Raw genomic sequence first — 113,819 nt, forward strand, 5'->3', positions numbered from 1 at the left:
ATGGGCTAGGGGGACCCAAAGTCTTACCAAACCTAACCAAACTCCGAATACCGAGGAGTATGAGCGTGGCAGACAGACAGTGGGTGCTAAGGTCCATTGTCGAGAGGGAAACAGCCCAGACCACCAGCTAAGGCCCCCAAATCGTGGCTAAGTGGGAAAGGATGTGGGGATTCCAAAACAACCAGGAGGTTGGCTTAGAAGCAGCCATCCTTTAAAGAAAGCGTAATAGCTCACTGGTCTAATAGAAACCCTGCGCCGAAAATGTAACGGGGCTCAAGCCACGTGCCGAAGCTGTGGGTGCATATCTTTGATATGCGCGGTAGCGGAGCGTTCCGTAGGTCTGCGAAGGAGACGGGGTGACCCTCTCTGGAGATATCGGAAGTGCGAATGCTGACATGAGTAGCGACAAACAGTGCGAGAAACACTGTCGCCGAAAGTCCAAGGGTTCCTGCGCAAGGTTAATCCACGCAGGGTGAGCCGGCCCCTAAGGCGAGGGCGAAAGCCGTAGTCGATGGGAACCAGTTGAATATTACTGGGCCTGCCAGAAGTGACGAATGCGATATGTTGTCTGGTCTTATTGGATTGACCAGGCTTTTGGAGCATTCCAGGAAATAGCTCTGGCGTATAGACCGTACCCGAAACCGACACAGGTGGACTGGTAGAGAATACCAAGGCGCTTGAGAGAACGATGCTGAAGGAACTAGGCAAATTGCTCGTGTAACTTCGGGATAAGCGAGACCCGTCCGTGGGCAACCACAGGCGGGTGGCACAGACCAGGGGGTAGCGACTGTTTAGTAAAAACACAGGGCTGTGCGAAGTCGAGAGACGACGTATACGGCCTGACGCCTGCCCGGTGCCGGAAGGTTAAGAGGAGATGTGCAAGCATTGAATTGAAGCCCCGGTAAACGGCGGCCGTAACTATAACGGTCCTAAGGTAGCGAAATTCCTTGTCGGGTAAGTTCCGACCTGCACGAATGGCGTAACGACTTCCCCACTGTCTCCAGCATCGACTCAGCGAAATTGAATTCCCCGTGAAGATGCGGGGTACCCGCGGTCAGACGGAAAGACCCTATGAACCTTTACTGCAGCTTTGCAGTGGCATCAGAGACATCCTGTGTAGGATAGGTGGGAGGCTACGAACCCGGGACGCCAGTACCGGTGGAGCCGTCCTTGAAATACCACCCTGAATTTTTCTGATGTCTAACCGAGACCAGTCTAGCCTGGTCCGGGACCCTGCATGGTGGGCAGTTTGACTGGGGCGGTCGCCTCCCAAAGTGTAACGGAGGCGCGCGATGGTGGGCTCAGGTCGGTCGGAAACCGACTGTCGAGTGCAATGGCATAAGCCCGCCTGACTGTGAGAGTGACAGCTCGAACAGAGACGAAAGTCGGCCATAGTGATCCGGTGGTCCCACGTGGACGGGCCATCGCTCAACGGATAAAAGGTACTCTAGGGATAACAGGCTGATCTCCCCCAAGAGTCCACATCGACGGGGAGGTTTGGCACCTCGATGTCGGCTCATCACATCCTGGGGCTGGAGCAGGTCCCAAGGGTTCGGCTGTTCGCCGATTAAAGTGGTACGTGAGCTGGGTTTAGAACGTCGTGAGACAGTTCGGTCCCTATCTGCCGTGGGTGTATGAGACTTGAGAGGATTTGTCCCTAGTACGAGAGGACCGGGATGAACATACCTCTGGTGTACCGGTTGTCGCGCCAGCGGCACAGCCGGGTAGCTAAGTATGGACGGGATAACCGCTGAAAGCATCTAAGCGGGAAACCCACCTCAAAACTAGGTCTCACAGGGCCGTGAAAGACCATCACGTCAATAGGCCGGGTGTGGAAGCGTGGTAACACGTGAAGCTAACCGGTCCTAATCGCCCATATCGCTCACACAACGCTCTCACAAGAGAGCATACACATGCATAGCAATCATCCACGCAATCACACTCATCATACACAAAACACCAACCTCCACACCGACACACAGTTGTCGGGTGGATCAGAAGACCTGGTGGCTATGGCGGGAGACTTCCACCCGATCCCATCCCGAACTCGGCCGTGAAACGCCCCAGCGCCTATGATACTGCATCTCAAGATGCGGAAAAGTCGGTCGCCGCCAGGTCCCCTGATCCACCCCACAAAACACACCACCACCCCCGCGGGGTGGAGCAGCCCGGTAGCTCGTCAGGCTCATAACCTGAAGGCCGCAGGTTCAAATCCTGCCCCCGCAACCAAAATCCTACACATACAAATCCCTACGCAACGCCTCAGCTTCACAGTACGAGGCGTTTTTGGCGTTCCCGGTTTCACACCCAAAGCCCGCGTTTGACAGCGCAATCAATCTGCCCCCTCATCGTGCTCTCGTGCTCTCGTGCTCTCGTGCTCTCGTGCTCTCGTGCTCTCGTGCTCTCGTGCTCTCGTGCTCTCGTGCTCTCGTGCTCTCGTGCTCTCGTGCTCTCGTGCTCTCGTGCTCTCGTGCTCTCGTGCTCTCGTGCTCTCGTGCAACACACTTTGCAGTCTCTCCAACAAAATACATCTGTGCGTGCGCCACCCGACACGCGCAGAGCCAGTCATGGGGCAGACTGGTCTTTTAAGTCGACAGCTTCGCGGTAACGGCCTCGATAGGGGCGGGGGAGAGCAGAGAGGTAGATCCAGACGAGAAAGGTGATCCAAGTGCTCATCCGTTCTTATGATCGTCTTACTCATCAGCCCGTCGCTTGGGCCATCCGAAATCATTTTGATAAAGGCGGGGACCAAGCGTCAGTCACCGGCGTCTGGCTGGCCTCGTCGGCAAACATGATGGTCTGGGACAAAACCTATGTCCGCCTATAGACCGTCGCCTTGAACGTCACCTGATTTCGTGCGGGCTTTGGTCTGGCCGCAACACAGATCGGAGGAAAAGCCTGAGCCTAGACGTACAATATTCTCCTCCTAACGCCCCGATCAGATGCACATCTCCTCACGCAATGCCTCGCACGAACTCACGCCCATCAGCGACATGTCGGTGTGCACTTCACGCTGCAAAAGACCGATCGCATGACGGATCGACGCCTCGCCGCCCAAGCAGGCAGCATAGAGGAAGGGGCGGCCTACAAGCACCGCTGAAGCGCCACGCAACAGGGCCTTGATCACATCCGTGCCACGTCGAAAGCCACTATCAACCAGCACGGTCATATCCGCGCTTTCGACCTTTACCGCGCTGAGCACATCAATCGGGGAGACCGCACAGTCGAGCTGTCGCCCGCCATGATTGGATACGACAATACCATCGGCGCCGAGCTCCCTGGCTAGCCGCGCATCATGGGGGGAGAGAATACCCTTTATGATGAGTGCGCCTTTCCAGTGGCGTCTCAACATCTCGACATGCTTCCAGCTGAAGCTCGGATAACCCGTTACAGCATTGATATCGCGTGAAAAAATCGAGGGTCTGGCAACCGGATCAATATTGCTGATTGCGGGAATTCCGCGCTGTCGCAGCGTGCGCCATCCCGTTTTGTAAAGCCAGGATGGATGACCGATCATATCCGCTACAAGGCGTGCGGTCGGTCTGAAGGGCATCGTATAGCCGTTGCGCTTGTTATTCTCCCGGTTCGACCCGACAACGACATCGGCTGTGAGCATATAGGCCGAAAAGCCCGCATCGGCGACACGCGCGGCCATACGCTGAATGTTGTCTTCGTCAGGCTTTTGATACCCGGCAAACCAGCATCCCGGATAGGATCGTCCGATTTCTTCCATGGGCGTAATGGCGTTTGCGCTCAGAGCGTAGGGTATGCGTGCCGCCCTGGCCGCGCGGGCCATGGCATTGTCCGCATCATAGCCAACGACGGCTGAGGCGCCCATCGGTGCGATCATGAACGGGCTGGCGTACTCCTGGCCGAACAGCGTGATTTTCTGACTACATGAGGACACGTCGCGCAGGACACGCGGGATTGTTTTGATCTGAGCCAGCGCCGCGAGGTTATGCCGGACCGTAGTGCCGTCATCAGCTCCGCCAGCGACATAGCCGAAAATCGCGCGTGGCAGATGCCGTTTTGCAAGATGCTCGAAATCGTTGAGGTTCAGGATAGACGAGGCAGATTTCAGCATGGCTCATGTCTCACGTTGATAGGCTGTTGCGCTCTTGTGTCCTCGGATCTTTTGTCCAGCGGGAGAGGGGCAATGGGGCCGACAATGAAGAGATAGGATAGTGCCCCGAGCAGGCCAAAGAACCCGGTCGCGCAAAGCGGGACAAGGAATGAACCGTGGGTCAGACTGACCATTAGCCCCGTGAAGCTCGCAATCACGATACCGGCGATATTGGCCGCGCTGTTCTGCATCCCACCAAGTGTCGCAACAAGGTCCGGGCTGGGGGCGAGGTCGGCCGGCAGCGACCAGATATTCGCACCAGTAAAAGCAATGCCCCCGAAGGAAAGTGAAAGGAGCGTGATGCAAAGCCATGTCTCGGTCACGAAGGCGGTCAGGGCAATGACCGACGAGAGAAGCAATCCGCCAACGAGGCAGGTTTTGCGTGCGGCAGTAAGGCTCCACCCATGGTGGTGGAGGCGATCGGATGACCATCCTCCGAGCCAGGCAGCCGGAATGGCGATGACACCCGGGATCATGCCGATCAGCCCAAGATCCTTGAGCGAAAACCCGTGGGCTGTAACGAGGTAGCTCGGAAACCAGGTAGCGAAGAAATAGAAGACGAAATTGGCGCAGAAAAAGCCGAGCATCATACCCCAGACGGAGCGATGTTTCAGTAGGGCTTTCCAGCTACCGGGAGGGGCTTTCAGGGCTGGTGGCTGGGCGGCTTGCAGGCGCGCAAGCTCGTCTGCGCTGACCCTCGGATGGGCATCCGGGTCGTGATAGAGACCAAACCATACTGCGACCCAGACAAGCCCAAGTGCTCCTGCCGCCACAAAGGCGAGACGCCATCCCAGCCATGCGATGAGCAGCGCCACGACAGGCATCGAGAGAGCCGCGCCAGCGCGGGAGCCGCTATCGAATATGCCGGCTGCAAGGCCCCGCTCCGCCTTGGGGAACCAGAGCGATGCCACCTTGGCATTGGAGGGATAGCTACCAGCCTCACCGACGCCAAGCGCCAGTCTGAGCCCCAATATGCTCAAGGGGCCGCGAACAAGCGCCGTCAGAGCCGTGCAGACGGACCACCAGATCACGGCAAAAGCATAGGCAGAGCGCACCCCCACCCGATCCACGATCATGCCGAATGGCAGTTGCATGAATGCGTAGGTCCAGAAGAACCCACCCAGGATAACACCGAGGACAGCCGGATCGATATGCAGTTCGCGCGCCATGAACGGGGCGGCAATCGCGATTGTCGCCCTGTCGATATAATTGATGGTGGTGGCTGCGAAGCAGAGGATGATCATTAGCCAGCGAAGTCGGGGCATGATCTCTCTCCGATCATGAGCGAGGGAAGGAGTGTCAGTGTGGCAGACAGGCTGGGCCGGCTGACCGCCCAGTTCTCTGCAGGCCCAAAACGGTGGGGCCCGCAGAGAAGGGGAGGGTTCAGGCCTTGCGGGGTAGAACCCGACGCAGATACTCGCGATTGGTAGCGCTGACGCTCAGGCCGTCACCGCCGTAGTGCTCGACCAGAAAGGCGCTTTTGAAACCATGGGCGAGGGCCATCTTGATGGCCGCGCGATAGCTGATCACCCCGAATTCGAGGGGTGCCGGGGCCGTGACGACCATGCCAGTGGTCGCGTCTTCCGTGCGGTAGTAATTCTTGACGTGCCAGTAGCGGGCAAACGGTGCGACTTTCTGCATCATCGAGGCCCAGTGCTCGACAGGGCGATGCAGCCGGACCAGATTGCCCAGATCGGCATTGATGCCCACTGCAGGGTGATCGACATCCTGTACGAAGCGTACCGCGCTGTCTGCCGTGCCCAGATAGGTATCCTCATACATCTCCAGCGACAGACCGACCCCGACTTCCTGGGCATGACGTGCAAGTTCGCGGATGCGATCGACCGCTTTCTTCCATACGGACGGGTCATCGGGATTGACGCTGCCCTGCGCGGTCCAGAACCAGAGCGCCGCCTTTTGCGGGGGCGTAAGGGGATAAAATAGGCCGAAAGAGACTTCGGCAATGCCAAGTCTGGCCGCTGTGTCGATCACCCTGTGGCTATAAGCCAGATTCTCGTCGCCAGCCTCGGGATCGATGACCGAGCGCCGTGCGGTGGAAAGGCCCGGCATGGTCAGGCCCGCTTCCCGGACGAGATCGGCGAAGATTTTCAGGCGGGCTTCCGGCAGATCAGCGAGGCGTATCCAGGAGTCCGTGGGGTCGATTTCCGTGAAACCTGCATCAGTCACTTCAGACAGCGTGGCGGCCCATTGCTCCGGCGTCTGGTCCTGCACGCTCGATCCATCTGGCAGGATATTGGCATACTGGATCATGGCGGCGGCGATGGGCCAGTTGGTGCGATCATAGGTGGTCGACATGGTCGGTTCCTTCATGATGATGGAGGGCGAGAGGCCCTGATATCGGGCAAGGCGCGTGCGCGTGCGCTCAATGCACGGGGCGATGCCGGGGGTGATGAGGGGGCGAATGCTCGGGGTTGTTGGTGCGCGGCAGGAACGCTGCGATGACAAGGCCGATCACGCCGGAGAGGGCGACGGCGTAAAGTCCGGCTATGGGGGTATGCCAGAACCCGGTGGCAAAGCTGCGGATGTTCGGGGCGGCGAACCCGCCGAGATTACCCAGCGCATTGATGAGCGCGATCGCGCCGGCGGCCTGAACCCCGGTGAAATGGGCAAGCGGGAAATTCCAGAACACGGCCTGCACCGTGACAACGCCCGCTGCGGCAATGCACAGACCGATCAGAGCGACAGGTCCGTAGCCAGAGCCTGATATTACGAGCCCGATTGCCGCCGCCGCGAGACAGCCCAACAGCCCGAAGCGCGGGGCATCGTGCTTCTGGACGAGTTTCGTGACAACATAGGTGGAGAGAATGGCGCAGGCCCAGGGAATGGCGCTGACCAGCCCGACACGCAGGCCGATTTTCTCATGCAGGATGGTCGAGACCTGCTCGGGCAGGTAAAAGACCACGCCATAGCTGGCAATCTGCATCACCATATAAAGCGCCAGAAACTGGAGCAGCTTGGTGGAATGAAGCAGGGCACCCAGTCTGACACTGTGGCCCCTCGCCCCAGCCTTACTGGCGGCCTCGCGCTCGAGGACGGTTGAGAGCGTCGCTTTCTCTTCTGTCGTCAGCCATTTGACGTCCTGCGGCCTGTCGGGCAGCACGAAATAGGTGGCGATCCCCATCGCTACGGCCAGTCCGCCCTCGAGCAGGAACATCCACTGCCATCCGGCAAGACCGAAGGCGCCATCAAGACCAAACAGCGCACCCGAGAGCGGATTGCCGAAGGTCATCGCGAGCGGATAGCCGAAATAGAACACGCCCAGGACGCGGGTGCGCTCTTTTTCAGGAAACCAGAATGTCAGATAGAGCATGATGCCGGGAAAGAAGCCGGCTTCTGTGACGCCCAGCAGCGTACGCAGCAGCACAAAGGACAGATTGCCCTGGGTGAACATCATGGCGGCCGAGACAAGCCCCCATGTCACCATGATGCGAGCCATCCAGCGTCTGGCCCCGACGCGATAGAGAATGAGATTGCTCGGGATTTCGAACAAGGCATAACCGACGAAGAAGATGCCTGCACCGAAGGCAAACATGGCATCCGAAACGCCGACATCGGTTTGTAGCGCCTGCTTGGCCGATGAGATATTCGACCGGTCAAGAAAGGCCACGATATACATGAGGATGAGGAAGGGCAGCAGCTTTGCAAAGGCCTTGCCGGTTGCTCGGGCGCGCAGCGTGTCTTGCGAAGGCGTTTCGGCGCGCGGACTTGTTTTCTGATCGGGGCTCATGGTGCATGTGCTCCTCGCTCGCGCTGGTCTTGTGAGACTGGCGCGATGCTGGCCGGGCGGAAGAGAGGGTCAGGCGATCCGCCCTGCGAGTTCGTCCTCGATGTGAGCCCGGATGATCTCATCGAAGCTCTGCTCTGTCGTGAAACCCAGGGAAAGGGCGCGGCTCGGGTCAAATCCTCTGGCCCATCCGGCCACGATGCGGGCTATGGCCTCGTCGGGCTCCCGGCGGATGAGCGCGACAGCTTTTTCTCCGGCAACGCGACGCAGGGCGGCAATCTGTTCTCCCACCGTGATCGACAGGGCGGGCAGGGAGAGATTGGGTCGCTCGCCCAGACGGTTCAGATCGAGCACTGCGGCATGACGCAGGAATTGCACAGCCGAACGAGGGCTCGTCATCCAGTGGCGTGTGGTGTCAGGCACGGGCAGAGTTGCCTCAAGCCCGACCAGCGGCTCGCGTATGATACCGGAAAAGAACCCGGAGGCCGCGCGGTTCGGTTTGCCGGGGCGGACGCAAATGGTCGGCAGACGCAGGCCGATACCATCGAATATCCCCCTGCGGCGGTAATCGGCCAGCAGCAATTCGCCCATGGCCTTTTGCGTGCCGTAGCTGGTTTGCGGTGTCAGGATGTAGTCATCGGGAATGACATCAGGGAAATCACCGCCGAATACGGCGTTGGATGAGGCAAAGACAACGCGGGGTTTCCAGCCCTCACGTGCGCCATGATGGCGAATGGCCTCAAACAGCGCCCGTGTCCCATCGAGATTGACGCTATAACCCTTTTCGAAATCGGCCTCGGCCTCTCCAGACACAATGGCAGCGAGATGGAAAATGATGTCCGGGCGACCGCTCAATAGCCGGTCGGCGGCGCCTGGCTGGGTGAGGTCGCATGTCATGGTTTCGCATCGTCCCGAGAACCCGGCTGGCGCTGAAGGTGCGACCACATCCGCGAGCGTCAGGATTTCGGGGCCGTCTGTGCCGGGGAGGGGATTTGCGACCAGGCTTTCAGTGAATTTGCGCCCGATCATGCCTGCGGCGCCAATGACGAGGATATGCATCTGTGTCACCTTTTCGTTCGGACTGGGCCGAATGGAGATGAACGAAACCTATCCGAAAGTTAATGGCGCGCTAGAAGCAAGATTGAACCGACCGATCAGGAATTCTGATCGACTCCTGTTCAATGGAGCTGAAAACCAGCTGTGCCGCGGGGGAAAGCGGTCGTCCCGGCTGGCTGATGAGCGAGAAGGGCCCGAGGAAATCGGGCATGACAACTGAAAGACGGCGTATGAGCCCGGCTTTTTCGTAATGTTGGCTCACGCTGCAGGGGATGACCGCCAGCAGGCAGGAATGAAGCAACAGGTCGATGGTCGCGAACATCGAAGACGCTTCGATGGGATGAGCAGGCAAGGGCAGAAGTGCCGTGGTGAATGCGGCTTCGATCGCCCGTCTCATGGGGCTTGGTGCCGTCTGGAGAATCCATTTTTCGTTCGCGACGTCCTGCAGTGTCAGGGTGCCGGGGTCGGGCATCGGGTTATGGATGCTGGTCACGACGCATAGCGGCTCCTGGGCGAGCTCACGGCAATCGAGCGCCATCGGGCCGTGCAAGCCGAGTGCGCGCCCAATGACAAAATCGAGGCGACCCGTTTCCATACCCAGCAAAAGCGCATCGCTCGTGTCGATGGTCAGTGAGAGACTGATGCCGGGTTGCGTCTGAGCGATGCGGGCAAAGACGGGCGAAATGATGTCGGGCAGGGCGGCGACAATCGAGCCCACACGCACCGTGCCATAGGTCCCTTCCTGCATTGCGTTCATATCGAGCTGAAGACGGTCGATATCATTGAGCATCAGGCGGGCATGACGCGCGGCCAAAACGCCGCTTGGGGTGGGAAATACCCCCTGTGACGAGCGCTCGAAAAGACGCGTGTTCAGCGCGTGTTCGACTTCCTGCAGCAGCTTGGACACCGAAGGCTGGGAGAGATTCATCCGCTCGGCAGCGCGGTGCAGGTTATTGGTCGCTTCAAGTTCCAGAATGAGCCGGAGGTGACGCAGCTTGAGACGGTTGATGAGAGAATGGGCGGTCATGAGATGGTTATCCGCGTCACATATCGAGTGGACAGCCGCTGGGGCTTCGGGGCGCGCATGGGGCTTCAGATGCGCTCTCGCGCCATGACGATTGCTGAATCATATGCTGTGTCGCGCGCAACTGCCGGGGCTTCACGCCTGATGTCATGATACAGGCGCACCTAGTCCTGCGGGCTCGACGACATCTGAGGGATGCACTGGCGCAGGAGTGTCATGACAGTAAGGGCTGCTGGAGTTGGAGCGCGTTCACGCACGGTCATGATCCCCCACGGGGCGACATTAAAGGAAAAATCGATCGGCAGAATGGCGATCTGACCGAAATCCGATTGCAGGGCGGCGGCCGGGGCCGAAAGCAGGGTGAGCGCCTGACTGCGCGTGATGTAGGCGAGTGTCATCATCCAGGAATCTGATGAGACGATGCGGGTTGGCAGGGGCAGTTCGCGCTCGAGAAATAGTTCCTCGAGGCGCTGGCGCGACCGGCTGCCGCGACGTTGGAGAATCCAGGGGAATTCAGACAGGGCTTCGAGCGTGTGCGGCCCTGAAGCTGCGAGCGGATGGTCTGGAGCTGCTGCGACAACGAGTTGCTCTGATGCAATCTCCTCGTAGCTTACAGGATGAGCCGACGGAATGACGGGACGCCGGCCCAGCATGATGTCGATCTGTCCATCAATGAGCATCTGAAAAAGACTGTCGCTCGGGCCACTGCGTATTTCGAGCTCGATTTCAGGATAATCATCCTGTGCGATGCGCAGCATGTCGGCGAGTGACTGCACCACAGGACCATCGATGGCGCCAATCGAGACATGGCCAATCCTGCCATCGACAAGGGCGTTCAGTTCAACGCGCGTACGTTCGAGTTCATCAAGCATGACAAGCGCATGGCGGGTCAGGACCTCGCCTGCAAAGGTGGGGATCATCCGTCGCCCCTCCAGCCGGAACAGCCGGATTTTCATCAACTCCTCGAGATCGCCGATGAGTTTTGAAGCGGCAGGCTGGGCCATGCCAAGGCTCTCGGCCGCGGCCAACAGCGTCGAGTGGCGCGAAAAAGCCGCGAGAAGTTGCAGATGCCGAAGCTTGAGGCGCGACGCGATGAACCAGAACGGGCCAAGATGGGAATGTGACATGGCAAGTTTCATATTAAAATAGGTATGGATCGTATCGATACGAATATTGGACGCTCCCCGTTCCGGGTGAATATTTCTACGTCCACGACATCGCTGGAACATCCCGTTTCCAGCGTCCATCAAAATGATCGTGAGGAAATATCATGGCCGTTCAGACAATCAGAAGTGCTGCTGTCATCGGTGCGGGCTATATGGGCGGCGGTATTGCGCAAAGCATGGCGGCGGCCGGCATGCGCGTCACGCTGGCCGATATTTCGCCCGAGGCCACACAGCGTGCGCATGAACGCCTGCTGGGCGAGGCGCGCGCCTTTGAGGATCAGGGGCTCATCCTGCCGGGCAGCTATGATCGTATCATGACCAACCTCACCACGGCTGCCTCGATTGAGGATGCCGTGCGCGACGTCGATTTCATCGAAGAGGCCGTTTTCGAGCGTGAAGACGTCAAGAAAGAGGTCCTGGGGCGCATCAGCGCAGCCGCGCGGCCGGATGCCATTATCGGAACCAACACCTCCACCATTCCGGTGCACGTGCTCGCCCCGTTTGTGACAGGGCAGGCCCGTTTTCTTACCGTACATTTCAGCAATCCGGCCCCGTTTATTCCGGGTGTCGAACTTGTATCGGGTGTGGAGACGACGAAGGAGGTCGTGGCAACGGTCAAGGAGATGCTGGGCCGTGTCAACCGTCAGTCAGCCGAGGTGGCAGACCGACCGACCTTCGTGCTGAACCGCCTGCAATATGTGCTTTTCAAGGAAGCGAACACCATTGTGGAGGAGGGGATTGCCACGCCGCAGGATGTAGACACGATCGTACGCTCCACCTTCGGCTTCCGCTTGCCTTTCTTCGGGCCTTTTGCGATTGCCGATATGGCGGGTCTGGAAGTGTATGTGAATGGTTTCGTGACGGCCGAGAATGCGTTTGGCGAGCGTCTTTCATGCCCGGACACGGTGAAGAAGCTTGTTGCGGAGGGCAAATACGGGGTCAAGAACGGCGCGGGATATTACGGGCAATATACACCGGAGGAGGCGGCAGCGCTCGTGGCCTACCGGAACAAGGCCTATGCTAAGATGGCGGAACTGCTGCGGGAGCTCGGCCCGTCGCCTCTTGAAAAGAAATGATCCTGGAAGCCCTGTCCTTTTCACAGCTCTTACGGGCGCCGTAAGAGCTGTTCGTTGTAAGGTTCAAAAAGGGCAAGGGCGCCGTAACGTGGTGTCTGGAACATAAGGGGCACATATTGCAAAGTAGAGTGTATTGGGAAAACCTCTCCGATACGGTGTCAGGACCTCCCCGTGGGACGCGATTTGTCACATGGTCACCAAGCCGAACTACATCTCGGCCTTAATCCCCATCAGGTCGAATAGGACGATGCCCGGCACAGGGCTGCGATTTATTGTGTGCAACGATTTATTTACGAACTTCGTTTCTCGTTAACTTTATACTTACAAATATTGCCTAAAAACGATTTCATGGTCCGGGCGGGAAAACTTCGAGTTTACATTGCGCTACAGAGTGATTTAAATGGAAAGTCATTCACGTTGGCGGAACGGAACTTCGAGATCATGTCTGATAGGGTGAGTTTCCCGGGATTGTCGTGCTGAACGCCGAAAGCTCCCGTCGTGCTGCGTTGCGCGCGCATGTGCATGAGGCGCACGAGCAACTCGATCACCTTATCGGAGATCTCGCGTCAGTGGGGGGCTATCGGCGCTATGTTGCCGGTATTGCCGGTTTCCGCCTCGCTGCCGAAAATGCCCTTCATGGGCAAATCTACCCCACATGGTTTGAGGGCTGGCGACCTGTCAGCATGCAGCGCAGCCTGAGTGAGGATCTGCGGTGTCTCGGGATCGTTCCGCCCGAGCTCAAGGCGATCGCCGCGCCTGCAACGGATTCAGCACTTTTGGGTATGCTTTATACGCTCGAGGGATCGGCGCTGGGCGGGCGGGTGATTGCGCGGCGCGCTGCGGCCCTTGGCTTCGATGCGACCTATGGAGCCAGTCATCTGGCCGAACAGACGGCGAAGCCGGAAAACTGGCGCAGCTTCCTGGACCTTCTGGAAAATGCTCCCGAATTTGATGCGGATGAAGCAGGGCGCGCTGCAGCCACTCTGTTCCGTCATGCGCGAGATGCTGTGAAGCTGGCCGATCGCGCCGAGGAAAAAGTCGATGGCTGAATTTGGTCAGGTCGATCTGACGAGTTGTGATCGCGAGCCGATCCACATTCCAGGAAGCATCCAGCCTCATGGCTGTCTGATCACCTGCACGATCAGCGATTTTGTTGTTCTGCGGCACTCGGCTAATGCACCGGCAATGCTGCATCATGAGGGGCTGGAGATCGGGTCTGACCTGATCGCGCTTTTTGGTGCGGATGTCATTCACGACATCCGTAATGGCCTGACCCTGAGCGTAACGCAGCGTCGCCCGGTTTTCCTGCTCAATCAGGCGCTGGGACCCGATCTGTTTTTCGATCTGGCGGTGCATATCGTCAACGGAGAGGTGGTGCTCGAATGTGAGCCCGCCGCGCCGACGCACCGTGCCACCAAGTTTCTCACCCAGCTTCACGGCATGATGGACCGTGTACGCAAGACGACCGATATCACGCGCCTTTTCGATGTCGTGACCATGCTCATGCGCGGCCTGCTCGAATATGACCGTGTGATGGTCTATCGCTTTGCCGATGACTGGTCTGGCAAGGTCGTCTCGGAAGCGCGGGCGCTTTCGCTGGAAAGCTTTCTGGGGCAGCATTTTCCGAGCGCCGATATCCCGGCCCAGGCGCGCGAACTCTATCGCCGTTCGCCCATTCGCATGATCGGGGACGTAAAGTTTGTCCCGGTGCCGCTGGTCGAGGGGGAGGGGCTCTCGCCGCTCGATATGTCCCTGGGGCAGCTTCGCAGCGTTTCACCGATCCACTGCGAATATCTGACCAATATGGGGGTTCGCGCCTCCATGTCGATCTCGATTGTCATCGATGGCGCCCTGTGGGGCATGATTGCGTGTCACCATTACGCGCCCCGCGTGCTCCCGATTGCCGAGCGCGCCGTCGTACAGATGTTTGCGGAGTTCTTTGCGCTTCAGGTTATCGTCATCCTCAAGACCACGCGCCTTCAGGTTGCGGAGCGAACGCACGGGCTGATTGAGAGCGTCCTGCGCAATGCCGCCTCTGTGTCCGATATGCCCGCCTATCTGCGCGGGCAGATCAGTCGTCTGGCACCGCTCATCCAGTCCGATGGTATTGCCATCTGGATCGATAATGAATGGACGGGACACGGGATTGCAGCGCCTCGGGAGGTGCAGGATCGCTTCGTGGAGCTGGCCCGCACGAAGGCTGGAACACAGATCTGGCAGTCGGATCATCTGGTCAAGGATCACCCCTGGATCGCGGCGCATACAGCGCATGTCGCTGGTGTGTTGATCATTCCGATCTCACCCCAGCCGGAAAACTATGTTTTCCTGTTTCGCCGTGAAATCGTGCAGACCATCAACTGGGGTGGGGATCCGCAGAAGACTTATCAGCATGGGCCACACGGCCCGCGCCTGACGCCGCGCCAGAGTTTCGCGATCTGGAAAGAGCAGGTGCATGAGCGCTGCCTTCCCTGGTCCAGCTTCGACATCGAGGCCGCGGCACAGCTGCGCTCGGCCCTGATCGAGGTGATGGGCGTCTATCATCAGCAGCAGCTTTCCGAGCGGGCTGACGCCGATTTGCGCCAGCGCATGCTCAATGAGGAACTCAACCACCGCGTGAAGAATATTCTGGCGGTTGTTCAGTCTCTCATTGGTCGCCCTGTGGCCAAAGAGCGCACCATTGAGGAATATGTCGAGATCCTGCGTGGGCGTATCAAGGCGCTTGCGAGTGCGCATGATCAGGTTGCGCGCACCGATGGCGGTGGATTGCTGCGTACCCTGCTGGAGGCCGAACTCGAACCCTACCGGCATCAGCCCACCGCCGTCATTCTTGATGGCCCCAATCTGTGGCTTTCCGGGCCTGCCCTGTCGGTTGCCGCCCTGACATTGCACGAACTGGCAACCAACGCCGCGAAATATGGCGCACTGTCGGTGCCGAGCGGCAACCTGCATATCCGCTGGTTTATTGACGAGGCTGAAGGCTGCTGGGTGCTTGAATGGACCGAGACAGGAGGCCCCCACGTCAATCCGCCCAAAGGCAACGGGTTTGGCTCCATTTTGCTCGAACGTGCCATTCCGCATGAACTGGGCGGAACGGCGAAGCGGGAGTTCAGGCCGGAAGGCTTGTTCATCCGCCTGACTTTCCCGGCCCGTCATGCTGTACTGGTGGCCGAGACAGCGACCGTGCCCGAAACCGAAGGGCCGATTATGGCCGATACCGCCCAGACGGAGCGTCTGCATGCGGCCAATTTGCTCCTGGTCGAGGACCAGCTTTTGATTGCGATGGAAACGGAGCAGGCTCTCAGCACCTATGGAGTGCATCATATCCGTACAGTCTCGTCGGTCTATGAGGCATTGCAGGCCATCAAGGACCGCTGCCCGGATATCGCGCTGCTCGATTTCAATCTAGGCAAGGAAAACTCCCACGAAGTGGCGACGCTTCTGCGCAAGAAGAACGTGCCGTTCATCTTTGCAACAGGCTATGCCGACCGGACGATGATTCCGGCTGAATTCAGGGATGTTCCCGTTCTGCGTAAGCCCTACTCAATCAAGAACGCCGTACAGGAATTGCTCCGTGTTTTCCCTGAGGGAGGGGACGCCTAAGGCGAGTTACTGCGGCCTTTTCTAAATAAGATTAACGACGTCTACCGCTCTCTGACGTTCTTGACTTGTTCCTGCGCGATACCCATTTCGGGTGTATGAAAAAGACCCTCGCCGCACGTCTGGAAATCCTCTCCGATGCCGCCAAATACGATGCGTCCTGCGCATCCAGTGGCGCGCGTTCGAAGAAGAAACCGGGCGAGGAAGGGCTGGGCTCGAAGGCGCCGAACGGGATCTGCCATGCCTACACGCCTGACGGGCGTTGTATCTCGCTGCTCAAGATCCTGATGACCAATTTCTGCATCTATGACTGCGCTTACTGCATCAATCGCTCATCGTCGAAAATCGAGCGCACGCGGTTCACAGTCGAGGAAATTATCTGGATCACGCTTGAGTTCTACAGGCGTAATTATATCGAGGGTCTGTTCCTCTCTTCGGGCGTCATCCGCTCCTCCGACTATACGATGGAGGAAATGGTCCGCGTGGCGCGCGAACTGCGTCTGGTCCACCATTTTCACGGCTATATCCACCTCAAGACAATCCCCGATGCAGCACCGCATCTCATTGAGGAAGCCGGTCTCTATGCAGATCGCCTTTCCATCAACGTGGAAATGCCGACCGATGCCGGATTGGCGGCTTATGCGCCTGAAAAGGATGCGGGTCATATCCGACAGAGCATGGGCGCGCTGCGCCTGCGTATTCAGGAGTCAGGCGACAAGACGCTGAGCGGCCGTAAGCCAAGACGGTTTGCGCCGGGTGGCCAGAGCACACAGATGATCATCGGAGCCGATAAATCGACCGATCGCGATATCCTGCGCAGCAGTGCCTCGCTCTATTCCGGTTATGCGCTGCGTCGCGTCTATTATTCGGCTTTCAGCCCCATCCCCGATGCCTCGCTGGCCTTGCCTGCCCAGTCTCCCCCGCTCCTGCGGGAGCATCGCCTGTATCAGGCAGACTGGATGGTTCGGTTCTATGGGTTCTCCTTCGAGGAGATCGTTGCTGAACGGCAGGATGGCATGCTCGATCTGGAGCTTGATCCAAAGCTTGCCTGGGCTCTGCAAAATCGCGCCCAGTTTCCACTCGATCTGAACCGTGCCAGCCGTGAGATGTTGTTGCGCGTACCCGGCCTTGGTCCGCGAAGTGTCGGTGCCCTGCTTTCGGCGCGCCGTCATCGGATCATCAGGCTGGAAGATGTGGAGCGTCTGAACGTGTCCCTGCGCAAGATCAAACCCTTTGTGGTGACAGCGGATTGGTCGCCCGGCCGTCTGATTGACAAGGAGAATCTCGCCGCATCGTTCCGCCCGCAGCCGCAGCAATTGAGCTTGCTGTGAAGTCGATTTCTCTTCCGGCAGATGCCGGGTTTGAACAGTGGCGTGGCACGGCGAGGGCTGCGCTATTACAGGGGTTGAAGCCAGACGATATCGAATGGGTCATCCCTGACGCAGACCAGCCGGAGCTGTTTGGAGCTGCTGAGCCGGTTCCTGCTTTCGAGCCGACCGCTGACGGCCCGACTCTTTCTGGCGCGCATGTCAGCAAGACAGGGCTTGCCATGCTTCGTTCGATCCTGCGGTACCGCGATCCGAAGCGTTTCGCGCTTGCCTATCGCCTGCTTTGGCGGCTTCAGACAGAGCCCGCGCTTCCCGCAATCGCTACAGATCCGGATGTGCGTGAGGCCGCACGCATGGACCATCAGATCCGTCGCGACGCGCACAAGATGAAGGCGTTCCTGCGGTTTCGAGAGGATAACGCAGAAGAGGGCACGCGCAGGCGTTTTATCGCCTGGTTCGAGCCTGAGCACTATATTCTTGAGACGGTGGCCCCGTTCTTTGCCGAACGCTTTTCAGACATGGACTGGCTCATTCTGACGCCAATCGGGTCGATCCTTTTCGAGAACGGCAAGGTAGCCATTGAAAGAACGCCGTGCGAGCCGCCGGACCTGAAAGATGATGTCGAGACATTGTGGCATCGCTATTACCAATCGATCTTCAACCCTGCGCGCATCAAGACAAAGGCGATGCGTTCGGAAATGCCGACCAAATACTGGAAGAACCTCCCCGAGACGCGGCTGATTCCATCAATGCTTGCCAATGCCGAAAACCGTGTGGCAGCCATGGTTGCCTTGCAGAATGATGGAACAGCCCCCGGCTTTCATGAGCGCCATCAGGCAGAATGGCAGCGCAAGGCGGAGGAGGTCAGGGAAGCAGAGGCTGGCCTGACGGGACTGCCGGCGCTGGCGACGGCTCTGGAGCGCTGCCAGCGCTGCTCATTGTGCCGCCATGCGACACAGGTGGTGCCCGGTATCGGGCCCGAGAACGCATCCCTCATGATGATCGGTGAACAGCCGGGCGATCAGGAGGATTTGCAGGGCAAGCCCTTCGTCGGCCCGGCCGGACAGGTTCTTGACCGTGTTCTTGCAGCTGTTGGCATCGAGCGTGAGAATGTCTGGATGACCAATGCGGTCAAGCACTTCAAATTTGTCTCGAAAGGCCGCCGGCGAATTCACCAGACGCCGGACAGAACCGAGATCGTCGCCTGTTCGGACTGGCTCCGTCAGGAGATTGCCCTGGTCCAGCCAAAGCTCATCGTCACGCTGGGCGCGACCGCCCTGCAGTCGCTTGAGGGGAAGAGTGCGAGGCTGGGTGCAAGCCGGGGGCATGTGCGCGGCGCCAATGGCCTACGCCCCCCGAGCCTCGCTACCATCCACCCGTCCTATCTGCTTCGCCTCCCGGACCCGCAGCGGGCGCAGGAGGAGGAAGCCCGGTTCGAGCAGGAACTCGGCGTCGCACGCGACTGGCTCCGTGCGCAGCAGGCAGCGACGTAGCCAGCGCATTGCAGCAGGCTCCTATCGAAACTCGAGGAGCGCGAAGGCTGTCGTCGCGCTCCTCATCCTCTCCCGCGTGTTGACGCCGCGACCTCAACGCCCCGGTACGCTTCAGCTTCCCTGTGTCTCGCGCATCCAGACTGCCGCATTACCCGGCAGGAAGCCCGGCTTGTCGATAGGGTGGCTGGCCAGAATGATGTCGCCCTTTGGGAGGGAGACAGGATCGCTGCCACAGTTTAGCACGACGCGGATCGGGCCATTCGTGAATTCGACCACGTTACGGCGTTCCTCTGCCCAACTGAGCGCACCATGACCGAGCCCGGCGGCCTTGCGTTCGGCAAGCAGTGCGCGATAGAGCGCGAGTGTTGAGTCAGGGTCCTTTTCCTCTACCGAGACCGCATAGTTCTTGTAGTGTTCGGGCTGGGGCAGCCAGAGTTTGCCTGTTTCATTGAAGCCGAGCGATGGCCCCTTGTCGCTCCACGGCAGGGGGATACGGCAGCCATCGCGACCGATCTCCTTGCCTTCGGTGCGGAAAAAGGCGGGATCCTGCCGGTACTTCCGGTCCAGCGTGGTTTGATCCGGCAGGCCAAGCTCCTCTCCCTGATACAACGTGGCTGAACCAGGCAGGGCAAGCGTCATGAAGATCACGGCCCGTGCCCTGCGCAGGCCCAGCGCCTCGTCAGGTTGCTCATGGGCCGCATCGATTCCCTGCGGGCGTGCGCCGGCGTCCTTCAGTCCCAGCCGCGAGGCATGGCGTACGGTGTCATGGTTGGACATGACCCATGCTGTTATGGCGCCAACCTTGTGCATGGCCTCAAGGGAGTCGGTGATGATTTCCCGATACTTGGCAGCGTTCCAGCGACAGAGCAGATAGTCGAAGTTGAACGTCTGCTGCATCTCGTCAGGCCGGACGTAGCGTGCAAGGCGTGAGAGCGGCTTGACCCAGGCCTCGGCAACCAGCATCCGGTCACCGGGGTAGCTGGCCAGAAGCCTGTGCCAGCTGCGATAGATTTCATGCACGCCGTCGCGGTCCCACATGGGGGCGTCGCTCGGGGTCTTGTCGTCGTCCTCACCCACCATCGTGGCGCGCTCGGTATAGGGCGGCAGGCCTTTTTCCTTGATCAGACCGTGAGCCACGTCGATGCGGAAGCCGTCGACGCCGCGATCCAGCCAGAAGCGCAGGACGGACTCGAATTCTGTCCGGACCTCGGGATTGTCCCAGTTCAGGTCGGGCTGACAGCTATCGAACAGATGCAGATACCATTGCCGGGGTTTGCCGTCCTTGCGCTCAGGTTCACGTGTCCAGGCTATCCCGCCAAAGACGCTCTGCCAGTTATTGGGTGGCTCATCGCCATTCTCTCCCTTGCCGTCACGAAACAGATATCGCGCACGGGCAACACTGCCGGGTTTGGAAGCCATCGCTTCCTTGAACCAGACATGCTGATCCGAGGTATGGTTGGGCACCATGTCGGCAATGACGCGCAGGCCGTGATCATGCGCCTGCTTGATCAGGGCTTCGTAGTCATCGACCGTACCGAAAATCGGGTCGATCTTTCGATAATCGGAAATGTCGTAACCCGCGTCCCCCTGCGGGGACTGGAAGCAGGGCGAGATCCACAAGGCATCAATCCCGAGATGCTCGAGATAGGGCAAATAGCTGATGATGCCCGGTAGATCGCCAATGCCATCACCATTGGAGTCTGCAAATGAGCGTGGATAGACCTGGTAGATAACCGCGTCTTTCCACCAGACAGGATTTGAACCGTTCTGAGACATCGCATTGTTTTCCATGAGATTAGTCTCGGGAAACATCTGGCCGGCAGCCGGGTTGGCTTAGTCACACTAAATTGCACCGATCCACCCACCCCGCAGGATGGATGGATCGCAGATTCCAGATCAATTGCCGCCGGGTAAAAGGCAAGGACGACTTACTTCTGATATCCCGCCTGACGGATGACGCGATTGGTGGCGGCATTGGCGGCTGAGAGGCCAGCGTCAACGGTGGTTGAGCCTGCCAGAACGGAGGCGATTGTCTGGCCAACCTGCGTGCCGATGCCCTGGAACGGGGTGATATCGACAAACTGCGCACCGACATAGGGGCGCGGCTGGGCCGTCTGGCCTGAGGGGTTCGAGCTTTCGATGGCCTTCAGCACGAAGGATGAGAACGGTGCGACCTTCTGGTATTCAGCAGACTGATAGGACGAGCTGCGCGTGCCGGGGGGGATATTCACCCAGCCATCCGTCTTGGCCACAAGCTGGATATATTCCTTGGAGGTCGCCCACTGGATGAACGTGCTGGCGGCCTCGGCGTGGGTGGACGATGCCGGAATGGCAAGGTTCCACGACCAGAGCCAGGTCGGGCCACCCTTGAAGCTGCCGGTGGGCAGGGAGGCAAAACCGACCTTGTCAGCCACAGAACTCTGTTTGGGGTCGAACACCGTGCCCGCTGCACTGGTGGCATCGACCCAGATGGCGCAATGCCCGGTGGCGAAGAGGGACAGGTTCTCATTGAACCCGTTTGCACTGGCACCCGGCGGGCCGAATTGCTTGAGAATGGAGCTGTAATAGGTGATGGCGTTATGCCAGGCTGGGGTATTGAGCGTCGGCTTCCAGCTCATATCGAACCACTGGCCGCCAAAGCTCGTGACCATGGTGGTGACCACCGTCATGTTTTCGCCCCAGCCCGGTTTGCCGCGCAGGCAGATGCCATAGGTATCGGTCGATTTGTCGGTCGTCTTGGCCGCGAAGTCGCGGATCTGGTCCCAGCTTGGCGTTTCGGGCATCGTGATCCCGGCCTTGGCGAAGAGATCCTTGCGATAAAGCGTCATGACGCTCTCGGCATAGAAGGGCAGGGCATAGACCTTGCCTTCGTAGCTCACGCTCTCACGCACAGGCGCGATGATGTCCGGCAGGTCATAGGCAGCAGACAGATTATCGAATTTGTAGAGCCAGCCCTGCTTCGCCCAGAGCGGAACCTCGTAATTGCCGATGGTGAGGATATCGAACTGACCGGCATGGGTGGCAATATCGGTCGTCACGCGCTGGCGCAGCACGTTTTCCTCAAGCGTGACCCAGTTGAGATGGATATCTGGATGCGCTTTCTCGAACACGCTCGACAGCTTGCGCATCTCGATCATCTGCACATTGTTGACAGTCGCGATCGTCAGGGTCGTATCGGCCTTGGCCTGGGCGCCAAGTCCCAGCCCGAGGGCGGCGCTGGCCAGAAGCAGGGATTTCTTCATGTGGGCTGTCCTTGGAAAAACTCTGGTGAGGTAAGGCGCCAGGGTGGGTTCGGGCTGGCGGCAGAGGGGTCTGCCATGCGGGACAGGCGGAGCCATGTTCCGCGAGGGAGCGGCTTAAATGTAACAGCCATTCCCTGTCGCCAGGCGCTCAGGGCACGGCGAACAGGGCAGGGTGATATCAGGGCCGTTGGCAGCGGGGTCGGTATGATGCCTGAGCATGGATCACGTAACTCTTGGCGTTCGGGTTCCTGCGTCCCATTCCTCGAGGAAACGCGTCGGCACACGCTGTCATCCTTTCGGTGAATTAACAAGAAGATGACAAGCCTGTAACATGAATGTGTTATGCGTGTCCGAGCCTTGTGGGGCGGGCAGGCATTGGCGGGACGCACCTTGCGGCGCGAACGGTAGAGGCTCTGTAACAATTCATACAATCTGTAGTGCTTTCGCCCTAGTTCTCCGCATTCTTCTTGCTAATACGGAGGTCAAGGACATCGTTCTTGGTGTCTTCACAAATATAGGAAGATGACGAGCATGATCTCGAAGAAAACTTTCTGCATGTTGGCACTCGCTGCCGCGCCTTCTCTTGCAGCTCTTGCCTATGCACATCCTCCGGTTCCCGGTCCTGTTGGTCCCGTTCCCCCGCCGCCGGGCCATATGGGCATGATGATGCCGCCGCTGATGGGCATGCTGCGCGGCGTTGATCTGACGAAGGAGCAGCGCGACAAGATCCATGCTCTCATGCATGCCCATCGTCAGGATCGTCGCGAGGCGATGCACCAGCGTCGTGATCTGGATACCCAGATTGGCGCCCTGCTTCTTGCCAAGGGGCCTGTCGACAAGGCGAAACTCGATGGGCTGATCAAGCAGAAGGAGGCTCTGAACGCCAAGGATGAGGAGGCGATGGCTGCCGATGCCGTGGCTATCCACGATGTTCTGACACCCGAGCAGCTCGACAAGGCCCGCGTCACGCAGGACAAGCTTGATGCGCTTGAAGGCCAGATCCGTGATCTGCTGCGTCCTCCCCATGTAAAGGGCGCCGCCGACAAGGATGACGACGACGCACCCTGATCCGGCAACGCCGCGAGGTGCTGCCGAGGGGGCGGGTAGCCGCCCCTGAAGGTCGGCTCCATGACGATCACTGCTGCTCAGCCTGTGTGGGTCGGGCGGTCTGATTGATGTGTGCTCGGGAAGAAGAGGGGCAGGTGGGGCAGATCGCTGTCCCGCCTGCCCCTTTTTCTGTCATCGTGATGCTGAAACGAGGGCAGGCGGGCGCAGGGCAGGTTTTGCCTTGACTTTGCCGCCCCACCGCTTTAGCTCCCTGTCCAGATTTGAAACGCCACCCCGCGAAGACTCGCGCAGTGGCGTCTTTCTGTTGCTTATAAGGGTTCAACGTGTTCGACACGCTTTCTGGCAAGCTTTCCGGTGTATTTGAGGGTCTGTCCAAGCGCGGCAGGCTGTCCGAGGCGGATGTTGCCGAAGCGATGCGTGAAGTGCGTCTGGCTATGCTGGATGCCGACGTGGCGCTCCCCGTCGTGCGTGACTTCGTCAACAAGGTGAAGGAAAAGGCCGTCGGGACGGAGGTGCTGGAAAGCATTTCTCCCGGTCAGGCCGTTGCCAAGATCGTCAATGATGCCCTGATCGAGGCGCTAGGCGGTGCGGGCAATGTGCCGCTGAACCTTGCTGCTGCGGCTCCGGTGCCCGTCCTGATGGTCGGTCTTCAGGGCTCGGGCAAGACCACGACATCGGGCAAGATTGCCCTGCGCCTTCTGACCCGTGAGCGCAAGCGCGTCCTGCTGGCCTCGCTCGACGTGCAGCGTCCTGCCGCGCAGCTTCAGCTTCAGCAGCTGGCCGAGCGCGTCGGCGTGGGCTCGCTGCCCATCATCGCTGGCCAGCAGCCTGTCGAGATTGCGAAGCGCGCTCTCGAGACGGGGCGTCGCGAAGGCTATGACGTCGTCATTCTCGATACGGCAGGTCGTCTGTCGATCGACGAAGCCCTGATGCAGGAAGTGCGCGACGTACGCGACGCGACCAGTCCGGTCGAGACGCTGCTTGTGGTCGATGCCATGACGGGTCAGGACGCGGTGAACACCGCGCAGCGCTTCAACGAGGCGGTCGGCATCACCGGTGTCGTCATGACCCGTATGGACGGCGATGCACGCGGTGGTGCGGCGCTGTCAATGCGTGCCATCACCGGCGCGCCCATCAAGCTGGTGGGTCTAGGCGAGAAGCTCGAGGCGCTGGACGATTTCTATCCCGAGCGTGTGGCCGGACGTATTCTCGGCCTTGGCGATATCGCCGGGCTGGTCGAGAAAGCCAGCGAGACGCTCGACCATGAAGAGAGCGAACGCGTCGCCAAGAAGATGATGGCGGGCAAGTTCGACCTCGACGATTATGCCTCGCAGCTGCGTCAGATCGGCAAGATGGGCTCCATCTCCGGTATCATCGGCATGCTGCCCGGCATGGGCAAGCTGAAAGACAAGCTTGGCGATCAGGATCTCGATACCTCGATCTTCCGGCGCCATCAGGCCATTATTTCCTCGATGACCAAGGACGAGCGCAAGACGCCCTCGATCATCAAGGCCTCCCGCAAGAAGCGTATTGCTGCCGGTTCCGGCACGACGGTTCAGGAGGTCAACAAGTTGCTCAAGCAGTTTGACGACATGTCCACCATCATGAAGCGCATCAGCAAGATGGGCCTCGGTGGCATGAAGCAGATGCTTTCCGGTCTCATGTCGGGCGGTGCTCCCGGCGGGCGGCCCGGCGGTGGCTTTGGCGGCCCGCGTCGCTAACCCCAACCGGCATGATTTTCACATAGTTTTCGATACCCTGGAGTAAAAATATGAGCGTTAAGATCCGCCTTTCGCGCGCTGGTGCCAAGAAGCGTCCGTACTACCACATCGTGATTGCTGACAGCCGTAGCCCCCGCGATGGCCGCTTCATCGAGAAGGTTGGCGCCTACAACCCGATGCTGCCTTCCGACCATGCTGACCGCATCCGTCTGAACGACGAGCGCATCAAGCACTGGCTGTCAAACGGCGCACAGGCGACCGATCGCGTTGCCCGCTTCCTTGGCAATGCCGGCCTGATCGAGAAGCCCGTTTACAACGAGCAGCCCAAGCAGTCCGCGCCGAAGAAGCGCGCCCAGGAGCGTGCAGCCGCCAAGGCCGCAGCCTGAGCCATAGACCAGGGATAGGCTTCAGTAATCCATGACGACCGTCAGCGCCCCTTCGGATGTATCGAAAGATATTCTGGTCGCGACCGTGGGCAGGCCCCATGGCGTGAAGGGGCTCGTGCATCTTTTCGCGGCAACGGATGACCCGGCTTCGGTCGAGGATATCGGGGCATTGCACGACGAGAAGGGGCGCGTATGGCGGGCGGAATGGCAGGGTCATGGCATTGCGCGTCTGTTCGACGCGTCGGGTCGCCCCGTTACTGACCGCGATGAAGCGTCGCGTCTCGTGAACCTCAAGCTCTATGTCGGCCGGGACTGCCTGCCCGATACGGATGAGGACGAGTTCTATCATGCCGATCTGATCGGGCTGCGCGCCGAAACCCGCGAGGGCACGGTGCTGGGCACGGTTGCGGTCATTCATGATTACGGCGCGGGTGTCAGCCTCGAAATCACGGCCACAGGGCAGGATGGCAAGGGTCAGGACCTGATCGTGCCTTTCACCCATGCCTGTGTGCCCGAAATCCTGTTCGATCAGGGCCGGATCATTGTCGAGCCGCCGCATGAGGTGGAAGTCGAGGGTGATCTGTCGGGCGAGGCCGATGTGGCGGTGCGTTCATGACCTGGCGCGCTGACATTCTCACCCTTTTCCCGGATATGTTTCCGGGGCCGCTGGGGTTCTCCCTGGCGGGGCGGGCGCTTGAAGAAGGCGTCTGGTCTTTGGGTGTGCATGATCTGCGTGACTTCGGGCGGGGGCGTCATCGTGCCGTGGATGACACGCCATTCGGCGGTGGCGCGGGCATGGTGCTTCGGGCCGATGTGGTTGCCGAAGCGCTGGACTCGATCGAGGCCGATGGCCGACCGGTCATCTACCCGACGCCGCGTGGCGCACGCCTGACACAGGCGCAGTCGCGCGAGTTCGCGTCGGGTGACGGGGTTGTGGTGCTGTGCGGGCGCTTCGAGGGCGTTGACGAGCGTGTTCTGGAGCGACGCAATGTCGTGCAGATTTCGCTTGGCGATTTCGTGCTGTCGGGCGGGGAAATCCCTGCCTATGCACTGCTCGATTCCTGCGTGCGCCTTCTGCCTGGTGTGATGGGGTCCGAGTTGAGCGATGCCGAAGAAAGCTTCGGTGACGGTCTGCTTGAATACCCGCATTACACCAAGCCAGCCTCATGGGATGGCATGGATGTGCCGGACATCCTGCTTTCAGGACATCATGCTGCGATTGCGGCCTGGCGTCACGAGCAGGCCTGCCTTGTGACACAGGCCAGACGCCCCGACCTCTGGGCGGCCTATGCTGAAGCCAAGACCAACAGATAAATTTTCGTTTTCTCGGAGAAGTACCATGAACATTGTCCAGCAGTATGAGGCGCGCGAAATCGAGCGTCTGACCGCCGCCCGTCCGGTTCCCGAATTCCAGGCCGGTGACACCGTGCGCGTTGGCGTGCGCGTCGTAGAAGGTACGCGTGAGCGCGTACAGGCCTATGAAGGCGTTGTGATTGCCCGTTCCAACAAGGGCCTGAACAGCAACTTCACGGTTCGCAAGATTTCGAACGGTGAGGGCGTTGAGCGTATCTTCCCGCTCTACTCCCCTTCCATCGCCGAGATCGCTGTTGTCCGTCGCGGCAAGGTGCGTCGTGCAAAGCTGTATTATCTGCGTGAGCGTAGCGGCAAGTCGGCTCGTATTGCCGAGCGTCCCCGTGACGTTGCCAAGACGGCTTCCTAAATCAGGATAGTCGAAACCGGTTCATGACAAAGGAGAGTACGGTGGCGCGAACATTGTTCGATAAAATCTGGGATGACCATGTGGTCGAACGCCTCCCGGACGGCACCTGCATCCTATACATAGACCGGCACCTTCTCCATGAGGTGACAAGCCCGCAGGCTTTCGAAGGCCTGCGGATGTCTGGGCGGCGCCTGCGCCGTCCGGATGCGACGGTGGCCGTGGTTGATCACAATGTGCCGACCTCCGACCGCTCGCTGCCGATCGAGGAGCCGGAATCCCGGCTCCAGATCGAAACGCTCGAAAAGAACGTGGCCGAATTCGGCGTTCCCTATTTCAAGCTGCGCTCGAAAGACCAGGGGATCGTGCATGTGGTGGGGCCCGAACAGGGCATCTCCCTGCCTGGCATGACCATCGTCTGCGGTGACAGCCATACCTCGACCCATGGTGCGATGGGGGCTCTGGCCTTCGGTATCGGCACCTCCGAGGTCGAGCACGTCATGGCCACGCAGACATTGCTGCAGAAGCCGGCCAAGAACATGCGCATCACGGTGGCAGGCCAGGTTGGCCCCGGCGTGACGGCCAAGGACATCATGCTGGCGATCATCGGCAAGATCGGGACCGCTGGCGGAACGGGTCATGTGATGGAGTTCGCAGGCGACGCCATCCGTGCGCTCGACATGGCCGGGCGCATGACGCTGTGCAACATGTCGATCGAAGCAGGTGCCCGCGCCGGGTTAATTGCGCCGGACGAGACGACCTTTGCCTATGTCGAAGGCCGCCGCTTTGCCCCCAAAGGCGAAGATTTCGAGAAGGCCTGCGCCTATTGGCGTACGCTGGCCACCGATGAGGGCGCCATGTTCGACACTGAGGTGACGCTCGATGCCGCCTCCATCCAGCCCAATCTGACCTGGGGCACCAGCCCCGAGGACGTGATTGCCATTGATGGTGTCGTGCCCGATCCGGCAAGCTGCAACGATCCGGCCCGTGCGCGTCAGGTACAGCGTATGCTCGATTATATGGGTCTCGAAGCCGGTCAGAAGATCGCCGGGACCAAGATCGACGTAGCGTTCATCGGCTCCTGCACCAATAGCCGCATCGAGGATCTGCGCTCAGCAGCCGCCATTGCCAAGGGCCGCCATGTGGCACCGGGCGTACGCGCCATGGTCGTGCCGGGTTCGGGCCACGTAAAGGCCGCTGCCGAGGCCGAGGGGCTGGACCAGATTTTCCGCGACGCCGGATTTGAATGGCGCGAGGCCGGGTGCTCGATGTGTCTGGGCATGAACCCGGACAAGCTGACCGCTGGCCAGCGTTGTGCCTCGACCTCGAACCGTAATTTCGAAGGGCGTCAGGGGCCGGGTGGCCGGACGCATCTCTGCTCGCCTGCGATGGCGGCGGCTGCGGCGGTCACAGGCTGCTTTGTCGATGTGCGGGAGATGGCATGATGGACAAGTTCACCACACTCACCGCCATTGCGGCTCCGATGCCGGTCGAGAACATCGACACGGACCAGATTATCCCGGCACGTTTTCTCAAGACCATCCAGCGCAGCGGCCTTGGCAAGAACGCCTTTGCCGCGCAGCGCTATAACGAGGATGGATCGGAAAAGCCGGAATTCGTGCTGAATCGCGAGCCCTACCGCCAGGCCGAGATTCTGGTCACGCTGGACAATTTCGGCTGCGGGTCCTCGCGTGAACATGCACCTTGGGCGCTGCTGGATTTCGGTATCCGCTGCGTGATTGCGCCGAGCTTTGCAGATATCTTCTTCAATAACTGCTTCAAGAACGGCATCCTGCCGATCCGTCTGCCGCGCGAAATCTGTGAGAGCCTCATGGAAGATGCGCAGATGGGGGCTAATGCCCGCATCACTGTCGATCTGGAGAAGCAGATCGTACAGCGCCCCGATGGCAGCACCATTGCGTTTGAGGTTGATGCGTTTCGCAAGCACATGCTGATCGAGGGGCTCGATGATATCGGGCAGACCCTGCAGCACGACAGCGCCATCGCGTCCTTCGAGCAGAAGCGTCAGAGAGACGAATCCTGGCGCCCCACCATTGTGATGGAGACGGTTTCGTGAGCCAGGCCCATAAGCTACTCGTTCTTCCCGGTGACGGGATTGGCCCCGAGGTCATGCGCGAAGTCGTCAAGATTGCGCGCTGGCTGGACGAGGCCAAGGGCCTCAAGCTGGAAATGACGGAAGAACTCGTCGGGGGGGCTTCGCTGGCTGTTCACGGCGTGCCATTGCGCCCCGAAGTCGTAGCGCTGGCCAAGGAAGCCGATGCCGTGCTGTTTGGCTCGGTAGGCGATCCGAAATGGAGCGAGGTCTCGTTCGACAAGCGTCCCGAGGCAGCTATTCTGGGCCTGCGTCAGGAACTCGAGCTTTTCGCCAATCTGCGCCCGGCTCAGGTCTTTCCGCCTCTGGTCAATGCCTCCTCGCTGAAGCCGGAGCTCGTGGCCGGTCTCGACATCATGATCGTGCGCGAGACGGTGGGTGGCATCTATTTTGGCGAACCTCGTGGCATTGAAACGCTGGCCGATGGCTCACAGCGTGGAATCAATACCGAGGTCTATACGACCTCGGAAATCGAGCGCGTGGCCCGTGTTGCCTTCGAACTGGCCCGTCTGCGCGATAATCGCGTCTGCTCGGTCGAGAAGTGCAACGTGATGGAAAGTGGCCTGCTGTGGAAGCAGGTTGTGACCGCGCTGCACGCGCGTGAGTACAGCGATGTCACGCTCAGCCACATGCTGGCCGATAACTGCGCCATGCAGCTGGTTCGCAACCCGAAGCAGTTCGACGTGATCGTGACCGGCAATCTGTTCGGTGACCTTCTTTCCGATCTGGCCTCCATGCTGACCGGCTCGCTGGGCATGCTGCCCTCGGCCACGCTGGGCCCGGTGCAGGAGAGCGGCAAGCGCCATGCGCTGTACGAGCCCATTCATGGTTCGGCACCGGATATTGCAGGGCAGGGTATTGCAAACCCGCTGGCGCAGATCCTCTCCTTCGCCATGCTGCTGCGTTATTCGCTTCAGCGTGAAGACGAGGCCAGCCTGATCGAAAAGGCGGTATCAAATGTGCTCGCCAGTGGCTTGCGCACGGCCGATATCATGTCCGATGGTATGAACCGCGTCGGCACCGAGGAAATGGGCGCCGCTGTTCTTCAGGAAATGCAGAAGCTGGCTTGAGAGCCAGCCGGAGGAAGATATGTCCCTGATCGCTGCCCGGCTCAACCGGATCTCCCCCAGCCAGACGATCGCCATCACGCAGAAAGCGCGGGCCCTGAAAGAAGCAGGGCGGGACATTATCAGCCTCTCTGCCGGTGAGCCAGATTTCGATACGCCGCAAAACGTCAAGCAGGCCGCCTGCGACGCCATCGCCCGTGGTGAGACGCGCTATACGGACGTTGCTGGAACGGCCCCGCTGCGCAAGGCGGTTGCTGCCTGGCTGAACCGTGATTTCGGCCTCGATTACAAGGCCGAGGAGATTGTCGTCTCCACGGGCGGCAAGCAGGTCATCTATGACGTCTTCACGGCCACGCTCGATGCTGGGGACGAGGTAATCATCCCGGCACCGGCCTGGGTCTCCTATCCCGATATTGTGGCGCTGGCCGATGGCACGCCTGTCATCGTGCAGACGAAGCCCGAGAACGGCTTCCGGCTCGACGCCGAAGCTCTTCGCGCAGCGATCACGCCCAGGACCAAGTGGCTGGTGCTCAACTCGCCCTGCAACCCGACCGGCGCGGTCTACTCTGAAGCCGATCTGCGTGCGCTGTGCGACGTGCTGCTCGATCACCCGCGCATTTGGGTGCTGACCGACGATATTTATGCCAAGCTGGTCTATGACGGCCACGTGAGCAAGACACTGGTGCAGGTCGAGCCGAAGCTGCGCGAGCGCGTGGTGACCATGAATGGTGTGTCCAAGGCCTATGCCATGACGGGCTGGCGCATCGGTTTCTCGGCTGCGCCCGTCGAACTGACCAAGGCGCTCATCAAGCTTCAGGGACAGAGCACGAGCAATCCTTGCTCTATCGCTCAGGCCGCAGCGCTTGAGGCCGTGACAGGGCCGCAGGATTTCATTGGTGAGATGGTATCTGTCTATCAGGGCCGACGTGATCTGGTTCTGTCCATGCTGGCTCAGGCACCGGGTCTGACCTGCACAAGACCAGAGGGCGCATTCTATGTGTTCCCCTCCATCGCGGGGCTGATCGGCAAGAAGACAACGTCCGGCAAGGTCATTGAGAATGACGAGGTCTTTGTCACTGAACTGCTTGAGGAGACGGGTGTCGCCGCTGTTCATGGCAGCGCCTTCCTGACGCCTGGGTATTTCCGTATCTCTTACGCGACCGATACCGAGAGCCTGCGCGAGGCTTGCACCCGTATCCAGCGCTTCTGCGCCTCTCTGAGCTGAAGCAGTGAGTTTTCGTCTTGCGCAGCGCCTGCACGGCCTGCCGCAGCCTGCCACCATAGCCATGTCCGCCAAGGCGCGCGCCCTGCGTGCGGCGGGTGTAGATGTGATTTCTCTCGCATTGGGCGAGCCCGATTTTCCTTCACCGCCTGAGGCGGTGGAGGCGGCCTATCAGGCGGGGCTGCGTGGCGATACGAAATATCCGCCTGTTGGCGGGCAGGCCGCGCTCAAGGCAGCCGTTGCGAAGAAATTCCTCGACGAAAACGGGCTGAGCTACGCGCCGGGAGAAATCCTGATCGGCAATGGCGGCAAGCAGCTCATCTATAATGCGTTTGCCGCAACCATCGACCCGGGCGACGAGGTGATTGTCCCTGTGCCCTATTGGGTGAGTTATCCGATCATTGCGCAGATGATGGGTGGCGTTGCGGTGCCGATACCCTGCCTCGAGAGTGATCGGTTTCGACTGCGTGCCGAGGCTTTGCGCACTGCGATCACACCGCGCACACGCTGGCTGGTTCTCAATTTCCCGAACAATCCCAGCGGGGCCATTCTCGAACGCGATGATCTGGAGGCGATCGCCGCCGTGCTGCGTGACGCACCGCATGTTCTGGTCATGGCTGATGAGATCTATGAGCATCTGACTTTCGACGGACGCCGTCATGTGTCTCTCGCTTCTGTCGCGCCGGATCTGAAAGACCGTATCCTGACGATCAATGGCATGGCCAAGGCCTATGCCATGACCGGATGGCGCGTCGGGTTTTGTGGTGGGTCTCAGCCCTTGATCAAGGCCATGACGAGCATCCAGAGCAACGCGACGTCAGGCATCTGCACGCTGGCGCAGGCGGGGGCGGTGGCCGCACTGTCCACACCGGCAGCGCGACGCGATGCCATGCGCGATGTGTATCAGCAGCGGCGCGACATTGTTGTCACGGCCTTGCGCGCCATGAAGCATGTCTCCTGCGCCATGCCGGAGGGTGCTTTCTATGCGTTTCCGGGCATTGGTGCGGCGCTGGGCAAGACCACAGCCAAGGGGCGTGTTCTGACCGATGATGTCGCGTTTGCCGAGGCGCTTCTGGAAGAGGCGCATGTGAGTGTGGTGCCGGGCAGTGCCTTCGGTCAGCCCGGTCACATCCGTCTCTCCGTCGCCGCCTCGGATGATATGCTGCGCGAAGCCTGTCAGCGCCTTTCGCATTTTCTAGATGCGCTGGGCTGACCATTTTTATGGGGGCAGTATCGCCCTGGGGGTTGTCAAACCGGGTGCGGGTCAGACCCGCTCCGGCTAATAGGGCGCCGTCTGGACGTGAGCTCCGGGGGATGCGACCATGAGGCATGATCACACCCTTTCCAGAATTCAATACGCTTGATTTTCCCACCCCGAGCCGTGAGAGCCTCGATCAGGCTTACGCGGTTATTGGCGAGACACTCGAGTCCGGTGATATCGCATCGGCCATCACCCTGTTCGATACACAGCGCCGCGCCTATGAATCCTGGTCCGCGCTGGTCGAACTGCGTTTCGCTCAGGATACGCGTAATGCCGATTATGTGGCGGCTCGCGACTATGCCGATACGCTGACGCCTTACGCGACCGGGCTTGAGACCGATATCAAGAAGCGCCTCCTCGCGTCGCGAGAAGAGACCGCGAAGCATCTCTCCGCCCATGTGCTTTCCTTGTGGGAGGCCGATATCACCACCTTCGATGAGCGTATCGAGAGTATGCTGGCCGAAGAGGCCCGTCTTTGTGCAGAGTACACGGCGCTTCTCGCGGCGGCCGAGATTCCGTTTCGTGGCGAGACGCACAACCTCTCCGGCATCGAGCCATTCCAGCAGGAGTCGGATCGCGCCACGCGTCATGAGGCTGAAGCGGTGCGCTGGGGCTTTTACGAAGCAAATGGTGAGACGCTGGACCGGATCTTCGACGATCTGGTGCGCGTACGTGTCGCCATGGCCCAGACGCTCGGTTTCGACTCCTATGTCGAGCTAGGTTACCGCCGCATGCGGCGTACGGATTATACGGCGGCAGATGTGGCCCGTTTCCGTGAGCGTATTGCCACCCATGTAACACCGCTGGTTCAGGCCCTGCTGCAGCGTCGTCAGCTTGAAATGGGGTGGGATAGTCTGAGGGCCTGGGATGAGGCGCTAGTCGATCCAAGGGGAAATCCGGCCCCGGCCGGCGATTATGATCTGATGATCACCCGTGCCCGCGAGATGTTCTCGCGCCTCGATGAGAGCGGTGAAATGGCCGCTTTCTTCGCTGAAATGGTCGAGCGCCATTATGTCGATCTCAAAAACCGTGGCGGGAAAGCCGGGGGTGGCTTCTGTACGTCGTTTTCCACGCAGGGTACGCCATTCATCTTTGCCAATTTTAACGGAACACATGGCGATATCGGCGTGTTCACCCATGAGATGGGGCACGCCTATCAGAACTGGAAAAGTCGCTCACAACCGGCAATTGACATGCTCTGGCCCACCATGGAGGCAGCCGAGATCCATTCGATGGGGTTGGAGTTCCTGACCTGGCCAGAGATCGACTTGTTGGTGGAAGATGGGGCAGGCGAACGTTATCGCCGACTGCATCTGATCGAAAGCCTGTGCTTCCTGCCTTATGGCGCCTGTGTCGATCATTTCCAGCACGAGATTTACGCCCACCCGGATATGACGCCGCAGGAACGTCACGCAACATGGCGGCGTCTGGAACAGCAGTATATGCCCTGGCGGGACTGGGGCGATCTGACCTATCCGGCCAAGGGTGGCCGCTGGCAGGCCCAGCGCCACATTTATAATTCGCCGTTCTATTATATCGATTACACGCTCGCGCTATGCGTCGCGTTGCAGATCTGGCTGATTGCCCAGGTCGATGCACCACGTGCGCTCGATCTTTATCGCGGCCTCTGCGAGGTCGGCGGGAGCGAGGCTTTCTGTACCATCGTGCGTCAGGCCGGGCTGACTGTGCCGTTCGAGGACGATGCCTTGGCCGAGATTGTGCATGAGGCCGAGCAGATGCTCATGATGTGACGATGGTAGGATGATCCGGCGCGGCCGGATCAGGTATCGCGCCGACCCAGCCCCCCAGCATCCGTGGTTCGGGGCAGGTCGGCGCGATCGGGCGCGTCAGCCGCGGCGATTCCATTTGTCCAGCAGGTCGAGCACGGCCTGTGTGGACATGGCACGGGCATTGCCCAGTGTGTTCGCCCCATCGGCATTGAGCAGTTTGCGCCCCGGCGTGACGATCAGGACTGTGGGTACTTCGTGAATGGTCACGCCGTATTGCTTGGCGATATCGAGATTCTTGTCGATGCGACCGACATTGACCGGCACGACAACGAATTGCGATTCGAGCCACTGTGCCACTTCGGGCTGCTCGAAGATGCCAGCAAGCATGCGGCAGTCAGGGCACCAGTTGCCGCCAAAATCGATCAGAACCTTGCGCTTGGTGCGGGCCGCAGTGGCGAAGGCTTCCTCAACCTGCTTTTTGGCCAGTGCGATATCCGGATAGACATCCTTCGCCGGGGTGATCTGCACATCCTTGTCGAGCACCGGCGGCGCGGGTGGCCCGTCCTCTGCATAAGCCACGTTGCTGGTGAGGGCAGGGGCCGCCACAGAAAGCGTCGAGAGACCGAGGGCAAGGGACGTCAAAACACCGAATTTGCGATGGAACACGAGGCGGGCCTTTCGGATGGCAGAGGCATTCGGGCAGGACAGCTGGACCAGAGGCCCGGAGATAAAATCGCCTGTCCGATGGCGGGGGGTTGAAAGTCTGACAGAGTATGAAATGTTCCCTGTCCCGTGGGAATACAAGAGAGCGAGGAACGCATCATGAAACAGCGTCAGCCAGTGGGCGACCCGGTCACAGAGGTCTCGATCACCACAACCCTGCTGCGCACCATCGGACTTGTCGGTCTGACGCTCGTCCTCGCCTGCCTGATCCGTTTCGTGCCCTTTCTCTCTCACGGCGTTCAGTTCATTGCAGGAACGCAAATCTGGCAGAAGCTCTATACATTGCTGGGTATCGATACGAGCCTTGGGCGTGAGCAGCTTATCCTGATCGGGATCATGATGGCCTGCTTCATTGTGGCTTTGGCTGTGCAGACCGGTCTGGTTTACGCGTGGTCGCGTTTCCGGCGCTGAGAGAGCCAGGCTGACACGGCGAGCAGCAGCCAGGAGAGCATCGTGAGCGTGCCGCCCCAGGGCGCAATGAAACCGAGGGCTGGGCCGTTCAGGGCCAGCATCACCACCGGGGCAACAAAAAGGACCATGCCGAGCGCCATGAGGTAGGCCGCCCAGCGCAGGTCATTCCAGCCGCTCAAGGCAATGCCCAAAAGCGCGATGGCGTGCCACATGAGCATCTCGACCCCTCGTGCCAGCATGGCTCTGCCGCCGGTGACGAAATGCGTATCCGGCAGATGGGCATCGAGCGCAGCCAGCATGACGCCGGCGCAGCCGGACAGCCCGGCCAGGGTCAGAATCAAACGTTGCCATCTCATCATGGGAAGCACACTCTTCATCACTGCGCGGTTCAACCGGGAAAACAAACCTTTACCACGCGCGTTGCACCGCCAGGATAACGAGAAAGAGGGAACGCCCATGAAATTCGGATTAAGACCAGAGCTGCGTGTCGGTCTTGCGCTTTTGCCGCTTTGTGCCTGTACGCCGGCCTATCCGAAGCTGCCCCCTCTTCCAGACAACGCCCCGCCTTTCACGACGGCCGATGCCGCCTTCCTGCAGCAGGCGAACGAGCATGACCTGACACAGATCGCGCTGGCAAAGCTGACAGTCGACCATGCGCGATCAAACGACGTGAAGACGCTGGGTCAGGACGCGCTGAAGGATTACGAGGCCCACCGCAAGACGCTCTCGACGCTGGCAGGCAAGCATGACCTTGCCCTTACAACCACCGTGCTGGCCGCCGATCAGGAGAAAACAGACCGGCTCTCGAAGCTGCACGGCCCCGCATTCGATCGCGCCTATATGAAGGCGATACGCGACGATGCGCAGGCCAATCAGGCTTCCATCGGGACGGTGTTTACCACCACCAAGGACAGTGATGTGAAAGCAGCTGCGACCGATCTGCAGAAGCTCGATCAGCGCTATATCTCCTCAGCCTTCAGCTGGCTGCCGCAACTGGCAACGCGCAAGCACCGGTCCGGTACTCATCGATGAGTGTACGCCTCGATCGAATTGTGACGCGCGGTGGTGATGGCGGGATGACATCCCTCGGCGATGGCGAGCGCGTGCGCAAGGATGATCCTTTGATCGAGGCCATGGGCTGCCTCGACGAACTCAACGCAACTGTCGGTCTGGTGCGCCTCGCTGGTGCGTGTCAGGAACAGCTCGCACGGGTGCAGAATATTCTGTTCGATATCGGAGCCGTTCTGTGCATGCCAGGGCGCGACATGCCGCAAGCGCTCGCGGCGGATCAGATTGAATGGCTGGAGCGAGAGATCGAGGTGCTGCGTGCAAGGCAGGAACCACTAAGGAGTTTCGTGCTGCCCGGTGGGAGTGCCGGATCGAGTTGGGCGCATCTGGCCCGAACGATCACCCGACGGGCCGAGCGGCGGATCGTCTCGCTTGATCAGACGCGACTGGCTGGCGCAGCGGCGTTTCTGAACAGGCTTTCAGACTATTTCTTCGTTCTCGCCCGTCATCTCAATGACGATGGGCGCAACGATGTTCTCTGGCAGCGCGATCCTATGTGAATTGTGTAACGGTTCCAGCTTCTGCGCGTTCTGTGAGATTCTCCGCGCAGCGGGCCCCGGTGCACTCGCGTTGCTCCCAGACGGGGTGGGGTGAATAGTCCCTCATCCTGCCATTGACCCGCCGATGAATTTGAGCGCGTGCGATGAACAAATGGTATGATGGAACAAATAACTGTGATATGCGTCGTCCCGTTACGCCATAAGCCCTCGGTTACGGGGGAATGTGAATTCCCGTCATCGCATCCGTTATTATGACGAACTATGTGGCGGCAGGCAAAATCATCTTGTGGGATGTAATAAAAGCCCGTCATTTCTGTTTTGCGCCCAAGTATTTCATAAAGTCGTATTTGTTACGCAATCGCGAATAACGAGGTCGGTTTACTTTCCGTGTGGTGACACAAGGAAATAATTGGTCTAGGAGCAGAGGCAAATATGATCGCCTCAGCAATTATCAAGGAGACTAGTTGTCTCCTGCGTCAGGATTATGACTTCAAGGTAATGGCAGAAGTAATATCTTTCTACCGGACGAAATAAAGTGGATATGAACCCGGATTTATCAAGTAAAGACGACCGTACAGAAAACGAAATCAGCGAGGATTCTCTCCGCCTCGCTCTCGAACGCTTGGGGGCCAATAATCGCAAGCGCCCCGGTCATGTCACTCATACCAAATCATCTCCCGAGCCGCGCCGCCGTCGTTTCGTGCAGGAAGGGCAGGTTGTCGTCGAGCACCATCAGGTGTCACGCACGACACAGCGTGCCGCGCCTGCGACGAGCGATGACCAGAGTGATGAGATCAATCGCCTGCGCAACCTCGTCAAACTTGAACAGCGTCGGGCAGAAGATGCCCAGAGGGAACTGAGCGACGCTCAGGTACAGCTGCGTACGCTCGAGACGCATCTCGTGCACGAAAAACTGCATGTCAAGGAGCTCAAGACGCGCTGTGCCGATATCGAGCAGGCGCTGCTCGACTCTCAGGTCATGGTAGAGCGTTTGCGCGAGCAGGCACCGGCACCCAAGATGGCCGTTGAACGCGTTGCACCTCCGGGCGCGGAAGTGGTCAGGAAGACCCGCGGGCCTGGTCGTCCGCCCAAGGTCCGGCCGTCCGTTGATCCTTCCAATGAGCCTGAGCCGGTTCAGTGGTGGAAAGACTGAGGCAGCACGCACCGCATCTGCCGGGCAGGATGTTCGAATTGGCCGGGCGACAAGCCCGGCTGATTTGTTTCAGGGCTATGGGCTATGGGCTATGGGCTATGGGCTATGGGGTTCGGGCAACGAGATGCACGATGCTCGGACCAGGCCTTGCTTGCGCCTCAGGCCTGTAGCAGGCCCGTCCGTTATCCGGGCTTGCGGGACTGCGCCAGCTGACGCGCAAACCAGACCAGGCTTGCTGCAAACACGACGAGGCCGATGATTTGTGCCGTGCCTGCGCCGACCGGCAACGCGAGGAGATCGCCGTGGCCGCTCATGCCGCTCAGCACGGCAACCACGACACCGATTAGGCTTTCGCCAACGATGAAGCCCGAGGCAATCATCGTGCCGGCACTGTCATCGTCATGCACGTCGTTACGATGGGCCTTGTCGAATAGCCGACCGATAACGGCGCCGATGGCGATGGTGACCGATACATCGGCAGGAAGATAGATGCCCATGCCGACAGCCAAAGGCGGCAGGGCAAGGTTACGTAGCCTGAACAGGCGGTCGATCACGATCAGGGCCGCGCCAATCGCAGCGCCGATCAGGATCATGGTCCAGTCAAGGTTACGCAGCAGAATGCCGCGCGCCAGATCGACCATAAGGGCGGGCTGCGGTGCGGCGAGGGCGCGTGTTGGATCCATGTCCGGACGAGGCATGGTGCCGACAAAACCATAGGCCTGATACAGCACGTTCAATACGGGCGGGATGATCAGGGCGCCCACGACGCAGCCGACCAGCAGCACGACTTCCTGCTTCCAGGGAGAGGCACCGACAAGCTGGCCGGTTTTCAAATCCTGCAGATTATCGTTCGAAATCGCGGCCGAGCCCGTGAGGGCCGTAAGTACGAACAGGATATAGGCGATGGCGATGTGCTGGTCATGGGCCGAGAGTGCGTCCGGCACCAGATGAAGGGCCTCGAGCCCCATCAGGGCCATGCAGAGCGCCACGACACTGATGATCGAGATGCCAGAAATGGGAGAGGAGGAAGACCCGATAATCCCGGCCATGTAGCCGCAGGCGCTTGCTACAAGAAACCCGATGAACAGACAGGCAGCGAGGCCCAGAGCCAGCATGACCACCAGCAGGAAATCATGCGGTGTGACGGGCCACAGGAAGAGCGTGAACAAAGCGCCCAATCCGAGAACGAGCGCTGCGAGCAGGATGTTCATGATGGCGGGGGGCAGGTCGCGGTCCGTCTCGTCCAGCGTCTGGCGATGCGTGCCAGAAAACGCTTCCCTTAGGCCACGCGCGACGGGACCAAGCAGAGAACCAACGGTCCAGAGTGCCGCGATGGCGATTGTGCCAGCGCCCATGAACCGCACCTTGTGCACCCATATCCCTGTCGCAAAATCGGTCGCTGAAACGCCAGCCGGGTGGGGCAGAATAGCCGTGAGCCAGGGCACGGCAATTCCCCAGCCCAGCACAACGCCGCCCAGCATGGCGAGCCCGCCTGTCAGCCCGACCAGATAGCCCGTACCGATGAGCGCAAAGGAGTACGCCCCCTGCAGGCGGAAGATGGACTGACCGAGACTGAGCGTCAGGCTCCAGCCATCCTGCATCAAGCGCAAGCCGGTGCTCATGAATGTCACAACAGCAGCAAGCACGCTGCCGCGGATCAGGGATCTGAGCGCCTGCTGGTTCCCCTCCGGAGACGCGACGCGCAGGATCTCGGCGCAGGCAACGCCCTCGGGGTAGGGTAGGGCGCTATGGGTGACCAGTGCGCGGCGCAGGGGGATTGTGAACAGGACGCCTGTTGCGCCACCGAGTAGCGTGATGAAGAAGCTCTGCCAGAACGGAAAGCCGCCCCAAAACCCGATCATGACCAGACCAGGAATGGTGGCAAACACGCAGCTTAGCGTTCCCGCAGCCGAAGCCTGTGTCTGGACCAGATTGTTTTCCAGAATCGTACTGCCACCGAGGGCCCGCAGAACGGCCATCGATATGACGGTCGCCGGAATGGATGAGGCAAAGGTCAGGCCGATCTTGAGGCCAAGATAGACATTGGACGCGGTGAAGATGACCGTGATCAGAGCGCCGAGAATGAGTCCTCTTATGGTTAATTCCCGCGTCGCCTTGCTCATGCTGTCTCTCTGTGTCGATGTCGTAAGGAACTGGTCCTACGACGAAGCGATCAGAAACGAAAGACGAAGTTGGACTGGTAGTAACTTCCGCTCTTGCCACCAGCCGCGCGCAGCCCGTCCGAGCCGATGAAGCGCGCCCCATATTGGGTCCATGTGAGGTGACGATTGAGCTGCAGCGTCAGCGAGGCCTGCGGCACGATACCGATAAACCCGCCATGCAGGTTATTGAAAGTGTAAGCGCCCGAGGGACCGTAAACAGCATCATCCGTCGATTCACGCCAGAAGAGGGGGCTTTTGAATTGCAGGCTCAGCCAATTGCGTGGCGTGATGCGCAGGACTGGCGACAGGCTCACGAGGTTGCTTGGCGCAATATAGGTCGTGGTATCGAGATAGTTCGTCTGCGGGTTGAACGGGGCGATGTAGGTGCCGATGGTGCCGTTATTGCTCCTTGAGGAACCGCCAGAATACAAATCGGCCTGAACACCGATGAAGGGATGCAGCGGCGAGGGCGTATGGCGGTAGCCTGCGATGGCGTTGAAGGCGTAGGCCGAGACAGCGCGGTTCTGTCCGGTACGGCTCAGTTCGAAACTGCCCCCCTGATAGAGCCCTCCTACCGAGAATTCGAAGGATGGCGCGCCGCCATACCAGCGAAATCCGTAATCCTGACGCGCCGTCGTCCCATTGAGCGTCGACCGGTTATAGGCGAGGGCCGCCGAACTGCCGCCCAGGCGAAAGGCAATCAGGAAGAGGTCCAGAAAGGAGGACACACGCTCTGCCCCAAGAGAGAAGGAAGGCGGTGCCCAGGTTAAGTCGATACCGTGCAGACGCGTGCTCCAGTCGACGCGGTCATGGAACATCTTGTTGAACGTCACATTCGTGCCGACGAAATCGTAAACATCTGCGCGCAGGCGCGGCCAGATGGCATAGCCGCGCACACCGTTCCAGGAGAGGGGAACGTTGGGCGTCTCACGGTTGTAGAGAATATAGGACGGTGCATCGAGAAACTGCTGGCGCCCCACAATCACCCCGGCCTTTGCGCCAGCAAGCCTGGAGCGCAGTTCCACAAACCCTTGTTGCAGGTCGAGGCGCTTGCGATAGGTGGTGTTATAGCCAAACCCGCCCCAGCCAGCCGCATCGCCATTCACGAGTTGGCCGAAGAACCGCACGTGCTCGCCCAGATGAAGATCGGCACCGTAGAGGTTGCGCACGGCAAATCGCCCTGAGCCTGCCGGGCCACGTGTCCCGAGAAACGGCGTCTCCTCGGACCAGTTGCGCAGGCGGGTTTCGCCGGAAAAGCTGAGCCACCAACGGCCGCTGGCACTGAGCGGGATATATTTGATGGCATCGAACAGATCATCATGGCGCTTCCTGTCGCGCAGGAAAGACCAGTCTTCCGCCCAGGGGGCGACACCGTAGCGGCCTATCGGGCCGAACCCGGCAGATTCACCGTTTCCCCGCGTGAAAACGCCCCAATCGCCCTGCGTCCCGTGCGGGGGACGGTTTTGAAGCGGAGTCACGCGTCGCGGCTGCCCCACCGGCCCTGCATGGGGAAAGTTCTGGATTTCGGGTCGGCTGGTGCCGCTTACCGTCACCTGCTCCTCAGCCGCCGTGGGATCAACCCGCTGTCTCTGGCGTGAGGCCGGTGGCGCGGTCGTTGCGGTCCTGTCTGTATCAACCTGATTGATGGTTTCGCCATGCGCGGCGCAGGGAAGCATGCCTGCAAGCAGGAGCAGGGCAGGCAAGGCGGGATAAGGGCGCATGACGAAACGTTCCGGAGAAAGATGGTTCCCCAGCGTATCAGCATAAAACGAGAATACAAAGTGTTTCTATAAAAACACTCATAATATATGTGATTTAATTCGTGTGGGCAGTGAATTTTGCTGGGCGCAGATGAGTCTGATTGTAGTCAAGCTGCTCGCGGCTGAGCTGGAAACCAATCTTCAGAGAGTAGTTGGTCAGCTGCAGATCAGGCGAAGCAGGCACATCGATGATGCGTACCGGCGTGCGCAGTGAGACGGTGGACTGGTTGCCGGCAAACGAGACAGGAACCTCGAATTCCTTCTTGTCGATAATCTTGCCGTCGCGCATCACAGCCACGAAATACGGCAGGACGATATCCTTGCCATCAGAGGCCGGGCCGCGCTCAACCGTGATGCCCAAGCTGAGGCGTGAGCGAACGGTTTTCTTGGGTGCGCCTTCACAATTGCCGGTCAGACCGCTCATGGCCGCATGGGTCACAAGGCTGCCTGCATCCAGTCCGTGGCCGTCATACTGATAATAATCGGCTGCCGAACTCAGGATTTCGACCGGAGGGCAGACAGGGGCAAAGGCGCTCTGATCATCCTGATCGCACGCTGTGAGGGCTGTGCCCGTGCCGAGTATGGCGAGGAGAGGGAGGAACTGGCGGGCATATCTGGTCATGAACAAGGCTCTCGTCTATTCACCGGTGCGGAAACCGAGCCCGGTATGGTATGGTAGCGACACAACGCCAAATGATCATGCAATCATGGCCTCACATCAATCATGGGCTTGCATACTGGCAACGGGTTGCGTAGCTCCCATATGCGAGCCCATATCGCGAAGCGTTGCATCATCTGACATGCGTGCTGCCATGGGGCTTGTTCGCATATACCGCCTGCCGTGAGATTGGGGAACACCATGCCCGACACCTTGACCACTTCACGCCCGCAAGAGACCTCGGAGCAGGCGTCCGGGGCACAAACGCTTCGCGTTCTTCTGGCCGGGCCGCGTGGCTTCTGTGCTGGCGTGGACCGGGCCATCCGCGTGGTGGAAGAAGCCATCCGCCGTTATGGCGCTCCTGTCTATGTCCGCCACGAGATCGTGCATAACCGTACTGTCGTCGAGAATCTCGAGGAACAGGGCGCGATCTTCGTTGAAGAGCTCGACGAGGTCCCTGCGGATGGCCATGTCGTGTTTTCGGCGCATGGCGTGCCGAAATCTGTGCCGGCCGAGGCACAGCGTCGCAACCTGCTTTACCTAGATGCGACCTGCCCACTGGTCTCGAAAGTGCATCGTGAAGCCGAGCGCCATTTTGCCGGTGGTGGTCCCGATGCCCGTCATATCCTCATGATCGGCCATGCAGGCCATCCTGAAGTGGTCGGCACGATGGGCCAGCTGCCCAACGGTGCAGTGACGCTCATCAACGATGCGGAAGAAGCCCGTACCGTCCAGCCCGCCGACCCGACGCGTCTTGCCTTCATCACCCAGACGACGCTTTCGGTGGATGATACATCAGAGATCGTCGCGATCCTGCGTGAGCGTTTCCCGCTCATCGAAGGGCCGAAGAAGGAAGATATCTGCTACGCCACCACCAACCGTCAAGAAGCCGTGAAGGCCATTGCGCCAGAGAGCGACCTGGTGATCGTGATTGGCTCGCCCAACTCGTCGAATTCGCAGCGCCTGCGCGAAGTGGCCGAGCGTTCGGGCGCCAAGCGTGCGCTTCTTGTGCCCAAGCTGGCGGCGCTCGACTGGAGCGTGCTTGAAGGTGTTTCCACGGTCGGGATCACGGCAGGGGCCTCGGCACCTGAATCGCTGGTTCAGGAAATGGTCGATGCTCTCTCGACGCGCTACAAGCTCGATATCGAGGAGCGTATCGTGAAGAAGGAAAACGTGGCGTTCCGTCTGCCCAGCCCGCTTGGCGAACCCGTCTGAGATCTGGCGGAACACGCATGAACGCTTTTCTGTCCGCCTGAATCGATGGCGGTGTATACAACCATCCCGCCGGAGACGCTTGAGGCGTTTCTGGCGGAATACCATCTCGGTGCGCTCAAGAGCGTGGATGGGATCGCCGAGGGTGTCGAGAACACCAATTATCTGATCGAGACCGAAGCCGGACGTGCGATCCTCACCCTGTATGAAAAGCGGGTGAATGAGGCCGAACTGCCCTGGTTTCTTGGCCTGATGCAGCACCTTGCCCGTCGTGGTCTCAAATGCCCGACCCCGGTAATTGCGCGTGACGGCGTTGCCCTGCGGCGCCTCATGGATCGTCCGGCAGCCATCACGACCTTTCTCACTGGCCGTCCGATCGCCACGATTACGGCGGGAGCGTGCTTCTCGCTGGGGCAGGCGCTAGCGCGGTTGCACCTGCTGGGAGACGGCTTTCGGGCGCGTCGTGAAAACAGTCTTGGCCCGCAGGCCTGGCAGCCATTGCTCGATTCCTGCCGCGGGGCAGGGGACAGCCTGTATCCGGGCCTGACTGAAGAGCTTCAGCTTGCCATTGCCGATGTGCTGAAAGCTTGGCCGCAGGACGGTGCCCTCCCGCAGGGGCAGATCCATGCGGATCTCTTCCCGGACAACGTGTTTTTTGAGGGCGGGAACGTCTCGGGGCTGATCGATTTCTATTTCGCCTGCACCGATCTCTATGCCTATGATCTGGCGATCTGCCTCAATGCCTGGTGCTTTCCTGACGAGCAGACGGCCTCGCCTGCGCTCATTGCCGGGATGATGGGGGGCTATCAATCCGTGCGGCCGCTCGCGGCTGAGGAAAAGGTGGCCATGCCAGCGCTCGTTCAGGGGGCTGCGATCCGTTTCCTGCTGACCCGGCTCTTTGACTGGATCAACACGCCAGCGGATGCAATCGTCACACGCAAGGACCCGCTGGCCTATCATCACAGGCTTCGAGCCTGGCGCGAGAATGCGAAGGGGTTGCTCCATGTCTGAGGCAGCCAAGCCACCGCTCCCCGAGGGCGCGCCGCACGTCGAGATCTGGACCGATGGGGGCTGCCGCCCCAATCCGGGACCGGGAGGCTGGGGCGCATTGCTCTGTGCCAACGGGCATGAGCGTGAGCTTTCGGGTGGTGAACCCGAGACCACCAATAACCGCATGGAACTCACGGCAGCGGCCGAGGCGCTTGAGGCGCTCAACCGCCCCTGTCATGTGACGCTCCATACCGACAGCGAGTATCTGCGTAATGGCATCACGCGCTGGCATACCGGCTGGGTAAGGCGCAACTGGCGCAATGCAGCAGGTGATCCGGTCAAGAACATGGATCTGTGGCAGCGTATCCTGGAAGCGGAAAAGCGCCACCATGTGAAGTGGCTCTGGGTGCGCGGTCATAGCGGCAACGTCAATAACGAACGCGTGGACCAGCTTGCCACAGCAGGGCGCGAGGCCATCGAGCGGGGCTGATGGCCCCGGCCATCGCTGGCCGACACAGATCCCTGTTAAATCTCTCTTTCTAGTCCCGTTCAGACAAGCAACCGCCCGATGTCTCGGGCTTTCGCCGGGTCACAACGCTGTCGGGCATAGCGGGGCGTTACCCCGCGCATCCAAGCCTTCCAGAAACTCCGCATCAGACGGGCAGGCAGATACGATGGGCGATGTCGGTCGCGTTATCGGCGTCCTGCATCAGGCCGAGCAGCTTGAGTTCGTCCACATATTGCTCGACCTGCACACGAAGCGGATGCCCTGTGACCGGATGGCTGGTGATTTCGCGATCCAGCATGCCCTTCGCATCGTCCGGTGCGTCCTTGTCCTTGTCCCATAGCAACGCCAGTTCGTCGCGATGCGCGGGGAACTCGTGCTGGGCATCGCTGAGCGCGGCGGTGAGGGCAGCAGCGAGGCCGGGGTCCTGAGCCAGAGCCCTGGTTGCGATACCGAGCGTAAGATCGATTCTTTCGCGCTCGGCCCCCGTCATGCTGTCGAGCATGTTCCAGCTGATCCCTTTGGTCTGTTGCAGGATTCGCCATCCCATCGGGTCATGCACGGCGACGGCATCCAGCTCCCCTGCGCGCAGGGCATCGGCCATATCGTCTGCAGGAATCGCGACCCAATGGACCGAATCGGTTGGATGCAACCCACGCCGACGAAGCTGGATGCTGACGAATCGGCGGTCGGCTCCCTCAAGGCTCATGACACCAATCTTCTTCCCAGCGAGGTCAGCCACCTTGTGCAGCTTCAGGTCGCGCCGCACCAGAAGCCGGTAGCTCCCGCCTCTGACGCCGCAGGCCAGTTTCGCCGGCAGATCTTCGGCGTCATCCTGATAGAGCGCAGGCAGCCAGTCGAGCAGGGGGCTGAGCGCGGCATCGGCGCGACCGTTCTGCACAGCATCGATCGCACTGTTTCCGCCGCCCACCTCGACGATATCGACCTGCAGATTGTAGCGCCCGAAAAGCCCCTGCTGGCACAGCCAGAGCAGGGGATCATAATCGGATTCGGGCCAGGCGAGGCGTACGCGTCTCGGCTTTCCATCTGTCGCGATGCGGGTGCGATGATGGAAAACATGCCGTGATTGCAGGACTGTAGCGAGAATGATGCCGCCTGCACCCATGAGAACAAGTCGGCGGGAGGGCGCTGCCATCAGAAGAAAAACTCCATATGCAAAAAAAATGACAAAGGGGGGTTTACCCCATGAAAAGCTTTCGCTAGATAGTGCCTCGCCGGTCCCGAATAGCTCAGTTGGTAGAGCAAGCGACTGTTAATCGCTGGGTCGTAGGTTCGAGTCCTACTTCGGGAGCCAGGCATTTTTCCTTCAAAATTCATATTTCATCCGGTGTGATCGTATCAAGGCGATCCAGCGCCCACAGGCGCGGGAACATCCTGATCCAGAGCCCCGCGACGACAAGCGTGCCAATGCCGCCTGCCACGACTGCGGCTTCGGTGCCGATGGCTGTCGCCAGCATACCGCTCTCGAATTCACCCAGCTGATTGCTTGAGCCGATAAACAGCATGTTCACGGCAGAAACACGGCCGCGCATGCCATCGGGCGTAGCAAGCTGTGTGAGGGCACCTCGAACCACCACACTCACCACATCGGCAGCGCCCAGCACGGCCAGGGAAAGGACAGAGAGGGTGAGGGAATGCGAGATGCCAAACACAATGGTGGCGATGCCAAAAATGCCGACAGAGGCAAACATGATGGGGCCGGCATGAGATTTGAGCGGGTAGCGGGCGAGCACCAGCGAGCCCATGAGCGCCCCCACAGCCGGTGAGGCCCTGAGTATGCCCAGCCCTATGGGGCCAAGGTGCAGGATATCATCGGCATAGACAGGCAACATGGCTGTTGCCCCACCCAGCAGCACCGCGAACAGATCGAGCGAGATTGCCCCCAGCAGGTCGCGGCGACGCTTGAGGAAGGCAATACCGCCAAACAGCGATTCAAGGCTCATGGGCGAACGATTGCCCACATAGGGCTTCAGCCTGAGCAACGAGGTCGAGACCAGAGCAACAGCAAAACCACAGGCGCAGGTTAGGTAGCAGAAATCCGCGCCCATGCCGTAGAGCAGCCCACCCAGAGACGGGCCAATGATCGAGGCTGTCTGGAACAGGGACGATGACAGCGCCGCCGCCCGAGGGAACTGTGCCGGAGTGGCGATCGAGGGCAGAAAGGTCTGCTGGCAGGGCCCCTCGAAGGACCGCAGCGCTCCAAAACACGCGACGAGCGCATAGAGCGCCCAAGGCGCCAGCTGGCCGGTCATGGTGGCGAAGGCCATGAGAAGTGCACCGCACACCTCGATCGCCTGACAGATCTGCACGATACGTTTGCGATTATAGCGATCAGCCACATGGCCCGAGATGAATACCAGCGCAAGCATGGGCAGGAACTGGGCGAGCCCGATAAGGCCAAGCGCCGTGACGCTATGGGTCAGGGCATAGGTTTGCCAGGCAACCGCCACGGCAAGCACCTGTGCAGACAGGGCAGAGAGCGTGCGACCTGCGAGAAAGGGCCTTAGCCCGATGATATCGCGCAGCGCGTCGGAGGGAGGAGGGGGCGAAGCGTCGGGAGAAAGGGGCTCTGGCATGGCGCAATCACTATAGACAGCGCCCGCAATCCAGCAATGTTGTGTATGAAAATCAGCAGCACGCCTCCGCGCAGGTTTTTGCCCCACAGCATGCGTCAGAATGCCCGCGCAGCATGGCGATTGCGCGATTGCATTTCGCGGGTCGCGCAGGCAGGTTCCGCCGCATGACTTCAGACAGCGACATTGCCCCCGAATCGTCCCCGGCTCCTGTGCCCGTTGGGGCCGTTCAGCCCGATATCCGTGTCGGGACCATCGCCTCGGCGCAGGAAGAGGGGGGCAGGACGCTGCTCTGGATCGATTTTGGCGCCCATCTGGGTGTCCGTCGTGCCACAATGACCCTGGCAAGAAACTACAAGGCACCGCAGCTGGTTGGCAGGCAGGTTTGCGCTGTGGTTAACCCGCAACTGCAAAACACGACCGTCAATCAAGTGCTGGCGCTCGGCATGCCTGATCGCTCCGGCGACATGGTGCTGATCTGCCCGGACCACCGGGTGCCAGATGGAGGAAAACTGTTCTGATGGCTACCAACTACGCAACCGTCACCTGGGACCAGCTGCACCGCGATGCCCGCACCCTTGCCTCGGCCCTGATGGCGCGCGGCGAATTCAAGGGCATCGTGGCCGTCACCAGGGGCGGGCTCATTCCGGCGGCTATTATCGCGCGTGAGCTCGATTGCCGTCTTGTCGAATCCATCTCGGTCATCAGCTATTCGGGCGAAAGCGCGCAAGACCAGAAGGAACCCCGCGTGGTGAAAGCCCCGATTGCTGCCGGTGACGGCGAGGGCTTTCTGGTAATCGATGATCTGGTCGATTCCGGTGAGACGGCCAAGGTCGTGCGCGATGTGCTCCCCAAAGCGCATTTTGCCTGCCTTTACGCCAAACCCAACGGCAAGCCCCATACCGATCAGTATGTGATGGAAGTGGCACAAGATACCTGGGTGCTCTTCCCGTGGGACACGGCGCCGCTTTTCGTACCGCCGCTGGCCCGCAACCTAGGCGCCTGAACTGGGCACCTAACTTGGGCGCGCAACTTCTGGGCGTAACCTCGGATAATTCTTCAGTTTTTTCGAGAGTGCACCTTTCACCCTGCCGCGAGTTGCGGTAGGGTCCGCGCGTTCGGGGCGTGGCGCAGCCTGGTAGCGCGCTTGTTTTGGGTACAAGAGGCCCCCGGTTCGAGTCCGGGCGCCCCGACCACCACCACCAAGGGTATGGCGATACGCGCCCTTAGCTCAGTTGGATAGAGCAACAGCCTTCTAAGCTGTGGGTCGCTGGTTCGAATCCAGCAGGGCGCGCCATTTTCCATGGGTTTTAGCGCGCTCTGGTTTGCAAAGTTTGCAGATGGTTTGCACATGGTTTGCCCGCACTATGGGTAACTTGCTAAAACGTTCACATCAGCCGCCCACGCGAAGCCGCGATCGAGACGATTTTTGTCGTCTCGCGAACCTGATGCTTTTCCCATACTTCCATCCCCGCGAGAGCAACCTCGGTACGTCTCGGCAAGTAGGTGTCGATGATGCGTTGGCAGTAGTCGATCCCGTGACCAGATATTGCGGCAATCTGCGGCGTGGTTGCGCCAGCCTCGGCAAGTCGCACGATGCCAGTTCTGCGGAGGTCGCGGCGTTGCCGGTGCTGGTTCTCCAGTTCGGCCCTGACTTCCTCTTTCGTTCGACCAGCGGCGAACAGCCTCCGGGCCTGCGCATGAGCCATGCGGGAAATCACCTGGTCCCATGCGCGGGCGAAATTGCGGTGCGCCCAGGGCTTGCCCGTTGGGCTCGGAACAAGCAGGCGCTCGGGACCGAGGCCGATGCGGGCGGTGATGATTTGAGCGACGCTTGCTTCGTCCGCGTTCAGTTCGTCCAGGCGGCGGGCGATGTGCGGCGCAAGGCGCGTATGCACGGGCACGTCGAGCAGTGCGCCTGTTTTAGCTTGGCGCAGCGCAATGAACATGCGGCCATCGCGAGTGGAAATCCGTCCGGCCCCCATCGCCAGCATGTCGGAGGGCCGCTGAAGCGTATAGAGCAGAAGCATATAGGCCAGCTGCAGGGCAGGGCGGGCACGCTCAAGAAACGCATCTTCCATCTGGTAAGACCAGATTTCGGTCCGACTGGCGATGTGAAGCCGTCCAAATCGTTCCGCGACGTTTTCCTGAACGATCCCGGTTTCGCGTGCCCGGCCGAGCAGGATCTGAAGCAGGGAGAGAACCTGATTTGCCTTGCGCGGGGTGGCGCTCAATCGCTCGCGTATGGCGAGAACGTCCTGGCGGGTGATCGCACGGGCAGGGATATCGCCCCAATCCTCCCGCATTCGATCGAGATAGCCGCGATAGAGTTTTTGAGTCGTGCCCCGAAGCGAGCGAAACGCCTCGGATTGCAGGTAATCGAGAATCAGGGCGTTGATGCTGCCGGGCTGGATGCCCGCCGCTTGCATCGGTGTCAGGGAAAGACGCTGGCGGGCTTCCTCGGCGGCGGCGCGATCGTGCCCCAGGAATTTTCCCGATGCGCGGTCATAGAAATACTCAATGGTGGTGCCGTCTTTGCGACGCTTGCGCGCCACGTTGAGGCCGGTTCTGTGCGAGGGTGGCATTCATTTTCTCCGCGAGAGGGGATGGGCCGGACTCGGCAGAAACGGGGGCATCGACGGCCATCGGTGCCCCCACCACAAGTGCAGAGTCGCGGTCAGCGTAGGAATCGAGCAATTTACGATCCCAGGTCAATCTCCCGCCTCTCTGGCCCCTGATGCGCGGCGGGGGCCACCACCCTGCCGAACGTTCGTAATCGAACACATCGACGCTCACGCCGAGATAACGCGCAGCGACTTCCCGCGTCATGTAGCGCGGCCAATCGGCAAAGCTGGCTTTACTCATTGCGTCCGTTCCCCCGGCCTGCGGAAGCGCAAGCGCGTGGTTTGATCGTTCAGGCTGATATCGACCAGCGGGTGCGCGGCTTTGATCCGGTCTGTTTCTTCGCGATTCATGAGTAGCACGCGGTGGCGGATGCCTTGCTGGGGGTAGGTCTCGATATCGCCGGAGTGCCAGAGGCAGCGCCACTGGCCGGAAGTCGAGGCAAACTCGGCCAGGAGGCAATGCCGGGGCTCGCGGGCAATCCAAAATTCGACCAGTTCGGCTGGTATGGCTTCCACAAATTCGCGCCAGAGCTTCGGGCGGTGTGGCAGCAGCGTCAAAAGGCGCGGGTCGAGACGATCGGGCACCGGCGCTCGTGTGGTGATCACGGGCAACTCGATAGCGCGCTGGCTTTCGCGATAGCGGATCTCGCGCATGGCATAAGCCCGCTCTGAGCGCGGGGCTGCGTTAGGGCGCATCATACGATCAGGCTCCCTTTCAGGGTCAGGTCGATCGCGGGCCGGGCATTCGCGCCGGGTGTCACTGTCGCCAGGTGAGTGCGCAGGCGATAGATCGGCACAGAATGAGCCTTATCGCGGCACCGAGCGACGGCGGCGCTCTCGGCCTCGCGATAGGTCGGGAAACGCTTAATTGATCGGCCTTTCGTGTTGCGGATGGTAAAGGGCTGATCCGTCATGACGCCGCCTCTTGTTGCATGGCGTGAAGGCGCTGCGCGGCGCAGTTCGCAACGGCGTTCAGGTGCATGAGCCCGTGAGCTATGCCGCCGCCCTGGGTTTGCGCCACGGCATAAGCCGCGCTCGCGCATAGGGCGGAAAGAAGGTCGAGGCTTTCGCCCTCGGTTAGGCCGAGCCGTTCACAGGTGGCGGCGATCTCGGCCGAGGCGGCCGCATAGGCGCGGCGTTTGACTTCTGCTCGGCTGATCATTGGATCGTCCCCCGATGATACGCGGTAATGGCCAGGGCGCGCAGGGCGTTCACCTGCGCAGCGTAAGGCGGCGGCGTGAGGGTGTGAGCGTGGCGGGCCAGATGCCCTTGCAATTCGGCGGCGAGCGCGGCGGCGGTGCGCTTCCACGGTGCAGCGCACTGCAAGGGGCGGCCATCGGCGGCGCGGGTGGCGGCATAGCGCCAGCGGCGGAACAGATCGAGGGCGTGCAGCTGGTCGGCTTCGGGTATGGCGGCCAGGGAGATCCAGAAGGCCCGCTCGGTCATGGCGGCAAGATGGCGGGTGGGAAGTGTCATATTTTACGCCTCCTTCGTTGGGGCTCTTTACGGACACAAGGCAAGGCAAGTAGGGGCGAATCAGGGCACTGCCGGGGCCTTTGGAATGGCCCCGGTTCAGGTCCGCCCCCGATCAACCGGCGCCTTTGATCAGCCGCTGAATCTGTTCAGAAGCGGAGTTTTGCAGGGCGGAGAGGACGCTTACAGCCCGGCTTTCCCAGCCGGGGGTGCGATCGACCTGATCGACGGCAAACTGAGCCGCGAGGGTGGCAATAAGGTCGAGACGTTCCTGAGTGGTGAGCTGATAGAAGCTCGTCACATCGCCGACCTGTGATTTTGCAGCGGAGAGAGCCTCGGCTTGAATGGAGCGGCGCTTTTGCGCGGTGTTTGACATAATGAGCATCTCCTTTGTTGATGCTCATTATGTCGCATACACCGACATTTCTCGCAAGCAATAATGTCGTATATAGCGACATAGTTTTATTGGTGCGGAATAGCTCTAGATCACAATCATCTCTGGCGGCGCGGCGATTGGCGTCCGATCGAAAGGATCAGCCCTCAGCGCGTGGCTCGGGAGCTACCTGTAATGGGTGTTTGAGATCATTTCGGCCTCCGCATTCAGGCAAATACTAAGCGGATGATGACTAGCGTTAATTTGTTGTCAACATTTCCACTAGGAAACTGTACTAAGGGGTCTGTACTCGATACGTTCTAAAAGAAAACAGGAGTTGGTAGTGCTCAAGAAAACCACTGACAATTCAGACGATTTGCGCCTTTTTGTCACGAACAAGAAGGTTGAGAAGCATCTCGCGCTCGTTGTTATCGAGGCCGCGCCAAAATTCGAGCAGGGTCTTTTCGGCGTCTTCTATCGGCGCACTAGCGATATTCTGGCTTGCCGAAGGCGCTCCAGAATAAAGATAGTCGAGTGATACTGAGAAATAATGTGCAATTTCCACAAAGGTCGCAAATCCAGGATGCTTTCCGCCCTCGATTTCTGCCAGGTGTGACCGGCTGATATCGAGCGCCGCCGCTACATCTACCTGCGACTGCTTGCGCGCTTTGCGTAGCTCCCGGATGCGAGCGCCCATTTTTCCATCAGTGATCATGGTCGCACAATGACGCATATGTCGAAACTTTGGGTCGCATAAAGCGACATTTCTCTTGACTTGAAATGTCGGTATAGGCGACATAACGGCATGGACATCAAAGATATTATCCGCCGTGCAGGTGGGACGAACAAAGTCGCCGTCGCTGTTAGCCGTAAACATAACACGGTTGCTGGCTGGCAAAAGATTCCTCCATGTCACGTGGTCGTCGTGGCTCAGCTAAGCGGTCTGCCGCCTCATCTGATCAGGCCGGACGTTTTCCCCGCGTCTGAGTCGCGTGGGGCGGCGCGAGATCTGCCGCCCCTGCAAACCTAGCCGCTGGGCCGCTAGCGCGCTTGCGGAAACGTTCCGCTAAATCACCAAAACACAAGATTTCTCGCGTCCCTGACACAGAGAGACACCCGCAGATGCTCCCCAAAATACCACACAACGCGCCCGCGCTCTTTATGACGGAGGGTGCAGCCAATGGCTGAAATGCACGCCTCTCAGGTTGCCTGCCTGAAAACCGCAACCCAGGCCGCTATTCGTCACCTAGGCGGGGTCGAGGCGGCGGCCTCATGCACGCGCGTCGGCAAAACGCAGATATCCGAATATCAGAACCGCAATTCGTCTCATGTTGCCCCCGTCGATGTGGCGGTTGCGCTCGATCTGTACGCGCAGGAGCCGCTTATTCTTGCCTCTATGGCGGCAATCGAGGGCTACGCGCTGCTACCGCTAACCTTCGGCGAAGGATGCGCGGCGACGGCGATGGGGGATGTCGCGGCCTCGGCCAGCGGAACGCTGACCGCAGCCTTGCGGGCTCTGGCTGATGGCGAAATAGATCGCCCCGAGGCGCAAGACTTGTCGCTGCGCCTGTCACATCTGATCCGCATTTCGACCGACGCCCTCCAGAAGATGCAGGCGCTCGCGTTCGGCGCAGGCCGGGAGGGTTAAGTCATGCCCCGGCAAATCGTTGTGCAGAGCGAAATTGAATCGGCCAGTCTCTTAATGCGCCGTATGAGGGCGCAGCGTGGCGGGGCGGAAAAGATCGCCGAGGCCCTTGCCCTCAAGTTGCAAACGGTCAGGAGCTGGGAGACCGTCCCGGCTTGCCATTTCAGGCGGTTTAACGCTGCCTTTGGCAACCGGCTGCCCTCAAATAAAATCGTACCATCGCCCAGGAAACACGCGGTTGAGCGGGTGCGTCGCCAGCGCCTTTGCTGTGGTACCCGGTTTGTGGCCGATGGGCGCTGGCTGCGCCTGTGCCAGCCCTGCCGGGAGCGCTGCTGATGGCCCGGCCCGCGCTCGATCGGGGTCGCATCGACCCCGCCATAGCGGCGCTGCGCCAGCGTGGTGCAAGCGCATCGCGCATCGCTCGCGCGCTGGGCATATCGGAACGCACGGTGCGCTATGCGCTTCGCCGTCTGGCCGTGCCATCGCCTGAGAGAAAGGCGGCATGACATGACCATGCAGATCGGCGCGGCCGAACTCTCAACCCTGCTGACCCAGCGTATCGACCAACTCGTGCGCGAGCTACTGCCATTCGGGCAGCGCATGGGCGCAGACTGGCGATGCGACTCCCTGTCGGGTGGCAAGGGCACCGCGTTTACCGTGCATCTGACCGGCAAAAATCCGGGCGGCTGGGTCGATCACCGATCGGGTGAGTTCGGCGACGCGCTCGATCTGGTCGCGGCGTGCCTGACGGGCGGGAGTACGAAAGAGGCCTATCGCTGGGCGCATGGCTGGCTCGGGCTGGGTGATCTCGGCCCCGTCGCTATTCGCCAGGCGCATCTGGCAGCCGAAAAGATCCAACGTGACGCGGTAAAGGACGAGCAGGACGGGCGTAAAAAGGCGCTGGCCATGTGGCTCAATGCCGAGCCCGTCACCGAGGGTTCGCCGGTGCTCGCCTATATCCGCAATCGCGGCATCGACGTCGCCCCTCTCGGGCGTTTCACGCGCTCGATACGCTTTGCCCCCGCCCATTACTGTAACGAGGTGCAGCGCAAACTGCCTGCCATGCTGGCCGCCTTCACCGATGCCACGGGCGCGCATGTCGCCACGCATCAGACATGGCTTACCCAGGATAGCGAGGGCCGGTGGGTCAAGGCGCGGCTCGATGTCGCCAAGAAAATTCGCGGGGCCTATGCGGGCGCTGCCATTCGCCTGCGCAAGGGCGATACCGGCGAGACGCTGGCCAAGGCCAGCCCGGATGAAACCGTGCTGATCGGCGAAGGCATCGAGACCTGTCTTTCGGTGGCCGTGTGCTGCCCCGAATTTCGCGTGCTCGCAGCCGGTAGCCTGAGCAACATGGCGGCCATCTGGCTGCCGGACCAGGTGCGCAAGGTCACGCTTCTTGCCGATCGGGATGAACACGAAGCCGCGAAGCGCGGCCTCGATCGGGCGATCGACTTTCACCTTTCCAAAGGTCGCGAGGTGCGGGTCGCAAAACCCCCTCGCGGGAAGGATTTCAACGATGCAATCCAATGATATCCGCGATGCGGTGCTGCGCGCCGATCGGGCGTTCCAGGTCATCGACGGGGGCCGCCCGGATGGCGAGCGCAAGGGCGGCGGCGAGCCGCCAGCCGCGCCAGAAGAAAACGAGCCTTGTCCCGTTACGGCGCTGGGCCATCTTGATGGCTCCTATTTCTTTCTCGACCGCGTGGGCCAGCTGCGCGTGCTGACCGCAAGGCAGGTCGGGTCGCGCCATGATCTGCTCGGCCTGTTTGCCGGGAATGACGGGTGGCTGCGGGCCAATTTTCCGAAGAAAGCGCAGTGCAAAAGCAAGGACCAGGACGGGCAGGAAGTCACCGAGGAAAAGGTGGTGGATTTCCGCATCAATTCGGTGGCCAGCTATTTACAGGCTGAGTGCGCTCAGGCCGGGCTTTTCGGGTCACATATCATGATCCGCAAGCCGGGCGTCTGGCCTGCCGAAAATGGCTTGCCGGTGGTCCATTGCGGCGACAGCGTGATGATAGGCGACCGGCTGGAAAAAGCAGGAACGCGCACCGGGAATCAGGTATGGGCCGCCGCGCCCCCGTCGCCCCGGCCTGCACGCCCTTGCGGCCCGGAGGAAGGTCGCTATTTGCTTGAGCAGATCCGCAGGCTCTGGAATTTTCGCACGCCGGGCGGTGAGATTGCAGTGCTCGGGTTGCTGGCCTGCGCCTATTACGGGGCATCCATCCCGTGGCGGCCTGCCGGGTTTCTGATCGGCGGGGCCGGGTCAGGCAAATCGTCACTGTTGCGCGTGTTGCAGGCGGCGTCGCCCCTACATGTGTTCGTGAACGATACATCGAAAGCTGGGCTAGAGCAGAGGCTTGATGGGCGCGCCATGCCCGCGTTCATTGATGAGGCGTCCGATCGCGAGGATCAGCGCGGTGCGCGTGCGCTGCTGGATCTCGTGCTCTCATCGACGGGCGGCGAAGGCACGAAAGGCGTGCGCGGCGGCAAGGATGGCGTGGCCCGGAGTATCGAGGTTGTCGGCTCGATCATCATGGCCTCGATCAACCCGCCAGACATGCAGGCACAGCATCTTGGCCGTTTCACGATCATCGACCTGGCCAAGGCCGAGGAAGGGGCCGACCATTCGACCGAGCATCGCGACCTCGCCACCTGGGCACGCGAGCACGGGGCGGCGCTTTGGGGCCGAGCCCTTGCCGGATGGGAGCGCCATCGCGCCGCGCTGGCAATCTTCCGGGCGGCGCTTCTCGAAAGCGGCTGTCAGCCCCGTGAAATGGACCAGCTAGGCACTATTCTTGCCGGGTGGTGGGTCATGACAGAGGATACAATCCCCGATGAACGTGGCGCGCAAATAGGAATTGGCGCTTTATCAGAATTTGTGCGTGACGCCGAGGACGTTACGACGCAAGATGCCCCAACCCGCATGATCAATCACCTGTTGACGCAGCTTGTCATGGTGCAGAGATCGACCGAGAGGAAATCTATAGCTGACCTTATCGAGCGCCTTCTCGAAAATGACAGTGGACAGAGGCCGGATCTCGATCCGCTCTCGCGCTCTGTTGCGGACGAAGTGCTCGGGCAATACGGGATCAGGGTTATCAGGCCAAACGAGATCAAGGCGCGCAACGGCGTGGCATATCCTCGCGAGGCCGATGGTGCCGGGCTCTGGTTTTCCCAAGGGAATGCCATGCTGACCCGGCTATTCGATGATACACCGTTCGCCGGTCAACGCTGGCTCTATGAGCTGCGACGTCTTGAATCGGCCCGCAGCCCCAAGCGCAAGGTCAAGATCGGCTCGATGACTCCCGCCCGCTGCGTGTGGGTTACGGCGGCCGAACTGGGCTTCGGAGTAGGTGAAGATGCCTAACTCATTGAGAATGCTACATAATCCCGTAGCCAATGGTAGCCAGCCGGTAGCCATAAAAGAGCAATAAAAACAACGCCGTAGCTCCCGTAGCCGCCGTAGCCACTCCCTGCACCTGTATAGACGCATTCCCCACAAAGGGAGACGTGTCTCTTGTGTCCTGAATACTGGCTACCGTGGCTACCATGGCTACCACTACTATAACCTACTGATAAATATATATAATCCTGTAGCCAATCCCGTAGCCCGGTAGCCAGACCGGTAGCCAATGGGCTCCAGCGGCCCGCAAGAGGATGAAATGACCCCGGAATACGTCCTGTTCGATCACTCCCGCGATATTGCCGATCAGGTTGCGGAGTGGCTTGCCGAGGCAGCGGACACGCTCGCAGCCCTTCCTGCCACGGGCACTAGGCCGAGCACGCATTGCGTCAAATGGCCCGACGTCGTGTTCGACCCGGAAGATCTGGACTGGTTCCGCGAACTCGAAGCGTTCATGCCGCCGCCGACTGCCGAGCAGATCAGGCGCATGGATATCGCGCTAGGCTGGCTTTCCCTGATTGATGCCTCGCAGATCAGGCTGCGCCGGGTCATCAATATGCGGTTGATTGTTCACCCGGTTTCGGGCCGAAACCGCTGGGGCTGGGAGAAGATCGCAACGAAAATGGGTATTTCCGAACCAACCGCGAAGAGATGGTATCGGTTAGGTTGTGAAGCCATTGGAAAAAAAATCATGACCCGTTGAATTTTGATGTTGCTTTTGTTGGTTTTTGCAGTATTTCAAATGTCATTCTCGCGAGACGCTTGGCCAAATCGCCAAGCGTCTTTTTTATTGGTTACAACCTTTCAGTGATCGCAGTCGATCGTCAGCTCTTTGCGCACGCCGTCGTTGTCTTGGGTGACGACTTTGTAGCCGGTCGGGCATTCCTTATTGGCTCGCTCATAGCAGATACGCACAGGTGCTGCGGTCCCGCAGGCAATGACGTGATATGCGCCACCGCCCGGCTTGGGGATAGTGGAAGCGGTGGTGCATCCGGAAACGAAAAGGCAGATGAGAAGAAATATCGGATATTTCATAAGACAATTCCAATAAGGACAGACAGGAGCGCGGAAGTGTCAGGTGTCCCATTTGAGTCTGCAATCAAAAATAGGCCGCGACTCAAGGCGTTGCCGCAAAAGTTACACTCCGTTCCGTCATCTGTAGTTCGGATGCTCCCAAAAACCACGGGAGGACTCTATCTTTCAGCTGAATGGCGCGGCCTGATGTCGCGCCTTCTCGTGCAGCGTGGCCGACGCTGCGAGGCCTGCGGCCGTACCGGTTGCCGGATCTTCGGCGATCATATCCATGAACTGAAAGACGGCGGTGGGCCGCTCGATCCGAGCAATGTCCGGTTGCTCTGTGGCTCCTGTCATAGCGCCAAGACGGCCCGCGTCCGGGCCATCCGCACCCGCGAAACCCCGCCCCGCCGACCCCGAGGGGGCGGGTCGAAAGTCTGACCGGATCCTACCCCCGCAACCGCCCAAGGCTCAGCGGCAGATTTTCCGGTCTATCAAGGAAATCAAGTTATCAAGGAAAGGGAGCAGAAATGGCTCACGGTGGCGCACGTCCTGGCGCCGGACGGAAAAAGGGCAGCCGGAATAAGAAGCAGGTGGACTGGAACGGCCCGCTCGTGGTCGATCCCTCCGCACTTGCGCCCGGCCTCGATGCCCTGAGCGGCATGAGCCCGCAGGATCTCGCGACCTGTTCGCCGCTCGCTTTCCTCACGCATATCTACCGCAATCGCGGCCTGGCCGCCGCCATACGCGCCGACGCCGCCAAGGCCGCGCTGCCTTACGCTCATGCCCGTCTCGCGGCCCCGCGCGAGGATCAGCCCGCTCTGCCCGGCCTCGATAGCGGCTGGGGCGACGATCTGCCCCCGATGAACAGAAGGAATTGACATGCTGGATCTGAGCCGGAAGGACTGGGAGGCGCGTTTGCGTGCCGGTCGGTCCCTCCTGCCGGATCTGGAGCCCATCAATCCCGATCTCGCGGCGCGGGCCGTGCGCTGCTTCGACCGGCTGCGCATTCCCGATGTGCCCGGCACGCCCGCCATGGCGGACGCCTGCGGCGACTGGTTTCGCGAGATCGTCTCGGCCCTGTTCGGCGCGCTCGATCCCGAAACGGGCGTGCGCGCAATCCAGGAGCTTTTCCTCCTGGTACCGAAAAAGAACAGCAAGACCACGAACGGCGCTGGGCTGATGCTGACGGCCGTAATCGTCAATGAGCGCCCGAACGCCGAGTTCCTGATCGTCGCGCCGACCAAGGAAATTGCCGATCTCGCCTTTAGCCAAGCGCTCGGCATGGTGCAGAACGACCGCACGCTGATGCGGTGCTTTCAGGTGCAGCAGCATCTCAAGCGCCTCAGGTTTCACGCGACAGGCGCAACCCTGCAGGTCAAGGCCTTCAGCCCTGACGTCATGACCGGCGTAAAGCCCGCAGGCGTACTGGTGGATGAGCAGCACGTCATCGCCATGCGCAACGATGCGGGCAGCGTCATGCGCCAGATACGCGGTGGCATGATCTCGCAGCCCGAGGCGTTCCTCGCCATCATCACCACCCAGAGCGACGGGCCGCCTCGGGGCGTGTTCGCGCAGGATCTGATCCGCGCCCGCGAGATACGCGACGGCAAACGCTTCCAGCCGGTTCTGCCGGTGCTGTACGAATTGCCGCCCGATATCCAGCAGCCCTCCAAACTGCCTGGCGAGGCCGCGCCCTGGGAAGATCCCGCCTACTGGCCGATGGTCCTGCCTAATCTCGGCCGGTCGATCACGCTGGACCGTCTGAAGCGCGAATATGCGGACGCCCGCGAGAAAGGCGTGGGCGAGCTGGCCAGCTGGGCGTCGCAGCATCTCAATGTCGAAATCGGCCTCGCCCTGCGCTCCGATCGCTGGGTCGGTGCCGATTACTGGCAGGGCGCAGGCGATGACACGCTGACACTCGAGGCCCTGATCGAACGCTGCGAGGTCATCGTGGCGGGCATCGACGGCGGTGGGCTCGACGATCTGCTTTCGCTGGCAGTGCTTGGGCGCGACACCATCACGGGCCAATGGCTGCACTGGCAGAAAAGCTGGGTGTTCGAGGGCGTGCTGGCGCTTCGCAAGCGTGAGGCCAGCCAGCTGCGCGACTTCGAGACGCAGGGCGATCTGGTCATCACCGCCGAGCCCGGCACCGATATCGAGCAGCTGGTGGCGGTCCTCGGCACGATCGACCATAGCAACAAGCTCGCGATCGTCGGGCTCGACCCGATGGGCGTGGGCGCCATTGTCGATGCGCTGGCCCAGATCGGCATCGCCCATGAGCGTGTGGTGGGCATCTCTCAGGGCTGGACGCTCTCGGGCGCCATCAAGACCGCCGAGCGCAAGCTGGCGGATGGCACGCTCTGCCACGGTGCGCGGCCCATCATGGGCTGGGCCGTCTCGAACGCGAAGGTCGAGCCTAGGGGCAATGCCATCATCATCACCAAACAGGCGGCGGGCTATCTCAAGATCGACCCGCTGATGGCGCTGCTCAATGCCGTCACGCTGATGAGCCGCAACCCCGAGCCGCCCGGTGGCGGCCGGATGGATGATTTTCTCTCAACCGGGATCATTGCCGTATGAGCATCGCCACGAGACTGCGCGGCATGGCCTGGAAGGCCGCAAGCGCGGCTTTCCAGTCCGTCACGGGCGTATCCCTCACCGATCTGCGCCTCGGCGCTTTCATGGCGGGCGGGCCAAGCATTTCCGGCCAGCGCGTCTCGGTCGATACCGCGCTCCAACTCGACACGGTCTGGGCCTGTATCCGGCTCCTGTCCGAAACAATCGGCTCCATGCCGCTCAAGCTGCATGAGCAGCAAGGTGACGGGCAATCGTCCCTGGCCCGCGATCACCCGCTTTACCGGGTGCTGGCCCGCGCGCCCAACGCCGATATGACGCCGATCGAGTTCTGGTCGTGCATGGCGGCTTGCTGCCTCGCCTGGGGCAATGGCTTCGCCCAGATCATGCGGCGTGGTGACGGTCAGATCGTGGCACTCAATCCGTTACGCCCCGACCGCATGACCGTGCAGCGCGATCCCAGCACCGGGGCGGTGGTCTATCGCTACAGCTATCAGGGCAAGACGCTTGTCCTTGATGAGGGCGACGTTTTCCAAATCAAGGGTTTCTGCTTTGATGGGCTCATGGGCATCTCGCCCATCACGGCGGGGCGGCAGTCCATCGGGGCCGCCTTGGGCGCCGAGGAAACGGCGGGGCGCATGTTCCGCAACGGCCTGCTCTCGCAGACCTATATTTCCGCTCCGACCTATCTGAGCGCAGCGCAAAAGGAACAGGCGAAGGCAATCCTCGCCGATTACTCGGGCGCGATGAACGCGGGCAAGACGCCCCTGCTCGAGGGCGGATGGAAGGTCGAGAGCATCGGGCTCAGGGCCGAGGATCTGCAACTCCTGCAAACCCGTCAGCTGGGCGTCGCCACGCTTTGCCGGTGGTTCGGGGTGCAGCCTGTCATGATCGGGGCGATGGAGAAATCCACCGCCTGGGGCACCGGGCTGGAACAGATGAATCTCTGGTTCCTGCAATACGGTCTCATGCCCTGGCTGCAACGCATCGAGCAGGCCGTTTCGCGCTGCCTGCTCTTGCCTGTCGAGCGCGACCGGTATTTCGCCCGGTTCAACGTCGATGCCCTCCTGCGCGGCGATAGCACGGCGCGGGCGGGCTACATGCAAACCGCGCTGCGCTCGGGCTGGATGACCGTCAACGAGGCCCGCGCCAATGACAACCTGCCCCCCATGCCGGGCGGCGATGTGCTCATGGTGCAGGCCCAGATGATCCCGCTTGCCGATATCGGCAAGCCCCGCAACCTGACCGGTACAGGCGGGCAAGACCCGCCTGCCAGTAACCGACCGCACGGCACGCAATCCAGCATCACGGGAGACGACAATGAGTAACTATCTGGCTGCTGCCTTCGAGTGGAAGTTTGCCCCCGATGCGCCCGAAGGCAGCTTCGAGGGCTATGGCAGCGTGTTCGGCCATCAGGACGCGCACGGCGATATCGTCCTGCCCGGTGCCTTTGCCGAGACCCTGGCCGAGCGCAAGGCGCAGGGGCGCAACATTCCGATGCACGTCATGCACGGCATCCTTGGCGGTGACGGCCTGCCGGTCGGCGTGTGGGACGATGCCAGCGAGGACAGCCACGGTCTGCATCTGCGTGGGCGTCTGTCTGGCATGGATACCGATTACGGGCGCAGGCTTTACGGCCTGGTGAAAGACGGGGCACTCGGTGGCCTCTCCATCGGCTTTTCCGTGCGCAAGGACGGCGCAACCCCCGGCACCGATCCGAAAGGCCCGCGCCGCCAGATCAGGGCCGTGAACCTGCATGAGGTCAGCCTGGTGGATGACCCGTCAAACGCGCTCGCCCGCGTGACCGAAATGCGCAGGCGCTTTTACCCGGTGGGGCCGCAGCTGCCCGATCTGACGGCAGAACTGCGCGCCGCCAGCCGGGCGCTGACGGACGCCTTACGCCCCGGCTTCAGCCTGCCCGATCCACGCGGGGCCAGCCGGGCGGGCTGATCGACCTCCGCCCCCGCAAACCATTCCGAACACAACGCAGGGCGCTTCGAGCGCCCTTTTTCATGAGGAAAACCCCATGTCCGATTACGAACAGGCAATCCGCGAACTCAAGACCGCAACCGATGAGGTCAAGCGTTTTGCCGAGGCCTCGACCACGGAACTGCGCAACCTTGGGAAGGTGACGGAAGAAACCAAGGCCAGCGCAGACAAGGCCTTGGCCGAGATGAACGGGCTTTCTGCCCGTCTGGCTGATATCGAGCAGAAAGCCGCCCGTGCAGGTCAGGAAGGCGCACGCGAGACGCGCTCGCTCGGCCAGCGTTTCATCGAGAATGATGAGGTCAAGGCTGCGATCGGCGCGGGCGACCGCTTCAAGGGCCGTCTTACGGTGGAAATGCGGGCCATCACCTCGGGCAGTTCTACCGGCAGTTCCGGGACGACCGGGCTTGTCGTGGCCGACCGTCAGCCGGGCATCGTGCAGGCCACGCCGGATCGCCGCATGACCATTCGCGGGCTGCTCATGCCCGGCACCACGCAATCGGGCGCAATCGACTATGTGCGTGAAACCCTGTTCACCAATAACGCGGCCCCGGTGGCTGAAAACCCCAGCGCCAACAAGCCGCAATCAGAACTCAAATTCGATCTGGTGACGCTCGGCGTCAAAACCATCGCTCACTTCGTCATGGCCTCGCGCCAGATCCTGGCCGATGCGCCCATGCTGGCCAGTTATGTGGATGGCCGCCTGCGCTACGGTCTGGCCCTCAAGGAGGAAGATCAGCTGCTCAATGGTGACGGCACGGGCCAGAACCTCAACGGGCTGATGAACCAGGCGACGGCTTATGCCCAGCCCGCAGGCGTGAACGCCAAGACCGAGACCATGATTGACCGCCTGCGTCTCGCCATGCTGCAGGCGACGCTGGCCGAGTTCCCCGCAACGGGCCATGTGCTGCACCCGACCGACTGGACATCCATCGAGATGACCAAGGACGCGCAGGGCCGCTATATCTTCGCCAACCCGACCGGGCTTGCCGGGCCAGTGCTTTGGGGCCTGCCGGTGGCTGAAAGCCTGAGCATGAAGGCGGGCAACTTCCTGACCGGTGCTTTTGCCTATGCCGCGCAGATTTTCGACCGTGAAGATGCGACGGTCACGATCTCGACCGAGGATCGCGACAATTTCGTGAAGAACATGGTCACGATCCTGGCCGAGGAACGCATGGCGCTTGCCGTCTATCGCCCGCAAGCGCTGATCAAGGGCACGTTTGCCACCTCCGCCGCTGGCGGCTGATCGGGGGCACCATGACGCTCACCATCCTCGAAAGCCCCGCCCAGGGGCTCGCCCTGGTCGCGCTCGACGCCCTGCGCGATCAGCTGGCGGGCGAGCCAGGCGGGCAGAACAATGACCCGGCCCTGAACGAGTATCTGGCCCAGGCCACGGCGCTCGTACAGGCCACGCTGGGCCGCCCGGTTCTGGCGGGTCTGTATCGCCAGACCCTGCGCGTCGGGGATGGCGAGCGCAGGCTCTCGCTCGCTTTGACCGCCTCGCCTGTGGTCGAGATCGTCACTGTCACGCAGGACGGTTTCACCCTCGACCCCGGCCCCGAGGGCTGGGAGTGCGGCGCATGGTCCGGCCTGCTCTATCCCTCTCACCTGCAGGGTGCATGGTGGTGGCCTGGGTGCTACCGCGTGACCTATCGGGGCGGCTGGATTGTGCCGGGCATGAAAGACGACCAGGGCGAGCCCCTGGCCCCGACCGTGCCCGCCGATATCCGTGCTGCCACACTCTCGACCGCTCGGGCCCTGTTCTTCACCGCCCAGCGCGGCGACCCGCTCCTGCGTTCCGAGAGCGAGCAAGGCGTGGGCGCAAGCAGCTGGGCCACGCCCGATGCAAGCCTTGGCGGCCTGCCGCCCGATGCGGCGTCCATCCTCGCCCGCTATGCGCAGGCGGGTCTGTCATGAGCGTGGGCGCCAGCCGACGCAGGCGGCAAATCCTGCGTGCCGGGCGTTGCATGGTGCTGAGCCGGGCCGATCTGAGTGAGAGCCTGACTGTTCTGGGTTACGCCCCGCCACCTCAGGCCGCGCAGCTCGCCGAAGGGGCTGGCAAAGCACCGTTCATCGCCCAGATCACCGCCGATGAAACCTCGCGCAGTGGTTATAGGCCCCGCTTGCGAGACACCCTGCGCGATGGGCCGAAAACCTACACCCTGACCGATGCCAGCCCGGTTTACGATCGGGGTACGCTGTGCGGCTGGACCCTGATCGCCTCGGGAGGTTCGTGATGCTGTCCGATACCGTCTGGAACGATGCCTATGCCCGCGCCTCACGGGTGGCGGATCAGCAGTCTCTGCCGCTGGTCGACGTACTGATGCAGTCCGCGGAGGAGCGGCCCGATATCCACTGGCGCATGGAAACACAAACCAGCCGATCCGACAGGCTCGGTCTGGGCGAGTGTGCCATGGAAGAAGAAGGCGAGATCGCGCTGCATCTGACCATGCGTGTGGGCAGGATCTCGACACCTGACGCGCTGACCCTGTGCAAGACGATGAGCACCATGTTTCGCGCGCAAATGCGCGAGGATGCCCCTTGGCCTGATGGGCTCTTTTACGACGGGCAAAGTCTTTATCCGCCCGATCCCGACATAACGGGAAACTGGATCAGCATGAGTCTGATGATCCGCTACCGATACCAGGACTGCCTCGCCGCACCCTGATTATTCTCCGAAAGGTTTGCGATGAAATTCTTTCCCCTCAAGGAGACCGCTGACAACAGCGGTCTTTTCGTGCTGACCGGTGCTGTCTTTGACGCATCCAGCGCGTCGATCGCCCTCGACAAGGTGGCGGCCAATGTCGCAACCGGCCTGCGTGTGGCCGTGTCGCCCTATCGGGCTATGGGCGGCATTCCATCCCCCATCACGCCCTCGCGTGCTGAAGAAGGGGCAAGCTACGAGCTTCTGGTCGAACAGGAGGACGAGCCCGGCACATTCGCGTCTGACGGGCAGTATCTGACAAGTCAAAGCAGTGATGCCGCCCCGCTCGCACTCACCCTGCAGCTTTGCTATGGCCGCCGCGTCGCGCTCATGCGTCATCAGCCTGAAGATCGTCCGGACGCGACGACACCTCTCGAAAAGGCGTCATCGACCAACAATGCTTCGGGATCGACCGGCCCCAGCTCCGTGACCTCGGCGGGCTCCAGTTCGAATTCAGGGGCATCGGCCAACGCGGGCAGTGCCGTCAACTCCGGCGGTTCCTCTGCCACGCCTGCCGTGAAGGGAGCGTGATATGGCCTTTTCAGGTGCAACAGCAGGATTTCAGGCCGGGGTACAGGCCAATGACACCATTCTCGCCTACGCACGCGAGGTCACATATGGGGTAGCGCCGAGTGGCCCCTATCAGCGCCTGCGCCTGACCGGTGAGAGTTTCCGCAGACAGAATACGAGGCAGCGCCCCGAGGAAATCAATCCCAACTGGGAGGCCTCCCAGGCCGTCACGACGCAACAGGCCGTCGGCGGCACATTGTCCGGAGCCCTGTCATGTGGCTCTTATGATGTGCTTTTGGCCTGTGCGTGTTCGGGCACGCAAAACGATCAATCCGTTTCCATCCCCGAGGGCGTGAAGATGGATCTCAGTGCCTTTTCCTGGACGGGCGGCAGGGTGGTCCTCGCAACCACAGGGCAGCAGATCTGGAACGTGCTGCCGTCGGTCGGTTTTGTGCGTCTGCGCTCGCCTGTCGATAAGATCGATGCCATTTTCCCGTATGAGTCGCGCGGCGATTTCCTCGATCCTGCCGATGGGGTTTTTACCACAGGCAGAGGTCTGCTCGATGCCGGGGCCTCTGTGCAATGTCCACGCATCGTCAACGGTGCCACGTTCAACAGCCTCACCTTCATCGAGCAGCTGGGCGATGAGACGCTGGTGCGAACGGGCGGATTTGTAAAGCAGATCCAGATCTCGATTGCCCAGGGCCAGTTTGCGACGTTCTCTGCCGATCTCGATTTTCGCGACGAGCAGCGCGTGACGTCATCGCCTGCGAGTGACCTTCTGCCGCCGACCGACAGTTTCGTCCTCGACCCGGTCAAGGGATGGGGGGCGCTCTGGCTGGACCTCAAACGGGTCACGGCGCCGATCCGTCAGTTTCAGCTGACAATCACGCGCGACGGCGCAGGGCAGGATTTCGCCATGGGCAGCGTGGCAGCTGTCGGGCAGCGGCCCGGCAGTTTCATGGTGTCGGGCCAGATCCAGCTCTTTTTCCGTGACAGCACCGAATACCAGAAATTCCAGGACGACTGGCAGGGAACGGTTCAGGTTCTGCTCAAGGACAAAAAGGGTAATGGCTACGGCCTGACTTTCTATAACGCCTCGCTGCAGAACCCGCAGATCAATGCAGGATCGAAGAACAGCACGATCGTTGCGACCTTCGACATCGAGGGCAACCCGCAACCGGGGGGCGGCACCTTCGCCCTGAGCATTTTCCCGGCCTGATCGCCTGGTCTTCGCTCGCAACATCACAGGCGGTGCCCCCGCTCTGAAACGACCTATCTCAAAAAACAGAAAGACTGACGCAATGGCAAAACTCTCCGCCTTTTCCCGCGATGCTGGCCGTGTGCAGGAGGGCGAAACGATCGAGGTCGGGCCGCCCGGCAACACGTTCCTCATCACCACACGCGGCTTCACGCCGCGTTATCGCGACGCGCTCTATATCCTCAAGAATACGGTGGCGAGCCGTCTCAACCGCGCATTGCAGCCCGGTGCCACGCGCTACACTGCCGAGAGCCTGCCGCCGACCGAAGATGACAGGGCACAGGGTCAGGCCATTGCCGAACATTGCGTGCTTGATGTGGATGGCCTGCAGAATGACGACGGCTCCGAAATCGGAATCGATGCCTTCCGCCAGCTGCTCGCAAGCGGTGAGCATCCGATGCTGATCGCCCTTGCCATATCGGCTGCAGCCAAGGTGGGCGAACAGCGCACCGAAGATCATCGGGACGCGGTGGGAAACTGACAGCGGCGCTGGCTTGGGAACTCGAATACGGCCCATTCACGGGGCCTGACGAGGTGCCAGAGATCCGCGAGGCCATACTCGCCAGCAAGCCTGCCCTCCCACCCTCACTCGAACGCCCATGGCGTGGCTGGCATGATTTGCAACACGATCGTGCCTGGCTCACCGATCTGGTCGGGGCTGCCATGGGCAAGATCCGGGGCGTATCGCGCCCAGGCGGGATCTCCTGGCAGGCGCTGGCACGGTGGTGTGAGGCCAATGCGGTTTCGGAAGACGACCGGCCATGGATCGAGGACCAGATCCGCGCCATGGATAGCGTCTTCATGGCGTATCGAAACCGCAGGATCACCGAGGATATCGAACAGTTCATGAAGGGATGAACTATGGCGAGAGCCGCAACCTTCAGCCGGTCGCTGCGCCTTTTTGTCGATCGCAATCTTTCCCCCGATGCCCTTCGGGCTGAAATGGCAAGACAGGCGATTGCAGCGCGTGACGCGGTGATCGCACGCGGCGAGGCTCCGCCCAGCTGGCGGCGCTATGTGGACGGTAAAGCCGATGCGCCAGAAACAAGCGTGCGACTGGATGGAGCCATTCTCTATCGCTTCAATCTCACGGGCGAGGCGGCAGAGGCTGCGCTCGCTCTGTGCCGGTCGACATCGCCCGTGCGCAGCGGACGCTTTCGCGATGCCTGGGTGCTGATCTGCGATGACAGGCCCTGGAAACAGCCGCTCAAGGATCTGCCAGCTGACAGCACGATCCTGATCGTCAATCCGCTGCCTTATGCCCGCAAGGTCGAGACGGGGGCGCTTGAGCCCCGAATACGGCGCAATCAGATCGAGCGCGTGCGCCAAACCCTCATGCGGCGCTTTCCAACACTCATTTTCGGCAAGATTTTCGTGCGCCTGGGCAGCGGCATCGCACCCTCTGCCCCCTACATCCTGCGCGGCGCCTCGGGCGAGCGCAGGACACGGGCTGGCACGGTCATGACTTATCCGGCGCTGGAAATTCGTCTCAAAAAATAGCGAGAACCCGTTATGACCACGACCCTCTCGGAACTGTATATCGCTTTCGAAAGCAATCTGGCCAAGGCGCGGGACGATGCTGCCTCCCTGCTCACGATTGGGGATGCGGCAGAGGTAGTCGATACCAGATTGACCAGAGTGGGCCGTAACGGCGCTTCGGTAGCGCGGCAATTCGATGAAACAACGCGGGCGTCGGCCAAGCTAAGCAGCGAAATCCGCCAGCGCACGGCCAATATCGAGGCGCTGCAGAAGTCGCTCGCTGCCGGCGAGATCACGCAGGAACAATATGCAGGGTCGCTGGCTGGTATCGCCAAATCAGCCGCAGCCCAGAAAGAGAAATTCGACGCGGCGACGGGAGCCAGCAAGCAACACACTGTTGCTCTGGCCGAGGGCGCAGAAGCCGCCAAATTATCCAGCTACCAGATCGGCATCCTGGCGGGCGAAGCGCATAAATTCGCTGACCAGGTGCTGGCCGGTGGCGGGGCCATGAAGGCCGCGTTTTACCAGGTGCCGAACATGGTCACGGTCATGGGCGGCTTTGGCAAGGCCACGCAGATCGTGACCGGCCTGCTCATGGGCCCTGCCGGTCTGGCGCTCGCAGCCGTCGCTGCCGGTGCGGCCATCTACAAGATGGGCAGCGCCGCCAATACCGAGGAATCGCACCTTGCCGCCCTCGGCCAGACCCTTCGCGCCACGCGCAGCGATTACGCGGCCATGGCGGGCGCTGCCGAGGACGCGGCACGGCGCATCGCTGGCAAGAGCGGCTTGTCACTGACCGATAGCCGCGCCGTCACCACCACCTTTGCCGCCATGCCGTCCACCAGTGGCAGCAGCCTCGATGCGCTGGCCATGACAGCACGTAACCTCGCCACCGTGCTCGGCAAGGACGTGCCGGACGCGGCGAAAGACATGGCCGCTGCCTTCGATGATCCGGCAAAAGCCGCCGAGGATTTCGCGCAGAAAGGCCTGCTCGGTGTCCATGAAGGCCTGGTGCAGCACATACGGGATTTGCAGAACAGCGGCGATCGCATGGGAGCCTGGTCCCTGCTCATGGGGCAGGTCAGCAAGGCCACGGCCAACGCCGCCGATCAGGGCGTGACGCCGCTGCATCGCGCCCTGCACGACATGAGCACGTCCCTGCATGAGGGGCTCGCCCCGCTCGGGCAGTTCGTGGACGGCATCGGCAATGGCATCATGGCCGGTGCGCTCAAGGGCGTGCATGGCATCCAGTATCTGCTCGACAAGGCCAAGGAGGTGCGCGACTGGGAGTGGGCGCAGCTGGACAAGATCCCGGCCGTTCACAATTACCTGCAGCAACGCGAAGTCGCGGCCTCCGATGTCGCAGGGGTGGGCAAGACCATCGACAAGGTGGGGGCCAGTCTCGGCGCAAGCTCGGACGTGCTCGCACTCGCCCATCGCATTCAGCCGATCGAAAGCGTAACGGGCCAGTACGATGCCAGCGGAAAAGTCGTGCAATCCTCTGCCGGTGCGCTGGGCGCGATGCAGATCATGCCGGGCAGCGCCAATGGCAATGATCTGCGCACGACCACGGGCAACGTCACGGCAGGCGTGCAGCTGCTCATGCGGCTCTACGCCAAGTATGACGGCAATCAGGCGCTTGTCGCTATGGCCTATAACTGGGGTGAAGGGAACGTCGATCGGTACCTGTCGGGCAAGATTGCCAGCCCGCCTGCCAGTGTCGCGGCCTATGCCCAGAAGGCCACGGGCGGTGAGGTGTATGGTGCCCAGGCAATCGCATCACGTCAGGGCCGGGTTGATGATCAGCTGCGCGTCAGTGATGGCAGCATGGCGGCGCAGATACGCGAGCATGAGCAGGCCATCACGGCCCTGACCACGGCGCAAAAGGCACTGAATGACCTGCACACCGCAGGCAAGGTGTCGGATGCCGATTATGCCGCGCAGACCGGCGTGCTGACAGACAAGATCAACGTGCAGCGCGGCGTGCTCAACGAATTGCGCGACCCGATCGAGACCATCGCGCATCAGCAAAAGCTGGCAGCGCAAAGCGCCGAGACCTATTCAGCCGCCGAGGCCGCAATGGTGCAGGTACATCAACAGGTGGAAGAAGCGGCGCGGCGCATGGGCCAGGCGCACGCAACGGCCACGCAGCTGGCAGAAGCCGAGGCACGACAGCAGGCCATTCTGACGGGGCAATTCAATCAGTCCGTTGCGGCCATAAACGAGCACACCCAGGCCGAGCAGGATATGCTGGCGGGCTATGATGCCTCGAAAGGCTCGCTGACACAGTACAAACAGGCGATGGAGGCCGCCGAGAAAGTGCGGGCCACCTCGATCGACGGCACGGCCGAACAGGCCCGCCAACTCGATATCCTGACGGGTGCCATGAAATCGGCCACGGCCTCGCAGGTCGATATGGCCAATGCGGGCAAGCTCTACGGGCAATCTCTGGATCTGGAAGTCATCAAGGCGCAGACGGCGGCGATCGGCCAGAACAGCGATGCCGTATCGGTACAGATTGCGGTGATGAAAGAGCGCAACCGCATTCTTGAAGCGGGCGGCGATATCAACTCGAAAACAAGCCAGGCCACTCTCGACAATGTGGCGGCCATCCAGATGGCAACCAACGCTTATCAGCATCAGAAATCGGCGCTCGATGATCTGACAGGGAGCCTGAGCGGCATGTTCGACACGCTGACGAACAGCGTCACGCAGGCCTTTGTGCAGAGCGGAAAAGGCGCGGTCGATTTCGGCTCGGTCCTGTCCGGCCTGCAAACGCAGATTGTCGGGCTGGTGGCCAAGATGGCGCTGATCAACCCGGCCCTGAACGCGCTGGATGGCGGCTCGCGCAATACGATTACGGGTCTGTCTGACACGCTGGCCATGGGCGGCTCGGTCGGCAACAAGGCGGCCAGTGTCTCGATTGCCGGGGCCGGTTCGCCCGCATCGAGCGTGGCGAGTTCGAGCGGCTGGCTTTCGGGGGCCATGAAAACCAAGCTTTTCGGTACAGCCACGATAGGCAACACCCTGGCGGGTGTCGGGGGCGGGTTTGGAATTGGCTCGGCGCTCGGCAATATCGGCGGCGGGACGTATGGCACAATCGGTTCGGGCGTGGGCGCGGCTCTAGGTGCAGGCCTTGGGTCGATCATCCCCGGCGTGGGTACGCTGATCGGCGGCATTGCCGGCGGCGGCCTCGGCGGCCTCTTGGGCGGCCTGTTTGGGCACAAGAAAAACCCCTACACGATCGACCAGGTGGTGATGGAAGGCGACCAGCTGAGCATGGGGCAAAGCTGGAACCAGGCACAAAACGACACTATCACGGCGCAACTCAAGGCCGATATGGCCAGCGTCAACGCCACTATGAAAAGCCTCGGACTGAAGGCTGAAAATCTCTATCTCGGCACGGTACGCGATGACCCGAACAACAAGGACCCGTCGCAACGTTCTGTCAGCCTGACCGATTTGCTGGGCAAGCTGCAGCTGCGCAGCGATGACAGCGCCACATTCAGCCAGGCGCTGTCGCAGGGGATCCCCGCCAGTTTCGATAGCGTGGCTTCATTCCAAAACGCGGTAACGCAGCTGAAAAACATGGCCGACACGGTGGATGCGTTGGGCGTGGCGGTGTCGAAATTCAACAGTGACGGCACCGTGACTGTCTCGGGCTTTACCGAGGCCACGGGCGATCTGCGCACGGCGCTGGATACGATGCTCAACGGCAAGACACTCGCGACAAGCGATCTGCAATCGCAGGTTGCGACCATCACCGAGTTTGTGACGAACACCATGCCCAATCTCATGAAAGCCACGGTGAACGGGCAGCAAAGCTGGGTCGAGCAGATGGAGGCGCTCAAGAAAACCTATGAGGCTGCCGCAACACAGGCGAGCAGCTACGGGCTGGACGGCAACGCGCTGAATGACAAATTCGGCACGCTCTATGAGCAGGGCTATGCGAAGAACATGCAAAGCCTGGCCGAAAGCGCCCAAGCCTTCCGGGTGCGGTATCTCACCGCGACCGGCGATGACCAGGGCGCGGCGCTCATGAGTTTCGATCTGTCTGCAACCCAACAGAAACGCCAGCTTGCCGATAGCTGGCGCGATTTCCTGGGGGATGCCTACAGTTCGAACCAGACCTATCTGCAACAGGCTTCGGATCTGGAAAAGACGCTGGGGGCTGAACGTCTGGCCATCCAGAAGCAATATGCCGACAAGGCGGCAGAGGCGGCGAAACAGGCCGCAGACGCCGCCGCAGCCCAGGCCAAACAGGAGGCCGAGCGGGCGGCTGAACAGGCCAAGCAGCAACGCGATCAGGCGGAAGGCTCGGCGGCCTCGGTGATCAGCAACCTGCTCGACTTTGCCAAGGGGCTGAACCTTTCGGGCTATTCGCCGCTCTCGGCGGAGGCGCAATATCGTGCGGCGAATGACAACTTCACCAGTATCGCCGCGCAAGCCCAGCGTGGCGACTATGAGGCCCTGCAATCGCTGCGCAGCGCGTCCGAGACCTTTCTGGCGCAAAGCCAGAGCTACAATGGGTCAGGGCGTGATTTCGTCTCGGACTATACCCGCGTGCAGCAGTTGCTGCAGTCGATCGGGACCATCAGACCGAACACGATCACTGAATCGGCGCTCAAGGCCATGTTGGCGAGCAACAATCAGACCCTGGCGGAATTGCTGCAGCGTCTGCTTGATACGGCAAACAAGCAGCTGGCCGAGCAGCGCCACCAGGCACAAGGCAAGGCAGCATGAGCGGCGTTCTGTTCCATCTTGTCGAAATCGACATGGAGCGTGCGGTGGATGTCGTATTCTCCCGAGGATACGGCACCAAACCGGCGGGCTGTGTCACTCTGCTTTCGTTCCGGCGTAGCGAAATCGACACGCTGCGCCTGTCCGATGCGGGCTATGTGGATGACTCCGGCCAGTCTTATCCGCCCTTGCTGGCCGATGCCTTCGCCATTGATCGCAGGCTTGATTTATCCCCGGCCTCGCCATCATCACGCGAAAGCTGGGGCGCTGTCTCAATTGCCAATCCTGGGGGCATGTTCGATGCCCTCATACGCGATCGGGTGGCGGATCGTATGCCCATCCGTATTCTGGCAGGGCAAAAGCGCCACGACGCAGCCCGACAGATCGACATTGATCCGGGCCGCGCTGCCCTGACCGCCGTTTTCAGCGGGCTGGGCAGCCCCTGGCAGCCTGATCGGCTGAATGTGCAGATGGCCTTGCGCGAGGTATCCGGCTGGCTGGATGCGACACTCATGCCCGTTGGCAGCTATGCCGGGTCCGGGCGCTTTGGGGGCGATAGCAACGTCAAGGGCCGTTCCCTGCCTCGCTTGCGTGGTACCGCGCTCAACCTGACGCCAGTGCTGATCGACGCCGTCAATCTCGTCTATCAGATCAGCGATGGGCCGGGCGTGGTTTCGGCCCTCTACGAGGGCGGGTTTGCTGGCGGCATCACCTATGGCGGGGCGGTGGATGACCTTTATGCCGCCGCCCCATCGCCCGGCAGCTGGCATATGCAAAGCGGCTCGGGTGGCCTGTTCATCCGGCTGGGCACAAAGCCCGTCTATGCGATCACGGTCGATGCTGCGGGCGATTTCCCATCCGGTGTCGCCCCGCGCACCGTGCTGCCGCTCTTGCGGCAAATGCTGATCGAGGATCTGACCATGCCTGCGCAATGGCTTGCCGGATCATGGGACGATTCACGTCAGGCGGGGTGGTATTGGGATGGCAGCCAGGCCGTGACGGGCCGCCAGGTGGTCAATACCTGGTTATCCGGCCTGGGTATCCGCCTGGTGCCGGGCCATGAGGGCACGCTGTCGCCCATCGCCCTCGGGATGCCATCAACCAGCCCTGACCGTCTCCTGACGAGCGATCATGTTACGGCGCTTTCGGGGCTGGCCCTCGATGACGGTCTGGCGCCTCCACCTTACCGCTGGCGCATCGGCTATGCGCGCAATCAGACAGTGCAGCAGGCGGGCAGCGCGTTGCATCCACGCATAACCGCCGAGCGCCAGAGTTTTGCGCTGCAGGAGGATCGGGTGGCGACATGGTATCTGCCCGCCATCAAGCTGCGATACCGCCAGCCTGGCGACCTGCCCGTGATCCCGACCGCTCTGCTTTATGAGCAGGACGCCCAGGACGTTGCCGACCATCACGGGGCGCTTTGGGCGCGCGAGCGCCATCTATGGGCCGTAACGCTGCCGCGCAGCATCGCGAGAGGGTTTGACCTTGGGCAGGCTGTCGGGCTGGACCTGCCTGCGCCTGGACTGCGCGGCGGCGTAACCGGGCTTGTGATTGGTGAACAGTTCCGATCGGCCGAAGCCACCGTGACCCTGACCATCCTGGTCTAGCGCGGGGCTGTTTCACACTCATCATAGAGATTGAAAGGAACGGCTATGGCCGACCCGTGGTGCTGTGCGCTCGGCGCACAGAACGCGCTGATGGACGCGACCCTGCAGGGAAATGCCCAGGTGCCCGGACTGCCGATCAGCAACCTGCAGACCGACCAGGGGGCACCCTCGACCGCATGGCGGGTGGCCGGGACTGAGGCCTATCTGATCGCCCGTCTGCCCAGACCGGCAACATGTCGGGGCTTCTCGTTCCATCGCACCAACCTGACGGCGCAGGCGCGTTATTCGCTTGTCGCACGGCTGGGCGAGGCACTGGTGGTGGTGACGGGTGGCCAGACAACCGACACCGTGGGCGGGCAATTCCTGGTCGTGTTCCCGAACGAGGTCGCGATTGACCGGCTGGATATCTCGATCAGCGATCCCGGCAACCCTGACGGCTTCCTGTCATTCCCGCTCGCCTATCTCGGCCCCCTCTGGCAGCCGGAACGCAATATGAGCTGGGAGGGAAACGAAAGCCGACAGGCGACGATTGACGAGACCACAAGCCTCTCGGGGGTCGAATATCCAACCCTGCGATATCGCCAGCGCGTGCTGTCCATCGACCATCAATCCCTCGGCGCAGATGAACTGCCCAAGATCCGGGCGATCGAAAGCACGGCGGCGACCGGGCGCAATATCCTGTTCGTGCCCGATCTGTCAGCCGACGACCGAAACAGCGCCATGATTTTCGGACGCCTGACGCCGGGCGATATCAGCTGTCCGGCAGGTGCAGCCGATCGACGGGCCACAACAATGACCATGAAAGAGCGCCTGTGATGCCGAAATTTGCTTCTTTTGTGCTTGAGACTGCCAACAACCCAGGCACGGGCGCTTTCGCCCTGAGTGGTGCGCCGCCCGGTCGGCGCGGCTGGAGCGGGGTTTTTGAGGATGGCGAGGTTTACTACTTCGCCGATGACGGCACGCAGGCTGAATGGGGAATTGGCAGACTGACCCACGGGCGGCCCGCCACGATTTCGCGCGATCGCGTGATTGGCACAACGCTCGATCGAGCCGATCGCCTGAATTTCACGGGGCTGGTCTATGTCTATTCCGAGCGGCCTGCCGAGGTCGTGCCGCCACCTGTGACGCAAGGCATCAAGGTGGTGTCAGACCTGAGCTGGACCAATGGCCTGCAGACCCTCGGCACGGTCGATGTGACCGTGAGCGGTACGACATTGCGGGCGGATTTCGCCGCAACGCTACAAGTCCAGGCGGCATACACGCCCGCCGATTCATGGCAGGCCGTCCGCACGGTTATCAATATCTGGACGGTGGACGCACAAGGGGGCAACCCGGTGCAGCCCATCGCCGCAGCGGGTGCCAATACCCGGATAGATCGCCTTTACGCGCAGACAATTACGGCACGCACTATGGCGACAGGCCTCACGCCTGGTTCGACGCTGCGCCTCGGCGTGAGTGTGCAGGTTTTGACGGGCAGCCAGGGCGCAACAGCCCTGCCGATGACGCTCCATGATGCCGCCATCACCTGGCTGTCAGTCTGACCCTTTCAAGGAAAGCGAAAATGAGAGCGCAGGAAATCTGCCTCGGGTGCGGGCTTGCCTTATGGGCGTGTCTGCTTCTGGCCCTGCCGCCGGTCGATCGGGGATGGCCGGGGCTTGGGCAACTGCTCGCCATTCTGCCCCGCGCCGATGACCCGGCAATGATTTACGCCATCGCGGCATGGCTTACGGGCGGGATACAGATCATCGGGGCGATATGTGATCGGCAGGTCTTGCGGCGGGCCGCTGCCATCGCCGCGTTTACCGCCTGGGCGTTCATCGCCTGTGGCCTGATCGGCCATACCGCGCTTGTTCCGGCGATTGCCGCCTATGCCGCATTGGCCCTGCTCAATATCCGGGCGGCGCTGGGAAGGATGGACAATGCCTGACAACCTTACCCCGCAACCCTGGTGGGTGGCGGTCATCGGCGGTCTGCTTTTCACCATCCGGTGGTTGATCGGCTTCGGGGCATCGAGCGCGAAAGCCACCATTGAATCGCAGCGTCAGGATCTGGACCGGCTGAACGCCCGCGTGGACAAGCTGGAGGAACGCGAGGAAGAAAACCTCTCTCTGATCGAGGAATTACGGGCGCAGAACACTATCTTGCGCGAGGCGCTGGGCCGGGCAGGCATCGCATTGCCCGAGAACGCTGAATGCCTCGACCAGATCACCAATTGGAAAATGCTAGGCGCGGGCACGAGAGAGATACCTAAAATATAGCCAGCGCCAGGCAAGACATACCGCCTTAAAACGCAGACCTCACCGCCGATAACTCAGTAAGGCTGATCGGATTTTGCTAGCCGTCATGAGATTATGACGGCCGTCATAGGTAGCCAGATCGTCATTCCAAGCGCCAAATTTGGACACGATGAGTATCTGCCCTGCGCTCCATCGACTCACAAGCCGCCAATCGGATGGAACGGGTATTTCGTCACCAGCCTCATCGTGCCCAATGTTACCTACCTCAACAGGCCATCTGTCGTGGTAAGATCCATCCGGCAGCAACAGTAATTCTTGGCTCATTTCGGTCGCAGGCGTCTTACTATTTGTCTCAACCGGAGCGATCTGCTCCAGGCTTATCAAGAAGAATGAGTCCAAAGGACTATCTGAAACATACTCGAATTTGATCGTTTCAGGTTTCAATACCTGCCCGAGTCCGCCACCCGACAAGTAAAGAAGTCCTTGCTCGCTAGCTTTTTCAACACCGTCAATATCGAGCCCCCCACCTGTTGGGAGGAATGCGTGATTTATACCCTCGCCGACGAACGGCTTCAGGACATGAATGGCGTGGTCGAGTCCATCGATGAAGGTAGTCTCCTTGACGGAAGGACCAAAGGCCTGCGAGATGGCTTGGACCCAACGATCTGCGCCAGATTTTCTGTAACTGATAAGATCCTGCATTAGCCGCACCTTGTCCCTGAATATGCACCTTGTTGCGCAAGCAAACGGCTCGGGCCAGTAAACGCCATCAGCGCGCTTACTGCGGCCGGAAACTGACAATCCGCTCCTCTGACATCGTTCACCTTATATCAATTGCGCCATCGGCGGAGTCAAAATCTCCAACACATTGGCAGCTGACCTGACTGGTTCCACTTGCGTTGGTCATTGAGCATGTTCAGCTGCTTGAACTTTATTTGAATTGTCTGCTTCGATGCAGCGAAATAGTCCGATAGATACGCAAGGAGTTTTTCATAAGGCATATAATTACAAGGCTGGTCGTCGACGAATATGTAACCATGCCCCCTATCTCGGATATCGAGAAGTTTGCGAAATTGCTCAGTCATATTTTTAAAACAATAATCAGGTAAAATGAGTTCCGATGAAAAAATGTTTGCCTGACATTCCAATCGGTCTAAATTAAAATCTCCTCTTTCTTCTTCATTTATGAAAAAATCACGCTCGATGGTGTTTTCAGAATAGAAGTACCTATGATGTTTCAGGCAGAAATGCCCTATCTCGTGAGCTATCGTAAAGCGTTCACGGCTCCTGTTCCCGTGGTCGTTGATAGAAATCACCTTTCTCTGGAAATGGGCAGATCCGAGAATCAGCTTCCCATCCGTGTCGTGAAACTCCTGATTGGAATATTGAAGGTCTATAGAGAGCGCCGAGCAGATATGTCCCAAATCTACCGGCCCCTCCCTGTAATCGACAAGTTTCAGTGTTTCTTGGGCAGAACTCTTTATGGCCGCCAGAGGCAAGAATGGTATGGCCGACGGGCTTTCCTCGACGTCGCCTGCAAGTTCCGGGTGAAGGCTACTTAGAAACCGACCAATGCTGCTGAAAAACTTTTCGTCATCATAGGCAGAAAATTTCAGGGATTTTGGCGCCAATTGGCTCTGGAAGAGCTGGGATTCGACAAACCGAGTTTCAATGTATGGTCGCACCTTACGGTCCGCGATGATGTCGAGACCGTCCCTGTCGTATTTTACGATACCGAATCCTCTTCTCCGCGCGACTTTTTCAGCTCCGGATTGCAGTCGCGAAGACACAACCATCACGCCTTTTGCTGAATGAGGAAATATACGGCCTAGTTTCGCTGAGAAGTCGTTGACGCACGTCTCGGGCACAGCGTCAGAGTAGTTTTTACACTCGAAAACGACACGAAGATGAGGAGAGGGGCGTCCGTTGCCGTAGATCTCCAATACTATGTCGAACTCAACATCTGCCTCGCGCTCTTTACAATAATATTTTTTCTTTTTGAAGATCCTACAGTTGTTCGGAGAATGGATCCCATATACCAAGTCGCCCCTAGCCTGCTGGTCGAGGAGATACTGATAGAATGCTTCTTCGAGCTCATTGCCCTTGTTCGACGTATCCATGACCCTGCCTTGAAAAAAGAGGCAACCAAGGGTGTCTTCCTAGTCGCTATCATGCCCGGCGAGAGCAATTCTATCACGTAGTGTCGTAAATCGGGCAACAGCGCATTTAGTGTAGCAAGTCGGCTCGATATCGTAGTTAACTGCCTCCCACGTCAGAATTACGTTCGACGCGCAAATGGTAAACGCTTTCAACTGTCTGATCATCGCAAGATCTGATCGTCTGCAACGGTTCCCAAAGCACCTTGCCAGCCTTGCTCATAGCGGTGTTTCCTATGGAGCGGGGAAACTGCATGTTGCTGAAAATCGACAGATGACCAAATCTGTTCTCGAAAACCTATAATTTCGAGCTGTGATGATCACCAGAATGAATATCCTCTGTTCTTGGTGTGAACCGCCCGGAGATCAGCAAAGCGCAAGCGTCGCACGGTGCGTTGCTACGTCCATCCCAAGTGAGGTCATACCGCGCTCTAACGTCTGAAAAGAAGAGCAAATCCGCAGATAACTCCACTCCGATCCCCAACTCAAGCCGCCCTTAGGGCGGCTTTTTTCGTTCTGGAGACATGGCTAATGAATAACTCACTGGAAATCGCCCTGGCGTTCCTGCGCCGGGAAGATATCGAGGGGCTGCGCCTTGCGCCCTATCTCTGCCCGTCCGGGTACTGGACCATCGGCATTGGCAATCGTTTTTTGTCGGATGGCTCGGCGGTCACAGCCAGGACAAAGCCCATCACTGAGGCCGTGGCCGTGTCGCTTGCAAGCGCAACCCTTGCGGGCTTGCGCGTGACACTGCGCGAGGCCGTCACGGTCCCGCTAACGCCCTGGCAAGAGGCGGCGCTTTTATCCTGGCAATTCAACATCGGCAGCGCCGCCATGCGTAGTTCCACGCTGGTCTCGCTGTTGAACCGGGGGCTTTACGCGGCAGCCGGGCAGCAACTCCTGCGATGGGACAAGGCGACGGTAAAGGGTCGTCTTGTTCCGTTGCCTGGCCTGCAACGGCGCAGGGGGCTGGAACTGGCCCTTTATTCCGGTCGGCCCGTTGCTGGCGTGCCCTTCATGGCCTGACCGGCCCACCACGACCCATTCCCACAAAACAAAAGGAAACACGGCCATGATTCTCGATTGGCAGCAATTCTATGAATCGGTGCTCCCGCTCATTCCGGCAGAGATTGCCAGCGACCTGACAATGATCGGGACATTTCTGGTCGCGCTTTGTGCCATCGTGGCGCGGTTCTGGCCCCGGCCCGCCAATGGGTCAAAATGGCTGGCGCTTTATGCGCTGATCAACCGCATCGCCATGAACAGCAAGCACGCGGCCAACGCCGACGACACAAAGGAGCCCAAGCAGTAACGTCACAAGCGACTGACGTTGTTCGGGGGTGGGTCGGCCAGCACCCAGTCGCGTTCTGGCTTTTTAATAAGCCATAACTGCCAGTTTGGCGCATAAGGACCAGTACGCGCCCCGTCAGAGAGCGCGACTTCCTCGAACGGTTTGGTGCAGGATTTGCACCGCAGGCGCTCCGCTATGTCTTTCACGCGGCAATGCGCGATGTCGGGCCGCTTCTCAAGCAGAAGCCGCAGGCCCGACACCGAGGACGCCCCACACTCACAGCTTGAGTGCAACCACAATTCCCAATCCGCCGCGAGGCGCGCAGGCATCGTGGACAGTTTCAGGTCAAGCGCAGGGTGAGGCGAAATCGCGTAAGTCATGACGTGAACGAAGAAGGAACACGCAAGCGGAGTCAATGAAATTAGCGTGTCTGTCGCTCGCATGCGGCCTGTGACCCGCCTGCGCCCATGCGCGGCCGGTCAGGATCAAAAAAAAGAACGCAAGGTTTCCCTGATTGCTCAGGCTCGACGGGGCATTGAGCGACGGGGGCTAGGCTGCGCTAACAGCCTCGCCGGGTGCCAGAAACACCCACAGGAAAACCTGCCCCGCCAACCGCTGCAGCGGCGGGGCTTTTATCGAGTAAGTATCTTATGGAGTCCAATCTGAGGCCGACTCCGGCCGTCAAACCTGTTGCCCCGTACCTAGGCGGCAAGTCGCGCCTTGCTGCGCGTATCATCGAGCGGATTCGCGCGGTTCCGCATGATCACTATGTGGAGCCTTTTGTGGGGATGGGCGGCGTCTTTTTCAGACGGCCATTCACGGCAAAATGCGAAGTGATCAACGATCTTAACCGCGACGTGTCTAATCTGTTCCGCATCTTGCAGCATCACTATGTGGCATTCATGGATATGCTGCGGTGGCAGCTTACCAGCCGGGACCAGTTCGAGCGCCTTCTGGGGGCGACGCCTGATAGTCTGACAGACCTGCACCGCGCCGCTAGGTTTCTATACCTGCAAAAAACCGCGTTCGGTGGGAAAGTGAGGCGGCCAGGATTTGGTGTCTCGCTCGGGCCTGCGCGATTCGACGTTCAGACTCTTGGCAGCACGCTAGAGGACGTGCATCAGCGGCTTAGCCGCGTCGTGATTGAGTGCCTTCCTTATCGTGAGGTACTGACACGTTACGATCGTCCTGAGACGCTGTTTTACCTCGACCCGCCCTATTGGGGGTGCGAACACGACTACGGAGCGCCCTTCGCCCGTAGCGATTTCGAAGCTCTGGCAACGATACTCGCAGGACTCAAAGGCCGATTCATCTTGTCATTGAACGACCGGCCGGAGGTGAGGGAGACGTTTGCTGCCTTCAAAATCGAGTCTGTCGAAACGTCATACTCGGTCGCGGCCGCAGCCAAGGGACGTGGGAGGGTCGGAGAGGTACTGATCAGCAAGCCATGAGCGCCGGTGCTTTTCTGCTAATTTTCATACATCCTATACACACTTTATTCTTGTATTTCATACATACCGTGTGTATAAAGAACTCATGAACAGCGCCGAACTGATCCGAGAGCTGAAAAAAGCAGGATGGGAAGAAACAAGATGCAGAGGCTCACATCACATTTTCCGCCACAAGGACCACGGGCATTCGATCACGGTCCCCCATCCTAAGAAGGATCTCGGCAAGGGCCTCGTCCACGCAATCAGAAAACAAGCCGGGCTCTAATAGCCCGGCAACGGAGAACATCAGTGAATTACCCCATCGTTATTGAGACAGGCTCGGAAACTCAGGCGTTCGGCGTGATTGTGCCTGATTTGCCGGGCTGCTTCTCGGCGGGCGATACGTTTGACCAGGCGGTGAGCGGTGCGGCTGAGGCCATCACGCTCTGGATCGAGGACGCCATCGAGAACGGCCAGAGCGTACCGCGCCCATCCCCTCTTGATCAGCTGCGCGCCGGAAGTGAATGGACCGGGGCAGGGTGGGTATGGGGCTTTGCAACGGTTAATCCGGCGCTCTTCGACGAGTCGGCCGAGCGAATCAATATCACTCTTCCGCGTCGCATTCTTGCTCGCCTAGACAGACGCGCCAAGGAAGAAAACGAGACCCGATCAGGCATGATTGCCCGGCTTGCGCTGTCGGCATGAAGTGCAAACTGGTTTGATTTGGTGGCGGATAAATGCTCCGCCACCCCGCGCATTATTCAAACTTCACCATTGAAAAGATTGGAAAACCCATCTTCTTCTAAGCTGTGGGTCGCTGGTTCGAATCCAGCAGGGCGCGCCACCCCCCTTTATCCGTATGTGGTCCTTCTCTCAGGTTTCAAAGCTTGCATCTTCTGTCGTCAGGTCAGGAGATTATGTCAGTCTCGACCACAGAGCAGTCGACTTGTGCAAACATCGTCGAAACTTGCTGCAATCGCGGCGCTGCCCCATCAGATCAGCTTTTTGCAGGGCCACCCGCAATGCTTCTGGCGCGTCTGGCCAGTAGATCTCCGGGTCCGACTATGGGGATGGTCTTGCCATGAGATGCTGTTCGGATGCCTCATCTCAACCCCATCTGCAGCAGCGTTGCGAAAAGGCAACGTCGGGGTGCAGGATGCTTGCGGTGCTTTTCCCCAGGCGGGGGCAGGGCTATAAGAATCGTACTCTGCCCGCATGATGAACGTGACAGATGACGAAGCCCGACGATCAGACAGACCGAACGACCCGATGCAAGGTATTGCCCTCATGGCCCGGCCCATGCGGGTGTTCATGTCTTGGCTGAGGTCCCGTACAAATCTGCCTCTCCTACACGCAGGCGCGATCGAGTTTCCGGGGTGAGCGAGATTCGGGCCGGGCTGTGCAGTCTGGCAATGCTCGCCTTGCCTGCCTTTTCGGCTCATGCAGCGTCCAGTGACGACGTTTCCTCGCTGGGCAATTACGCCATCAAGCATTGGACCACACAGGACGGACTGCCGCAGAATTCCATACGCGACATCGTTCAGACACCTGATGGCCGCATGTGGTTTGCGACATGGGAGGGTCTCGTCTCCTATGACGGGCTGGATTTTCACGTGCAGAACCGCGGCAGTGATCCCGCGCTGCCCGATAACGGAATTGGCGCGCTGACTCTCGATGCCGTGGGCGATATGTGGTTCAGCGACTCCCGTGGTGATGTTGGTCGTCATGACAGCGATGGCAGCTGGCATTTCTGGCCGCATGAGGCCAGTGCGCCCTCGACAATCGTCCAGTCGATGAAAGTGGACAGGCACGATGATGTCTGGATGCTTTACGAAAATCACGGTCTGGGCACCATGTCCCATTCCGGCAGGTTTCATTATCTGACGCCGGGGCATAACGAGCCGCTTTCAAGCATCTATCGCAACATGGCGTTCGATGCCTCGGATTCCCTGTGGCTCGGTACCTATAGCGGTATCATCATACGCGACAAGGATGGCCGTGTACGCCAGCCTCCGGCGTCATGGGGCCTGCCCCATGGGTTGTCATGGCCCTATCACGCGCCAGATGGCACATTCTGGATTGTCTCGGACAGCCGCATATTCTCCATCACCGATAACAAGCCTCGTCTGGCCTATGATCTGAGGGATCAGGGACGGGTTACCGCACTGCTTCAGGACCGGCATGGCTCGCTCTGGGTAGGCACCGAGGATCACGGGTTGCTGCGCCTCAGCGGGAACAGGGTGGAGGTCATGCCTGACACGCTCGACCCTACGGGCGGACGTATCCTGTATCTAGCCGAGGATACAGAGGGGTCGATCTGGGTTGGCACCAATGCCGGATTGTTCCGGCTGCAGGAAACACCCTTCAGCAGTCTGCGCCGACATAACGGGTTGTCGGGTGATTTCGTGCGCACTGTTATGGAGGATCATACCGGTGCATTATGGGTCGGCACGGATGGTGGAGTGTCGCGTATCATCAACGGTGATTCGCCCGAGACCATGTATCTGCCGACGCGTTCCGGGCATCAGCCTGAGGTGCTGTCGAGTATCGAGGATAATGACGGCACGGTCTGGCTCGGCACCTATGCAGACGGGCTTTTTGCCGTAGCGCCGGATGGAACCATACGCCATCTGGACAGCGCAAGCGGCCTGCCTGCAGGCAATGTGCGCGCGCTGGCTTTTGACGGTAGTCATAGCCTGATTGTCGGGACACAGCGCGGCTTGTTCCGACTGATGCCGGGTGACAAAGTAGAGCGATACGCGGCATCCAAGGCACTGAATGGCTTGATCACTGCCATTTTCACCAAGGGTGATACGCTCTGGATCGGAACGCTCGATGGTGTGCGGGTCATCCGTGACAGCAAGGTGCGTGCCATACGCTTCAGCGGGGTCGATGGGGCCCACACGATTTTCGGCTTCGTTGCCATTGGTGACGATCTCTGGCTGACCACTGATCGTGGGCTCTATCGCTATCGTCAGGGGAGAATGACCCATATCGGGCGTGATGCCGGGCTGCCTGTCGACTCAGTGTTTACCCTGATTCGGGATAACAGGGGTTATCTCTGGCTCACCAGCAATCGGGGCCTCTTCCGCATCGCGCTGACAGATCTGGAGGCCGTGGCCGATGGCAGACGAAAGGCCCTGAGTTATATACAGCTGGATGAAACCAACGGGCTCAGCAGCAGTCAGGCCAGCGGAAGCGCGCAGCCCAGTGCCGCGCTTGCACGTGATGGAACGCTCTGGATCGCAACGGCCATCGGTCTCGCCAGAACCGACACGAACAGCTTCGACAAATTTCTCGTCAAACCACCCCCACCCCCTGTCGCACTCGATGGCGTGGCTCTGGACGGGCGCGATATCCATGATCTGCGCAAGGGGGACGTTTTGCATGTACCGTCGCGCCATAACCTGACCATACGCTACACGGCACCAAGCTATATCGCACCCAAGGAAATCCTTTTCCGTACCACGATCACGGGGGCAGGGAGTGCCTGGACGACAACCGGGCGTTCGCGCACGCTCGAACTGACATCGCTCCCCCCCGGCGCTTACACTCTCACCACCTCGGCTGCGCATCCAGGGCAGGTCTGGCCCAGACCTGTGACGTTGGTGCGCTTCGTAATCGATCCCAAATGGTGGCAGCGTCGCCAGTTCTGGGTCTCCTGTGCGGTAGCGCTCTGCATCGTCATCGCGCTGTCCTACTGGGGCATTGTCTGGAGCTACCGGGCGGAGGCAAATCGTCTGGCGCGCGTCATCCGGTCTCGCACGACCGATCTTGAGGCCCAGACGAGGGAAAAAGATGCCTTGTTGGCGCGTCTGGAAATCCAGATCGACCTGACTGCCCGACAGGCGCGTGAAGATGCCCTGACCGGGGCTTACAACCGTCGCGCCTTCGATGAGGCGGTGGAGAAAATGCTGACAGGGGCCAACGCTGGTGGTCCTGATTTCTGTCTGGCGATTGTCGATATCGATCATTTCAAGGCGATCAATGATACCTATTCCCACCAGACGGGGGATCAGGTTCTGCGGCAGGTCGCCCACGTACTCGAGACCCATACCCATCCAGCTGACATGGTGGCCCGTATCGGGGGGGAGGAGTTCGGGATTCTTCTGCCTGCACAGACATTGGAGACGGCCATAGCCCGTCTCGACGGTGTACGTGAGGCTTTTCATGAAAAGACCGATTGGGAAATCTCACGGTCTACCGGGTTGGTTACCTTCAGCGCAGGGCTGACCCGCTTTGAAGCTGGTGATACGATCAAGACGCTTATGAAACGCGCTGATCTGCTGCTCTATGGAGCCAAGAACGCGGGGCGCGATCGCATTCACAATAGCTGATCACGGATGGGAGGCGAGTGGGGCCAAAACGTAAACAAACAATGGTTGTCCATCGGGCATGTAACACCGTATGGTCGCATTCTTCCGCTTAGTTCAGTTGTCGCACAAGCTTGAAGCCGTAAGCCGGAATGATCCTGCGGGCATTCCGGACCTGAGGTGCATGGAACCGGGTATGGTCGATAAGATGGCGACACCGCACGGGCTGCGTGCCTATGACATTCTCGATACGCCACCTGAGCGTGGCTATGATGATCTGGTCGCGCTCGCCAGCCAGATCTGCGAAACCCGCTCCGGCGTCGTGAGTCTGATCGACAGGGATCGCCAGTGGTTCAAGGCCCGTCAGGGCATCGGCCTCTGCCAGACTGATCTTGACCATGCCATTTGCGGCATGGTGGTCGCCACGGACTCAATCATCGAGATCGAGGATCTCCGGCTTGATCCCCGCACTGATCGCAACCCGCTCGTGGTCGAAGCGCCTTATCTGCGGTTTTACGCGGGCGTACCTCTGCGGACCCCGTTTGGCACAATCGGGGCGCTCGCGGTGTTCGACCCGGCGCCGAAGCCAGGGGGGCTGTCCGATGTGCAGCGAGCATCGCTCGAAAAGCTGGCGCGTCTGGTGGTCGATCTGCTGGAACTGCGTCGTCAGAGCATGGCCCATGATCGGGCACAGATGCATTGGCGCAGCCTCATCCAGACCATGAACGAGGGCTATATTCTCGCAAAACTCATGCGTGATGAGGAAGGGCAGGTGTTTGACTGGCGATATCAGGATGTCAACCCGGCCTGGGAGCGCCATCTTGGCATTGCGGCAACCGATGCCATCAACAAGACATGCCGCGATATCTTCCCGGGGGTTGAGCCACGCTGGATTTCCCTCGCGGCGCAGGCAGTCGATGAAAACCGCCCTGTGTCCTTCGTACAGGAAGTACGCACCTTGCGTCGCTGGTTCGAGGGCACGTTCTACCCTGTGGGGCAGGACTTCTTTTCACTCACCTTTCGGGAAATTACCGCTCAGGTCGCGGCGGAAAAGCGACAGACCGGCCTCATTGCGCTTGGGGATGTGTTGCGGGACGAACGGGATGTCGAGGTTATGATATGCCGGGCCATGGCGGTTGTCGGTGAGGCGTTCGACGCCGATCGGGCCACTTATGGCGAGCTCGACCACGAAATCGAAACCCTGACTGTCAGTGAGGGATGGGCGGTAGAGGGGATGCCCTCCATCAAGGGGCGTTATCGCTTTGATGATTACGGCAGACTGCGCGAGACGCTTCTCGCCGGCGAAGCGCTCGTGATCGACGATATCCTGACCGATCCGCGCACGGCTGATGAGAGTGCTGGCTGGCTGGCCCTGCGCGCGCGCGGCGTGATCAATATTCCGGTGCGTGAGGACGGTCGCAACGTGGCACTCATGCTGGTGCATTTCTCTCACCCGCATGAGTGGGGTGCGGATGAGATTCACTGGCTGCATAACGCGGCAGACCGTCTGGAGGTGGCCATAGCGCGGCGTCGTGCTGACGAGATGCAGGCAGTGGTCAATGGCGAGATAGCCCATCGTCTGCGCAATACGCTGGCAATGGTGCAGGCGGTTGCCCGAATGACCCTGCGTGATGCGCTCTCAAAAGAGGACGCCACGCGCTTCTATGAACGGCTGCAGTCACTGGGGCGCGCTCATGACCTGCTGCATGGTGATGACCAGCGCGCCGCCCATCTTGGCGATCTGATCGCCAATATCCTGCGCGATGCCAGTATGGATGAGCGATGCCGCCTGTCGGGGCCTGTCATCCGCCTGGGCTCGCGTGCGGCGATGTCTACGGCGCTTCTGATCCACGAAATGACCACCAATGCCTGCAAGCACGGGGCGCTTTCAGTGCCTGAAGGCGAGATCGAGATTGACTGGGAGATCGAGTGCCAGACCGGGGGCGGCGAACTCGTATTGAACTGGCGGGAGCGCTACGGTCCACCTGCCGCCAAGCCAGTACGTGGCGGATTTGGCTCACGCCTTATTTCCTTTGGTTTGATTGGAACGGGCGGCGTTGCGCTGCGCTATGAGCCTGAAGGTCTGTCGGCCAGTTTCCGGGCCGATGCAGAAAAGATCATGAGGACATGATGGCGCACGCGATATCGGGCAAGACGTCAGGTTTCCCTACCGTACTGGTTGTGGAGGACGAGCCGCTGCAGCGCATGTGTCTGATGGATATGGTCGAGGAAGCCGGTTACGCTGTGGCGGAGGCCTCGGATGCCGATCAGGCCCTGATTGTTCTGGAAACCCGACCTGACATCCGTATCGTTCTGGCCGATGTGGACATGCCTGGCAGCATGGACGGATTACGTCTGGCTGCCCTCGTCCGTGATCGCTGGCCGCCCATCGAGATTATTGTGACAAGTGGTCGCGGCGTACCCCAGCTCGCGACCTTTCCGGCACGGGCCAGATTCCTACCCAAACCGCTGAACGAGCAGCGCGTGAAGGAAGCCCTGACCCTCTTCGCCTAAAAGTGTACGCCGTGATTTTCCTGACGGATCAGCCGGACAGGCATTACATCGCCTGTTCAGTTACGGCCACTGGGGCGGGACGACGATGCGCGGCGACACATGACAAGACGCTGGCGATGATAAACACGAAGGAGCCGATCTCCAGCGGGCGTGGCAAGCGCTGCTCCCACGCAAACCCGTAGATCAGCGCAAAAAGCGTCTCGAACAGGATCATTTGCCCGGTGAGGGTGAGCGGTAGCAACCGGCTCATGCGGTTCCACAAGGCATTGCCACAGACCGAAGCGATAAAGGCCACTCCCGCCGAAACTGCCCAGAAAACAAGCCAGTCATGATGGCTATGCTGCGCCGGGTCGCTCAGGATGGCGGCAGGAAGGAGCACAAGAGCTTGGGCGCCGGTCATGATCCCCGTAAGTAGGTTCCAGTCATGTGCTGAGACATGATCGAGGCGCGCAAGGGCGCGACTGTTCCCGACAGCAAAGCCGGTCCAGGAGGCCAGTGCAGCGCAGGCGCATGTAAGGCCGAGAACAGGGTTGTGCCCCGGAATTCCCGGCGACAGATCTACCTGAAACAGGGCCTGCCAGCCGATGCAGAAAGCGCCGATCATGCAGAAGAACAGCGATGGCGCGAGTTTGAGCAGCGGCGGGGCATCGCTGTCGCGACTGCCGATGATCGTTACGGCCACAGGCATAAACCCTATGACAAGGGAAGTCAGGGCAATCCCGCCCTTCTGCACGGCCATGGACAACATGATATAGTAGAAACTGTTCCCCAGAAACGAGAGACGAAACAATGTGCTCCAGTCACGAGCGGCAAGAATCCGGCATAGCGCGGGCAATCGCGCGACAATCAGGACCAGTGCAATAACGCCATAGGCGAGGTAGCGCCCGGCAGCGAGATAAAGCGGCGAGAAATGACGCACCAGCTCAGGGGCGAGAAAAACCAGTCCCCACAGGGCCCCTGCGCCTGCACCGCATAAAATACCCAGGGGATAGGCTTGTCGGTCAGGCTGTGTGGCGGAAGGGTGTGTCATCTTGGCTCTCTTGCATCACGATCTTGCATGGCGGCGTGGCTTTCTTCCTGATCTGTTACGTGTTGCACGGTCAAGCCTCGCCGGGCTGTGGCGTCGATGCCGGCAGCGCTGCACGCCGATCCACAGTCCAGACAGGCATATCAGGCTGACACCGCAGAGCAGAGGCAGAATGATCCAAAGCCGTGCGTCTGGCTCACGCAGCCAAGAAAAGAAATCGAGATCATGGGGACCATAGATGACCCAGCGTGAGCCTTTTTCTGCTGTGTCGATACGTAGCAGCGCCTCGCCTGACCGGGCATCGAGATAGAGTCTTGCCCTGTCTTTTCCGATGAGACGAAAAACCGGGAAGACGCGGCGTTTGTGATGCGTCGAAAAATAATAGGCATCATCGTTCTGTAAGAGCGTTACCTCAGCCGCTGTGCCCGTCTGAGCCATTGTATCGACAAGTTCCGACGCGGTGAGGGGTGAGGGAGCGAGCGTCAGATCCAGCCGCTGCGGGTTGCCCTCTGCGTCTGTCACCAAAAGTCTCGTTCCATGCACGCCGGGTAGGGCAAGAATGTCGCGAAACGACTGATGGGGTACGCGGGTAAGTGCCGCAACTGTCTCTTCCACTGCCGAGGCGGGCAGTGTACCGCGCCATTGGGACATCCAGAGGGGGGAGGGCTTGTGAGCCATCAGCCCCGCCGGGTTCATGCTGAGAAACCCGGTCAGGATCCATGACAGGAGGAAGAGCCCGAACACCGACCCGGTAGCATGATGAATGAGATGCGTGCCGCGATAGGGTGAGAGACGACGCCCGACCCGGAAGCGGCGCAGACCGATCCAGAGCCCGAGCGTGGTCAGGGTGACGCCAAGGCCTGACAGGACAATGAGCGTGTCCGACCAGATGACCGGGTGACGGCGCAGTTGTGAAAAATACAGCCAGTGGGGGATAGCGCCAAGCCATGACCAGAACCGTGTCTTGCGGGTGGTGGCCTGTACGACATCGCCCGTCAGCGGAGAGAGATAGAGGATCGTGTGGCGCGGGCTGTCGAAATCGAAGCGATAGAACCCTGCATCATGGCCTTTGGTATTCAGGATCCATTGATCTACGCGGCGTAGACCTCTGAAAACGGGTGGGACGGTTTCGCCCTCCAGCGCAGCATAGCGGCCAGCTACCTCCGCCAGAGCGGCAGGGTCGGGATAAATATCCTTAGGGCCCAGAATCTGGCCTGTGCGCAGGTCGTAATTCCGGCTTTCTGCCTTGTCGTCCATGACCTGCAAAACCGGGACAGAGCCGGCCATAACCAGCCGGAACTGCCGATAGGAACCATGCAGATCCGGAAGCACAGGAGGGCGATCAAACCGGAGAGGCTCATGTGCCAGTCTGGCAAGCTGCTCGTCTGGCTGGGGCCAGGGTTTCCAGAGCATGACCATCCCGGACAGGCACCAGAGAAGCATCAGCGCGCCAAGGCCAACACCCAGCCAGCGATGAATCAGAAACGCCGCTCGAACGGCTTTTTTGCGCCACGGCTTCGCGCGATCAGTCATGATGAAGGAGGCGCGGGCGCATGGTTGATCCGGATAAAAACGGAAGAAAGACGGCTTTTACCTGCCGCCTCGTGATTGCCCTGACAAGACGCCTGTGTCGTGCGGCGCTGCATCGATGCCGCCTGCTCAGGCCTCGATGAGGTTCACGCCAAGCATGCGCAGTTCCGTCAGGCAGGCGGCAGGGTCAGGGGCAATGCCGCGACAGCCAGAGAGCGCGATATCAGTTGCGAAGCCAAGCCGCCGCGCATCCCGGGCGGTTGCAGCAACACAGTAATCGAGCGCTAGGCCGCAAAGCGTGACCTGCCCGATATCGAGCCCGCGCAGGAGGCCTTCGAGCCCGATGGCGTGGACGTGATCGTTATCGAAGAAGGCCGAGTAGGAATCACAGGCAATATCCAGCCCCTTATGGACGATATGGCTGAGTCGGCTCTGGTTCAGGCGGGGAGAAAAATCGGCCCCTCTTGTGCCTGCTACGCAGTGAACGGGCCAGGGACCGCCATAGGGCGTGAAAGAGCAGTGTTCAGGCGGGTGCCAGTCCCGGCTGGCGATAACGGCTGCACAATCAAGAGACAGGAGCGTGTTGATTGCCGGGAAAATCGCATCGCCATTGGGCACGGCGAGCGCACCGCCAGGCAGAAAATCGTTCTGTACGTCAATCAGGAGGAGGGCTTTTTGCATGGTCACTCCGGTGGCTCCCTGTTTCTCCAGAAGGCTAGGCGCCTGCGTGCCATCGCATCATTCCGCTTTCCTAATGGCCGATAACATGACGCATGTCGTCCCCGAAATGATGAAGCGCGTCCTTCGTGGACATGTGCCGCCTGTGGCCGTTTTCGGAGACAATCGTGACGGTGGCTGTCATGCCCGCTGCCAGATGCAAATCAGGCGGGAGTTTGTCGATATGGATACGCACTGGAATACGCTGTGCGAGCCTTACCCATGTGTAGACCGGGTCCACCGACGGCAGGCCCTGTGTTGCGGTCGAGGCATTCATGCTTGAAATGCCGCGGGTGATGCTCTCGACGTGGCCGAACACGGGATGATGGCCGCCCATAAGATCCATCCGGACAGGGTCGCCAATCTCGATATTATGGACCTTGGTCTCCTCGAAATAGCCGTCGACCCAGTAGGAGGCGGAATCGATGATCTGAATATTCACATGGCCGGCTGTGGCAAAATCGCCGGGCCGCATGAGCAGGTTTGTCACGTAGCCATCGATCGAACTGTGCACGATCGTCCGCTCCAGATCGATGCGGGCCTGTCTGAGGGCTGCCTGAGCGGCATCATACTGGGCACGGGCTTGAGCGGCGGCGGCGGCATATTGCTGTTTTTCCTCGCCCGATACAGCAACCCCCGGGATGATCCGACGCCGCTGGAACTGCGAATTCCTGAAATCGAGATCGGCCTTGCGCTCGGCCAGATTGGCTTCGGCGGAGGCGACACGCACCTTGAAGTCGAAAGGATCGATGACATAGAGCACGTCGCCCCGATGCACGAATTCGTTATCCTGCACCCGAATCTCGATAATTTCGCCTGAAACACGCGGCGCCATGTTCACGACCTGCGCGCGGACCTGCCCGTTACGGGTCCAGGGGGCTGCGGTATAGTAATCCCACAGGATCACGATAACGATCCCGGCGACCACAAGGATCGACAGGGTGATGAACCACCGGATCAGGCGGGAGGCGCGAGCGAGCACGAGCGGATTACCTTCACAAAAGCCAGGTATAAAGGCCAAGCAGACAGACAAGCAGGCCGAATTGCGCGAGTGGCGGATTCCAGAAAAAACGCCACAGATTGAGACGGCCGAAGCACCAGCGCACAATGGCCAGCGTGAGGAGAGCGAGAAACAGATTGGCGACAAAGGCCGAGACGAGAACGCCTTCGAGGTCGATGACTTCACTCATATCCATCACCCGTGTCGCGTGTGGAAATCCCGCCTACCATCGCCGACGCCCCAGGCCGAAATGGCGCAAGGTCGAGCGATTATCCTCAAGTGTGGACCGCACTGCCTCAAGACTGCCCGCGCAGAGCACGGCCAGATTGCGCTCATGATCGCGCGCCGTGCGTGCGATATCGAGAAAGCGGTTGCTGATTTGTGGCAGAGCATGACCAAGCGTGGGAAACGAAGCGGTGTTGATCAGCCCATGTGCTTCAGTGGCGAGAAGGCGCAGGCGCGGCGAGGCCGCAGCCTCATCCAGATAATGACGCACCCGCGCCAGCGTGGTGGCGAGATCTTCCAGCATGACCAGGCGATTAAAGACATGGCGGTTGACGCGGCGATGCGCGTCCATGCGTTTTGTCCAGGTCAGCAATTGCGAGAGCCTGTCATATTTGAGGCTGAGCAAACGCGCCCCGGCTGGTTTCCCGTTTCCATGCAGCTGGGCCTCGAGATCCTGACCGATTGAGGCAGCAATACGAAAACGCCGGCTTTTGGGCGTGGGAGAGAACAGCAGGACCAGAATGACGAAGGCAACGACACCCGAGATCAGATAGAAAATATTGCGCGAGATGAAGGCGAGCGGATCGTAATCCTGATGATTGCTCAGACCGAGGATGATGGGGAAAAACGCCCCGTAATTGAACCCGATGGCACTTGTGCGGGCGTTCATCAGCATGACGCAGGCAAAGATCGTGTGGGGCAGAAAGACCAGGGCCAGTGCACCGAAAGCAGCGATATGCGGAAGCACGAAATAATTCATGACGATGGCCACAGCCACGGCCAATGAGAGGCCGAGTATTGCCCCCATGCCGAATTGGGAGGTGTCGAGCGCGGTGGACGCCAGAGTCAAGATCAGCGCGGCCTGTGACAGAGCCGCCATGGAGGCAGGCTGATCGCTGGCGATGCAAAGCCCGGCGGTGATCGAGAATCCCAGCAGGACCCGTAGCGCGTTGATGAAAGCGGCGACATGATCGGCATGCTGGCCGAGCTGTGCCAGTTTGAGAGCGTTCCCTGCCGGGGTGGCGTGCTGCAGCGTATCGATGCCCGTCGCGATATGAAGCCGGTTGCTCAGCATGACGGCGCTGCGCTCCAGAAAATGCGCATCATGGGCGTCGGGGTGATAATCCGGTGCTTCCGCCTGCATGGTGTCCATCAGGGAGCCAACCGTTTCGTAACGGTCGCTATTGTCCTCACGTAACTCATGCCATGCCAGCACGTGACGATGCGCGAGAGCCGAGACACTCTTGTGACGCAGGATATGGGCGATGGCGCGTCCCGACCCAAGGACGGTGAGCATACCGATAATCGCAAGACGCGCTCCGGCGCTACGCCGCGTTGAGCGGTCGATCTCGGTACGGGCATAGGTAATTTGGGCCGAAAGCGAGAGAATCTCGCCTGCGATAGCGGTGGTCTCCATCGCATCTGGCACGGAATCGCCCCGCATGGCATCGCGTCCGAAAGCCCGGATCTGACCCGCCTTGGCCTCAAGACTATCCGCCAGTTTCTGCCACGCCTTGGGCGAGCCGGTAAGCATGTTGACGAAGGCCACAGAGGCGATGCCAATCGCCACACAGCTTGCGCGGGAAAGGGCGACGTCAAACACATTCTGCGGTGTGTCGATCACGTTGATGGCGACCAGAGCGATCGTGTAACCGGCGAGCAGCGCACCATAGGAACGGAAATGGCGTTCCAGCGACCCGATATAGGTGCAGCCTGCCAGCCACAGCGCGCATCCACCCAGCATCATGCCGCGATCCTGGCTGAAACAGGCGATGAGCAGGATGGAAGCACCCACGCCAAGTGCCGTGCCAACCAGCCGGTAGAGCGCCTTGGAGAGGGCCTGTCCGCGCAGGGGCTGGGTAATGATCATGACGGTGACGGCGGCACCAGCAGGAGAGTCGAGCTGCGCCCAGAAGGCGGTGGCAAGGGCGAGGCAGACTGCCGCCCAGCTGCGCAGGGAAAAACCGATCCAGCCGGGCGGGAAGGGTGGGTTGGGCAGATCGGCGGGGACGGGCCACCAGCGTATGCGTGTTTCCACCCCCTCTGACATGTGCCTCCAACCCGAAATCTGACGCGCGCAATAGGAACGCCCCGTAGGCTCAGAAGGTCAAGCACGCAGGGGCCTGATGCAGACCGGGAAATCCTTTGTCAGATACGGGTCTGTAATGGTGCCCCCGTTGCGGGCGGCCGTTTGTGCTTTTGGGAGGATATCGACAGGCTGTCCTGTGATCGAAGGCCGCCATGACGTCAGGCGATGTCAGGATAGACGCCGTGACGCGGACAAGCCGGCGACCATCTGAGGGGATCACCCGGAGGCGGGTCTCCGGAAACGCTCCAGCTTTCTCGAAGCGTCAGGAGACGTTCGATTGCCGCCGTCTCGGATTGTCTCCTGATATCACGAGTATCCCCGACACTTGGCGTGGCTATGCGTGAGAAGGGTGCTTACGCGTCACCCTGTGCCATACGGGATACGAGAAGCTGGTTGATGCGGAAACCATCCACATCGACGACCTCGAAGCGGTATCCCGCAGCCTCGACCCGGTCGGCCTTGCGGGCCATGCGGCGCAGTCGGTGCATGACGAAACCACCGATTGTGTGAAACAGATCGCGTTCGGCGTCGAGGTTGATATCGAGCTCACGGAATACGTCTCCAATGGGCGCCGCGCCGTCGATAAGCCACGAATTTGCGTCACGTCGCACAATGGCCTGCTCTTCAAACGGGCTTGCCAGTCCGTCCATAAGCGCGCCCATGATGTCCTTGAAGGTGATAAGACCGACTACCAGACCGTATTCATTCACAATCAGCGCAAAGCCTGCACCATGCGAGTCGAACTGCGCCAGTGTGTCCCACAAATTCAGCGTGTCGGGCAGCGAAAGTGTGTCACGACGCATCCGGAAAATCTGGTTGGTAATGGGCTGGCTCGGATCGGTGTAGGCCGGCACCTCATCCACGACCGCTACCAGAACGTCCTCGGCGCGGATCGAGCCAATCACGTGATCGAGACCGCCATCGCAGAGCGGATAGCGCGAATACGGGCGGATACGCACCTTGTCGCGCTGGGATTCAAGGCTCTCCTGCACGTCGAGAAAAACGATCTCGTCTCGTGGGGTCATGGCCGAGGTGACAGAGCGATCCTGCAGCGCCAGAACGTTCTGGATCAGCTGATGCTCTTTCTCCTGCAATACGCCGGATGCCGTACCTGCGGCCAGCATGGCGTTCAGATCCTCAGGCGTAACGGGCTCAACGGCAGAGGCTGCCGGGATGCGCAACAGGGTGAGCAGCCAGTCTGAAATCACCGAGAAAATCCAGACGGCGGGGTAGAGCACTCTCAGGGCGCCGGTAAGGAACCAGCCGACACGCAGCGCCACACGGTCCGGATTGTTCAGGGCAATACGTTTTGGCAGCAGATCGGCAAACAGGACAAACAGGCCCGTCACGATCACAAAGGCCAGCGTCGCCGCCGTCTTGGTGGCGACACCTGGTGTCAGCCCGGCCTCGATCAGGGCCGTGCTGAAGGCCGGTGTAAGAAGCTCACTGGAAATTACACCGCCAAGCACGCCCACGGCATTGAGGCAGATTTGCAGGACGGTGATGACCTGTCCGCTATTACGCCGCAGCTTGAGGAAAGCCGCCGCACGGGCGTCACCCTGATCGGCCAGCGCGCGCAGGCGAATGTCACGCGCTGCGGCAAAGGAGATCTCGGAGAGTGATATCAGGATCGAGACGGCAATCGCTGCCACCATGGCCGCGAGGCCCAGAAGCAGCAGCATCATGTGCCTGACTCCTCATTCTGAATGGGCTGGAAAAGGAAGAGCCTGCTTTGATGTTTTTCTTGGCTCATGGCGCAGTATCCGCCCTTAACCGGCTGGCGGCAACCCGGCGATTGCGCGCCAGCCTGCCTCGTCGCAGGTCTCAAGCCCAAGCTCGGCAGCTTTCTTTGCTTTCGATCCGGCTTTTTCACCCAGCACCACCAATCCGGTTTTTTTCGACACGGAATCGCTCACCTGCGCGCCCAGGCGCTCGGCAATCGCCTTCGCTTCAGGGCGGGTCATGTAGTGCAGAGTGCCGGTAAATACGATGGTCTTGCCCGAAAGCGGGCCTTCCTCGGGGCGGGATTCCGGCTCGATTGTGAGTTGCGCCCTTAGATCAGCCAGCGCCTCCACATTATGAGGCTCGGCAAAAAAAGCGAGGAGATCGGCTACGATGCTCTGGCCGATACCCATGATGCTGCCGAGGGCAAGGCGGTCGTCAGAACCGATCATGGCTGCGGCGCGCATAGCGTCGAACCAGGCTTCATAGGTCTGGTAATGGCGCGCCAGAAGCTGGGCATTGCGCTCGCCGATACGCCGTATGCCAAGCCCGAAGAGAAACCGGCTGAAGGGGATGGTACGGCGCTGCTCGATGGCATTGAGCAGATTGCGCGTTGACACCTCGCCCCAGCCTTCACGGTCACGGATGATGTTGGCCTTGTCGCGCAGGCGGAAAATATCGCCGGGCCGGTCGATCAGGCCGATCTCGTGGAACTCGCGTATGGAGCGCTCACCCAGCCCGTCGATATCGAATGCTGGCCGGGAGACGAAATGAATCAGGCGCTCGACAACCTGCGCCTCACAGGTCAAGCCGCCCGTGCAGCGTCGTACAGCCTCGCCTTCGGGGCGCTCTGTCAGGGCGCCACAGACGGGACAATGCGCCGGGAAGATGAAAGCCGGGCCACGCGGCTTGTCCTCGGGGACAGGGCCGAGAATTTGCGGAATGACATCGCCTGCGCGCTGCACACGTACCAGATCGCCGGGGCGGACATCCTTGCGCGCAATTTCGTCTTCGTTATGCAGCGTTGCGCGTGACACGATGACACCGCCGACATTGACCGGCTCCAGATGGGCCGTGGGGGTAAGCGCACCTGTACGCCCCACCTGTATCTCGATTTTTTCCAGTCGCGTGATGGCCTGCTCGGAGGGGAATTTCCATGCAATGGCCCAGCGCGGTGCACGGCCTGCGAAGCCAAGGCGGGTCTGGAGGTCGATATCATCCAGCTTGAAGACGACACCATCGATGTCATAGGGCAGGGATGAGCGTTCGCGGGCGAGATTGGCGATATAACCGGCGATCTCGCTTGCATGGCGGATGCGTGTTGAGAGCGGATTGACCGGGAAGCCCCAACGTTTCAACTGCTCCAGCCAGTCCCAGTGTGTTGCGGCACAGCGTTGGCTCGAAAAGCCCTGCGCATAGGCAAAAAGCGATAGCGGGCGTCTGGCAGTCACGTTGGGGTCAAGCTGGCGCAGTGACCCTGCGGCAGCGTTGCGCGGGTTCGCAAAAACCTTCTGTCCCTGTGCCTGCATTGTCTCGTTGAGCGACAGGAAATCGGCCTTTGCCATGAAGATCTCGCCGCGTATCTCGATCTCCTGCGGGAACTCTCCTTCGAGCTTTTGCGGAATGTCAGCAATGGTTCTCAGATTGGCGGTGACGTCCTCGCCCACCAGCCCGTCACCGCGTGTCGTCCCGCGCAGCAATTCGCCGTTTAGATAGGTAAGGTTGATCGACAGGCCATCGATCTTGGGCTCGGCAACGAAAGTGAGCTGATCGGCCCCCTTGGCATCCAGTCCGAGGAAGCGGGCGGCTTTCGCCACAAAAGCCTCGAATTCCTCGGTATTGAAAGCGTTGTCGAGCGACAGCATGGGTACGCGGTGAGGCTGCTTGCCAAAGGCGTTATCCGGCGCCGCACCAATGCGTTCAGCAATGCCGCCCTCAGTCCTGAGGTCAGGGTGGGCTTCTTCAAGGGCAATAAGCGCCCTTCTGGTCTCGTCATATTCCGCATCTGACACTTCAGGGGCGTCGTCGCGGTAATAGGCGTCGTTCCAGCGCGCAATGAGCGCCGCTAATCTGGCGTGCTCACGGGCGGGGGTATCAGTCATCACTCTTGTTCCAGCAGGCTGTCAGCGGCCGTACGCGCGGCATCCGTTATGGTCTCGCCAGCCAGCATACGCGCGATCTCCTCGCGGCGTTCCTCGGCTGAGAGTTTTTCTGCAAGGGTTTCTGTCCTGTCCTTTCGGATACGCTTGCTGATGCGCAGATGCTGGTCGCCACGCGCCGCAACCTGCGGGCTGTGGGTGACGACAAGGACCTGTACATCCTGCGCCACACGGTGCAGGCGGTCACCGATGGACGAGGCCGTAGCCCCGCCAACGCCGGAATCCACTTCGTCGAAAACCAGCGTGGGTATGGCCGAGCGTTCGGCAAGCACGACCTTCAGAGCCAGCATGAGGCGCGATAGTTCGCCGCCCGAGGCCACCTTGGCCAGTGGGCCAGGCGGTTGGCCCGGATTGGCGGCGATCAGGAAGGACGCCTGCTCCTTGCCACGCAGGTTCCAGGCCTCCGGCGCAAGTGGCGTGAGCGAAACAATGAATTTGGCGCGCTCGAGCCTGACCGGCTTGAGTTCGGCCATGACAGCGGTCTCAAGCCGACGCGCAGCGCGCTCGCGTATCTGGCTGAGTTTCTCTGCTTCTGTGGCAAACACCTCGCGCGCGGCCTGCGTTTCCGCCATCAGCTGATCAATACGGGCATTGCCTGAATCCAGCGCTTCAAGGCGGGCCTGAAGGCTCGCCAGCAGAGCGGCCAGCTCATTGACCGCCACACCATGCTTGCGACCCGCTGCACGCAGGGCAAACAGACGTTCTTCGGTTTCCTCAAGCAGGCGGGGGTCGGTGTCTGCATCAGCGGCGAGACGGGAAAGCAGGGTTTCAGCTTCGGCAAGCGCCTCTTCGGCTTTTTCCAGAGCCTCGAGTGCCTCCTGCGCCTGGGCCTGCTGCGCGGAATGGGCAACGGGGTCGTCGCCGGGGGAGGGTAGCAGGCGGGCCAGCGTGCGGCTGGCATTGCGCAGGGCGGCGGCGGGGGTGGCAGAGCGACGGTCACGCGGTGTCAGCTCGGACAGGGCCGCTGCAATGGCCTCGCCACGTCGTTCGTTTTGCTGCAGGCCGATACGCAGCGCAGCCAGTTGCTCTTCCTCATCTTCCTGCGGGGCAAGAACGCTGAGATCATCAACTGCCTGTCTCAGCCAGTCCTCCTCACGCCGCGTCGCTTCCATTTCAGACTGCGCTGCGGCGAGTGCTGCTGTGAGTTCGATCCAGCGACGATAGGCGCGAGCCACGGCCTCGCGAGCACTGCGATCCACGCCAAAAGCGTCGAGCAGATCGAGATGGGTTGCCTGATCCGCCAGACCCATCTGGTCGTGCTGGCCCTGGATTTCGACCAGAAGAGCCGCGATGCGACGCAACAGCCCAACGCCAATGGGCTGATCGTTCACATAGGCCCGCGACCGCGCATCCGCAGTGACCGTGCGCCGGAGCACAAGCGGTTCATGCGGGTCATCAAGGGCAATGCCCTGTTCGGCAAGAAGCTGATGGACAGGGTGACCATTGGGAATATCGAAACAGGCGGAAACGCCAGCCTGATCTGCCCCGGCACGGACCAGCCCGCCGCTGGCGCGGTCTCCCAGAGCCAGTCCAAGGGAGTCGAGAAGGATGGACTTGCCCGCCCCGGTTTCACCCGTAAGGACCGTCAGTCCCGGATGAAAAGGCAGATCGAGCCTCTCGATCAGAACGACATCGCGTATCGAGAGGTGAGTCAGCATGCAAGGCGGTCCTGATGTGTCAGTCTGGAAACATCGCTGGCGGCGGCAGATCGCGCCAGCGTCCTTGTCTCGTCCGGATCAGAAAACCGAGTGCCACATGCGGCCGAAGAGACCGCGCTGCTTGCCACCCGGCGCGACGCTATGATCGGGCAAGAGATCGCGGTTGCGCAGCAGGTTGTAGCTGTAACGATACCATTGGCTGTTAGGATAGTTGTAACCCAGAACCGAAGCCGATTTGCGTGCCTCGTCGACCAGACCCAGTTCAAGGCTGACCTCGACGATGCGTTCGAGCGCTTCAGCGACGTGATTGGTCGTCTGGAAGTCGTTCACGACGCGCTGGTAGCGGCCAAGAGCCGCCTCGTAGTTGTGCTGCTGCTGGTAGTAGCGGCCGACGAGCATTTCCTTACCGGCAAGATGGTCGCGGCAAAGGTCGATCTTCAGCTGGGCGTCGCGGGCATAGGCCGTCTGTGGGAAGCGTGTCACGACCTCCTCAAGAGCGTTCAGGGCTTCGATCGTACCCTGCTGGTCACGCTGCACTTCGGCAATCTGTTCGTAGTAGCAAAGAGCGCGCAGGTAGTAGGCATAAGCGGCGTCAGGGCTGGTGGGGTGGAGGAGCAGGTAGCGCTCAAGCTGCTGGACTGAAAGTGCATACTCACCCTGCAGGTAATAGGCATAGCCTTCCATCAGCTCGGCATTACCGACATAGCCCGAATAGGGGTAGTTCTGCTGCAGGAGTTCGAATTCGCCACTGGCCAGCGTGTAGCGCTTCGAATGAAGGGCATCGATGCCGTAATTATACAGCGTCTCGGCACTGGCGACCTTCGGTGCCTTGAACTCTTCCTTGTTGGAAAAGAGCGAGCAGCCGCTCAAAAGCACAAAGCTGCCGGCCGTCAGGACGCTAACGACGCGCTGACGCTTCGAGGCAGGAGGTACGTGACGTTCTGTATTCTGGTGCATGCCGACTCTTCCACTGACGAACGGTCTTATATCACGCCTGACCATTCGCGGAAGTCCTGGGCGCACGAGATCGTTTCTCTTACGCTGCTGCGTGTATTTCGCTTCTGTTTCGAGCGGTCTGACCTGCCAGACGCCAGTTTTCACCGGAGGAAAAAAGGGAGCGCAAGAGACGGTTGTTCAATCCATGGCCCGATTTATGGCCCATGAAACCAGCCTTGAGCGTATGCCCGGCCAGATAGAGATCGCCCACGGCATCCATGAGCTTGTGACGCACGAATTCCTTGGGATGACGCAGCCCGCAAGGATTGAGCACCGTATCGCCTTCCACAACGATGGCATTATGCAGAGAGCCGCCACGGGCGAGACCCATCTTCTGAAGGGTCTCGATTTCCTTACGCTCAACAAACGTACGGCAATACCCCACTTCCTGGCGGAAGCGGTCGAGGGTGAAGGGCATGGCATGGCGCTGATGGCCGATCGCGCCGGCCGTGAAATCGATCGACATGGCGAGGACGAAGCCAGCCCGTGCGGGGCGAAGCTCGGCAAAGGCTCCGTTATCGTCTTCCACACGAACGGTGCGGAGAACCTCGATCACGACGCGTGCAACATCCTGCTCGGTCTTGCCCGCGCACTGGATCAGGAAATCGAATTCGGCAGCTGAACCATCAAGTACCGGTGTTTCCGGGCCATCGATATCGATCAGGGCATTGTCGATACCGTTGGCGTGCAGGGCGGCCATCAGATGTTCGATTGTTGCAACGCGGATATCTGGCGCATCGGCACGGGCGATCACCGTGCTGAGCCGTGTGCACACCACATTGTCGTAGCGCGCTGGGATCGGCAGGGCATCGGGAAGATCGCTTCTGCGGAAAACGATACCGTGGTTCACAGGGGCAGGGCGCAGGGTCATGCGCACCTGATGGCCACTATGGAGCCCAATACCGACGCAGGTGATGGGCTGCTTGAGCGTGCATTGGAGCACGGTCTGCGCGTTGGTGCTGAAGGGGCTCAAAAAATCGGCTGAATTCTTGAAAACTGAGGGAGGCACGATCGATGCTTTGAACGGTGTTTCGGCCGTGATCTGCATGATGCAATGCTCTCCCAAATTACCGAAACGTTATGTTTCGGTCCTGAAGAAAGCTCTACCCGTTAAAGGGGCAGGCAGACCAGTCAATGTTTGTTGCCATTCATTACGGCCTAAGGCTCTGAAACTGCACGTAAAAATCAGTTTCAGAGCGTGGCTTTGTGTCAGATATCAGCGACCCTGATCGCGACGGAGAAAAGCAGGAATGTCGAGACCGTTTTCTTCGCTGTTGTCGTGGCTCGAAACAGGACGTGAAGGCTCGGCGCGTTCGACCACGGTGGGTTCATTACGCGGTGCCTCGTTATGCTCGGTATAGCTCGACTGGGCCGGACGCCCGCGAAGTGCCCCCGTCACGATGCCAAACAGGCTGCGTGGCTGAGACTGGGGTTCGGGCGCGGGACGCTGTCCCTGATCAGAAAACAGGCCTGATCGCGGGGAAGGCGCAGGCTGCGGCGTCGCCTTTGCTGCCTGGGGCGGCACTGAATGGGGTGACGGGGCCGCGCTGGCGGGGGCCTGCGTTTCAAGACCATAATGCGGTTGCTGGCGCGCATAAGTCGAGGCCGGCTGGAAGGGCTGCTGGTTGGCGTTGGTCGTGACTTCCGCACCGTCCGGGACGACAGGCGCTTCCTGCACGGACTCGACCGGCGGCTGGATCTCTTCAGGCTCAGGGGCACGGCTGCCATCAATACCTGTCGCGACCACCGACACGCGGATACGTCCGTTAAGTGACGAATCGATGGCCGAACCCCAGATGATCGTGGCGTCATCGGCCACTTCCTGTCGGATACGCTCTGCGGCCTGGTCGACTTCATAGAGGGTGAGGTCGTCACCACCGGTGATGTTGATCAGCAGGCCGCGTGCGCCGGACATGGACGAATCGTCGAGAAGCGGGTTCGAAATGGCACGATTGGCGGCTTCGAGTGCGCGATCTTCACCCTCGGCTTCACCTGTCCCCATCATGGCCTTGCCCATTTCCGCCATGACGGTGCGGATATCGGCAAAGTCGAGATTGATCAGTCCGGGTGCCAGCATGAGATCGGTCACGCCGCGCACGCCCATATAGAGCACCTCGTCAGCCATCTTGAAGGCTTCACGCAGGGTGGTGTGCATGGTTGCCATGCGGAACAGGTTCTGGTTCGGAATGACGATCAGGGTATCGACATATTGCTGAAGCTCGGCAATGCCTGCCTCGGCCACTTTCTTGCGTCGTGCACCCTCGAAGCCGAAAGGTGTGCTGACCACGCCAACTGTGAGAATTTTGCGATCGCGCGCCATCTTGGCGATGACAGGCGCCGCGCCTGTTCCAGTGCCGCCACCCATGCCGGCTGTAACGAAAACCATGTGTGCGCCATCGATATGGCGGCTGATTTCTTCTGCAGCTTCCTCGGCAGCGGCCTTGCCGATTTCCGGCTTGGCGCCTGCACCGAGGCCCTGTGTAAGATGAGGGCCAAGCTGCACACGGCGTTCTGCCCGTGAACCTGCTAAAGCCTGCGCATCCGTATTGGCCACAACGAATTCGACGCCCTGCAACTGCATCTCGATCATGTTGTTGACGGCATTCATGCCACCGCCACCAACGCCGATAACGGTGATGCGCGGAGAGAAATCAGAGTAGTTGTATTGCGGGGCAGTGAGATTGAGCGTCATGGCGTAATCCGGATAGGGCTGGTATCAGTCCCGAATTCAGGGAGAATGACTGAAAAGTATAACCTTAATAGGTTAGTTTTTAGTCACGTGCGACCCCTAATGAAATGAACCAGGCGCTTTAACATGCCCCCCGGTCTTTGTTCGGGCGTATCGGCATCATGAAAACTGCGGTCCGCTCCCGCGACCCAGGCCAGCAGGCCGGATGCCGTGGAGAATCCCGCGGAGTTCGCGCCGATTTCGGGCAATCCCACAATGCCCAGCGGGCGGCCAAGACGAACCGGGCGGTCCAAAATGCGTGCGGCCATCGGCCCGACGCCATCCAGCAAGGAGGCGCCTCCGGTCAGGACGACGCGCTCGCGGCCGGTCCGGCTGAAGCCGGCATCGTCCAGACGATCGCGCACGAGCTCGAGTGTTTCCTCGATGCGCGGCCTGATGGCCGAAACCAGTCTCGCGCGTGAGACGGTTGTCAGCGTACCGGGTGCCTCGCCGATTTTCTGGAGCGTGATGAGCTCGCTGCTATCCTCGGCGGAGAGTTCGGCTGCCCCGTATTTGGTCTTGAGGCGCTCGGCCTCGTCCAGCGAGGTCGAGAGCATGCCCGCAAGGTCACGGGTGACGTGCAATCCGCCCACGGGCAGGAAGGCCGTATGGCGCAGCATGCCGTCACCGAACACGGCAATGGAGGTGGTGCCACCGCCCATGTCGATGACCGTAGCGCCGAGTTCACGCTCGTCTGCATCCAGCACCGAAAGGCCGGAAGCGAGAGAGGCAGAAACAAGCCCTGTCATCTTGAGTTCGGAACGCATGAGGACCGAATCCAGCGTGCGGACTGCTGTCGTTGCTGCATCGACAACATGAAGCCGTGCCGTAAGCTGTTCACAGACCTGGCCTCGGGGATCGACAATGCCATAGGTGTCATCCACCGCATAACCGATGGGCAGGGTGTGGATGACGGTGCGGCCCTCGGTGAAGGCGCGGGCCTGGCCCTCCGCTACCACACGGGCCATATCGCTCTCGCTGACCCCATGACCGCCGATGGGCATACGCGCATTGAACAGACGGCTCTCGGGGTGACCGCAGGAGAGGTTGACAGCGATATTGTCAAGGCGACGGTCGGCCGCATCTTCAGCCTGACCAACAGTGGCGCGTATGGCCTGCTCAGCCTCTTTCAGGTCGACGATATTACCGTTGCGTATTCCGCGCGAACGGCGCCAGCCATAGCCAAGCACGCGCAGCGTACCATCGGCCTCGCCGCGTCCGATGAGGCAGGTCATCTTGGTCGATCCAATGTCCAGCACACCAAAAACGCCCACGCGCCAGTGTCTGGGCATGGCAGGCTCATCTGCCGGGGGCAGGGCGAGAATATGATCTTCGGAGCGTTCGTGATGTCTCTGCCCTGTGCTGACCGGCAGGAGCGCGCGGCTGCGCACTGTCCGTCGGCGCTTCTTGCGCGGCGAGTCCGGGTCTGTGGCCACGAGGTCGTTCATTCTTCGGTCGAGGCTCCATCTGCGGAGGAGGGGGCTTGGCTATCATGGCCGCGCTGAGTGGCAGCATGGCCCGGTTTGTGCGTTGATTGCGGCGGATTTCCGGCAGTTCCCGGTCCTGATTTCTGCGGTGATCCGGCTTGTCCGCCGCTCCTCACGGTCGCGCCATTACCCGTGTTGGAGGCATCGGTGCCGGGTTGTTTAACCTGGTTGGTATCCGACGAATCCTGCGGGGCATTCGGATCGGCAACCGGCGCGGGGGGCTGGTGAATGACCATACGATCCGGCAGGCGCATATCGATCGAAACGACCGGGCGCTCCAGCAGGCGGAACTGACCCTGATACTGCGCAAGACGTGCAAGCGCCGCCTGTTCCTGTCCCTCCGGCAGGAGGACGGTTGCGCCATCACGCAGGGTCAGGTTCCAGCGACGCTGCCCGACGCGTACGGCTGCGACGACGAACTCCTTGACCGATGGATTGGCCGTCAGCGCGTCAACCAGCGTGGAGGCCGCAAGGTTTGCGCCCTCGCCAACAACCAGCGGCAGCTTGATGAAGGCCTGACCATTCTTGCCTTCAAGCCCCTGGTCCGGCACGCGCTCGCCAGCGCGGTTGATCAGGATGAACTGTCCATGGTCCTGCCAGACGGCCACCGGGCTGCGTTCGGTGATCTTGATGACAATTGTGTCGGGCATATGCCGTTCGACTGTCGCATGATCGATAAAGGGCAGGGTGTCGATACGATCACGCGCCGCCGAGACCGAGAATCCGAAAATCGGCTTGCCGACCGAGGTGCCGAGAGCCCGCATCAGATCGTCTTCCGGCGTGAGGTTGCGCCCCTCGACCCGGATCGTCTTGATCTGGAATGGCAGGTACTGAACGAGCTTTGCGCGATAGGGCGCAAAACGCGCCTCGGAGGCCGAAAGGCGCAGAAACGACGCTGCAATCCCTGCTACGGCCAGCAGAAAAAGGAAGGCCAGAAATACGCGCAGGCCCCGCTTGTGGCGGCGCATGAACAGTACGAGACGCGCTGGTCTGTCCTGCTGCACTGGTCCGCGATAAGGAGCTTCCGGCCGCCGATTTCTCATCTGGCCCGTTTGCCTCGCGTGGTGAGAGCATCACGCACGATCCAGTCGCAGAGTTCCGGGTAGGAAATGCCACAATAGGCGGCCTGTTCCGGCAGGAGAGAGGTCGCGGTCATGCCAGGTTGCGTATTGACTTCCAGAAGGATCAGACGGGACGTTTCCTCGTCATAACGGAAATCGGCTCGCGAGGCACCCGAGCAGCCCAGCGCACGATGGGCGTTCTCGGCCACGCGCAAGGCCTGGGTGAAAATGGCCTCGGGCACTTGCGCTGGCACGTGATGCACGGAACCACCGGGTGCGTATTTCGCGTCGAAATCGTAGAAATCGCCTGTGGGAGACGCCGCCACGATATCAGTCACGGTCAGGGCCCGGTCACCCAGCACGGCAACGGTGAGTTCGCGACCCGGGATATATTCCTCAACCAGCGCCTCGCGGCCAAAGGCCCAGTTCGAGGCAATGGTCTGACGGCGGTTGCTGCCGGTCCGGACAATCTCGACCCCGAATGATGACCCTTCGGCGATGGGCTTGACCACATAGGGCGTCGGTAGAGGGTCAGCTGCGGCAAGTTCGTCCATCGTCACGACGCGCCCTTCGGCCACGGGCAGACCGGCCGCAGCAAACACGCGACGCGAGGCCTCCTTGTCCATGGCGAGCGAGGAAGCCCGTATGGAGGAATGGGTGTAGGTCAGGCCCAGCCATTCCAGAACGCCCTGAATGGCACCATCTTCACCCAGCGGGCCATGCAGCGCATTGAACACGACATCCGGTGCCGCAGCGCGCAGGGCGCGGATCGTTTCGGCCAGATCGGGGCCGGCATCGACACTGACAACATCATGGCCGGCTTCAACGAGAGCCTGTGCAACGCCCGCGCCACTACGCAGGCTGACAGGCCGTTCGCTCGAAATGCCTCCCTGAAGGACGGCAATCTTCAGACTCATGGCTGTTCTCCCGATGACGGTTTTCCGAGGCGTTTGATTTCCCAATGCAGGGCGATACCGCTCTGGGCAAGGACGCGCGCACGGACTTCGTCACCCAGATCTTCCAGATCGCGGCTTGTGGCAGTGCCGAGATTGAGCAGGAAATTACAGTGTTTTTCGCTCACCTGCGCACCACCCCGGGTGAGGCCACGGCATCCGGCGTCGTCAATCAACTGCCAGGCCTTGTGGCCGTCAGGATTGCGGAAGGTCGAGCCGCCCGTGCGGGCCTTGACGGGTTGCGAGGCCTCGCGGGCGGCCTTGATGCCCGCGATATGGGTGCGGATCTGTTCGCGGTCGTCCGGTTGGGCTCGCAGCCGCGCCCTTAACACGATGGCCCCATCAGGCAGACTGGCATGACGATAGCTGAAGGCCAGTTCGGCATTGCCCAGACGCGTGATCGTCCCGTCGGGCAGGAGGATTTCAGCCCAGTCGAGCACGGCATTGATGTCAGAGCCATAAGCGCCGGCATTCATGACCACCGCCCCGCCAATGGAGCCAGGAATTCCAGCCAGAAATTCTAGCCCGGTCAGACCCGCTGCGGCAGCCTGCTCGGCCACGATCATGTCCAGCGCTGCAGCACCGGCCACGAGACCATCGGGCTCGATGATGATATCGGCGAAACCACCCGCCATGCGCACCACAAGTCCTTCGATCCCACCATCGCGGATGATGACATTCGAACAGGCGCCAAGCACCGTGACCGGAACCCCTCCGGGGAGGGCCGCCAGAGTGTCGGCAAGGTCCTGCACATCCTTGGGCACGAAAAGGGCTTCGGCATTACCGCCCGTGCGAAACCAGGCGCGCGGGCTGAGCGGGGCGTCGAAATTCAACCGGCCACGCGGCGAAAGCTGATTCAGCTTCGTGCTCATGATGCCTTGCCATTGAGTGCGGCAAGCTGGCCCGGCAGTGCATGGGCCCAGTTGGTGATGGTGCCCGCGCCGAGGCACACAACGAAGTCACCCGGCTTGGCGATGGCGTTGATCATCTCGGCCAGATGTTCGGGGCCGGGCAACGGCACCACGGAGCGATGGCCGCTCGCACGCAGTCCCTCGATTAGTGTGTCGCGGCTGACGCCCTCGATCGGCGCTTCACCGGCAGCATAGACATCTGTCACGATAACCGTTCCAGCGTCGTTCATGCAGGTGCAGAAATCGCTGAACAGGGCTTGAAGGCGCGAGTAGCGATGCGGCTGCACCACGGCAATCACATCGCGTGCGCCAGCCTGACGCGCGGCGCGCAGCACGGCGGCAATCTCGACCGGGTGATGACCGTAGTCGTCAATAACCGTGATGCCATTGAAATCACCGCAACGCGTGAAACGACGCTTGACGCCGCGGAACCCGGCGAGCGCAAGGCGAATGGTCTCGTCACTGATATCCATCTCGCTGGCGACGGCGATGGCAGCGAGTGCGTTGAGCACGTTGTGCTGGCCCAGCATGGGCAGGCGGAACGGCCCGGCGCGACGCGTGGTTTTCCGCGTGCGGTTGGTGATCACCACCTCGAATGTGGCGCCCAGACGGTCGGTAATCAGCTTGTCAGCGCGGATATCGGCCTGCGGGCTGAAGCCATAGGTCACGATACGATGGTCTGACAGGCGCGGGATCATCTGCTGTACGGCAGGATGATCGATGCACAGCACGGCAAACCCATAGAACGGAATGTTGGACACGAACTGGTCATAGGCCGCCTGCATGGCTTCTGCCGTGCCCCAATGGTCCAGATGTTCGGGGTCCATATTGGTGACCACGGCAATGACCGCAGGCAGACGCAGGAAGGAGCCATCGCTCTCATCGGCCTCGACCACCATCCAGTCACCCGAACCCATGCGGGTGTTGGTGCCGTAAGCCTCGATGATGCCGCCATTAATCACGGTCGGGTCGAGTTTGGCCTGTTCGAGCACGCAGGCCACGAGGCTTGTGGTGGTTGTCTTGCCATGGGTGCCGCCAATCGCCACCGCCCAGCGCAGGCGCATGAGTTCGGCCAGCATTTCGGCACGACGCACGACGGGGATTAGCCTTGCGCGCGCCGCCAGAACCTCGGGATTGTCCTTCTTCACGGCCGTTGAGGTGACCACAACCTGAGCCGCGCCCAGATTACCCTCGTCATGGCCGATCGCGACGACAATACCGAGCTTGCGCAGGCGCAGCACATTGGCGTTTTCGCTGATATCCGACCCCTGAACCTTGTAGCCGAGCATATGCAGCACCTCGGCAATTCCTGACATGCCAATCCCGCCAATACCGACGAAATGGATGGTTCCGATGGAAAGGGGGAGTGCGCGCATGAACCAGGCTTTCAGAGTAACTGCGAAAAAACAGGAAGATCGGGTTAAGGACAGAAGAACGGAGGCGGGTTAGCGATGGATGTGAGCGAAGAGGCTACCCATCACGAAACAGGGGAGCGGTAGTCCGAAATGCGGGCTTCGACAAGGTCGGCCAGCAGTTTGGCGCTGTGGGGATGGGCAAAACCGCGTGCGGCCTTCGCCGCCATCGCCAGACGTTCGGGGTCATTCAGCAAGGTGCCAAGAAAGGCTGATATCGCCTCGGGGGTGAAGTCCTTCTGGCGAAACATCCAGGCACCGCCAGCATCGACGAGCTGTGTGGCATTGGCGCCCTGTTCGTCTGACGCAGCAATGGGCAGGGGGACGAGAATGGACGGACGACCCGCAATGGTAAGCTCTGCCACAGAGGAGCCTCCGGCGCGCCCGATCACCAGATGCGCCTGCCGAAGCAATGTGGCGACATCACTGAAAAACGGCGCCAGTGTGCATTCTATTCCTGCGGCCTCGTAGGCGGCGCGTGTTTCGGCAATGTCCTTCGCATGCACCTGCTGCGTCACGCGCAGACGGGCACGGAACCCTGCGGGCAACTGGGCCAGAGCGGCGGGCATGGTGGTCGAGAACACCCTGGCGCCCAGGGACCCACCCCAGATCAGGAGATTGATTGCCTCTTCGGGCGGAGTATAGGGCTCATCGAGCAGCGCCTCGATGGCGGGCCGCACCGGCATGCCGGTCAGGGCCGTGCGCAGCCCAAGCGGCAGACGGGCGACGGTGGGGAAAGATGTCGCGATGGCGCTGGCGAAGCGGGCCAGCAGGGCATTGGCCTGCCCGAGCACGGCATTGCCTTCATGAAGGATCACGATCGGCTTGCGTCCGCCAGTCAGAAGACGACTGCCCAGAATGGGGGGCACCGACGGATAGCCGCCAAAGCCGATCACGGCGACGGGCGCGATCTGTTTATGCAGGCTGCGGGCCTCCCAGGCACCACGCAGAAGCGAAGTCACACCGCGGAGCTTGGCAGCAATACCCTTGCCAGCCACACCTGTGCCATCAAGCACATATTGCGGCCTGTCCTGAAACATACCGCTCGTTCTCTTACCGGCTCGCTTGTCGGTCATCAGGACCAGATCATGCCCGCGTGCCGCAAGTTCGGTCGCGAGCGCCTCAGCGGGGAAGAAATGGCCGCCTGTGCCACCGGCAGCAATCACGATGGGGCTTTTCACGAATTGGATCCTTCACGAAGCGACGTCCAGTGCCCCTGACCGGCATAGTGCGAACTGATGGGGCTGGCCGAAACCTGATGGCGTGTCAGGGCCAGCACCATGCCAAGGGTGAGGGCGATGGAGATGGCCGAGGAGCCACCATAGGAAATGAGGGGCAGCGTCATGCCCTTGGTGGGGATCAGATGCAAGGTCGAGCCCATATTGATGAAGGCCTGCAGCCCGAAGCCGGCAACCAGCCCCGACGCGGCCGTGATCACGAACGGGTCGCTCTCGCGCATGAGCTTGAGCAGCGTGCGCACCACAATGACTGTGAAGATCAGGATGATGAAGAGGCAGATGAACAGCCCGTACTCCTCGCCCGCCACAGCAAAGACGAAATCGGCATGGGCGTCTGGCAGCAGATCCTTCACCCGGCCTTCACCGGGGCCACGCCCCATCATGCCGCCATTGCCAAAGGCACGCAGCGCGGTGTCGATCTGATAATGGTCGCCCACATTGGGGTGCAGGAAGCGCTCCACGCGCGAGCGCACATGTGGAAACGCGACATAGGCGCCCGCAAACGCCGCGATCATGGCTCCTACGCCAGCACCAACAAAAATGATGGGCAGGCCATTCACGAAAAGCTGGATGAAAAAGACCATCGTGATGACCGACAACATGCCGATATCAGGCTGTGACTTGAGCAGCAGCAGGATAAGCCCGAAACAACCGAAGGCGATGAGCATGCCAGGGAAACGCACCGAGCCGAAAATGACCCGCCGCCTTTGCTCGGCAAGCAGCCATCCCGTCACCACTGCAAAGAACGGCTTGAGGAACTCGGAGGGCTGGACCGACATCATGGGCAGCGCAATCCAGCGCCGCGCCCCTTTGATCTCGACGCCATGAACGAGCGTCATGAAAGTAGCCGCCAACGCAATGACACCGCCGATGAGCGCGAGGCGTTTGACCGCTTCACGCGACAGGCCGGAGACAAGCAGCACGACCCCACCCGCCAGAAGCAAAAAGATCACCTGTTTGAGGATGAACATCTCGCGTGAGGCGCCAATGCGCACGGCGACGGCAGGACTGGCGGCCAGCATCAGGACATAGCCAAAAGCAATCAGCACCCCGACGCAGCACAAGGTGATGCGATCCACATTGCGCCACCAGCGCCCTATGCGGGACGTATCGACACGTGAAAGCCCTGCCATGTTTCCCTAACCCCTCGGCCCTTCGGATCAGGGCGTTTCTGAATCGCTGAGACGAGTCAGGATATCGATAAAAGACGCGCCGCGCGCTTCAAAACTCGCAAACTGGTCAAAGCTTGCACAGGCAGGCGACAACAGAACAACCGGGGCATCGAGCGCGCGAGCAGTCTTCAGCGCCGCCGATGTCGCAACATCGAGAGTCTGGCTGATTTCAGTGGCAACCCCGTGGGCCAGCAGAGTGGCCTGCAGGATGGGCGCGTCGCGGCCGATCAGAAAAGCCTTGGCAATTCGATCGAATAATGGCGCCAGTGCCTCGATCCCACCCGATTTGGCCGTACCCCCCGCAATCCAGATGACCTTGTCATAGCAGAGCAGCGCCTTTTCGGCGGCTTCGGCGTTGGTCGCCTTGCTGTCATTGATGAAACGGATACCATCAACGACGCCCGCCAACGCCTGACGATGCGGCAGGCCCGGATAGGTGGTCAGGCCGGTTTCGATGGCGCGGTCGTCCAGCCCCAGATGCTTTGCCATCGCCCGTGCCACGAGAGCATTCTGCAGATTATGC

The 113,819-nt window shown here is 60.5% G+C and carries 108 protein-coding genes, 4 tRNA genes and 2 rRNA genes (2 of these 114 cut by a window edge); 65 read left to right on the forward strand and 49 right to left on the reverse strand.

Features of this window, described 5'->3' with window-relative positions:
• The 3 genes from P5689_RS12515 to P5689_RS12525 form a co-directional block, all read left to right on the forward strand.
• Positions 1-1,890 (forward strand): 23S ribosomal RNA (locus P5689_RS12515); it begins 853 nt to the left of the window's first position.
• A 112-nt stretch (positions 1,891-2,002) separates the two neighbouring features.
• Positions 2,003-2,117, forward strand: a 5S ribosomal RNA gene (gene rrf / locus P5689_RS12520).
• A gap of 35 nt (positions 2,118-2,152) precedes the next feature.
• A tRNA-Met gene (locus tag P5689_RS12525) sits at positions 2,153-2,229 on the forward strand.
• 709 nt (positions 2,230-2,938) lie between these two features.
• Here the strand turns inward: P5689_RS12525 and P5689_RS12530 are convergent.
• From P5689_RS12530 to P5689_RS12560, 7 genes are all read right to left on the reverse strand, one after another.
• Positions 2,939-4,084, reverse strand: a complete 1,146-nt coding sequence (locus P5689_RS12530; RefSeq protein ID WP_285533392.1) for an alpha-hydroxy acid oxidase — start codon at positions 4,082-4,084, stop codon at positions 2,939-2,941.
• Complete coding sequence (locus P5689_RS12535) at positions 4,078-5,388, reverse strand: MFS transporter (RefSeq protein WP_285533393.1); 1,311 nt, start codon at positions 5,386-5,388, stop codon at positions 4,078-4,080. Before P5689_RS12535 ends, P5689_RS12530 begins: the two co-directional genes overlap by 7 nt.
• A gap of 118 nt (positions 5,389-5,506) precedes the next feature.
• Positions 5,507-6,439, reverse strand: coding sequence for a sugar phosphate isomerase/epimerase (locus tag P5689_RS12540; protein WP_166928696.1), 933 nt, complete (start codon positions 6,437-6,439; stop codon positions 5,507-5,509).
• A 67-nt stretch (positions 6,440-6,506) separates the two neighbouring features.
• Positions 6,507-7,871 (reverse strand): MFS transporter, encoded by a 1,365-nt coding sequence (locus tag P5689_RS12545; RefSeq protein ID WP_023978642.1) that lies wholly within the window; start codon positions 7,869-7,871, stop codon positions 6,507-6,509.
• A 69-nt stretch (positions 7,872-7,940) separates the two neighbouring features.
• Positions 7,941-8,927, reverse strand: coding sequence for a D-erythronate dehydrogenase (gene denD / locus P5689_RS12550; RefSeq protein ID WP_285533394.1), 987 nt, complete (start codon positions 8,925-8,927; stop codon positions 7,941-7,943).
• Positions 8,928-8,997: 70 nt separating this feature from the next.
• Complete coding sequence (locus P5689_RS12555) at positions 8,998-9,951, reverse strand: LysR family transcriptional regulator (protein WP_285533395.1); 954 nt, start codon at positions 9,949-9,951, stop codon at positions 8,998-9,000.
• Positions 9,952-10,112: 161 nt separating this feature from the next.
• Entirely contained in the window at positions 10,113-11,075 is a 963-nt protein-coding gene (locus P5689_RS12560; RefSeq protein WP_161630839.1) for a LysR family transcriptional regulator, read from the reverse strand.
• A gap of 143 nt (positions 11,076-11,218) precedes the next feature.
• Between P5689_RS12560 and P5689_RS12565 the strand changes: the two genes are divergently transcribed.
• The 5 genes from P5689_RS12565 to P5689_RS12585 all read left to right on the forward strand — a co-directional run bounded on the left by P5689_RS12565 (position 11,219) and on the right by P5689_RS12585 (position 18,608).
• Positions 11,219-12,190, forward strand: coding sequence for a 3-hydroxyacyl-CoA dehydrogenase family protein (locus P5689_RS12565; protein WP_023978637.1), 972 nt, complete (start codon positions 11,219-11,221; stop codon positions 12,188-12,190).
• A gap of 473 nt (positions 12,191-12,663) precedes the next feature.
• Entirely contained in the window at positions 12,664-13,239 is a 576-nt protein-coding gene (locus P5689_RS12570) for a biliverdin-producing heme oxygenase (protein ID WP_285533396.1), read from the forward strand.
• Complete coding sequence (locus P5689_RS12575; RefSeq protein ID WP_285533397.1) at positions 13,232-15,790, forward strand: HWE histidine kinase domain-containing protein; 2,559 nt, start codon at positions 13,232-13,234, stop codon at positions 15,788-15,790. The genes P5689_RS12570 and P5689_RS12575 overlap by 8 nt, the downstream gene beginning before the upstream one ends.
• A 95-nt stretch (positions 15,791-15,885) precedes the next feature.
• Positions 15,886-17,118 (forward strand): putative DNA modification/repair radical SAM protein, encoded by a 1,233-nt coding sequence (locus tag P5689_RS12580; protein WP_122049568.1) that lies wholly within the window; start codon positions 15,886-15,888, stop codon positions 17,116-17,118.
• The gene (locus P5689_RS12585; RefSeq protein WP_285533398.1) at positions 17,115-18,608 is read left to right on the forward strand and encodes a UdgX family uracil-DNA binding protein; all 1,494 of its coding nucleotides are present in this window, start codon (positions 17,115-17,117) and stop codon (positions 18,606-18,608) included. The genes P5689_RS12580 and P5689_RS12585 overlap by 4 nt, the downstream gene beginning before the upstream one ends.
• A 111-nt stretch (positions 18,609-18,719) precedes the next feature.
• On the opposite strand, the gene P5689_RS12590 is transcribed toward P5689_RS12585, so the two are convergent.
• Together P5689_RS12590 and P5689_RS12595 are read right to left on the reverse strand one after the other, a co-directional pair.
• Positions 18,720-20,384, reverse strand: coding sequence for a glycoside hydrolase family 13 protein (locus P5689_RS12590; RefSeq protein WP_285533399.1), 1,665 nt, complete (start codon positions 20,382-20,384; stop codon positions 18,720-18,722).
• Between the two features lie 152 nt (positions 20,385-20,536).
• Positions 20,537-21,850 (reverse strand): sugar ABC transporter substrate-binding protein, encoded by a 1,314-nt coding sequence (locus P5689_RS12595; RefSeq protein WP_062164268.1) that lies wholly within the window; start codon positions 21,848-21,850, stop codon positions 20,537-20,539.
• A 531-nt stretch (positions 21,851-22,381) separates the two neighbouring features.
• Here P5689_RS12595 and P5689_RS12600 point away from each other — a divergent pair.
• From P5689_RS12600 to P5689_RS12655, 12 genes are all read left to right on the forward strand, one after another.
• A complete protein-coding gene (locus P5689_RS12600; protein WP_285533400.1) occupies positions 22,382-22,918 on the forward strand; it encodes a Spy/CpxP family protein refolding chaperone in 537 nt (178 codons plus the stop codon).
• 323 nt (positions 22,919-23,241) lie between these two features.
• Positions 23,242-24,639, forward strand: a complete 1,398-nt coding sequence (gene ffh / locus P5689_RS12605) for a signal recognition particle protein (RefSeq protein ID WP_122039280.1) — start codon at positions 23,242-23,244, stop codon at positions 24,637-24,639.
• A 50-nt stretch (positions 24,640-24,689) separates the two neighbouring features.
• Complete coding sequence (gene rpsP / locus P5689_RS12610; protein WP_023978627.1) at positions 24,690-25,025, forward strand: 30S ribosomal protein S16; 336 nt, start codon at positions 24,690-24,692, stop codon at positions 25,023-25,025.
• Positions 25,026-25,056: 31 nt separating this feature from the next.
• On the forward strand, positions 25,057-25,641 hold the full coding sequence (gene rimM / locus P5689_RS12615; protein ID WP_285533402.1) for a ribosome maturation factor RimM: 585 nt from the start codon (positions 25,057-25,059) through the stop codon (positions 25,639-25,641).
• Entirely contained in the window at positions 25,638-26,339 is a 702-nt protein-coding gene (trmD, locus tag P5689_RS12620) for a tRNA (guanosine(37)-N1)-methyltransferase TrmD (RefSeq protein ID WP_062164272.1), read from the forward strand. The genes rimM and trmD overlap by 4 nt, the downstream gene beginning before the upstream one ends.
• A gap of 25 nt (positions 26,340-26,364) precedes the next feature.
• Positions 26,365-26,745 (forward strand): 50S ribosomal protein L19, encoded by a 381-nt coding sequence (gene rplS, locus P5689_RS12625; protein WP_023978624.1) that lies wholly within the window; start codon positions 26,365-26,367, stop codon positions 26,743-26,745.
• A 23-nt stretch (positions 26,746-26,768) separates the two neighbouring features.
• Positions 26,769-28,187, forward strand: coding sequence for a 3-isopropylmalate dehydratase large subunit (leuC, locus tag P5689_RS12630; protein ID WP_285533406.1), 1,419 nt, complete (start codon positions 26,769-26,771; stop codon positions 28,185-28,187).
• On the forward strand, positions 28,187-28,819 hold the full coding sequence (gene leuD / locus P5689_RS12635) for a 3-isopropylmalate dehydratase small subunit (RefSeq protein ID WP_285533893.1): 633 nt from the start codon (positions 28,187-28,189) through the stop codon (positions 28,817-28,819). The genes leuC and leuD overlap by 1 nt, the downstream gene beginning before the upstream one ends.
• A gap of 53 nt (positions 28,820-28,872) precedes the next feature.
• The gene (gene leuB / locus P5689_RS12640) at positions 28,873-29,925 is read left to right on the forward strand and encodes a 3-isopropylmalate dehydrogenase (RefSeq protein ID WP_408868578.1); all 1,053 of its coding nucleotides are present in this window, start codon (positions 28,873-28,875) and stop codon (positions 29,923-29,925) included.
• A 19-nt stretch (positions 29,926-29,944) separates the two neighbouring features.
• Positions 29,945-31,147, forward strand: coding sequence for a pyridoxal phosphate-dependent aminotransferase (locus tag P5689_RS12645; protein WP_285533408.1), 1,203 nt, complete (start codon positions 29,945-29,947; stop codon positions 31,145-31,147).
• Between the two features lie 4 nt (positions 31,148-31,151).
• Positions 31,152-32,357, forward strand: coding sequence for a pyridoxal phosphate-dependent aminotransferase (locus P5689_RS12650; protein ID WP_285533409.1), 1,206 nt, complete (start codon positions 31,152-31,154; stop codon positions 32,355-32,357).
• A 116-nt stretch (positions 32,358-32,473) separates the two neighbouring features.
• A complete protein-coding gene (locus P5689_RS12655; protein ID WP_285533410.1) occupies positions 32,474-34,156 on the forward strand; it encodes a M3 family oligoendopeptidase in 1,683 nt (560 codons plus the stop codon).
• Positions 34,157-34,252: 96 nt separating this feature from the next.
• Here the strand turns inward: P5689_RS12655 and P5689_RS12660 are convergent, their stop codons facing one another.
• Entirely contained in the window at positions 34,253-34,801 is a 549-nt protein-coding gene (locus P5689_RS12660; RefSeq protein WP_023978617.1) for a co-chaperone YbbN, read from the reverse strand.
• 156 nt (positions 34,802-34,957) lie between these two features.
• Between P5689_RS12660 and P5689_RS12665 the strand changes: the two genes are divergently transcribed.
• The gene (locus P5689_RS12665; RefSeq protein WP_285533412.1) at positions 34,958-35,269 is read left to right on the forward strand and encodes a hypothetical protein; all 312 of its coding nucleotides are present in this window, start codon (positions 34,958-34,960) and stop codon (positions 35,267-35,269) included.
• Here P5689_RS12665 and P5689_RS12670 read toward each other — a convergent pair.
• On the reverse strand, positions 35,242-35,628 hold the full coding sequence (locus tag P5689_RS12670; protein ID WP_285533413.1) for a DUF423 domain-containing protein: 387 nt from the start codon (positions 35,626-35,628) through the stop codon (positions 35,242-35,244). The genes P5689_RS12665 and P5689_RS12670 overlap by 28 nt on opposite strands.
• A gap of 97 nt (positions 35,629-35,725) precedes the next feature.
• Between P5689_RS12670 and P5689_RS12675 the strand changes: the two genes are divergently transcribed.
• The 3 genes from P5689_RS12675 to P5689_RS12685 all read left to right on the forward strand — a co-directional run bounded on the left by P5689_RS12675 (position 35,726) and on the right by P5689_RS12685 (position 37,990).
• Positions 35,726-36,301: a DUF4142 domain-containing protein gene (locus P5689_RS12675; protein WP_285533414.1), complete on the forward strand. Its 576-nt coding sequence runs from the start codon at positions 35,726-35,728 to the stop codon at positions 36,299-36,301.
• Complete coding sequence (locus tag P5689_RS12680; protein ID WP_285533415.1) at positions 36,298-36,837, forward strand: cob(I)yrinic acid a,c-diamide adenosyltransferase; 540 nt, start codon at positions 36,298-36,300, stop codon at positions 36,835-36,837. Before P5689_RS12675 ends, P5689_RS12680 begins: the two co-directional genes overlap by 4 nt.
• 535 nt (positions 36,838-37,372) lie before the next feature.
• Positions 37,373-37,990, forward strand: coding sequence for a hypothetical protein (locus tag P5689_RS12685; protein ID WP_285533416.1), 618 nt, complete (start codon positions 37,373-37,375; stop codon positions 37,988-37,990).
• 182 nt (positions 37,991-38,172) lie between these two features.
• On the opposite strand, the gene P5689_RS12690 is transcribed toward P5689_RS12685, so the two are convergent.
• The 3 genes from P5689_RS12690 to P5689_RS12700 all read right to left on the reverse strand — a co-directional run bounded on the left by P5689_RS12690 (position 38,173) and on the right by P5689_RS12700 (position 42,534).
• Positions 38,173-40,113 carry an OPT family oligopeptide transporter gene (locus tag P5689_RS12690; protein WP_285533418.1) on the reverse strand — a complete coding sequence of 647 codons (1,941 nt, stop codon included), beginning with the start codon at positions 40,111-40,113 and terminating at the stop codon, positions 38,173-38,175.
• A gap of 50 nt (positions 40,114-40,163) precedes the next feature.
• Positions 40,164-41,873 (reverse strand): alginate export family protein, encoded by a 1,710-nt coding sequence (locus P5689_RS12695; RefSeq protein WP_285533419.1) that lies wholly within the window; start codon positions 41,871-41,873, stop codon positions 40,164-40,166.
• A 94-nt stretch (positions 41,874-41,967) separates the two neighbouring features.
• Positions 41,968-42,534: a hypothetical protein gene (locus P5689_RS12700; protein ID WP_023978609.1), complete on the reverse strand. Its 567-nt coding sequence runs from the start codon at positions 42,532-42,534 to the stop codon at positions 41,968-41,970.
• Between the two features lie 237 nt (positions 42,535-42,771).
• Between P5689_RS12700 and ispH the strand changes: the two genes are divergently transcribed.
• Genes ispH through rnhA form a run of 3 tightly spaced genes read left to right on the forward strand, consistent with a single transcriptional unit; the run spans position 42,772 to position 45,262 of the window.
• Positions 42,772-43,785 carry a 4-hydroxy-3-methylbut-2-enyl diphosphate reductase gene (ispH, locus tag P5689_RS12705; protein WP_023978608.1) on the forward strand — a complete coding sequence of 338 codons (1,014 nt, stop codon included), beginning with the start codon at positions 42,772-42,774 and terminating at the stop codon, positions 43,783-43,785.
• A 45-nt stretch (positions 43,786-43,830) separates the two neighbouring features.
• A complete protein-coding gene (gene thrB / locus P5689_RS12710) occupies positions 43,831-44,793 on the forward strand; it encodes a homoserine kinase (RefSeq protein WP_285533421.1) in 963 nt (320 codons plus the stop codon).
• A complete protein-coding gene (gene rnhA / locus P5689_RS12715) occupies positions 44,786-45,262 on the forward strand; it encodes a ribonuclease HI (protein WP_285533422.1) in 477 nt (158 codons plus the stop codon). Before thrB ends, rnhA begins: the two co-directional genes overlap by 8 nt.
• A 163-nt stretch (positions 45,263-45,425) precedes the next feature.
• Here rnhA and P5689_RS12720 read toward each other — a convergent pair whose 3' ends face one another.
• Positions 45,426-46,433 carry an ABC transporter substrate-binding protein gene (locus tag P5689_RS12720; protein WP_285533423.1) on the reverse strand — a complete coding sequence of 336 codons (1,008 nt, stop codon included), beginning with the start codon at positions 46,431-46,433 and terminating at the stop codon, positions 45,426-45,428.
• A gap of 83 nt (positions 46,434-46,516) precedes the next feature.
• Between P5689_RS12720 and P5689_RS12725 the strand changes: the two genes are divergently transcribed.
• Positions 46,517-46,592, forward strand: a tRNA-Asn gene (locus tag P5689_RS12725).
• A 19-nt stretch (positions 46,593-46,611) separates the two neighbouring features.
• On the opposite strand, the gene P5689_RS12730 is transcribed toward P5689_RS12725, so the two are convergent.
• The gene (locus P5689_RS12730) at positions 46,612-47,874 is read right to left on the reverse strand and encodes an MFS transporter (protein ID WP_285533424.1); all 1,263 of its coding nucleotides are present in this window, start codon (positions 47,872-47,874) and stop codon (positions 46,612-46,614) included.
• 164 nt (positions 47,875-48,038) lie between these two features.
• Between P5689_RS12730 and P5689_RS12735 the strand changes: the two genes are divergently transcribed.
• The 4 genes from P5689_RS12735 (at position 48,039) to P5689_RS12750 (ending at position 49,168) form a co-directional block, all read left to right on the forward strand.
• Positions 48,039-48,392 carry a tRNA-binding protein gene (locus P5689_RS12735; protein ID WP_285533425.1) on the forward strand — a complete coding sequence of 118 codons (354 nt, stop codon included), beginning with the start codon at positions 48,039-48,041 and terminating at the stop codon, positions 48,390-48,392.
• Positions 48,392-48,877, forward strand: coding sequence for a xanthine phosphoribosyltransferase (gpt, locus tag P5689_RS12740; RefSeq protein WP_023978602.1), 486 nt, complete (start codon positions 48,392-48,394; stop codon positions 48,875-48,877). The genes P5689_RS12735 and gpt overlap by 1 nt, the downstream gene beginning before the upstream one ends.
• Before the next feature lie 113 nt (positions 48,878-48,990).
• Positions 48,991-49,067, forward strand: a tRNA-Pro gene (locus P5689_RS12745).
• 24 nt (positions 49,068-49,091) lie between these two features.
• A tRNA-Arg gene (locus P5689_RS12750) sits at positions 49,092-49,168 on the forward strand.
• A 91-nt stretch (positions 49,169-49,259) separates the two neighbouring features.
• Here P5689_RS12750 and P5689_RS12755 read toward each other — a convergent pair.
• From P5689_RS12755 to P5689_RS12790, 8 genes are all read right to left on the reverse strand, one after another.
• The gene (locus P5689_RS12755) at positions 49,260-50,456 is read right to left on the reverse strand and encodes a tyrosine-type recombinase/integrase (RefSeq protein ID WP_285533426.1); all 1,197 of its coding nucleotides are present in this window, start codon (positions 50,454-50,456) and stop codon (positions 49,260-49,262) included.
• Positions 50,389-50,736 (reverse strand): DNA-binding protein, encoded by a 348-nt coding sequence (locus P5689_RS12760; protein ID WP_285533427.1) that lies wholly within the window; start codon positions 50,734-50,736, stop codon positions 50,389-50,391. The genes P5689_RS12755 and P5689_RS12760 overlap by 68 nt, the downstream gene beginning before the upstream one ends.
• Positions 50,733-51,149: a hypothetical protein gene (locus P5689_RS12765; protein ID WP_285533428.1), complete on the reverse strand. Its 417-nt coding sequence runs from the start codon at positions 51,147-51,149 to the stop codon at positions 50,733-50,735. The genes P5689_RS12760 and P5689_RS12765 overlap by 4 nt, the downstream gene beginning before the upstream one ends.
• Positions 51,150-51,190: 41 nt before the next feature.
• On the reverse strand, positions 51,191-51,409 hold the full coding sequence (locus P5689_RS12770) for a hypothetical protein (RefSeq protein ID WP_285533429.1): 219 nt from the start codon (positions 51,407-51,409) through the stop codon (positions 51,191-51,193).
• Positions 51,406-51,657, reverse strand: coding sequence for a hypothetical protein (locus P5689_RS12775; RefSeq protein ID WP_285533430.1), 252 nt, complete (start codon positions 51,655-51,657; stop codon positions 51,406-51,408). The genes P5689_RS12770 and P5689_RS12775 overlap by 4 nt, the downstream gene beginning before the upstream one ends.
• A complete protein-coding gene (locus P5689_RS12780; RefSeq protein WP_285533431.1) occupies positions 51,654-51,971 on the reverse strand; it encodes a hypothetical protein in 318 nt (105 codons plus the stop codon). The genes P5689_RS12775 and P5689_RS12780 overlap by 4 nt, the downstream gene beginning before the upstream one ends.
• A gap of 112 nt (positions 51,972-52,083) precedes the next feature.
• A complete protein-coding gene (locus tag P5689_RS12785) occupies positions 52,084-52,344 on the reverse strand; it encodes a hypothetical protein (RefSeq protein WP_285533432.1) in 261 nt (86 codons plus the stop codon).
• A gap of 364 nt (positions 52,345-52,708) precedes the next feature.
• A complete protein-coding gene (locus P5689_RS12790) occupies positions 52,709-53,239 on the reverse strand; it encodes a helix-turn-helix transcriptional regulator (protein ID WP_285533433.1) in 531 nt (176 codons plus the stop codon).
• 282 nt (positions 53,240-53,521) lie between these two features.
• Between P5689_RS12790 and P5689_RS12795 the strand changes: the two genes are divergently transcribed.
• From P5689_RS12795 to P5689_RS12815, 5 genes are all read left to right on the forward strand, one after another.
• Positions 53,522-53,989, forward strand: coding sequence for a hypothetical protein (locus tag P5689_RS12795; RefSeq protein ID WP_240386493.1), 468 nt, complete (start codon positions 53,522-53,524; stop codon positions 53,987-53,989).
• Between the two features lie 332 nt (positions 53,990-54,321).
• Positions 54,322-54,492: a helix-turn-helix domain-containing protein gene (locus tag P5689_RS12800; RefSeq protein ID WP_161630799.1), complete on the forward strand. Its 171-nt coding sequence runs from the start codon at positions 54,322-54,324 to the stop codon at positions 54,490-54,492.
• Position 54,493: 1 nt separating this feature from the next.
• Positions 54,494-55,519 carry a toprim domain-containing protein gene (locus P5689_RS12805; protein WP_285533434.1) on the forward strand — a complete coding sequence of 342 codons (1,026 nt, stop codon included), beginning with the start codon at positions 54,494-54,496 and terminating at the stop codon, positions 55,517-55,519.
• Entirely contained in the window at positions 55,506-57,356 is a 1,851-nt protein-coding gene (locus tag P5689_RS12810) for an ATP-binding protein (protein ID WP_285533435.1), read from the forward strand. The genes P5689_RS12805 and P5689_RS12810 overlap by 14 nt, the downstream gene beginning before the upstream one ends.
• A gap of 295 nt (positions 57,357-57,651) precedes the next feature.
• Positions 57,652-58,095, forward strand: a complete 444-nt coding sequence (locus tag P5689_RS12815; protein WP_285533436.1) for a DUF6362 family protein — start codon at positions 57,652-57,654, stop codon at positions 58,093-58,095.
• Positions 58,096-58,196: 101 nt separating this feature from the next.
• On the opposite strand, the gene P5689_RS12820 is transcribed toward P5689_RS12815, so the two are convergent.
• Positions 58,197-58,427 (reverse strand): hypothetical protein, encoded by a 231-nt coding sequence (locus P5689_RS12820; protein WP_285533437.1) that lies wholly within the window; start codon positions 58,425-58,427, stop codon positions 58,197-58,199.
• 165 nt (positions 58,428-58,592) lie between these two features.
• On the reverse strand, positions 58,593-58,763 hold the full coding sequence (locus P5689_RS12825) for a hypothetical protein (protein ID WP_285533915.1): 171 nt from the start codon (positions 58,761-58,763) through the stop codon (positions 58,593-58,595).
• On the opposite strand from P5689_RS12825, the gene P5689_RS12830 reads away from it, so the two are divergent.
• The 20 genes from P5689_RS12830 to P5689_RS12925 all read left to right on the forward strand — a co-directional run bounded on the left by P5689_RS12830 (position 58,701) and on the right by P5689_RS12925 (position 77,528).
• Positions 58,701-58,847, forward strand: coding sequence for an HNH endonuclease (locus P5689_RS12830; RefSeq protein ID WP_285533895.1), 147 nt, complete (start codon positions 58,701-58,703; stop codon positions 58,845-58,847). The genes P5689_RS12825 and P5689_RS12830 overlap by 63 nt on opposite strands.
• An 89-nt stretch (positions 58,848-58,936) precedes the next feature.
• On the forward strand, positions 58,937-59,287 hold the full coding sequence (locus tag P5689_RS12835) for a hypothetical protein (RefSeq protein WP_285533438.1): 351 nt from the start codon (positions 58,937-58,939) through the stop codon (positions 59,285-59,287).
• 1 nt (position 59,288) lies between these two features.
• The gene (locus P5689_RS12840; RefSeq protein WP_285533439.1) at positions 59,289-60,989 is read left to right on the forward strand and encodes a terminase TerL endonuclease subunit; all 1,701 of its coding nucleotides are present in this window, start codon (positions 59,289-59,291) and stop codon (positions 60,987-60,989) included.
• The gene (locus P5689_RS12845; protein ID WP_285533441.1) at positions 60,986-62,311 is read left to right on the forward strand and encodes a phage portal protein; all 1,326 of its coding nucleotides are present in this window, start codon (positions 60,986-60,988) and stop codon (positions 62,309-62,311) included. The genes P5689_RS12840 and P5689_RS12845 overlap by 4 nt, the downstream gene beginning before the upstream one ends.
• Entirely contained in the window at positions 62,304-62,933 is a 630-nt protein-coding gene (locus tag P5689_RS12850) for an HK97 family phage prohead protease (RefSeq protein ID WP_285533442.1), read from the forward strand. The genes P5689_RS12845 and P5689_RS12850 overlap by 8 nt, the downstream gene beginning before the upstream one ends.
• Before the next feature lie 76 nt (positions 62,934-63,009).
• Positions 63,010-64,215, forward strand: coding sequence for a phage major capsid protein (locus P5689_RS12855; RefSeq protein ID WP_285533443.1), 1,206 nt, complete (start codon positions 63,010-63,012; stop codon positions 64,213-64,215).
• 11 nt (positions 64,216-64,226) lie between these two features.
• Positions 64,227-64,886, forward strand: a complete 660-nt coding sequence (locus P5689_RS12860) for a hypothetical protein (protein WP_285533444.1) — start codon at positions 64,227-64,229, stop codon at positions 64,884-64,886.
• Positions 64,883-65,206 carry a hypothetical protein gene (locus P5689_RS12865; protein ID WP_285533446.1) on the forward strand — a complete coding sequence of 108 codons (324 nt, stop codon included), beginning with the start codon at positions 64,883-64,885 and terminating at the stop codon, positions 65,204-65,206. Before P5689_RS12860 ends, P5689_RS12865 begins: the two co-directional genes overlap by 4 nt.
• Positions 65,206-65,637: a hypothetical protein gene (locus tag P5689_RS12870; RefSeq protein WP_285533447.1), complete on the forward strand. Its 432-nt coding sequence runs from the start codon at positions 65,206-65,208 to the stop codon at positions 65,635-65,637. The genes P5689_RS12865 and P5689_RS12870 overlap by 1 nt, the downstream gene beginning before the upstream one ends.
• Before the next feature lie 21 nt (positions 65,638-65,658).
• Positions 65,659-66,204, forward strand: coding sequence for a hypothetical protein (locus tag P5689_RS12875; protein WP_285533448.1), 546 nt, complete (start codon positions 65,659-65,661; stop codon positions 66,202-66,204).
• A 1-nt stretch (position 66,205) separates the two neighbouring features.
• On the forward strand, positions 66,206-67,405 hold the full coding sequence (locus P5689_RS12880) for a phage tail tube protein (RefSeq protein ID WP_285533449.1): 1,200 nt from the start codon (positions 66,206-66,208) through the stop codon (positions 67,403-67,405).
• A gap of 82 nt (positions 67,406-67,487) precedes the next feature.
• Entirely contained in the window at positions 67,488-67,925 is a 438-nt protein-coding gene (locus P5689_RS12885) for a hypothetical protein (protein ID WP_051757672.1), read from the forward strand.
• Between the two features lie 53 nt (positions 67,926-67,978).
• Complete coding sequence (locus tag P5689_RS12890; RefSeq protein ID WP_285532736.1) at positions 67,979-68,302, forward strand: hypothetical protein; 324 nt, start codon at positions 67,979-67,981, stop codon at positions 68,300-68,302.
• A 3-nt stretch (positions 68,303-68,305) separates the two neighbouring features.
• Positions 68,306-68,944 (forward strand): hypothetical protein, encoded by a 639-nt coding sequence (locus P5689_RS12895; protein WP_285533450.1) that lies wholly within the window; start codon positions 68,306-68,308, stop codon positions 68,942-68,944.
• 12 nt (positions 68,945-68,956) lie between these two features.
• Positions 68,957-73,666 (forward strand): phage tail length tape measure family protein, encoded by a 4,710-nt coding sequence (locus tag P5689_RS12900; RefSeq protein ID WP_285533451.1) that lies wholly within the window; start codon positions 68,957-68,959, stop codon positions 73,664-73,666.
• Positions 73,663-75,270, forward strand: coding sequence for a hypothetical protein (locus P5689_RS12905; protein WP_285533453.1), 1,608 nt, complete (start codon positions 73,663-73,665; stop codon positions 75,268-75,270). Before P5689_RS12900 ends, P5689_RS12905 begins: the two co-directional genes overlap by 4 nt.
• 45 nt (positions 75,271-75,315) lie before the next feature.
• Entirely contained in the window at positions 75,316-76,086 is a 771-nt protein-coding gene (locus tag P5689_RS12910) for a hypothetical protein (protein WP_285533455.1), read from the forward strand.
• Positions 76,086-76,811 (forward strand): hypothetical protein, encoded by a 726-nt coding sequence (locus P5689_RS12915; protein WP_285533456.1) that lies wholly within the window; start codon positions 76,086-76,088, stop codon positions 76,809-76,811. The genes P5689_RS12910 and P5689_RS12915 overlap by 1 nt, the downstream gene beginning before the upstream one ends.
• Positions 76,812-76,831: 20 nt before the next feature.
• Positions 76,832-77,197 carry a hypothetical protein gene (locus P5689_RS12920; RefSeq protein WP_285533457.1) on the forward strand — a complete coding sequence of 122 codons (366 nt, stop codon included), beginning with the start codon at positions 76,832-76,834 and terminating at the stop codon, positions 77,195-77,197.
• Positions 77,190-77,528: a hypothetical protein gene (locus P5689_RS12925; RefSeq protein ID WP_285533458.1), complete on the forward strand. Its 339-nt coding sequence runs from the start codon at positions 77,190-77,192 to the stop codon at positions 77,526-77,528. The genes P5689_RS12920 and P5689_RS12925 overlap by 8 nt, the downstream gene beginning before the upstream one ends.
• Before the next feature lie 39 nt (positions 77,529-77,567).
• On the opposite strand, the gene P5689_RS12930 is transcribed toward P5689_RS12925, so the two are convergent.
• Both P5689_RS12930 and P5689_RS12935 read right to left on the reverse strand, forming a co-directional pair.
• Complete coding sequence (locus P5689_RS12930; RefSeq protein WP_285533460.1) at positions 77,568-78,209, reverse strand: hypothetical protein; 642 nt, start codon at positions 78,207-78,209, stop codon at positions 77,568-77,570.
• 149 nt (positions 78,210-78,358) lie between these two features.
• Complete coding sequence (locus P5689_RS12935; RefSeq protein ID WP_285533461.1) at positions 78,359-79,627, reverse strand: ImmA/IrrE family metallo-endopeptidase; 1,269 nt, start codon at positions 79,625-79,627, stop codon at positions 78,359-78,361.
• A gap of 567 nt (positions 79,628-80,194) precedes the next feature.
• Between P5689_RS12935 and P5689_RS12940 the strand changes: the two genes are divergently transcribed.
• Positions 80,195-80,689: a lysozyme gene (locus P5689_RS12940; RefSeq protein WP_285533463.1), complete on the forward strand. Its 495-nt coding sequence runs from the start codon at positions 80,195-80,197 to the stop codon at positions 80,687-80,689.
• A gap of 46 nt (positions 80,690-80,735) precedes the next feature.
• Positions 80,736-80,975, forward strand: a complete 240-nt coding sequence (locus P5689_RS12945) for a hypothetical protein (RefSeq protein WP_285533465.1) — start codon at positions 80,736-80,738, stop codon at positions 80,973-80,975.
• 2 nt (positions 80,976-80,977) lie between these two features.
• Here P5689_RS12945 and P5689_RS12950 read toward each other — a convergent pair whose 3' ends face one another.
• Positions 80,978-81,283: a hypothetical protein gene (locus tag P5689_RS12950; RefSeq protein ID WP_285533466.1), complete on the reverse strand. Its 306-nt coding sequence runs from the start codon at positions 81,281-81,283 to the stop codon at positions 80,978-80,980.
• A 321-nt stretch (positions 81,284-81,604) separates the two neighbouring features.
• Between P5689_RS12950 and P5689_RS12955 the strand changes: the two genes are divergently transcribed.
• From P5689_RS12955 to P5689_RS12980, 6 genes are all read left to right on the forward strand, one after another.
• Positions 81,605-82,405 carry a DNA adenine methylase gene (locus P5689_RS12955; RefSeq protein WP_285533468.1) on the forward strand — a complete coding sequence of 267 codons (801 nt, stop codon included), beginning with the start codon at positions 81,605-81,607 and terminating at the stop codon, positions 82,403-82,405.
• Between the two features lie 85 nt (positions 82,406-82,490).
• Positions 82,491-82,670 carry a type II toxin-antitoxin system HicA family toxin gene (locus P5689_RS12960; RefSeq protein ID WP_285533470.1) on the forward strand — a complete coding sequence of 60 codons (180 nt, stop codon included), beginning with the start codon at positions 82,491-82,493 and terminating at the stop codon, positions 82,668-82,670.
• Positions 82,671-82,693: 23 nt separating this feature from the next.
• On the forward strand, positions 82,694-83,089 hold the full coding sequence (locus P5689_RS12965) for a type II toxin-antitoxin system HicB family antitoxin (RefSeq protein ID WP_285533472.1): 396 nt from the start codon (positions 82,694-82,696) through the stop codon (positions 83,087-83,089).
• 671 nt (positions 83,090-83,760) lie between these two features.
• Positions 83,761-86,721, forward strand: a complete 2,961-nt coding sequence (locus tag P5689_RS12970) for a diguanylate cyclase (protein ID WP_285533475.1) — start codon at positions 83,761-83,763, stop codon at positions 86,719-86,721.
• A gap of 172 nt (positions 86,722-86,893) precedes the next feature.
• Positions 86,894-88,828 (forward strand): GAF domain-containing protein, encoded by a 1,935-nt coding sequence (locus tag P5689_RS12975; protein ID WP_200863472.1) that lies wholly within the window; start codon positions 86,894-86,896, stop codon positions 88,826-88,828.
• Positions 88,825-89,211, forward strand: a complete 387-nt coding sequence (locus tag P5689_RS12980) for a response regulator (protein ID WP_197669055.1) — start codon at positions 88,825-88,827, stop codon at positions 89,209-89,211. The genes P5689_RS12975 and P5689_RS12980 overlap by 4 nt, the downstream gene beginning before the upstream one ends.
• A gap of 43 nt (positions 89,212-89,254) precedes the next feature.
• Here P5689_RS12980 and P5689_RS12985 read toward each other — a convergent pair whose 3' ends face one another.
• The 20 genes from P5689_RS12985 to murD form a co-directional block, all read right to left on the reverse strand.
• Entirely contained in the window at positions 89,255-90,241 is a 987-nt protein-coding gene (locus tag P5689_RS12985) for a DMT family transporter (protein WP_285533478.1), read from the reverse strand.
• A 15-nt stretch (positions 90,242-90,256) separates the two neighbouring features.
• Entirely contained in the window at positions 90,257-91,771 is a 1,515-nt protein-coding gene (locus tag P5689_RS12990; RefSeq protein ID WP_285533480.1) for a PepSY domain-containing protein, read from the reverse strand.
• 126 nt (positions 91,772-91,897) lie between these two features.
• The gene (locus P5689_RS12995) at positions 91,898-92,449 is read right to left on the reverse strand and encodes a nicotinamidase (RefSeq protein WP_285533482.1); all 552 of its coding nucleotides are present in this window, start codon (positions 92,447-92,449) and stop codon (positions 91,898-91,900) included.
• Between the two features lie 70 nt (positions 92,450-92,519).
• Positions 92,520-93,467, reverse strand: coding sequence for an HlyD family secretion protein (locus P5689_RS13000; protein ID WP_285533484.1), 948 nt, complete (start codon positions 93,465-93,467; stop codon positions 92,520-92,522).
• 13 nt (positions 93,468-93,480) lie between these two features.
• Positions 93,481-93,675: a DUF1656 domain-containing protein gene (locus tag P5689_RS13005; protein WP_023978594.1), complete on the reverse strand. Its 195-nt coding sequence runs from the start codon at positions 93,673-93,675 to the stop codon at positions 93,481-93,483.
• A gap of 33 nt (positions 93,676-93,708) precedes the next feature.
• Positions 93,709-95,760: an FUSC family protein gene (locus tag P5689_RS13010; RefSeq protein WP_285533486.1), complete on the reverse strand. Its 2,052-nt coding sequence runs from the start codon at positions 95,758-95,760 to the stop codon at positions 93,709-93,711.
• A 392-nt stretch (positions 95,761-96,152) separates the two neighbouring features.
• Positions 96,153-97,484, reverse strand: a complete 1,332-nt coding sequence (locus tag P5689_RS13015; protein ID WP_205206752.1) for a hemolysin family protein — start codon at positions 97,482-97,484, stop codon at positions 96,153-96,155.
• An 84-nt stretch (positions 97,485-97,568) separates the two neighbouring features.
• Entirely contained in the window at positions 97,569-99,623 is a 2,055-nt protein-coding gene (gene ligA / locus P5689_RS13020) for an NAD-dependent DNA ligase LigA (RefSeq protein WP_285533487.1), read from the reverse strand.
• Positions 99,623-101,338 (reverse strand): DNA repair protein RecN, encoded by a 1,716-nt coding sequence (gene recN, locus P5689_RS13025; protein WP_023977577.1) that lies wholly within the window; start codon positions 101,336-101,338, stop codon positions 99,623-99,625. Before recN ends, ligA begins: the two co-directional genes overlap by 1 nt.
• Before the next feature lie 78 nt (positions 101,339-101,416).
• The gene (locus P5689_RS13030; protein WP_023977576.1) at positions 101,417-102,295 is read right to left on the reverse strand and encodes an outer membrane protein assembly factor BamD; all 879 of its coding nucleotides are present in this window, start codon (positions 102,293-102,295) and stop codon (positions 101,417-101,419) included.
• 79 nt (positions 102,296-102,374) lie between these two features.
• Positions 102,375-103,382: a UDP-3-O-acyl-N-acetylglucosamine deacetylase gene (gene lpxC / locus P5689_RS13035; RefSeq protein WP_081866797.1), complete on the reverse strand. Its 1,008-nt coding sequence runs from the start codon at positions 103,380-103,382 to the stop codon at positions 102,375-102,377.
• Positions 103,383-103,550: 168 nt separating this feature from the next.
• A complete protein-coding gene (gene ftsZ, locus P5689_RS13040; protein WP_023977574.1) occupies positions 103,551-105,026 on the reverse strand; it encodes a cell division protein FtsZ in 1,476 nt (491 codons plus the stop codon).
• 83 nt (positions 105,027-105,109) lie between these two features.
• Positions 105,110-106,510: a cell division protein FtsA gene (gene ftsA / locus P5689_RS13045; protein WP_023977573.1), complete on the reverse strand. Its 1,401-nt coding sequence runs from the start codon at positions 106,508-106,510 to the stop codon at positions 105,110-105,112.
• The gene (locus P5689_RS13050) at positions 106,507-107,592 is read right to left on the reverse strand and encodes an FtsQ-type POTRA domain-containing protein (RefSeq protein ID WP_285533488.1); all 1,086 of its coding nucleotides are present in this window, start codon (positions 107,590-107,592) and stop codon (positions 106,507-106,509) included. Before P5689_RS13050 ends, ftsA begins: the two co-directional genes overlap by 4 nt.
• The gene (locus P5689_RS13055; protein ID WP_285533489.1) at positions 107,589-108,527 is read right to left on the reverse strand and encodes a D-alanine--D-alanine ligase; all 939 of its coding nucleotides are present in this window, start codon (positions 108,525-108,527) and stop codon (positions 107,589-107,591) included. Before P5689_RS13055 ends, P5689_RS13050 begins: the two co-directional genes overlap by 4 nt.
• Entirely contained in the window at positions 108,524-109,435 is a 912-nt protein-coding gene (murB, locus tag P5689_RS13060; protein WP_285533490.1) for a UDP-N-acetylmuramate dehydrogenase, read from the reverse strand. The genes P5689_RS13055 and murB overlap by 4 nt, the downstream gene beginning before the upstream one ends.
• Positions 109,432-110,850, reverse strand: a complete 1,419-nt coding sequence (murC, locus tag P5689_RS13065; protein ID WP_023977569.1) for a UDP-N-acetylmuramate--L-alanine ligase — start codon at positions 110,848-110,850, stop codon at positions 109,432-109,434. The genes murB and murC overlap by 4 nt, the downstream gene beginning before the upstream one ends.
• A 101-nt stretch (positions 110,851-110,951) precedes the next feature.
• Complete coding sequence (gene murG, locus P5689_RS13070; RefSeq protein WP_285533492.1) at positions 110,952-112,067, reverse strand: undecaprenyldiphospho-muramoylpentapeptide beta-N-acetylglucosaminyltransferase; 1,116 nt, start codon at positions 112,065-112,067, stop codon at positions 110,952-110,954.
• Positions 112,064-113,257, reverse strand: a complete 1,194-nt coding sequence (locus tag P5689_RS13075) for an FtsW/RodA/SpoVE family cell cycle protein (protein WP_023977567.1) — start codon at positions 113,255-113,257, stop codon at positions 112,064-112,066. Before P5689_RS13075 ends, murG begins: the two co-directional genes overlap by 4 nt.
• A gap of 27 nt (positions 113,258-113,284) precedes the next feature.
• Positions 113,285-113,819, reverse strand: partial view of a UDP-N-acetylmuramoyl-L-alanine--D-glutamate ligase gene (murD, locus tag P5689_RS13080; protein ID WP_023977566.1) — the 3' end only. 833 nt of this gene lie beyond the right edge of the window; 535 of the gene's 1,368 nt are visible here — the last part of the coding sequence; its start codon lies off the right edge, out of view; its stop codon occupies positions 113,285-113,287.

This window comes from Asaia sp. HumB, from assembly GCF_030263835.1.
Classification (GTDB): Bacteria; Pseudomonadota; Alphaproteobacteria; order Acetobacterales; family Acetobacteraceae; genus Asaia; species Asaia bogorensis.

Excerpts from the sequence above, each read along its gene's own strand:
- P5689_RS12950 (WP_285533466.1), bottom strand. The coding sequence starts at position 81,283 with ATGCCTGCGCGCCTCGCGGCGGATTGGGAATTGTGGTTGCACTCAAGC.
- P5689_RS12590 (WP_285533399.1), bottom strand. The coding sequence starts at position 20,384 with ATGTCTCAGAACGGTTCAAATCCTGTCTGGTGGAAAGACGCGGTTATC.
- P5689_RS12645 (WP_285533408.1), top strand. The coding sequence starts at position 29,945 with ATGTCCCTGATCGCTGCCCGGCTCAACCGGATCTCCCCCAGCCAGACG.
- P5689_RS12755 (WP_285533426.1), bottom strand. The coding sequence starts at position 50,456 with ATGCCACCCTCGCACAGAACCGGCCTCAACGTGGCGCGCAAGCGTCGC.
- P5689_RS12730 (WP_285533424.1), bottom strand. The coding sequence starts at position 47,874 with ATGCCAGAGCCCCTTTCTCCCGACGCTTCGCCCCCTCCTCCCTCCGAC.
- P5689_RS12575 (WP_285533397.1), top strand. The coding sequence starts at position 13,232 with ATGGCTGAATTTGGTCAGGTCGATCTGACGAGTTGTGATCGCGAGCCG.
- P5689_RS12820 (WP_285533437.1), bottom strand. The coding sequence starts at position 58,427 with ATGAAATATCCGATATTTCTTCTCATCTGCCTTTTCGTTTCCGGATGC.
- P5689_RS12720 (WP_285533423.1), bottom strand. The coding sequence starts at position 46,433 with ATGGCAGCGCCCTCCCGCCGACTTGTTCTCATGGGTGCAGGCGGCATC.
- P5689_RS12955 (WP_285533468.1), top strand. The coding sequence starts at position 81,605 with ATGGAGTCCAATCTGAGGCCGACTCCGGCCGTCAAACCTGTTGCCCCG.
- P5689_RS12695 (WP_285533419.1), bottom strand. The coding sequence starts at position 41,873 with ATGCGCCCTTATCCCGCCTTGCCTGCCCTGCTCCTGCTTGCAGGCATG.
- P5689_RS13075 (WP_023977567.1), bottom strand. The coding sequence starts at position 113,257 with ATGGCAGGGCTTTCACGTGTCGATACGTCCCGCATAGGGCGCTGGTGG.
- P5689_RS12960 (WP_285533470.1), top strand. The coding sequence starts at position 82,491 with ATGAACAGCGCCGAACTGATCCGAGAGCTGAAAAAAGCAGGATGGGAA.
- P5689_RS12845 (WP_285533441.1), top strand. The coding sequence starts at position 60,986 with ATGAGCATCGCCACGAGACTGCGCGGCATGGCCTGGAAGGCCGCAAGC.
- P5689_RS12670 (WP_285533413.1), bottom strand. The coding sequence starts at position 35,628 with ATGATGAGATGGCAACGTTTGATTCTGACCCTGGCCGGGCTGTCCGGC.
- P5689_RS12835 (WP_285533438.1), top strand. The coding sequence starts at position 58,937 with ATGGCTCACGGTGGCGCACGTCCTGGCGCCGGACGGAAAAAGGGCAGC.
- P5689_RS12815 (WP_285533436.1), top strand. The coding sequence starts at position 57,652 with ATGACCCCGGAATACGTCCTGTTCGATCACTCCCGCGATATTGCCGAT.
- P5689_RS12880 (WP_285533449.1), top strand. The coding sequence starts at position 66,206 with ATGGCCTTTTCAGGTGCAACAGCAGGATTTCAGGCCGGGGTACAGGCC.
- ftsZ (WP_023977574.1), bottom strand. The coding sequence starts at position 105,026 with ATGACGCTCAATCTCACTGCCCCGCAATACAACTACTCTGATTTCTCT.
- P5689_RS12580 (WP_122049568.1), top strand. The coding sequence starts at position 15,886 with ATGAAAAAGACCCTCGCCGCACGTCTGGAAATCCTCTCCGATGCCGCC.
- murC (WP_023977569.1), bottom strand. The coding sequence starts at position 110,850 with ATGCGCGCACTCCCCCTTTCCATCGGAACCATCCATTTCGTCGGTATT.
- P5689_RS12975 (WP_200863472.1), top strand. The coding sequence starts at position 86,894 with ATGGTCGATAAGATGGCGACACCGCACGGGCTGCGTGCCTATGACATT.
- leuC (WP_285533406.1), top strand. The coding sequence starts at position 26,769 with ATGACAAAGGAGAGTACGGTGGCGCGAACATTGTTCGATAAAATCTGG.
- P5689_RS13055 (WP_285533489.1), bottom strand. The coding sequence starts at position 108,527 with ATGAGTCTGAAGATTGCCGTCCTTCAGGGAGGCATTTCGAGCGAACGG.
- ligA (WP_285533487.1), bottom strand. The coding sequence starts at position 99,623 with ATGACTGATACCCCCGCCCGTGAGCACGCCAGATTAGCGGCGCTCATT.
- rnhA (WP_285533422.1), top strand. The coding sequence starts at position 44,786 with ATGTCTGAGGCAGCCAAGCCACCGCTCCCCGAGGGCGCGCCGCACGTC.
- P5689_RS13015 (WP_205206752.1), bottom strand. The coding sequence starts at position 97,484 with ATGATGCTGCTGCTTCTGGGCCTCGCGGCCATGGTGGCAGCGATTGCC.
- P5689_RS12655 (WP_285533410.1), top strand. The coding sequence starts at position 32,474 with ATGATCACACCCTTTCCAGAATTCAATACGCTTGATTTTCCCACCCCG.
- P5689_RS12795 (WP_240386493.1), top strand. The coding sequence starts at position 53,522 with ATGGCTGAAATGCACGCCTCTCAGGTTGCCTGCCTGAAAACCGCAACC.
- P5689_RS12850 (WP_285533442.1), top strand. The coding sequence starts at position 62,304 with ATGAGTAACTATCTGGCTGCTGCCTTCGAGTGGAAGTTTGCCCCCGAT.
- ispH (WP_023978608.1), top strand. The coding sequence starts at position 42,772 with ATGCCCGACACCTTGACCACTTCACGCCCGCAAGAGACCTCGGAGCAG.
- P5689_RS12930 (WP_285533460.1), bottom strand. The coding sequence starts at position 78,209 with ATGCAGGATCTTATCAGTTACAGAAAATCTGGCGCAGATCGTTGGGTC.
- P5689_RS12905 (WP_285533453.1), top strand. The coding sequence starts at position 73,663 with ATGAGCGGCGTTCTGTTCCATCTTGTCGAAATCGACATGGAGCGTGCG.
- P5689_RS12885 (WP_051757672.1), top strand. The coding sequence starts at position 67,488 with ATGGCAAAACTCTCCGCCTTTTCCCGCGATGCTGGCCGTGTGCAGGAG.
- P5689_RS12530 (WP_285533392.1), bottom strand. The coding sequence starts at position 4,084 with ATGCTGAAATCTGCCTCGTCTATCCTGAACCTCAACGATTTCGAGCAT.
- P5689_RS12925 (WP_285533458.1), top strand. The coding sequence starts at position 77,190 with ATGCCTGACAACCTTACCCCGCAACCCTGGTGGGTGGCGGTCATCGGC.
- murB (WP_285533490.1), bottom strand. The coding sequence starts at position 109,435 with ATGAGCACGAAGCTGAATCAGCTTTCGCCGCGTGGCCGGTTGAATTTC.
- P5689_RS12915 (WP_285533456.1), top strand. The coding sequence starts at position 76,086 with ATGCCGAAATTTGCTTCTTTTGTGCTTGAGACTGCCAACAACCCAGGC.
- leuB (WP_408868578.1), top strand. The coding sequence starts at position 28,873 with ATGCGCGAAGTCGTCAAGATTGCGCGCTGGCTGGACGAGGCCAAGGGC.
- P5689_RS12775 (WP_285533430.1), bottom strand. The coding sequence starts at position 51,657 with ATGATCAGCCGAGCAGAAGTCAAACGCCGCGCCTATGCGGCCGCCTCG.
- P5689_RS12895 (WP_285533450.1), top strand. The coding sequence starts at position 68,306 with ATGGCGAGAGCCGCAACCTTCAGCCGGTCGCTGCGCCTTTTTGTCGAT.
- P5689_RS12800 (WP_161630799.1), top strand. The coding sequence starts at position 54,322 with ATGGCCCGGCCCGCGCTCGATCGGGGTCGCATCGACCCCGCCATAGCG.
- trmD (WP_062164272.1), top strand. The coding sequence starts at position 25,638 with ATGACCTGGCGCGCTGACATTCTCACCCTTTTCCCGGATATGTTTCCG.
- P5689_RS12935 (WP_285533461.1), bottom strand. The coding sequence starts at position 79,627 with ATGGATACGTCGAACAAGGGCAATGAGCTCGAAGAAGCATTCTATCAG.
- P5689_RS12945 (WP_285533465.1), top strand. The coding sequence starts at position 80,736 with ATGATTCTCGATTGGCAGCAATTCTATGAATCGGTGCTCCCGCTCATT.
- P5689_RS12985 (WP_285533478.1), bottom strand. The coding sequence starts at position 90,241 with ATGACACACCCTTCCGCCACACAGCCTGACCGACAAGCCTATCCCCTG.
- P5689_RS12540 (WP_166928696.1), bottom strand. The coding sequence starts at position 6,439 with ATGTCGACCACCTATGATCGCACCAACTGGCCCATCGCCGCCGCCATG.
- P5689_RS12765 (WP_285533428.1), bottom strand. The coding sequence starts at position 51,149 with ATGCGCGAGATCCGCTATCGCGAAAGCCAGCGCGCTATCGAGTTGCCC.
- P5689_RS13050 (WP_285533488.1), bottom strand. The coding sequence starts at position 107,592 with ATGAGAAATCGGCGGCCGGAAGCTCCTTATCGCGGACCAGTGCAGCAG.
- ftsA (WP_023977573.1), bottom strand. The coding sequence starts at position 106,510 with ATGAACGACCTCGTGGCCACAGACCCGGACTCGCCGCGCAAGAAGCGC.
- P5689_RS12690 (WP_285533418.1), bottom strand. The coding sequence starts at position 40,113 with ATGAGCAAGGCGACGCGGGAATTAACCATAAGAGGACTCATTCTCGGC.
- P5689_RS12940 (WP_285533463.1), top strand. The coding sequence starts at position 80,195 with ATGAATAACTCACTGGAAATCGCCCTGGCGTTCCTGCGCCGGGAAGAT.
- P5689_RS12665 (WP_285533412.1), top strand. The coding sequence starts at position 34,958 with ATGAAACAGCGTCAGCCAGTGGGCGACCCGGTCACAGAGGTCTCGATC.
- P5689_RS12875 (WP_285533448.1), top strand. The coding sequence starts at position 65,659 with ATGAAATTCTTTCCCCTCAAGGAGACCGCTGACAACAGCGGTCTTTTC.
- P5689_RS12560 (WP_161630839.1), bottom strand. The coding sequence starts at position 11,075 with ATGTCACATTCCCATCTTGGCCCGTTCTGGTTCATCGCGTCGCGCCTC.
- P5689_RS12865 (WP_285533446.1), top strand. The coding sequence starts at position 64,883 with ATGAGCGTGGGCGCCAGCCGACGCAGGCGGCAAATCCTGCGTGCCGGG.
- P5689_RS12920 (WP_285533457.1), top strand. The coding sequence starts at position 76,832 with ATGAGAGCGCAGGAAATCTGCCTCGGGTGCGGGCTTGCCTTATGGGCG.
- P5689_RS13005 (WP_023978594.1), bottom strand. The coding sequence starts at position 93,675 with ATGAGTGAAGTCATCGACCTCGAAGGCGTTCTCGTCTCGGCCTTTGTC.
- P5689_RS12565 (WP_023978637.1), top strand. The coding sequence starts at position 11,219 with ATGGCCGTTCAGACAATCAGAAGTGCTGCTGTCATCGGTGCGGGCTAT.
- P5689_RS12805 (WP_285533434.1), top strand. The coding sequence starts at position 54,494 with ATGACCATGCAGATCGGCGCGGCCGAACTCTCAACCCTGCTGACCCAG.
- denD (WP_285533394.1), bottom strand. The coding sequence starts at position 8,927 with ATGCATATCCTCGTCATTGGCGCCGCAGGCATGATCGGGCGCAAATTC.
- P5689_RS12675 (WP_285533414.1), top strand. The coding sequence starts at position 35,726 with ATGAAATTCGGATTAAGACCAGAGCTGCGTGTCGGTCTTGCGCTTTTG.
- P5689_RS12855 (WP_285533443.1), top strand. The coding sequence starts at position 63,010 with ATGTCCGATTACGAACAGGCAATCCGCGAACTCAAGACCGCAACCGAT.
- P5689_RS12595 (WP_062164268.1), bottom strand. The coding sequence starts at position 21,850 with ATGAAGAAATCCCTGCTTCTGGCCAGCGCCGCCCTCGGGCTGGGACTT.
- P5689_RS12545 (WP_023978642.1), bottom strand. The coding sequence starts at position 7,871 with ATGAGCCCCGATCAGAAAACAAGTCCGCGCGCCGAAACGCCTTCGCAA.
- P5689_RS12900 (WP_285533451.1), top strand. The coding sequence starts at position 68,957 with ATGACCACGACCCTCTCGGAACTGTATATCGCTTTCGAAAGCAATCTG.
- P5689_RS12770 (WP_285533429.1), bottom strand. The coding sequence starts at position 51,409 with ATGACGGATCAGCCCTTTACCATCCGCAACACGAAAGGCCGATCAATT.
- P5689_RS12840 (WP_285533439.1), top strand. The coding sequence starts at position 59,289 with ATGCTGGATCTGAGCCGGAAGGACTGGGAGGCGCGTTTGCGTGCCGGT.
- rimM (WP_285533402.1), top strand. The coding sequence starts at position 25,057 with ATGACGACCGTCAGCGCCCCTTCGGATGTATCGAAAGATATTCTGGTC.
- P5689_RS13010 (WP_285533486.1), bottom strand. The coding sequence starts at position 95,760 with ATGTCAGAGGGGGTGGAAACACGCATACGCTGGTGGCCCGTCCCCGCC.
- P5689_RS12785 (WP_285533432.1), bottom strand. The coding sequence starts at position 52,344 with ATGTCAAACACCGCGCAAAAGCGCCGCTCCATTCAAGCCGAGGCTCTC.
- recN (WP_023977577.1), bottom strand. The coding sequence starts at position 101,338 with ATGCTGACTCACCTCTCGATACGCGATGTCGTTCTGATCGAGAGGCTC.
- P5689_RS12780 (WP_285533431.1), bottom strand. The coding sequence starts at position 51,971 with ATGACACTTCCCACCCGCCATCTTGCCGCCATGACCGAGCGGGCCTTC.
- P5689_RS12825 (WP_285533915.1), bottom strand. The coding sequence starts at position 58,763 with ATGACAGGAGCCACAGAGCAACCGGACATTGCTCGGATCGAGCGGCCC.
- P5689_RS13030 (WP_023977576.1), bottom strand. The coding sequence starts at position 102,295 with ATGCACCAGAATACAGAACGTCACGTACCTCCTGCCTCGAAGCGTCAG.
- P5689_RS12980 (WP_197669055.1), top strand. The coding sequence starts at position 88,825 with ATGATGGCGCACGCGATATCGGGCAAGACGTCAGGTTTCCCTACCGTA.
- lpxC (WP_081866797.1), bottom strand. The coding sequence starts at position 103,382 with ATGCAGATCACGGCCGAAACACCGTTCAAAGCATCGATCGTGCCTCCC.
- P5689_RS12555 (WP_285533395.1), bottom strand. The coding sequence starts at position 9,951 with ATGACCGCCCATTCTCTCATCAACCGTCTCAAGCTGCGTCACCTCCGG.
- P5689_RS12995 (WP_285533482.1), bottom strand. The coding sequence starts at position 92,449 with ATGCAAAAAGCCCTCCTCCTGATTGACGTACAGAACGATTTTCTGCCT.
- P5689_RS12700 (WP_023978609.1), bottom strand. The coding sequence starts at position 42,534 with ATGACCAGATATGCCCGCCAGTTCCTCCCTCTCCTCGCCATACTCGGC.
- P5689_RS12760 (WP_285533427.1), bottom strand. The coding sequence starts at position 50,736 with ATGAGTAAAGCCAGCTTTGCCGATTGGCCGCGCTACATGACGCGGGAA.
- P5689_RS12910 (WP_285533455.1), top strand. The coding sequence starts at position 75,316 with ATGGCCGACCCGTGGTGCTGTGCGCTCGGCGCACAGAACGCGCTGATG.
- P5689_RS12860 (WP_285533444.1), top strand. The coding sequence starts at position 64,227 with ATGACGCTCACCATCCTCGAAAGCCCCGCCCAGGGGCTCGCCCTGGTC.
- P5689_RS12870 (WP_285533447.1), top strand. The coding sequence starts at position 65,206 with ATGCTGTCCGATACCGTCTGGAACGATGCCTATGCCCGCGCCTCACGG.
- P5689_RS12810 (WP_285533435.1), top strand. The coding sequence starts at position 55,506 with ATGCAATCCAATGATATCCGCGATGCGGTGCTGCGCGCCGATCGGGCG.
- P5689_RS12990 (WP_285533480.1), bottom strand. The coding sequence starts at position 91,771 with ATGACTGATCGCGCGAAGCCGTGGCGCAAAAAAGCCGTTCGAGCGGCG.
- P5689_RS12600 (WP_285533400.1), top strand. The coding sequence starts at position 22,382 with ATGATCTCGAAGAAAACTTTCTGCATGTTGGCACTCGCTGCCGCGCCT.
- gpt (WP_023978602.1), top strand. The coding sequence starts at position 48,392 with ATGGCTACCAACTACGCAACCGTCACCTGGGACCAGCTGCACCGCGAT.
- P5689_RS12680 (WP_285533415.1), top strand. The coding sequence starts at position 36,298 with ATGAGTGTACGCCTCGATCGAATTGTGACGCGCGGTGGTGATGGCGGG.
- leuD (WP_285533893.1), top strand. The coding sequence starts at position 28,187 with ATGGACAAGTTCACCACACTCACCGCCATTGCGGCTCCGATGCCGGTC.
- P5689_RS12735 (WP_285533425.1), top strand. The coding sequence starts at position 48,039 with ATGACTTCAGACAGCGACATTGCCCCCGAATCGTCCCCGGCTCCTGTG.
- thrB (WP_285533421.1), top strand. The coding sequence starts at position 43,831 with ATGGCGGTGTATACAACCATCCCGCCGGAGACGCTTGAGGCGTTTCTG.
- rpsP (WP_023978627.1), top strand. The coding sequence starts at position 24,690 with ATGAGCGTTAAGATCCGCCTTTCGCGCGCTGGTGCCAAGAAGCGTCCG.
- rplS (WP_023978624.1), top strand. The coding sequence starts at position 26,365 with ATGAACATTGTCCAGCAGTATGAGGCGCGCGAAATCGAGCGTCTGACC.
- P5689_RS12535 (WP_285533393.1), bottom strand. The coding sequence starts at position 5,388 with ATGCCCCGACTTCGCTGGCTAATGATCATCCTCTGCTTCGCAGCCACC.